Genomic DNA, 115000 nt, shown 5'->3' on the forward strand with positions numbered 1-115000 from the left:
CTGACCTCCAGCTAAGGTCCCCAAGTCATGGCTAAGTGGGAAAGGATGTGAGGATCCCAAAACAACCAGGATGTTGGCTTAGAAGCAGCCATCATTTAAAGAAAGCGTAACAGCTCACTGGTCTAAATAAGGGTCTTTGCGCCGAAAATGTAACGGGGCTAAAGCCATGCACCGAAGCTGAGGATTTGCAGTAATGCAAGTGGTAGCGGAGCGTTCCGTAAGCCTGTGAAGGGACAGTCGTGAGACATCCTGGAGGTATCGGAAGTGCGAATGTTGACATGAGTAACGATAAAGGGGGTGAGAGACCCCCTCGCCGAAAGACCAAGGGTTCCTGCTTAAAGTTAATCTGAGCAGGGTTAGCCGGCCCCTAAGGCGAGGCAGAAATGCGTAGTCGATGGGAACCACGTTAATATTCGTGGGCCTGGTGGTAGTGACGGATCACACAAATTGTACAGTCTTACTGGATTGATTGTGCAGTGGAGTGGTTCCAGGAAATAGCTCCACCGTATAGACCGTACCCGAAACCGACACAGGTGGTCAGGTAGAGTATACCAAGGCGCTTGAGAGAACTATGTTGAAGGAACTCGGCAAATTGCACGCGTAACTTCGGAAGAAGCGTGACCCCTTTTTACGCAAGTGGAGAGGGGTGGCACAGACCAGGGGGTAGCGACTGTTTATCAAAAACACAGGGCTCTGCGAAGTCGCAAGACGACGTATAGGGTCTGACGCCTGCCCGGTGCTGGAAGGTTAAGAGGAGAGGTGCAAGCTTTGAATCGAAGCCCCAGTAAACGGCGGCCGTAACTATAACGGTCCTAAGGTAGCGAAATTCCTTGTCGGGTAAGTTCCGACCTGCACGAATGGCGTAACGACTTCCCCGCTGTCTCCAACATAGACTCAGTGAAATTGAATTCCCCGTGAAGATGCGGGGTTCCTGCGGTCAGACGGAAAGACCCCGTGCACCTTTACTATAGCTTTACACTGGCATTCGTGTCGGCATGTGTAGGATAGGTGGTAGGCTTTGAAGCTTGGACGCCAGTTCGAGTGGAGCCATCCTTGAAATACCACCCTTATCGTCATGGATGTCTAACCGCGGTCCGTTATCCGGATCCGGGACAGTGTATGGTGGGTAGTTTGACTGGGGCGGTCGCCTCCGAAAGAGTAACGGAGGCGCGCGATGGTGGGCTCAGACCGGTCGGAAATCGGTCGTCGAGTGCAATGGCATAAGCCCGCCTGACTGCGAGACTGACAAGTCGAGCAGAGACGAAAGTCGGTCATAGTGATCCGGTGGTCCCGCGTGGAAGGGCCATCGCTCAACGGATAAAAGGTACGCCGGGGATAACAGGCTGATGACCCCCAAGAGTCCATATCGACGGGGTTGTTTGGCACCTCGATGTCGGCTCATCGCATCCTGGGGCTGGAGCAGGTCCCAAGGGTTTGGCTGTTCGCCAATTAAAGCGGTACGTGAGCTGGGTTCAGAACGTCGTGAGACAGTTCGGTCCCTATCTGCCGTGGGTGTAGGAATATTGACAGGATCTGTCCCTAGTACGAGAGGACCGGGATGGACATATCTCTGGTGGACCTGTTGTCGTGCCAACGGCATAGCAGGGTAGCTATATATGGAATGGATAACCGCTGAAGGCATCTAAGCGGGAAACCAACCTGAAAACGAGTATTCCCTATCAGAGCCGTGGAAGACGACCACGTTGATAGGACGGGTGTGGAAGCAGGGTAACCTGCGAAGCTTACCGTTACTAATAGCTCGATTGGCTTAATCGTTCTCATTGACAATGCTCATCGACTTCCTCGATGAGCCATCTGTTTAGCGCTCACGCATGAGCGGCTCGTATACGAGCCTATGCTCCGCGAGGGCGCCGAACGATCGGCGACGCGCTTTGCGCTTGCGGACTTCGTCCGAAGGCGCCAAGCAAAACGTCGACGAATGACGTGTTCACAAAAAAAACGGGCAACGCCCGCCAGCTTCTCACATATGCAAAGCATCAATACGGTTCCGTATTAACGCTTTGGCACCCTTCTGAGCGCAAGCGAAGAAGATGGGTTTGCCAAAGAAAAGGGAACACTATTGATGCGAAGCATCAACATTGCCCTTAGCTGACCTGGTGGTCATGGCGGGGCGGCCGCACCCGTTCCCATTCCGAACACGGCCGTGAAACGCCCCTGCGCCAATGGTACTTCGTCTTAAGACGCGGGAGAGTAGGTCGCTGCCAGGTCTGCTAATGGCAATGTTGATAAATACATCAAAACACTCTTCTCTCACACACTTCGGCCCTGCCGAAAACCTCGGGCCGCGCAAGCGGCTCTTTCGCTTTAAAGCCCCTGAAATACGAGGCAAAAATAACAAAACTCGACATCTTACCGCCCACAAAACCCGGGTGGTAACCCAAACAAAAATCGTTTGATCTGTCGAAATATATCCCAAACGGGATGCAAGAATGGTAACGCGGGGTGGAGCAGCCCGGTAGCTCGTCAGGCTCATAACCTGAAGGCCGCAGGTTCAAATCCTGCCCCCGCAACCAATCCCCCGCTATACCAACCCTGCTATAACATCAAAGCCCCCAACGGGGCTTTTTGGCGTTTCTTGGCTTCACTTGCGCCAACACGGCACTCACCATAGCGCTCCACAATCCCCCAGACGTCACTTTCCACAATCCTGAACGATGCGCAAACTCATCCGCATCCGCCAACTGGAGCAAACCTAAACGAACAAATTCAATGCCTATAACTCAAATTGTAACGTCCAGATTTTGGCGAGATTCCAGGGCCTTCACGCCCAGAAACTCTTCAGCGTCGCTCAGTTTCAAACGTCTGAAGGCATCATTCAGCCAAAGGTATTAGGGTGTAATTCATAAGTGATCTCTTCTATTCACGAATCCTTTATTGTTCTTCACAATAATCGGTTTGTCGACTTTTGAGGAGCCTATGAATTCGCCTGGGTCATACTTGGCGAGTGACACTCACCTTCGATCCAGATTGATAGACTTATTGTAACGCGTTGGATGGCTCACCATGTCCTTATACACACAGTTCAAAAAATCGTCCCGAGCACAGCTAGCAATTACAGAGATCGAAAATCTGACGCGCAGCATGGCTGATGGCGACACGTCACGTCGCGCCCAGGTGGACGTGGCGACCGGCGAGGCAAAGAGCTTGCTGGATGCGGTCAACAGATTGCTCGACGCCGCTATGCGCCCGGTTTCTGAGTCTCCGTGAAGCCACGACCCGCATGGCAATTGACCATGACAAGGGCGATATTGATGCCATTCTTCCGGTCGATGCCTTCAAGGGTGATCTTTCCGTCATAGCGAAGGGCATCAACGAAATGGTCGCTGGCCATATCGCCGTTAAAGTGAAGGCAATGGCCTGCGTTCAGGAGTTCAGCGACGGGAATTTTGAGGCTACGCTTGAGCGGTTCCCGGGCAAGAAAGCATTCATCAATGACACGGTGGAAACTTTGCGTGGCAATCTCAAGGGCTTTATCGCCGAGATGAATCGCATGTCAGCGGAGCACGACAAGGGTGATATCGATGTCTTCGTGCCTGTAGAGCGGTTTAAAGGCGACTTTGCGGTGATGGCGAAGGGCGTCAACGACATGGTCAATGGCCATATCGTCGTCAAGAAAAAGGCCATGGCCTGCATCAAGGAATTCGGTGAAGGCAATTTCGAGGCGACGCTGGAGCAATTTCCAGGAAAGAAAGCGTTCATCAACGAAACGGTAGAAACGCTGAGGAACAATTTCCGAGACATCGTTACCGAAATCCAGCGTTTAACCGTGGCGTCTACGGCGGGAAATCTGAGCGAGCGAGGCGTGGCCACCCGGTTCGTCGGAGATTTTGCCAAAATGGTTTCCGGTATAAATTCCATGCTGGATGCTATTCTGTTGCCAATTGGTGAGGGCAATAGAGTGCTTAATCTCGTCAGCATTGGCGATCTGACAGAACATGTCGAAATTGCCTGTGAAGGCGACCATCAGAAAATGAAAGACGCAATCAATTCATTGGTCGACAATCTGACCAGTTTTGCGACGGGCGTCGCCACTGCGGCTGATCAGGTGACCAGCGGCAGCCAGGCGCTCTCCTCCACCTCCGAGCAGCTCTCGCAGGGTGCGACAGAGCAGGCCTCTGCGGCTGAGGAGGCCTCGGCGTCCATGGAGCAAATGGCCGCTAATATCAAGCAAAACGCTGACAACGCATCCCAGACAGAGAAGATTGCCCGCCAGTCTGCGAAAGATGCCGAGTTATCCGGCGAGGCGGTTGATAAAGCCGTCAATGCCATGCGCACGATTGCTGAAAAGATTTCCATCGTTCAGGAAATCGCTCGTCAGACAGATCTTCTGGCGTTGAATGCCGCCGTTGAAGCGGCTCGTGCCGGTGAGCACGGTAAAGGCTTTGCTGTTGTTGCATCCGAAGTGCGCAAGCTTGCTGAACGTTCTCAGGCAGCAGCAGGGGAGATCAGCGGCCTGTCCGGTGAGACCGTCAAGGCAGCGACCGCAGCTGGCGAAATGCTGAACAGGCTCGTTCCTGATATTCGCAAGACCGCCGAACTCGTCTCGGAAATTTCTGCCTCCTGTCGTGAACAGGATCTTGGAGCCTCCCAGATCAACGAGGCCATTCAGCAATTGGATAAGGTCACGCAGCACAACGCCAGTGCCTCGGAGGAAATGTCGGCCACCTCTGAAGAGCTTGCGTCTCAGGCAGAGGAATTGCAGTCTTCGCTCACTTTCTTCCAGACGGGAGACAGTAGCGATACTCAGACACGCAAATCCAGGGGGACCGTTGCGCCAGTCCGCAGTGCAGTGCCATCGGCCCAGCCAGTCCGCAAGCCAATGGCTAATCGTTCCGTTGCAGCGCAACAAGCTCGCGCGAAGGGTTTTGCACTCGATCTTTCCATGGGTGGGCCGGACGCAGAAGATGATCGCTTCCATCAACTCACTTAATAGCAAGGTCACTTGCCTAAACGACCATAATGAATGCCGATAATTGAAACTCCCAACGGTTCAAAACCCTGGGAGAGTTCAGGGCGCGACATCTTGAAATGTAGTGGTGAGCAGAACAATCATTCAGATGGCTTGGTGGTCAGTGGCCAAGTCATCTGGCCTCGTAATTGTCATGGGAGAGTTCCTCAACAACGCGGTCCTTACTCTCCGCTGCGAAGATAGCCGTTGCGAGAGCACCTATCAGCAGAATTACCGCGAAGGCCTCCTTACTCCAGGGACGCGCCCGAGCAGTGCGTCGCAGCGGCGCTTCAAACAAACATGCCTCAAAGCCAAAATTTGGTATGCCGATTAACAGACGATGCAATAACGCTACCAAGGTGCAGCTCAATTTCGGGTTCGTTTTGAACCAATAATGAGCTGCTCCTTGGTCATCAAAATTTGGCACGTCTGACAGACGTCATGAGGCAAAGCTGGTGTCAGTGACGTGCCAGTTTCAATCATCATTCCACGTAGTATTTGTTGTATTGCTTGCGGAATTTCTCTGAACCGCCAAAGTCGCTATAGCGGGTCAGCGTTTGCATATCGGTCTTGTTCAAGAGAACGCCAAGCACCTTGTTGCTGATATGCGGTTCTGCTTCGAGTAGATCAGATACCAGCTTCTTAGGCGTCTTGCCCCATTCGACCACGAAGACGAAACCATCTGCCAAGGGCGCGAAGGCCTTTGCATCAACGACCGGGCCGAGCGGCGCAAGGTCGACGATAATGTAATCGAACGACTGTCGGACATTTTCGAGCAAGGCATTCATTCCGGGCGATGCGATGAGCTCGTTGGTATGGGCCAGAGATCGGGCTGCCGCGCCGGGTACGATGGGTAGGACGGCGAGTTTCGTTTCCTGATCCACCTTGATGCAATCCTGCCAGGAAACCTCACCAAGCACGGCCTGCACGAGGCCGGTTTTCGGGGCTGGCTGCAGGAGCCGGCTGAGGCTCGGATTGCGCAAGTCAGCGTCGATCAGCAATGTCCGCTTACCGCTGGAGGCAAGCAGAACGGCGAAATTTGCTGCAACCGTAGACTTACCCTCGCCAGGAAGCGCCGACAGAATACCGATAACGCGGCTTGTCTTGCCCTGTAGGATAATATCGGTGGCGAGCTTGGTGTTTCGCAGGGTTTCTGTGAAAGCGGACCGGGGCGCTTCGATCACGGTTCGCATCATTCTGTCGAGCGACACGTTTTCCGCGCCAGGAACGACAGTTGCTCCCTTGGGCGCTTTTTGACGCCAGCGGGCGAGTTTGGGGTTGATTGCCTTTTTCAACTTTGGACCGAGACGGGGCAGGTAACCCAGCGATTTTTGGCCAAGTGTGGTGCGCACATCGCTTTCCAGGCGGAAGTACCGTTCCTGCATTTCCTGGAGAAAGGCCAGCCCGGCACCGGCCATCAGCCCGAGAACCATGGAAAGGGCGATTACCATTGTCTTTTTCGGGCTGGATGGGGAGACGGGTATTCCCGCCTCCGAGATAACCCGCGCTTTGGCTGCTGGCAGGGACTGGCTTTGGCTGGCCACTTCGTAGCGGTTCAGGAAGGCTTCGTAGAGGGTTTTGAGCGCTGACGATTTCTGCTCGAGCTCTCTCAGATGCACAAGTGATCTATTGGCGTCGGAATTGGTGCCGGTCAACTTCTCCAAGCTCCCGCGCAGCGATTGCTCGCGCGACTTGGCGACGTCGAATTCATTGCCATAGCTTGACGTCAGCTGTTGCAATTCCTGGAAAATCTGGCCGCCGACATTGTCTTTTTCAGCCTTCAGCGCTTTGGCCTGTGGATGAGTTGGACCAAAATTGGCAACAATATCCTGTTCACGCTTTTCGATCGACAAATACCGGCTTCTCAGATCTTGCAGGACTTGATTGGCGCCGGCCTGTCCGGAAACGATGGCATTCTTGACCGCATTTTGCGGGCCTTGCGTGACGATGCTTTTATATTGCTCGTAGCGGGCCTGGGCGCTTGCCGCATCGGCCTGGGCAACGATCAGCTGTTTGTTGAGGTCGGTCAACTGCTGTTCCGACATCAGTTCGCCGCCCGTTTGGGTCAGGCCGTTTTCTGCCTTGTATTTTTCAACGTCCAGCGAGGCTAGCTGGGCACGCTTTGCCAGATCGTCCAAGCGACCTTGCAGCCACAGTGTTGCCCGCTCACTGGCGTCGAAATTGGCATTCAACTGATCGGTCAGAAAGGCATCTGCGTAAGCTTTGGTGACTTTCGCCGACAGAAGAGGGTCGGGAGAGCGATAGGATACGGCGATGACCGCACTGCGCATCACCCGTTCCACGGTAATGTTCTGCTGTAGCATGGCAGCGGCCTTGCCGCGCTTGCCGGCTGCAATTTCCGCATCGGTCAATTTCGGACCGGGGCTGACCAGCCTCTTTACGGATCGCAACATGTCCTTGACGAAGGATACCGGTGAGGCGGGAGGATTGGTGACCAGCTCATTATCGCTGAGCTTTGCCTCGTCGACAACCCGCAGGGCCATGCTGTTGGATTTGAGGATTTCCACAGCGCTCGCCAGTTCGGTATCGGCCTGGGAACGGTCACCGGGCGCTGCCTTGTCGTCTTGCGTGTAGCGCGACAGGCTGTCATCCAGCAGGATCTGCGTCATCGACGTATAGTAAGGTGTCGTGAAGAGGAGATAGGTGACGCCGAGCATCACGAAGAGGGCGATCGACAGCCCGACGATCCTGGCCCTGCGCACGGCAATGGTCAGCAATCGATCAAGATCGATAAAGGAATCGGCTTCAGGCTGCTCCCGTTGCAGAACGGCTTTATAGGGATAACTTCTCTCGTTCATGGGGCGGCTCTTCATAATTCGTTGCGGAACATAGTTTGGTCCAAGGATGTCTCGGCGGCACCAGGCATAAGCCGGAAACCGGCTTCAAACGTGGTTGAGGCATGGATGGCTGTCAGGAAAAGACCTCCGCTGACCTGCCAGGATCGATTTAGGGTTCGTCTCCCGCCAATGCCGTGCGGGCGGGAGATCTCCGTCATGGCATGGTCGGTCAACGGACAGATGGACCGCCGTGACTGCTCATGCACATTGGAAAAACTCACACTCATACAGCACTCCAAACCCTTGATCTCGGCAGATGCCCGTTTCCTGGCTTCATCAGAATGGGAATGATCCGATGCTGACGAAGCAAATTGTAGAACAATGTTGATATTCCGATGCCTGATGTCATCCATGACGAACAGACCAGGCCAAGGCACTTTATATCCAAGCATCGTTTTCGCCTTAAATCGATTTCGGACTTAAGGAACTTGCACTATAGGACGTCTTGGTCCGCCTGAATACGGCCTTCATGCGACGGAACCAATTCCTTTAAAAAAGAGTAAACAGCGCAGGTCAAGATCGCTTCTGGTTGGGACAAGGGCTTCATTGATTTTGGCATTGGTGTGCAAAGATCCATGTCACTTCTCTCTAAAGCAGCGTTAGCCCTTGATTGGCGGATCGGCAGAAGAGGTAGCGGCTTTTGATGTCCGGTCTTTCTGCAGGCTCTTTATCAGTCGCTGGAGACGAACGGAGATTGGCATTTTCAGATGGCGCAGCGCCAAGGGATTGGCAAGGGCGGTCTTGATAACACCCGACAGCGATCGTGCCTTGAGACTATCGATCAGATTTATGAAAGCACGCGCTTCCCTCAGGCTGCGGGTTCGGGCCGTCTGGGCCGCAAGCGCTGCCCCTTTCAGCGGATAGCGGGAGATGAAACCGGCATCTGCGGCCATCATTGCATCGACATGATGGAGGCGAAGCACCCGCGAGATCGAACCCTCCCTGATATAATAGAGGTAACCCGCAGTCGGCTCTATCGTGCAGATCGCATTCTCGGCCAAGGCCGAAGCCAGCAGCAGATAATCCTCGCCGATTCTCAGGCTCTCGTCAAAACGCAGGCCTTTGTCATTCAGGAAACTGCGCAGGAAAACAGGCTTCATATAGCCGAAATTATGCTCGGATCGGAACAGGATGTTGGAGCCGATAAACCGCGCCAGATCGATTTTGCCGATATGCGCCAGCGCGTCTTCCAGAAACATCGTCCGGCAGGTGCCGTTCATGTCGATCACGTCGAGATTATCGACGACGACCTGGGCATTTTCGTCCTCTGCGCGCTCGATCATTCGAAACAGCCGCATCGGTTTGAATGTGTCGTCTGAATCCAGTACGGCGATCCAGCGACCACGGGCGGCATCTATTGCTGCATTCCTGGCACCACCCGGCCCCTTATTGCGTTCCAACGCGATCAAGCGAACGCGGGGATCGGTGAGGGCAGCAACCCGGTCGCGGGTATCGTCGGATGAGCAATCGTCGACAACAATTACTTCGACTGTGACATTGACTTGCGACAGGGCGCTTTCAATGGCGCGCTCAATGGTTTCACCGGTATTATAGGCGGCAATCAACACCGTGACGTCGGGGGTCCAGGCGATCATGGCTTGGCAGTCTCCAGCGATCCGTATTGGTGGATTTCACGAAAGCCGAGAATGCCGGAGACGGCGCCGAGATGCAGGATGCCGCGCAGGACGTAGCGATGGCGATGGATTGGCATGAAGGCGAAAACCAGTGCGGCCAGAAAGCAGAAAATAGCCTTTGCTCCGGCCATCAGGATTGCCTTGAATTTCGTCAGGGTTCCCTGGCCTTCAGCCACCAGCCGGCCATGGGTCTGGCCCATGCGGTAGCGGCGCTTGGCCAACCAGTCGAACCGGCTGCGCGATGGGGTCACGGGTTCATGGAGAAGGGCGTTTTCGGCATAGGCGATCCTGCCGCCATTGCGGTATATATAGGTGAAATACTCGGTATCCTCACCGCCGGTCTTGCCCAGCGCCAGGTTGAAACGGCGCTCGGTAAGGCGTGGTGAACGCAGATCGAGAAGCACGTTGCAGGTATAGCCAGTGCGGATTTCACCGCCGACAAAGACCGGGAATGTCGAGTGAAAATCGCCTTTGCGCATCCATTCCGGCGCGTTGTCACTATAGTCCGCCTTGACGGGACCAAGCACGGCATCGGCACCGGTTTGGCGGGCGACCGTCAACAGTTCGTTCAGCCAGCTTTCCGTTGCGGTCTCGTCATCATCGATAAAGGCAAGGTAATCGGCATCGCTGGCATCCAGGCAGGCATTGCGGGCGATGGATATGTTGCCAGCCGGGCAATGGACATAAATCAACCCGCAGGGAAGACGCGGGCGCAGGCTATCGACCAGGGATGCGGCGCTGGGCGTCTGGTCATTGTCGGCAACGATGATGCGCAGGGACACACCGGTGGGAACGTCGATCATGGCGAGCGACAACAGAGCGGTCTCAAGCTCGGGCCGCCGGAACGTGCAGATGCCGATATCGATGCGGATGGGATGGGCGGCATTCATGACGCAACCTCTTGACTGGGCGGCAGCGGATAGGTTTTGCGGTTGCGAAAATCCAACATTTCCCGCCAGAAACCGGCTGACCAGGCGAAATGCATGATCATTGCCGAGACGGCAGCCAGCGGCCCAAGCGGCTGTCGCTCGCCGATGGCGAGCCAGACGCCGTAGCCCAGGCAGGCCAGCGCCCAGACGAGAAGCGGGATGAGGGCGAGCCAGCTGAACACGCACAGCAATGCGAAAACGGCAACCGGCGCCACGGCCAGCGGAATGAGCTGACGCAGGCTTGGACGAGAGCGATGTTTCAGGAAATTCTGGGCGCGACCGCGGCCATAGCCAAAATATTGCCGGTAGAGCGGCAAGGGGCTGGAGCGTGGATAATAGACCATGCTGGTATTGGCGGTCATCCAGACACGAAAGCCGGATTTATTCAGTCGGTAGTCGAATTCCGCATCTTCGTTATGACGGAACGATTCGTCATAGCCGCCAATCGCTTTATAGGCGGCTATGCGGATCAGGGCGTGATGGCCGTGATCCGTCCAGTGACTTTGGGCGCCAGTGCGATGTTTGGAGCCACCGTTGCCGAGCTTGGAATTCTGAGCCAGGGCCGTTGCCTTCTGGAACGTTCCGAAGCCAACCGTCAACATGCCGACCACGACGGAATCAGCCCCGGTTTCCAAGGCCTCAGTCACCAGTGTCTGGCAATAATCTTCAGGATAGGTGCCATGGGCATCGATGCGAATGATATAATCGTAATCAGCGCCGAATTGCGCAACGGTCAAGTTGACGGCGGCGCTCTGGATCTTCTTCGGATTGTCGATCAGCCGGACCTTGGAATTTACAGCGGAAATGCGCGAAACGATCGCCTGGGTCTGATCGCGGCTGCCGCCATCTGCCACGACGATTTCAGCATTCAGATCGTCAAGCGCCTTGGCCAGATTGGCGATGACGCCCGCGATGTGCTTTTCTTCGTTGAGGCAGGGGATGACGATCAGGCATCTTACGGATTTGAGCTTGTCAGCCATCATGAACGTCTACCTTGTTCGAAAGGGTTGGCTTGGTTGAAAGAATCGGCGCCTTCAGGGCGCTTGAATTGAGCGAGCGGGAGGCAACGGGATCTGCTGGAAGCGCTGCAAGTCGGCGCACCAAAGTCTCGCAATCGGCTCTGGTAAGCGTGAAACTGTGTGGGTCCTGGGCGGCTACCGCGTCGAAGGCGGACTGATAACGCTCGGCAGTCATGGTTTCAAACAGCGAAACGAGGGAGGAGACGCTTGCATCCGGCAATTCAAAGCCGATGCCCTTGCGGGCCAGATAGCGTGCCGTCTCAGTCCCTTTCAGGGCAATAGGAACAGTGCCATAGCGGCATCCTTCATAGAGCCGGTTCGGCAAAAGCCAGCTTGAATTCTGGCCTTCCTCGTAGAAATCGATGGCCCAGACGAATTGAACCTGCTGATAAATGCCGGCCAGGTCCTCGGGATTTTTGTAGGGTCCATGAAAATTGACATGCGGTTCACGCGCGACCTGCGCATCGAAATTCTCAAACTCGATATGGGCTGGCCGTCCGCGCATCTCGACAATTGCCGAACCCTGCATTGACCGGGTGAAATCACCGAGCAGTTTAAGGGATTTCGAACAGCGCAGGGCGCCGAACCAACCAATGCGCCAAGGCTGGCCGGGAGCTGGAACCCGCGGTGTCAGCGCCAGTGACGCGTCATGCCCTGAAAGGTCAAGCACCTGGTTTTCAAGCAGCATGGTCGGTAGATCGAGACCTGAAAGCGGCTGAAAATACTGCTCGACAAAGGCAGGAGAACTGGTGATCAACAGGCTTGCCTGGCGACCGAGCCGCGCTTCCAGACCCCGCAGCGATTTGCCGAGGGGATCATTGCGCAGCATCAGCCGATGAATGTCGAGACATTCATAGACCATCGGCACAGGGGCACCGAAAATATGGCGGGCGCGACGGCCGATGGCCAGCATTTCGAGATTGCGGGCAATGATCACATCCGGGCGCGGCAGATGGCCAAGTTTAGCGGCGGCTGACAAGCTTGCTTTCAACACCGTTGCCGCGCGGTGGGCAAACCGGCCATCGGCGGTTATTCCAAGCTCAATCGGCTGAACCCCTTCCACCGCGGCCAATTTGTTTTCATCGCGGCGAAAGCCAGCCAGCATCACGTCCGCACCGCCGGCACGCAACATCATCACCCTGCGGCGAATGGCAGGATCGGCAAGGTCATGCGCAAGGTATAGCACACGTATGGTCATTGGCCCCCTTTGTGCAATTGCGAGGAAACCTCTCTCAAAGAGGATCCGGTTTCCCGCGCCAAATTGCGTCTTCATGGAAAGGTAAGCCACCCATGGCTTACCTCGCCCCCTGTCCTGTTTCAGTGATGCGGCATGTTTTTCCTGAACCTTACCCGGATCAAGCCATGATGCAGCAGTCTGGCAATCTGCGTCCCTATCGAGGTAAGGCCGCTCTCACATTGCTTGGTCTCAATTCAGTGTGCAGGCGACCGATTCCGGGAACTGGCATTTGTCGCCCAGCGCCGTGAATGCCACTCGCTCTACGGTCATGGTCTGCGGGCCGGAATAGGAAAACGACCCCATCCAGTCCTTCAAAGTATCCGTACCCCAAAGGCTAAAGAAGATCTTTTGGGTGTGGCTCGGCAGCTTGGCCGGATCGGTCACATCCTGAACCAGCTTGCCGTTGACATAGTAGCGCAAGCGCTCCTTTTCCCAGACAAAGGCATAATCGTTGAAGCCCTTGTTGGCGCCGTTATCGACGGCAGCCATTTTTTCATTGCCACCCTTGGCCGAGATATACTGGTTGACCTGAACCTGGCTCAGGTTTTTGCCGAGGATCTCGAAATCGATCTCGTCATGGGGAGATTTGTCGCGTGGGCCGATGAAGGTGAAAAAGGCCGAGTTCAGCCCGGACGCATCGGCGGTCTTCAGGCGCGCCTCATAGGTGCCATAGCTGAAGCGCTGCTTGGTCTGGATTTCGGCACAGGAATACTGACGCTCGCCCAGGGGCTTGTCGTCAAATGTCAATTCCAGATGGCCATCCTTGATTTTCACGTTTTTCTTGGTCCACGTGCAGTTCTGATGCGGTCCGTTATTCCAGCCGTCGGAAATATACCAGCGTTTTAAATCCAGTTTGTCAAATGTATCGACAAAGGACTGGCCTTCGGCGGGCTGCTGGGCATGGGCTGTGGACAGGGTCATCAAAACCGTGGCGCCGAAAGCAGAGGCGCAGAGTAGCCGAGAAAACAGACCTCGGAAAAGCGAGGGGTGGTTCATGTCAGTCTCCTTTGCTGAAGGCAAGCGCCCGCCCGGCTGCCGCGTTCTTGTTCTTGTCTCTGCCGCTTGCATTGCGCTGGCCGGTCATTACCCCGTAAAATCCCGGCGTGAGCCGTATCGCCAGGAAATGGGAGGTAAGCAGCAGGCAGAAGGTGACGGGTAGCGCGAGGACGTAAAATAGGGGGTAAGGCCCGATATCGAATTTCTGCCAGACCATCCAAGCGGTCATCAAGATCGGATAATGCGCACAGAAGATCCAGAAACTTAGTCCGCCGGGGGCGGCGACCAGTGTTTTGCCTAGGCGCGTATTCTTGAGCAGCCGGGTCATTTCCCAGGCTCCCAGGCCGCCAATCACCGTGATCAGACCATATATCACATCAAGCCAGAGCGGGTGCTCGTTAAAGCCCGTTCGAAACATGCAGACAAACACCGCCATGGCCGAAATCAGCACGGCTGCCACAATCGGCAAGGCATAACGGTCGAGCTTGCGGATATCGACATTGTGTATCGCAATCGCCGCACCGGCCGAAAACCCGAGAATGATCGACTTTTTCAGGAAGATCATATTGGGCACTGGCAGGATGACATAAAGCAGTAGAACCCCCAGCGTCAGCGCGGGCTGGCGTTTCACCAGGAAGCCAATCAGTGGCGATAAAAGGAAGCAGAGCAGCAGGTCACGCAGGAAATAGAGCGGCAGATTGATCGGCCAGTCTTCCGTCGCCAGCGCGAGCGTAACGAGTTCCCGATAAGACGCGGTCAGAACGCTTGGGAAATATCCTTCGCCATAGCCCATGGATTGCGTGGTCAGCACATACAGGAAAACGATGCTGTTCCACAGCAGGAAAGGCAGCAAAACGCTCGAACTTTTCGAGCGCAGCACTTTCTTGTAATCGAAACCGTCAAGGCCTCGGCGAAACATCAGCAGGCCGGAAATCGCACTGAGGCAGGGAACGCCAATGCGAAACAGCATGTCGCCGAGAAAGGCGCGCAGCCAATCAAAGGCGCCGTATTGGCCCAGATAGGCATTCGACTGCGGATCGAAGGGGACATGTACGAAGACAATGCCGACGATCAGCATCAACCGCGCCATATGAATCCGCGCGGACAGTTCCTGGTCGATCTTCACGATATTCGATACTCCTGTCTTCAATATCCTCTATTGTCCCCATCACCCCGCGGCCCTTCACTATATGAGCCAGCACCTTCACATTATGGGAATGTGCCTGTAAAAATGTGGCAGTGCAGCAAAAAATTTACCTCTGGTTCCTCAATTTTTTGCAGCTTGCTTAGTGAGCTTAGGTGGGATTGGTGGGGCAATAGCTGGATTTTTTGAGAAAATATTGAAAATTCAATGGTTTAAATGCATGCACGTAAAACTATATGTCTATTCGCGTATGCGAATATTTTTTTGTCCATAGCTCGAAAAAAGCTAAGGAATTGCACCGCCTCCACCATCGGTTTTCCCGGAATGGCTCGATAATGAGGCGGCGCAGAGCAGTTTGTAGCGGTTGTCGTCATTCTGCGGGGGCGGGGGGCACGGCTCTGCGATTGCGCACCATGGTTTTCAGTTTTCTCAACAATTCGGCCTCCGTTAGAACAACGAATACACCGTAGATTGTGCCGCCGATCAATCCACCAATCAACACCTGTAGTACAGGATTGGGGACGAGATACCCATAAAAATGAAGAAGGGCGCGTACCATGCCAGCCATGATCAGGGCGGTAACCATCGGCCGTGTGGAAATAAACATGCCCTTGAGGAAGGGCATCTGGTCAGCGCGGAACACCACCCAGGAATAGCCGAAGAGCACGACGACATTGACGACGCACAGCGCCACCATGGCATCGACCAGGTTTCCGAAGGCTGCGGCAACCGCGACGGCGACGGTGGTGACGATTGCCCGGATGACGGCCCACCAGAAGAGCGTACCGCCGTGTCCCACGCCTTTCAGATAGGGAATAAACGTACTGCAAGGTGTGAGAATGCCCTTGGACAAGGCGAGCAGACCGAGAACCGGCCAGGCCCAGGCCCATTGCGGTCCAAACAGCACCAGCATGGCCGGTTCGGCCAATGCCCACATGCCGAACATCATCGGTGCCAACAGCACGGTCGTCACCTGCGTGCTCAACATCAACGCCTGAGAGCGTCGATCCCGGTCATGCATCATGGTGCTGAAGGCGGGAAATAATACGCCCATGACAGCGGAAAGGACGACCTGATTGGGAATGCTGGAAAACCGGTTGGCGGCGGAATAAGCGCCGGCGTCCGACAGGCCGAGATAGCGGGAAATCACCACCATGGGAGATTGGAAAGTGATGAAATTGGCGATTTCCGACCCCATCATCCCGAGGCTGAAACGGCCGAGCGCCAGGATGCGGCGCGGCTTGAAGGCAAAGCCCGGGACATAGCCGGATACATAATAGAGCCCACAAAGCCGGATGATGGAGGAGGAAAACAATTGCGCCACCAGCGCCATCACCCCATAGCCCATCAATGCCATGCCGACAGCGATCAGGGCGCCAGCCGATTCGGAAATCATGCTCCACAGCGCATCCTGGCTGAACTGCATCCGCCGCGCCAGGAGGGCATAGGCAACGTCACCGGTGAGTTGCAGCGGAATGAGCACCGCCATGATACGCACCAGCGGCGCGGCCTCGACTGCCCCCAGCATGGCCGAAATCGGTTCGGCAAACACGTAAAGGAGGGTTGCCATCAGGCAGGAAATGATCAAATTCGCCCAGAAAACCGAATGGATCGTCTCCGGCTCTTCCTTTTCCTGGATGACCAGAGCCGCACCGAAACCCGCACCGCCGATCATCGCCAGAAATTGCACCACGGTTAACGCAACGGCGACCGCACCGAATTGATCCGGGGTGAGAATGCGCGCCAGGATCGGGACCGTGACAAATTTAAGCCCGAAAGTGCCTGTTTTGGATAGGACGCTCCAGCCGACATTCCGGGTTACGGATTTCGCATTGACGGTTGGCGGCATGGGCAAACATCCTTGGGTCTGGGAGCGAAAGAGCGAATGAGAGCTCTTAAGGGTTGTGGGAAAGCGCCAAAATTGTATGTTTCATGGAGAGGTTTTGCTTTCAGAGCGGCAAACACAAGCGCTATGGCTAACCATGATTGCATCATGGAATATGGTGCAAGGCGCCGTAGTCTGATAGCGCAAGGGCACATAACAGGCAACTGAACCTCTTTGTTGAGAAAAGACAGGGCAAAAAGATGGCGAAGCTGACAGTGATTATTCCCTTCTATCAGAAGGAAGCAGGAATTTTAAGACGGGCGCTGGGCTCAGTTTTTTCCCAGACATTTCAGGATTTTGACATTATCGTGGTCGATGACCAGTCGCCTTATTCCATCGATCTGGAATTGCAGCCGCTGGAGCCGCAACACCGCGCCCGCATTCGGGTGATCAAGCAGGAAAACGGTGGCCCGGGCGGTGCCCGCAATACCGGGTTGGACGCAATTGCTGCCGATTGTGACTTCGCCGCCTTCCTGGATTCCGACGATGAATGGGTGCCGGACCACCTGAAAAATGCCTATGAGGCGATGACCCGCTTCGGTGCGGATTGCTATTGGGCATCGATCCACGGCGGAGATGATTTCTACTATCATTTCAGCGTTGCCGAGCTGAAAAAGACCGAGAAAACCGTGCAGCTTCAGGAGGTGCCACTGGTGCTCGAACTGCCGGAAATGCCAGTGGTGATGCTGAAGAACTGGAGCTTTCTGCATCTGTCCTGCATGGTGATCGGCCGCCCGCTGTTTGAGAAAATCCGTTTTGAGGCCGAACTTCGGCTGGCAGCTGAAGATGTGCTGTTCTTCTGCGATTGCGTTCTGGCTGCCAAGCGCGTCATCCTGTGCGATGCCGCCGGGGCTGAGCGGGGCGAGGGGATCAATATTTTCCACAGTATTGATTCGAGTTCTCCTGCCTTTCTCCAGCAGCAGCTGAATACCTGGGTGGCGCTCGATACGCTTGAGCGGCGATTCGTCAACAAACCCGAGGCTTTAAGCTTTATCCAGCACTATAAGCAGACGGCGCGTAAAAATGCTCTCTGGGGGCAGATGGGCATGGTGAAACGCCGCAAGGTACCGCAGTTCGGTGTGCTATTGCGATGGATGAGACGAGATCCTGCCATCGTGCAAAGTGCTTTGGCCCTTGCAGTTGGCAAATTTTCCCGCTGATATAAAAGGATATTGCAATGCAGCGATCATGCATTGTCATCGGGCGTCTGCCTCGCCCCGTAAAGGAACACTCATGCAACCTTACTATTGGGAATCCGCCCATGGAAATTTCGGTGACGACCTGAACCTTTGGCTATGGGACTTTCTCCTGCCAGGTTTTCGTGAAGTTCATCCGCAAACTTTGCTCGTTGGCGTCGGAACTGTTCTCAATCGCGCTCTTTTGCCGGAAGGCCAGCATAAACTGGTGATCGGCAGCGGTTTTGGCTACGGAAGCCTGCCGGATATGAGCCGTCCGGAAGAATGGGATATAAGGTCGGTGCGCGGTCCGTTGACTGCCAAGGCGCTTGGCCTGCCGCCGGAAAAAGGTGTGATCGATCCTGCGGTGATGCTGGCCGACATGCCTGAATTCCAGAAGCTGCCGAAACTCTATAAAAAGAGTTTCGTTCCCCACTGGGAATCGGCCGTAGCCGGTGTTTGGTCATCAATCGTGCCTAAACTGGGCCTCACCTATATCGATCCTTGCGGTGAGGCGAAGGCGGTTATCCGCCAGATTCTGCAATCGGAGGTTATCGTCGCCGAATCGATGCATGGCGCCATCATTGCCGATGCGTTACGCGTTCCCTGGGTTGCTGTCACGACATCGGTGGCCATCAATAACTTCAAGTGGAACGATTGGGCCTCCACCCTTGGTGTCACTTATAAACCTTTGCGTGTACCTTTGTCTAGCCGGGCAGAAGCAAAAATGAAGGGTGACAGCTTCTGGGGCATGAGCTTTGAAAACGCCAATCCGCCACCGGAAAATCCAAACGACCGGGCGATAGACGAAGCCGTGGTGGTTGAAGCGCGGGGTCCAAGGCAGACCGGATTGCGCACCGTGGTTAAGCAGGTCCTGGCGGGCCCAGCCATGCTTGGCCTGTGGAAAGCAAGTCGGGCAGAGCCACAACTGAGCCGAGATTCAGTTTTGGAAGAGCGCAAAGCGCGGTTCTTGGAGGTCATTGACGGCGTCCGCCGCGATTATGGTATCGGCGCGGCCTCCTGATCATACAGGCTATGCACGTCTGTCCGGTTTACTCTGAGCCGGGCAGACTTCTTCTGTATGAAGCGCTGTAACGTTTTATAAAATACGTGTTACAGCGCTGTGGTTCAGGTTTTTTTTGAAAAAACACTATCTTTGATCTGCATCCGCGATGACAGGCAAGAGATAGCGCAAAGGCCCAGAGGATTGGGCAGATTGAGGGCGTGGGCTCCCACCCATCAGCACGTCTTTCTTATCGGCTGCAATCCCGCCGATGATGGCCGGTATGGCCGCAGGATGGGTCGCCGCATAGGCGATGGCTGACATTGCACCCTGATTATTCTTTAAATCGAGGAAATGGCGCAGCTCATAGCGATCGCGGATGTGCTTTTCATGCTGGAGCAACAATGACCTCTGCTCCTGCGTCAGGTCCGGATTGGCAAGAATGGAGCGGTCGGCTTCGTAAAGCCGCTTGAGATCTTCGGTGCGATGCTTGCCGCTGAGCGAATCATGGCGGACAACGGCACCATAGCCGCAGCTATGAATGATTTTGTAGCGGGCGCCAGCGACGAGTGCGCGCGCATAAAGATCATAATCTTCACCGAGGCGGAGCTTTTCATTGTACCGCAAGCCATGGCAATCCAGAAAATCGCGCCGCATGACCGGCTTGAGGAAGCCGATTTCCCCGCGTTGCGCGCCTCTCTGGGAAATATTTCCGGCAATGAAATCCTCAAGCACCAACAGGCGCGCCTGACGCCGAAAATGTTTGACGTCGGTACTGACCTTAGAAACGCATTCCTCTTTTACAAAAACGATATTGTCGGCGATGAAATCCCACTGGTCCTCAGCCATCATCTGAGTGAAGCGGCCTGGCAGGAAAAAATCATCTGCATCGAGAATAGCCAGCAAAGGTGCCGTCGATGCTTCAATGGCGCAGTTGCGCGCGGCGGCTGGGCCGCGATTATGGTCAAAACGGATAATTTTCAAGCGGCCGCTATTGTCATCGGCGGACAGGGCTTCCGCGCCGGTGCCATCCACCGATCCATCATCGACAACGACCACTTCCTGCGTTTCGGCTTCCGCCAAGGCAGAACGAACAGCCCGCGCCACGGTGGCGCCAGCGTTTTTAGCTGCAATAATAACGCATACGGTGGAATTCATCGTCATTACGGTCTCCCGTACTCTAATCTGACGCGCAGGTAGCGCGCTTCTGATTCGAACAGATGACGAAGCAAAATTTCCCCTACATTACGGCAGGAACCGGAAAGGCAGTGGATGTCTCCCGGGGTTCTAATCGCCTTGCTCCAAATCAACCGTTTTCCAAGCCGAACACGACTTTCAAACACAAATGCTTGGCGAAGTGAGCCGTGTCAACGGCTTTCGCGCAATCTTTGCCATTTGATTTTGGCTGAAACGCGGCCAGGCGAAAAGAAGGCCGGTTAGTTGTTGCGCAATGCGGTCTGACCCGTCTTGCCAAGTGCGTGGATCGCGCCGTTGCTGGCTGTCGCGTCGCTGGTCCCCGTCGCCTGCGTGCGGCGCTTTGTTTCCTGGAAAACAAGATAAGCGACAGCGCAGAAGTAACCGACCTGCAAAACAATAGCCGCCAAAACTGTTTTAATGAGCGTGCCAGCAAGCGAGCCAGACAGGAAATAAGTCGCAACTGCAAACACCAGCAGTGCACCAATCATGCTAAAGAAGACCTTAGGCGCATGCATAATTTAGAGCCTCCCCCGGTAGATTGATCTTGAGATCGTAGCCATTGCCTTCTCCTCAGAGGCAAAATGAATATAGGCACCTTGCCTCATTCTTTCAATCTTCATGTTTGTACGGGCCTTTGGCTGCAATCTTGCCACGATAATAGAGCAAATGGCTTGCAGGACCGTTACAAAAATCAGTCAATTTTTCTCGCGGCTTTAGGGAATTACTAACTATTTCCTTGGCTTGCGACAGTGCTTCGATAGAGCGGGTTGCGTGCTGAAATAGGAGAGTTGTTCGCTGAGAGCCGTCGGTGATCTAGCTGAAAACCTATATTTCACCTTTCCGAATTCATTAAATCTTTACCCAGTTCAATCACGAATTGTTACAATATTAGGATATTGTTTTAAACCTATATGCGTCGCACCATAATGATGCAATGCAATATCCCTGCCGGGGGACATCAACCTGACCGTGTTTCCTCCATTTTACATGACGAATTTATGAAACTTCGTGGAGTCCTCATTTATATTACAAGTAATAAACATTCCATTTGCGGGAAGGTTAAAGGATTTTCATTGCGAAATATCCAAAAATGGAAACCTAAGTGTCACAACGGGACATTAAATACTTAAATTGTAGTGTGAAGAAAACACATATTCTAATCACTATCATTCCATCGTCTGGAAGGTTTTCTGCAAAGGGTATTGCGAAGGACAAATTATCACCACACACTAGGGCTCAATGACCACGGACGCGTCCCGCCGGGACCCGACCAATCGCCCACGTAAATGGAGTTACCTCTATGAAGTCCGCGACAAGATCGGCCAGTTCGCCGTTTTTTACGACCGCCGCAACCGGTGCCCAGCCGGTTGGTGGTCTTGCCAAGAGAGGGTTTGATATTCTCATCGCCACGATGGCGCTGATTATGTTCAGCCCGATGTTCTTGATGATTGCAGCCATGGTGAAATTTACCGATGGTGGCAGCGTTTTTTACGGCCATCGCCGTATCGGACATAACGGCCAGCAATTTCACTGCATGAAGTTTCGCACCATGGTGCAGAATGGCGACAAGGTTTTGCAGGATTACCTGCGGGCCAATCCGGAAGCCTATGAAGAATGGCGTGCCACCCGTAAGCTGCAAAATGATCCCCGGGTAACGGCGATCGGTTCCGTGCTGCGCAAGCTCAGCCTGGACGAGCTGCCGCAGCTGTTCAATATCATCAAGGGTGAGATGAGCATTGTCGGACCCCGGCCTGTCGTCGAAGACGAGCTGGAAATGTACGATAGTGCCGCTGCTTTCTATCTGCAAACCCGCCCTGGCCTGACCGGTCTCTGGCAGGTGAGCGGCCGCAACGACGTTTCCTACGAAACGCGGGTGGCTATGGATACGCAATATGTTAAGACATGGTCGCTGGCCAGGGATGTACTCATCATGGTCCGCACGGTTCCGGCGGTGTGCCTGTCTCGCGGCAGCTACTAAAAAAAGCATGTCATAAGGGCGGAGCCAATCGGGCTGCTGCCCGAAATGGCGTTTAGGCCAGCCGCATTTTTATTGAATACGCATAGGATCTGCCATGAAGGCTTACGGATTTGCTGGAGGATTTCGGTCATCCAAGCGCATTACGACCTTGAACGTTGCAGCGCTGGCGCTTTGCCTGTCCTCGGCTGTGCCGGGATTGGCATTGGCAGATGACTATCGTTTGGGCGTAATGGACAAGATCCGCGTTCGGGTGGCGGAGTGGCAGACGGCTGAGGGCGCCGTACGGGACTGGGCCGCCGTCAGTGGCGACTATTCCGTCGGCGCTGCGGGCCAGGTATCTCTGCCGTTCATCGGCGAATTGCCGGCTTCTGGCAAGACCACAGCCGACGTTGCCGACGAGATCGGCAAAAAGATGCAGCAATTGTTCGGTCTCAGCGATCGGCCGTCCGCATCGGTTGAAATTTCCGAGTATCGTCCCGTCTACATGGCGGGCGCAGTTCAGGCTCCGGGTGAATATCCCTATGCACCGGGTATGACGGTGTTGAAGGCCCTGAGTGTGGCAGGCGGCTTGAAGCGCGCCGATGCCGGGCAGCGTTTTGCGCGCGATTTCCTTCAGGCACAGGGCGATGGCGCCGTTTTGGTCTCCCAACGCAACCGTTTGCTGGTCCGCCGTATCCGCGTTCTTGCGGAAATGAATGAAAAAGAGACGATCGAAGTTCCCGAGGAACTGAAATCCATTCCCGACATCAATCAGCTGGTTGAATCGGAAGCGGCTTTGATGAATTCCCAAACCGCCAAGCTCAAGGTTCAGTTGTCGTCGCTCGCCGACCTCAAGACCTTGCTTGCGGCTGAAATCGAGGCGCTCGGCAAGAAGTCCGAGACCCAGACCCGTCAGTTGACGATGGTTCAGGAAGACCGCGACAAGGTTAATAGCTTGAGCGAGCAGGGCCTGGCGCTGAGTTCGCGTCGTTTGGCGGTCGAGCAGCAGGTGTCGGATTTGCAGTCGGCACTTCTGGATATCGATACCAATACGCTGAAGGCCAAGCAGGACCTGAACAAGGCCCAGCAGGACGAAACCACGACCCGCAACGATTGGGATGCCCAGCTTGCCCAGGAATTGCAGGATACTGAAGCCGAGCTGGACCAGATTGCGTTGAAGCTTTCCACCAGCCGTGGCCTCATGGCCGAATCTCTGCTGCAATCTTCGGAAAGCGCCAGCGCCAAGAATGCCGATGGCGAAGCCAATGTCGCTTATTCCATTGTCCGCGAAAAGGATGGGAAGCCCACCGAAATCGCCGTGGACGAGAATACCTCGGTGACGCCCGGCGATGTGATCAAGGTTACGGTAAAGCTGTCTCAGCCAGCCATGCGGTAACGGTCAATGCGGATCGCCAAATCGCATTTGATCGACCCGGAACGCAATGGTCTCTACGCCGTTACGGCGATTGCGCTTTCCTACTTCGTTTTTGCCTATTCTGCCCGTTTCGGGCAGATTTCCATTCTGGCCTATTACGGGGTCTGGCTGCCGCTGATTGCAGTGAATTATCGGCGCGTGCTCGGTAACTACGGCCTTTATCTTCCGATTTTTGCTTTCAGCATTCTGACCATCCTGTCGATCTTCTGGTCGGCGGCACCACCGGTGACGGTCAGGGCCTCGCTGCAATATTTTTCGCATATCGTCTGTGCGTTGATTGCCATGCGTGTGGTGGGCATCCGGTCTTTTTTGAGGGGATCAATGATCGGAACCGGCATCGTGCTGGTCTATTCGCTGCTGTTCGGCTCCTATTTTCTGGATCCCCTGGACGGTTCCTTCAGCTTTGTGGGCGCCTTCTCGTCAAAGAACCAGCTGGGCTTTTATGCCTCGCTCGGTGTGTATTTTTCGTTCGCCGCGATCATTATCCTGAAAGAGCGGAGCATATGGATGCTGCCGCCGGCTGGGTTGGCTTTGCTATCGGCCTATTGTCTGTTTGCGTCGGAGTCGGCCACATCGGTCATTACCGTCATGGCGGTAGTCGGCGCGTCCCTGGTGTTGAGAGCGGTTATTCTCCTGTCGCCCCGCCATCGTATTGTGCTGGTTGTGGCTGGCGTGGTGCTTGGCGGGCTCGGGGCTGCGGCGTTCGTTTATGCTGGCGGCGTCGATTTGATCCTCGGGGCGTTCGGCAAGGATTCGACCCTGACCGGGCGAACCTATCTTTGGCAGCAGGGCATAGCGGCAGCCCTGGCCAATCCGATTTTTGGCGTCGGTTACCAAGCCTATTGGGTCCAGGGCTTTTCCGAGGCGGAGCGGCTATGGGATGAGTTTTATATTCCGACCCGGGCCGGGTTTCATTTCCACAATACCTTCATTGAAACCGCCGTTGAGACGGGGATTATCGGTCTCTGTCTGCTGGTTTCCATGTTGGTTGTCGCATTGATCGGCAATCTCAAACGTCTGCTCGTCAATGCCCGTGATCCAGAGGCCGGAGTGCTGTTTGGCCTCGCCATGCTACTGGTCGAGCGGGCTTTCGTGGAAATCGATATTATCTTCGCTTATCAGATCGGCTCATTCCTGCTTTATTTCATGCTGGGCAAGCTTGTTCAGCGCCGCGCCAGCCCGGTGACACGCTCAAGTGTCGTGCGCTATTATGGTGATGGGACATCGGGCGCCCGCAACCTTTAAAAAACAAGGGCGCTGTAGCCGTTGTAAAAGAACTGCTCCTGCATCATATATGTGTGAGCGGCTACCTTGCTTGCAGGGTGCCGCCTTTGCGTTGTGCTTTCTTTGGCTGGCGTGGAATTTAGATATGGCGCTATGTGTTTTTCCAAAGCACAACAGCCGCCTTAGCACTTTAAAGATGCTGTATACTGTTTCCTAAATCAGGTTGGATTTTGGGAAGCGTGCAGTCACCGTCATAATCGACAGTCGATTTCCTGACCGTATCCCTTTGCTCAAGCCCGTTCATTCGAAGGATTAAGCCATGATTCGCTTCACCACCATTACCGAGGATGCCGCACCGGCAAAAACGCCAGCCGTAAAGGCAGTTTCAAATGAGACTGCGCCTGAGCAGCAGCCTGAACCGGCAAAAACCGAAAAGCGCCAAAAGCGTAGCAAGCCGGCAGATGGCGGTGAAAGACTGCTGTGATGATTGGATGGGTCTGCTGAAAGACGATTGCGACGGTTTGTCCCTTTGGGAACCCCGGTGATCCCTTCTTTTCTCTGAAACACGCGAGCGAGAATAATGCGATGGCTTTAACCTTCCCCAATAGTAGCCGCAGTTTCGATGAGAAGGGACACCGCATCCGGTTTCTTGGTTACGACGGCATGTTTGAAATTCGGTTTTTCGTGGAACTCGATGCGATATCCAAGGCTATGGCCAAGGTCATTGTCGGGGAACACGACTTCCTCGCCGCATTCGACAATCTGCGCGGCTCTATTCTGGATGTCGCAAGAAAAGCCTATGGAAAAAAAGGCGGCAACAACATGTATCTTTTGACCGCGGCGGATTTCCGTTGACCGTAGACTGGCAGGATCTGCCACGTTCACGCTGAACCTGACGGATTTGGGGAAATCCGTGTCCACTTTGCCGCGTGCAACCCCTACAGCGCCGTGCGGTTTATAAAACGCACAAAGGGCACTGTAGCACTTTAAATCTACTGCATAATTTTCTCCTTAAATCGGAAGCGATTTAAGGAGAAAATTATGCAGTAATTCGGGCAACCTCTAAGTAAAGGGATTTTACATTGACTGATCAAGATGAGGATCTGGTTGAGCGCCGCGCTGTTCGCGCCCAGGAAAAACTGGTGAAGCAGCAGGAGGGGCAGCAGGCGATGGATGAACATCTCGCTGCCCTCGAGCGGCAGAAGGAAAAGACCTTGCGGCTGCGTGAAATGAGGCATGCCTTGGAGGAAGAGAAAATCCGCGCTGCCGCCAAGACAAAGCCCGCAACCAAACGCGCTAGTCAGCTGTAGACGGCTTTGGACGGAGAGGCCGCATTGCGACTTCATCCGCAGCCCAAAGGGCCTGTCATATCAGGTGGTCGCAGCCGGGGCGAAATTTGCGTCCAGAAACTGCTTGCTGATCGATAGATCAAGTTGGGTGAGATTATGCCCCGCCGGCAGGATTTCGTGGCTGACCGTATGGCCCACAGCTTCAAGCGAGCCGACCAATCGTTCTGCATTGTCTGCCGGAACGATTGGACACCTCTAAAAACCTCCCCATTTTCCGCGTTTCATGATTCAATCCGGCCAGTGTGATTTTCTGGGAGCGGATGATGCGTGGGCAACCGGGCTTTTGGGATTTGGATGATCGTTACGAACGGCTGAGTGCCGTCGGCGATCCGCTGGAGAAGCTCAACAGCATCATTCCATGGGCGATATTTGAAAAACCTTTAGCGAAGGCGCTGAAGCGGTCCGACGGATCGAAGGGTGGACGTCCACCATTTCCGTCGGTTCTGATGTTTAAAATCCTGGTGCTGCAAGCGCTTTATAATCTCTCCGACGACCAAGCGGAGTTTGTTATCCAGGACCGGCTGTCGTTTATGCGTTTCCTTGGCCTTTCCCTTTCGCAGAAGGTGCCGGATGCCAAGACGATCTGGCTGTTCCGAGAGAGTTTGGTGCGTGCAGGTGCCATTGATAATCTGTTTGCCCGTTTCGACAAGCATCTCTCACGTTCCGGATATCTGGCCAAAGGCGGGCAGATCGTTGACGCCACGATCATCCAGGCTCCCAAGCAACATAACAGCCAGGACGAGAAAGACGCGATCAAGGCCGGCGAAATCCCTGAGGACTGGAAGGATAAACCCGCCAGGCTGGCCCAGAAGGACCGCGACGCGCGATGGACAGTGAAGTATTCCAAGGCGAAACGGCCAACGGAGACGCCGACGTCGACGACGACTGGCCAGCACGATATTGCCATTCCAATGTTTGGTTACAAAAACCATGCAGGCATCGACCGAGCCCATGGCTTTATCCGGGGATGGACGGTGACGAGTGCGAGCGCCCATGACGGAGCCCAGCTTCGAAACGTAGTGACCAAAGACAATACCGCGTCGACGGTCTGGGCCGATACGGCCTATCGCTCCAAGACCAACGAGGAATGGTTGCAGGACAATGGCCTAAAGTCCGACATCCATCAGAAGAAGCCAAAGGGCAAACCCATGCCGGAGGCGATGTCGCGCGCCAACGGCCGTCGTTCGAAGGTCCGCTCCGCCATCGAACATGTCTTTGCGCGGCAGAAGGACAAGATGAAGCTCTTCGTGCGCACCATCGGAATCAGCCGAGCGAGGGTGAAGATCGGCATGGCCAATATCACCTACAACATGCTTCGCTATGTCTGGCTGACTGGAAAACCACGGACCGCATAACGCGCAGCTGGCCGGAAGGCCGAAATGCATGCCGCAGATGCGGCAATCATCACAAAAAATGGGCGATCATCCGCGCGAGTTCATCGCGGAAATACATCCACGGCACCATCTTGCCAACTGCGACCGGTAAATCGAGGTGTCCGATTGGATCCATCGCTCCGGATAGGACGAGAACAGGGACGCCAGCGCTACTCTCATGCGCTCCCGGCGGTGATTGAAGTGGGGCCATGGCCCGCAACAGCACCGCACCAGCCAAGGCCTGGCGATGCAGCAACAGCAGAGCGGCGGCAATATTGGCGCCATTGGAGAAGCCGACTGCGACCGGGGCTGCCAGGTTATGAGCCGCGCGGGCCTCCTTTATGAAACCGGCCAGATCCGCCGCCCGCACCCGTAAGTCATCTTCATCGAACACACCTTCCGCCAACCGTCTGAAGAAGCGTGGCATGCCGTGTTCCAGAACTTGTCCACGGGGTGATAGCAGGGCTGCACCCGGTGAAAGGGCGGCACCGAGCGACAAGAGTTCATTTTCATTGCCGCCTGTTCCATGCAGCAAAAGTAAGGGCGCAAGGTTTGGCACCGTCGCCGGAACGAATTGATGGATGAATGACGAGATGTGGGAATGGGTCATGTCGGATTTCTCCTAGGCTGCCCCGGCTTGAGGCGCGAGGTGTGCAGCAAATGTAATGTGTTGCAGCATTCGGGCGTTTGATAAAATGCAGGATCGTGTTTCGGCGGCGCGTTTCGGTAACGCGCCGCATTTTTTAGCACCGGAGGACAGCATCGCGCAGAAAACTTGGATCGATACGATGCTGTCGTTTTTGTTTCCGCATCGGGTTTTCCGCAAACCGGATGTCACGTCTCCTGACGAACTCTAGTCCTGCTGAGCTGCGCTGAGATCGCCGAGATCGGGTAGCATTTCCTCGATCCGGCCCCGGAAGCCTTCAAGGCCCTTAGGCAGCTTCAACGCCTGACCCAGGGTTTCTGCTGGTTCATCGACGGCAAAGCCTGGGTCGAGCGTGGCAATTTCGAACAACACGCCACCGGGAGAGCGGAAATAGATCGAGCGGAAATAATCCCGGTCTTTCTGCTCCGTTGTCTGCAAGCCATGGTTCTTACGCAGCTTTTCAGCCATGTCCGCCTGTTCGGCATCGTCCTTCGCTCTGAAGGCCACATGATGCACCGAGCCGGCACCTGGCCGGGCAGGCAGAAATTCACCCGCAGCGCGCAGGTCCACGACCCCACCGATCTCTGTGCCAGGCACATGATACCGGGTGACATAGCCTTCCTTGCCCTGCTGCTCAAAGCCGAACACATCGGTCAGGATAGCAGCCGTCGCGTCTATCTTGTCCAGCAGCAGCGTCACACCGTGAAAGCCCCGCAGCGCGTGCTCTGCGGGAATGCCCGGTGCAGCCCAGGCGGCTTCGTGTTCGATGTCTTCAATGCCGACCAAGGCAAGTCGCATCCCATCCGGATCCTTGAAGGGCAGAACTGTCTGGCCAAAGCGCTGTTCGAGCTTTTCGTGCACGACGCCCTGTTCGATAAACCGATGCGTCCAGAAGCCCAGGGAGGATTTCGGGACCCGGTAACCGGTTTCCTGGGTTTCACCGATGCCAAGGCGGCCCGGTGCAGCATGTTCCCAGGGGAAGAAGGTCATGATCGTGCCGGGATTGCCGGCCTCATCGCCAAAATAGAAGTGATAGGTGCCTGGATCGTCGAAATTCACAGTCTTCTTGACGAAGCGCTGACCGATAACCCGGGTGTAGAAATCGAGATTGCGGCGCGCAGGGCCGGCAATTGCTGTGACGTGATGAATGCCATATGCCATGTGAACTCTCCTTTGCTTGGTCAGCATTGAGAACGCCGGGCGGTTTGAATTGCCGCGTTTCTGGTTCTCTAGAGTCTGTCAGGTTCAGACTGAACCAGACTGACTCTCGCTTCTTTTGTTTTCGTTTGTCTTTTTGGGAAAACCGGTGACCACTTTTCCCTGACAAACTCTGGGCCGTGAAAGCAGGTGCAGGATTGGACTTCGGTTCCCGATGTCGGTAATGATGCGGCGCTTTCGATAGCCAACAGATAGGCGCTTGCCGTTCGGATTGCAGCTGGTTTTGCTTGCATTCATGCAAACTTGACTTTGCGTCGTGAGAAATCAGAATGCATTCTGGAAAAAACTGGAGGCTTATCATGCGGGCAGCAAAATCCTTGGCCTGGGACGATCTGCGGCTCATCAAGGCCATAGCGCAGGCCCAGGGCATGGCCGGGGCAGCGGCGGCACTGGGGATTGATCATTCCACCGTGTTCCGCAGGCTCGGCGCCCTGGAAGAGGCACTGGATGTGTCGCTGTTCGAGCGCAGGCGCTCAGGCTATGCATTGACGCCGACCGGGGAAGAAGCGGTGCGTACTGCCGAGCGGATTGAGGCGGAGGTTGCGCAGCTGGAGCGCCGTCTGCAGGGCCGGGAGATTGCGCCGGCCGGTGAAATCCGGGTGACGACGGCCGACAGTCTGCTGGTATATTTGCTGACGCCCTTGTTTGCCCGGTTCCAGCAGGCCTATCCTGATATTCAGCTGGATGTGGTGATCGGCAATAATGCTTTGAATCTTTCGCGGCGGGATGCAGATATTGCCATTCGCGCCACGGACAATCCGCCGGACACGCTTGTCGGACGCCGCATCGGCCTGATCGCCTGGGCGCTTTATGGTCGCGGCCAGGATTTTGTCGCCGCATCCGAAGCGTCGCCGGAAGAACTCGATGCCGCCAATTGGGTTTGCCTGGGCGAAGACATGGCGGGGTTGAAAGTGGTTAAGGCGGCCACGCAACAGCTGGCGCCAAAACAGCTGCGTTACCGCGCCAATTCTGTGCTGGCATTGGCCGATGCGGTGGAGGTGGGCATCGGCATTGGCCATATTCCCTGTTTCATAGGTGACGTACGCCCCGCCCTGGTTCGGCTTTCGCCGACCATTGCCGATTATTCCGCCAGCCTTTGGCTGCTGACCCATCAGGACCTGCGGCATTCACCTCGTATTCGCGTGTTCATGGATTTCATTGCCTCTCAATTGATACCCCTGCGACCGCTGATCGCAGGGGTATCGCCTTGCCGTTCCGATGCCCTCCAGCAACTTTGATCTCGCCGATGTCGTATTCTGGGCATAGGAGTTCCTCGGTCGGCGCCAGAAGCGAGATCAGGGTCAGGTCGGGGAAAGTTTACCTTTGCTATGCTGTCTGCGTCTTTGCGGAACATTCTTTGCCACGCTTTTCCTGTTGAAAGTCGATGGGTGAGAATTCGTTAAGATTGTTTGAATAGTGTCGGCGTAGAGAGGGTATCTTGAAACGGCCGTAGAAGGCCGCTAGTAGTTTGTTGCGCCCACCGTCTGCGATGGCAGTCGCACTGTGGAAGCGCCAAGGAGTTGTGCGAGTGGAGAGTTACCCGTTGAAAAAGGTTGTCGCAGTTTTTGTTACTGCGGGTCTTGCTGCATGCAATACTCTACCGGCGTCAGGGCCGCTTTCCTCGCAAATCGAGGGCCAGGCAGGGAAGTCAAGGCAGGAGCTGAACAGGCCCAATGCATCGGTTTTCGATGTTGTGGATGTCGATCAGCGGACTGCCCGGACGGTTTCCGGTTTTTCAAATTCGATGTTCAGCCGCCGTTTCGGTGTTGGTGGACGGGCTGGCCGTGTGGTGATCGGGATTGGCGATCAGTTGAAGATCAGCATTTTCGAAGCGGGATCTGACGGGCTGTTTTCGACGAGCCAGTCCAAGCAGACCACCATCGATGTGGTGATCCAGCCGGATGGAACCGGCACCATTCCCTATGTCGGACAGATCGTTTTGGCTGGCAAGACCCAGGAAGAGGCGCGCAAGGCCATTCTGGCCAAGCTGGTCAATAAGGCGGTGGAGCCTGATGTTCTTGTCACGGCGGCAGGCACCGCTTCGCGTTCCGTCACGGTTTCCGGCTCCGTCGGCAAGCCTTCGAATGTTGAGCTGACCCTGGCCGGAGACAAGCTCACCGAGGTGATCGCACGGGCTGGCGGGGCTTCCAGCGAACCCTATGAATCCTGATGTAACCCTGGTGCGAGGCACCAAGTCTGCCAGCGTGCTTTTGAAGTCGCTGATCGAAAATCCGCGTGAAAACATTTATGTTGAGCCGCGCGATCAGATCTATGTCACCCACGATCCGCGCACCTTCACCATTCTGGGTGAAGTGCAGAAGAATGGGCGCCTAGCCTTCGGTGCCAATGATCTGAACCTCCTGGAAGCGATTGCACTTGGCGGCGGCGGGTCCGATACCCAGGTGGATGCGGAAGGCTATTTCGTGTTCCGCTATGAGGAGCCGGAAATCGTCATGGATATTCTGGGCGCCAAGCGGTTCCACGAATTGCAGTCCAAGGGCATGGCTGCGAACAAGGATGGCCGATACCCGATCGTTTATCGGTTCAACATGCGTTCACCGGATAGCCTGATTGTCGGCCAGAGTTTCCCGATCAAGAGCCGCGATGTCATCTACGCCTCGCGTCATCCGACGGTTGATTTCTCGAAGTTCATGCAATTGATCGCAACCCCGGTCGGTACCGCTTCCGGTGTTCGCACTTTGACGGAATGAGTTTGAGGGATCTAGACCAGGCGTCATTGAGAATGACGCCTGGTATTTCCCATGAAAACACGTCAAGTGCTTGATATATTTAATATTCTATAAGATGATATGCTGTGAGCTTTCTCGGTTAGCGGATCCTGCGGCAGTTTCCTGCCGTGTCGCATGGGTGGTCGGTGGCTGCTTTGCTGGAGTTGTCGGTTGGCGCCGCGATCTTGTCGGGCCATACCTTGCGCAAATAATATCGACCGTGGCGGCGACATTGGCCTCCATGTCGCTTTCGCTCGGAATTCCGGCGACACCAAGCAGCACGGGTTCATAAAGACCGGCCTCGCACAGCGCCTTGAATTCCCGTGCCGCCTTCGCGCTATCGGGTGGGACAAGTTTACCTGATATCTTCATCGCCTCGAAAACCTGTATGAAGCGGTCCAGAACCCGGCGTGGGCCGATGTCGAAATAAATCGCGCTGAGATCGGTGGCTCTGCCTGCTTCCGACACCACCAGACGGGTGATTGCGATGATCTTGGGGCGCAGCAGCAGCCTCAGATAGTTCATTCCGAGTGCTTTCAGCGTGTTTGCCGCGTCCTGTTCCTTGTCGATGACCTCCATCAAAGGTGCAAAGGCATCTTCACCCGCCTGAACGACAAAAGCGGCAAAGAGATCCGCCTTGCTGGGGAAATAGCCATAGAGCGTTCCTTTCGATCCGCCGACTTCTGCCGCGACCGCGGCCATCGACACCTGGGCATAGCCATGGCGAAGGAACATCGACCCGGCAATGTCGACAATGGCTTGGCGCTTGGCCTGGGTTCTGACACGCATGGCGCCTCCTGAAATCGTACGGGGATGTACGTTTATAACTTGACGTCTGTCACATGGCTGTATATGTACAATATCGTACGGTTATGAAAGGTCAATCCGATGACAGTCCCATTTCCAAATAAGCCTGAATTTACTGGATCGCTCTACAAGCCGGCCCGTTTTGAAGGCCAGGTTTATGATCTCGAAGTGGAGGGCAAAGTGCCCGAGGAGATCGACGGCACGTTCTTTCAGGTTGCTCCCGACCCGCAATATCCCCCCATGCTTGGAGAGGACATTTTCTTCAATGGCGATGGCGCTGTCAGCGCCTTCCGGTTCAAGAACGGCCATGTTGATTTTCAGCGTCGTTACGTGATGACCGAGCGATTGAAGGCCCAGCGTGACGCCCGCGCCTCCCTGCACGGGATCTATCGCAATCCCTTTACCAACGATCCGAGCGTCAAGGATATTTCCAACTCCACCGCCAATACCAATGTCGTTGTTCACAATGGCAAGCTGCTGGCGCTGAAGGAGGATAGCCCACCTTATGCTCTCGACCCGGTCACGCTTGAAACCATCGGCCTTTATGATTTCGATGGCCAGTTGACCAGCGCGACCTTCACGGCCCATCCGAAATTTGACCCTGAAACCGGCGATCTGCTGTGTTTCGGCTACGAGGCCAAGGGTGAGGCTACCCCTGACATCGTCTATTACGAGATCGACAAGCACGGCCGGATGAAGCGTGAAGTGTGGATTACCGCACCTTATGCCGCAATGATCCATGACTTCGCGGTGACGGAGCATTTCGTAATTTTCCCGCTGATGCCGTTGACGGCGGATCTGGAGCGGATGAAGCAGGGCGGCAAGCACTTCCAGTGGCAGCCGGGTCTCGACCAGCTGTTCGGCATTCTGCGCCGGGATGGCGACGGACGCGATGTGCGCTGGTTCAAGGCGCCCAACGGCTTCCAGGGCCACACGCTGAATGCCTTCGATGACGGCGGCAGGATCTTTGTCGATATGCCCGTTACATCAGGCAATATCTTCTATTTCTTCCCGCAATCGGATGGCACGGTGCCGCCGCCGGAAACCCTGTCGTCGCAGATGATGCGCTGGACCTTCGACATGCGGTCGAGCGGCAACAATATCGAAGTTAAGCCACTCACCAGTTTCGCTTGCGAATTTCCCCGCAGCGACGACCGCTATTGCGGCCGGCAATATCGCCATGGCTTTGTGATCGCTATGGACCCGACCAAGCCCTTTGATGAAGCCCGGATCGGTCCCCGTCCGTTCCAGTTCTTCAACCAGCTGGCGCATCTGGATATTGCAACGGGTAAGACCCAGCTCTGGTTTGCCGACGATCAGTCCTGTTTCCAGGAGCCGATCTTCGTGCCTCGCCGGCCGGACGCGCCTGAAGGCGATGGCTATGTGATCGGTCTGGTGAATCGGTTGGCGGAGCGCGCCACGGATCTCCTCGTGCTGGATGCGCAACATCTGTCCGACGGACCGATTGCAACCATCAAGTTGCCGATGCGTCTACGCATGTCGCTGCACGGCAATTGGGTGCCGGGCGATCAGCTGAAGGCGGTTTGAGGTAGTCTTAAGGGCCGCATCGGACTTGAAAGCCAGTCTCCGGTTTTCGGTCTGATGCGGTGCTGGCAGGGCCCGAAACGGCTCACAGTCCGTCCAATAATCGCCACTGGCCGTCTGCAAATGGCAATTTCTGCGCTTACCGAGCCTCACGTACTTTAAGTACGCTCCGTTCCGGTTCTTGAAATCACCATTTTCACCAGGCCAGCAGCAATTCTTGAGCAGACTGTCAGGCATCCCAGCCTTTTAAAAGGAAGACGAAAGGTCATCTTCGATGATGGTTCGTATGCGTTGTTTGGTGCCGGCAGTGAGAATTGCCGGCACGTCCAGGCGGCTAAGCTCCCTTTAACTTGTCTGGTTAGAGGCAATTATCCCAGGTTTACAAAGCGCTACGATATTGGTCGACTGCATAATTCGTCAAATCGGTTTCGATTTAAGGAGAAAATTATGCAGGAGATTTAAAGTGTTACAGTGTCCTTTGTGCGGTTATAAAACGCACGGCGCTGTAATGAACTGTCGGACTATGATTGTATTCTCTGTTTCGCAGTGACGATGACAGTTTGTCTGGGGGCGTTGCTGGAAATATGATGGATATCGAAATAACAATAGAAACTGGCGGCGTTGTTGCGCATCCTCCCGAAGCGCGCGTCGTTGATGCGGTCAAGTGAGATGTCTCATAAAATTGTTGTCGTTGGTGCCGGTTTTGCCGGTTTGCAGGCCATCCACGATCTTCAGCGTCGGGATGTTTCAATCACGCTGATTGATCGGCGCAATCATCACCTGTTTCAGCCGCTGCTCTATCAGGTTGCGACCACCGTTCTGGCGACCTCGGAAATCGCCTGGCCGATCCGGCATCTGTTCCGTGATCGTCCGGAAGTTACCACATTGCTGGACGACGTCATCGGTATCGACCGCGCCGCGCGGCAGGTTCTGCTCAAGCGGGGCGAACCCGTGCCCTATGACCGGCTGATATTGGCCACCGGCTCCCGCCATGCCTATTTCGGTAAGGACGAGTGGGAAGACTTCGCTCCCGGCCTGAAGACGCTGGAAGATGCGACGACAATCCGTCGCCGGATGCTGATTGCCTTCGAGCAGGCGGAACTGGAGACGGACCCGGAGCTGCGCAAGGCTTTGTTGACCTTTTCTGTGATCGGAGCCGGTCCGACCGGTGTCGAACTGGCTGGAATGATCGCCGAGCTCGCTCACAAGACCTTGCCTCGGGAATTTCGCCGGATCGATACCCGGCAAGCCCGCATCCTTTTGGTAGAGGGCGGTCCGCGTGTGCTGTCAGCCTTCAGTCCGCAGCTTTCTGCCTATGCCGCAGCCGCTCTTGAGCGGTTGGGCGTCGAGGTGCTGCTGAACAGTCCAGTGACCGAATGCGACACTGGCGGCATCGTGATCCATGAGAACAGGATTGGCTGCCGGACTATCGTCTGGGCCGCCGGTGTGCAGGCGTCCGGTGCGGCGCGCTGGCTCGGCGTCGACGCGGATCGCGCTGGCCGTGTCATCGTCCGGCCTGACCTGACTTTGCCTGATGACCCGGATATCTTCGTGATCGGTGATACGGCCTGCGTGTCACAGGCGGATGGAAAGCCCGTTCCGGGGCTGGCGCCAGCGGCAAAGCAGCAGGGAAAATATGTGGCGCAGGTGATCAACCGACGCCTTTCCGGCAAACCGGCGCCGGCACCCTTTCGCTATCGTCATCAGGGCAATCTCGCCACGATCGGCAGGCGCGCCGCGATTATCGAATATGGCAGGTTCAAGCTGAAAGGCAGCCTTGCCTGGTGGATCTGGGGCATCGCGCACATCTACTTCCTAATCGGCACGAGATCGCGCTTCGCCGTCGCCTGGAGCTGGCTATGGATTTACCTCACCGGCCTGCAAAGCGCGCGCCTGATTACCCAGAAAGAAACGCTGAAGAATGACTGAACCGGGCAATCCCGTGGCTGGCCGGTCGCGGGCCTTCGCCACCTTTACCAAGTCTCAAAGATCCTCACGCATCCTTGACTGACAAGCATCAATAAGGGGGCCATTTTCAATGGCCCTTCATATCAGACACCAATCCGATACCGGAACCCCGGCGCTGCCGCCTTTGAAGAGAACCGACCGAATGTCCTCAGCGACAAAAAAGACAATCAGTGGCGATGCGAACCGGTGGCGGCGTCGATTTGTTTTCTTAAAAGGCCCCAGCGTCAGCTTTGCCTTGCGCACCACCATTGCCGCTATTCTTGCCTTGGCGCTGGCCACCGTGCTGCAAATTCACCATCCCTACTGGGCCGCAATGACCGTGTGGCTGGTCGCCCAACCCACCCGTGGCCTGGTGGTCGAGCGGGGATTGGCGCGGCTGGTCGGTACCATTATCGGGGCCCTCGTCGGTTTTCTCGTGCTCTGGCAATTGAGTGCGGCGCCCGGTCTGTTGCTCTCAGTGCTGATTTGCTGGGTTGCGCTTTGCGCGGCGGCTGGATCGTTCTTTCGTCATTTCCGCTCCTATGGGCTTTTGCTGGCTGGCTATACCGCAGCCGTCGTCACCATGTCGGGGCTGATCGAGCCCCAGCTTGGCCATGAACTTGCCTGGTCGCGGATCGCCTGTACCCTGATCGGCGTGGTGGCTTCGCTTGTCGCCACGGTGCTTTTCGCGCCGGGATCGGCCAAGGACATGGTTCATACCCGCTCGCTCGCGCTTCTACGTCAGGCTCTGTCGCTTTCGTCGGTCTTGCTGAAAACCCGTGGAGAGGCCATGGGGCAGACCGTGGGTGAACCCGTGCAACAGTTCTTCTCGGCGGTCGTCCAGATGGATACCGATCTCGATACATTGGCCGCGGGCTCGCTCACAGGGCATCAGCGCGCCCGATTTGCCCGTCACATTGCCGCCGCCTCGACCATTATGGTCACCGAAGCGATGACCGCCTGCCAGCTCGAGGTGCCACGGATGAGGGCGGAAAAGACCGCTGAAGCGTTGGCCTCAGTCGATCTGGCGCTGGGACGTGGCGATATCGAGGCGGCCCATACCGCTGTCGCGGCAATCGACGAGCATGCGCCGCAATTGTCGGCCGCCGTGACCGCTGCCATCGGTTATCTGGGTGAGCTTTCCGCTGTCCAGCCTGTCAAACACCTCCTCGCTCTCAATGCTCTGCGCATATCGGACACCAGGGGGGCTGTGATTGCCTTTTGCCGGACGTTTCTTGCGCTGAGCGCTGTGGCGCTGGTCTGGAAGCTGACCGGCTGGTCGCTGGGCCCGGTCATGCTGATGACGGCTGCCGTGTTCGTCACGCTGTTTTCAAGCCATGAAGCCCCTCAGCTCGCGGTTGGTGAGGCATTGAAGGGGACGCTATGCGGCGCAACGCTTGGCTTGCTTTCGCGGATTTTTCTGCTGCCACATGCGGAAAACTCGCTGGACATGCTGTTGATGGTGGCGCCTTTCCTGGCGGTGGGCGCCTATGCGATGTCGCGTCCGAAAACCGCCAAAGCGGCCATCGACGGTAATATGTCCTTTCTGCTCGCCGCCCAGCCGGTTTTTCCGGTGGCGGTATCGCCTTGGCTTTCGATGGAGCAGACCTTGGCAATGGTGGCGGGCGTGGCTGCTGCGGCACTCGCCTTTCGTTTTGTCTTCCCGGTCAATCATCGCCTGGTGCTGACAGTGCTACGCAACCGTCTGACAGAGGATCTTGAGGTGACGGCCCGGCTTGCAAGCCATGAACAGGTGCTGCAACGGCGCTACAGAATGATCCAGCGCATCCTGCGCATGGGCAGTCTGCGGCTCGTTAAGCCTTCGGAAACCAGCCGGGACGTGTTTCTGCTTCTCTGCCTTGTGACCATGCTGGGCCGTCTTCTGGAACGGCGTGAGCGTGATGACATCGCCCCGCTCGACAGGCGCTATGTCGATTTTGCACTCGAGGCACTGAAGGCGGCTCCTGAAAACTGGGAGCACCACCATTCGGTCTTCTCGACCCTCCTGAAACGGGATCCGATCCTGGTTCCCCTCACATCCCTCTGAATTTCAATTGTGGAGAAAAGCAATGAACGCGATCAACCGGTCGGGATCTTATGGCGCTTACAGCGGCCAGTATATTGGCGGCACCTGGCGTCCTGGCGCAACAGGTGATGTCCTTAATGTCAACAATCCCTATTCCGGGGAACGAATTGCCGAAATCACGCTGGCCTCGGTGGAGGATCTCGATGCGGCCTATCTGGCCGCCGAAGCGGCGCAGCGCGATTGGGCGGAAAGGCCCGCCAGCGAAAAGCGTGATGTTTTTCTGCGGGCGGCACAGATCGTCGATCAACGGCATGCTGAAATCGTCGATATGATCATCGCCGAATCCGGCAGCACGCGCATCAAGGCCGAGATTGAATGGGCCTCGGTGCGCGATATGATGCTGGAGGTGTCCGGCATGCCGTCGCGCGTCCAGGGCCGAATTATCCCCAGCGAAGTGCCGGGCAAGGATGTGCGGGTGCATCGCGCTCCTCTCGGGGTCATCGGGGTGATCAGCCCGTGGAACATGCCAATGCATCTGTCCCATCGTTCGATTGCGCCGGCGCTGGCGCTCGGCAATGCGGTGGTTGTCAAGCCAGCGGAAGAAACCCCGATCAGCGGCGGGCTGATGATTGCCAAGATTTACGAAGAGGCTGGCCTGCCGGGTGGTCTTTTGAATGTGGTGGTCGGCCTTGCCGGGGTGATCGGCGACATGTTCACGCTGCATCCCGTGCCGAAATTCATTTCCTTTACTGGATCGGCGCGCGTCGGTCGTCATATCGGACAACTCGCCATGCAGGGCTCAACCCTGAAGCGGGTCGGACTTGAACTGGGCGGCAATGCGCCTTGCGTCGTGCTTGACGATGCAGATCTCGATCTGGCCGTTCGCGGTGCGCTTTTTGGCCGTTTCCTGCATCAGGGCCAGATTTGCATGAGCACCAACCGGATCATCGTTGATGCTTCGATCTATGACGAGTTTGTCACTCGCTTCATTGAGCGCGTCTCAAAGCTTACCTATGGCGATCCCAGTCTCATCGGCACCAATATCGGCCCGATCATCAGTAAGCGCCAGCTTGATGGTATCCTGGCAAAAATCGAAGAAGCCAAGGCCTCCGGCATTCATCTGGCGTTGGGTGGTGAACCGCAAGGCCAGGTCCTGCCGCCGCATGTGTTTATTGATGTCGATAACAATTCGACGCTGGCCCAGACTGAACTGTTTGGCCCCGTCGTTCCGATCATCAAGGCTCATGGTGAGGAGGACGCCTTGAAACTGGCCAACCAGACCGAATTCGGGCTTTCCAGCGCCGTTTTCACACGGGATGAGGGGCGTGGCCTGCGGTTTGCCAAGCGCATCCATGCCGGCATGACCCATATCAACGATATTTCCGTTGCCGATAGCCCCAACGCGATGTTCGGCGGTGAAAAGAATAGCGGTATCGGACGGTTCAACAGCGATTGGGTCATTGCAGAATTCACCTGCGATCACCTGATCACCACCCAAAGCATTCCCCTGCAATACCCCTTCTGACCGCAGGCGTTTCGTTTGTCGCACTGACACGACAGCATCATGCGTTTTATAAAACGCATGATGCTGTCTTTGAGAGCTCTGGACCGATAGTTCAGCGGCTATAGAGCGTCATGATGGTGGTGGATGCATTTTTCGCTGCGGTCTCGATCTGAGCGTCATTGGGACGATCAATCAGGCCCCAGAGGCAGTGTTCATAAATACCCGCCTCGGCCACTGCCTTGAACTGTAAGGCCGCCATTGCGATATCCGGGATGGAAAGCGCCTGGCGGTCGACCAGATGTTCCAGCTTTTTTTCGATCTGGTCCAGCGTGGCCCGGGGTCCATTCTGATAGAAGATCCTGCCAAGTTCCTGAAAACGTGGCGCTTCGGCAATCACCAGCCGGTTGATGGCCAGAACCTCCGGCGAAAGCAGCAGCCGCAGGTAGGCGCGCGCATAGGCCGTCAGCGATTTCTCCACATTGTCGCCAGCCTGATCGCTATCGGCCAAAGCTGCAAAGCGTTCGCGCCCCGCTTCAATCATATAGGCTTCGAACAAGGCCTCCTTGGAGGGGAAGTGATTGTAAAGGGTCGATTTCGATCCGCCGACCGAGGCCGCGATCTGCGCCATATTGACGGCTCCAAATCCGTGTTCCCGGAACAGCTCTCCGGCAATCGTCAGGATCTGGCGTCGTTTCGTCTCGCTTTTTGTCCGCATTGGTTCTCTGGTCGGAATACATCGAAGATGCAGATGCATCCACGCATTGAGGATCATCGTTATCCCTGATGCCTCAAGGCTTCAAGTTTTCGTTCTCCACCAGAACTATCCTAAAATTCCAGTCAGGTTAAGGTTCCATGTCGCAGAAAGAACAATCTTCTTCAGATTTAATGCTCCGCGTCCAGCGTCACGGTGAGGAGATCGCACCGCGCCGTGATTGTCAGGTCCAATGGATCTCCTGGCGAAAACACCAGCGTATCGAAGCGACGCAGGGAAATGCTTTGTCCATTGGTAATGACAGTGGCATCACCGTTGAAAATGGCTAATATTGTGGTCGTAGGCACCTGGCCGCCTGGCACTTCCAGATTGCCCCTTTGCATGCTGTGGCGAAAGCGGCCGCGCCGGGTCATGATATTGAGATCGATGGTTTCTCCGTCAAGATTGCGGCTGGAGACGGCCCAATCGCCGGAAAAGGCGAGGGGGTCACTGTGCTGTTTGAGTGTCACGCTTTGGCCATCCGGTAGCGACAAAACCATGCCGTCGCCTTCCAACAATGCGATACTGCGATCCACACCGGGAAAGGTCGAGAAAGGGCCGTCCGCGCCGACATGGGCAATGGATAGTCGGTAATCGAAATCCTCAAGGCCGCTATCGGCAGGAGAAATCAGGATTTCCTCTGTCATGCCCTGGCCGTTCTTCCAGGGCATGCGGCGATAATCTTCCCGGCGCAGGATCTGCATCTCAATTGCCCAGAATGCCGGGCAGGCGCAGGCCTTTTTCCTTGGCGCAATCCAGCGCAATGTCATAGCCCGCATCGGCATGGCGCATGACGCCGGTGGCCGGATCGTTCCACAACACCCGCTCCAAGCGCCGTGCTGCATCATCGGTGCCATCGGCGCAGATCACCATGCCCGAATGCTGGCTAAAGCCCATGCCAACCCCGCCGCCATGGTGCAGCGACACCCATGTTGCACCGGAGGCGCAGTTGAGCAGCGCGTTCAAGAGCGGCCAGTCAGACACCGCATCCGAGCCATCTTTCATCGCTTCGGTTTCGCGGTTGGGCGAGGCGACCGAGCCAGAATCCAGGTGGTCACGGCCAATCACCACGGGCGCTTTCAGCTCGCCACTGCGCACCATTTCGTTGAAGGCCAGACCCAGTTTGTGGCGATCGCCCAGACCTACCCAGCAGATGCGGGCGGGCAGGCCCTGAAAGGCAATGCGTTCGCGGGCCATATCCAGCCAATTGTGCAGGTGCTTGTTGTCGGGCAACAATTCCTTCACCTTTGCATCGGTCTTGTAAATATCCTCTGGATCGCCAGACAGGGCAGCCCAGCGGAACGGACCAATGCCCCGGCAAAACAGCGGACGGATATAGGCAGGCACAAAGCCGGGGAAGGCAAAGGCATTTTCCAGCCCTTCTTCCTTGGCGACTTGGCGAATATTGTTGCCGTAATCCAACGTCGGCACGCCCATGTTCCAGAAATCCACCATGGCGGCGACATGCACTTTCATCGACGCACGGGCGGCACGCTCCACCGCCTTTGGATCGCTCTCCTGCTTGGCACGCCATTCGGCCACCGTCCAGCCGGAGGGCAGATAGCCATTGATCGGGTCATGGGCCGAGGTCTGGTCGGTGACAATGTCAGGACGCGCCCCGCCTGCTTTTGCGCGCTTCACCAGTTCCGGGAAAATATCGGCGGCATTGCCAATCAGGCCCACGGATTTGGCTTCTCCTGCCTTTGTCCATTGGTCAATCAAGGCCAGCGCTTCATCCAGCGTGTGGGCCTTGGCATCGACATAGCGGGTGCGCAGGCGAAAATCGACACGGGTTTCATCGCATTCCACCGCAAGGCAGCAGGCACCGGCCATAACGGCTGCCAGCGGCTGTGCGCCACCCATGCCGCCGAGGCCGCCTGTTAGTATCCACTTACCTTTGAGATTGCCATTATAGTGCTGGCGACCCGCTTCCACGAAGGTTTCATAGGTGCCCTGCACAATCCCTTGCGTGCCAATGTAGATCCACGAGCCTGCGGTCATCTGGCCATACATGGCCAGACCCTTCTTATCCAGCTCGTTGAAATGATCCCATGTGGCCCAATGAGGTACGAGATTGGAATTGGCAATCAGCACCCGTGGGGCGTCTTTATGGGTTTTGAACACGCCGACGGGCTTGCCCGATTGCACAATCAGGGTCTCTTCTTCGGTCAGGGTTTTCAGCGTGGCAACGATGCGGTCAAAATCCTCCCAGGTGCGGGCGGCGCGGCCAATGCCGCCATAAACCACCAGCTCATGCGGACGCTCGGCCACGTCGGGGTCGAGATTGTTCATCAACATGCGCAAGGGGGCTTCGGTCATCCAGCTCTTGGCGGACAGTTCCGTGCCGGTTGCGGCCCGCACATCGCGGATATTGTGGCGTGGGTTGGTCATGATCATTCCCCCTTGATTTTGAGCTGAAACGCGATCTGTTCGAGCCGCTCCAGAATGGCTTTGAGATGCACGCGTAAACGGCCTGCCTTTTCCGCATCATAGGCAAAGGGCGGTGCTTCACTGGCAAGGTGTGAGGCCTGCGCCAGCTCCATCTGAATGGCGTGGATGCCGGCGTCTGGCTTGCCATAATGGCGCGTGGTCCAGCCGCCTTTGAAGCGGCCGTTGAGGATGGAGGTGTAACCCTCCGCTGACGCTGCAATCTCAACCGCGGCCGCTTCAATCGCTGGATTACAGGTGCGGCCCATGTCGGTGCCGATGTTGAAATCCGGCAAGCGGCCTTCAAACAGAAAGGGGATGTTGGCGCGGATCGAGTGGCAGTCATAGAGCAGCACAACACCATGGATGGCTTTGACGCGCTCGATCTCGGCCAAAAGGGCTGCGTGATAGGGCGCGTGAAAGGCTGCCAGACGCTGCGCAATATCCCCTTCCGTGGGAGCCTGCCCATCAATCCAGATCGATTGTCCGTCAAAATCCGTGTCCGGAATAAGCCCCGTGGTGTTTTGCCCCGGATAGAGGCTCACCCCCGCCGGGTCACGATTGGCATCAATGACATAGCGATGGAAGGTGGCACGAACGGTGGTGACGTTTGGCAACAGGTCTTTGTACAGATTGTGGATGTGCCAATCGGTATCGGCCAGCAGTTTGCCGTTGTCGTTGAGGCGGTCCCAGATGGCAGGTGGTATATCCGTTCCCGTGTGTGGGAAGGCGAGGATGACGGGTGAGGTGCCTTGGGTGACTTCGAAAATGTTGGACATTTAAAATGATCTCCCTTGGCGGCTGGAGTTACCCCCCTCTGTCCTGCCGGACATCTCTCCCACAAGGAGGGAGATCGACTCGTTGAAAAGTGTTTGGATAAAGAATTGAACTGGGCATCGCCTCTTGCTCATCTCCCCCCTTGAGGGGGAGATGGTCGGCAGACCAGAGGGGGGTAGGCCCCACATAAAAACGCCCATTGTTCTCACCCCTCCAACCCCGGCAAAATCCCAGCGGATACGCTGCCCACCAAAGCGCCATCGGCCACCAGAGCGCTGGCCGCCGCCAAATCCGGTGCCATAAACCGATCTTCCTCCAGCGTCGACACAACGGCCCGCAGGGTATCAATGGCCTTTTGCAACTCGGGGCTGGTGGTGAGGGGTGCGCGAAACTCCACGCCTTGAGCGGCGGTCAAAGCCTCGATGCCAATGATGGCAAACAGATTTTCGGTCATCTGCAGCAGACGCCGCGCACCGTGGCAGGCCATGGAGACATGGTCTTCCTGATTGGCAGACGTTGGTGTTGAATCGACTGATGCCGGATGGGCCATCTGTTTGTTTTCACTCATCAAGGCAGCAGAGGTGACTTCGGCAATCATTAGGCCGGAATTGAGGCCCGGCTTCTTGGCCAAAAACGCTGGCAAGCCGTAGGACAGGGCCGGGTCCACCAAAAGCGCAATACGCCGCTGGGCAATGGCACCTATTTCGCACACGGCAATGGCAATCTGGTCGGCTGCAAAGGCCACCGGCTCGGCGTGGAAATTGCCGCCGGAAACCACGGTGTCATCGGAGAGCACCAGCGGATTATCCGTCACCGCATTGGCCTCGATTTCCAAGGTGTGGGCCGTCATCCGCAGCAGATCAAGGCAGGCTCCATCCACCTGCGGCTGGCAGCGGATGCAATAGGGGTCTTGCACGCGCTCATCGCCATCCAGATGGCTTTGGCGGATCACCGAGCCGTCCAACAAGGCGCGTAAGCTTGCAGCGGTATCAATCTGACCCTTGTGGCCGCGCAGTGTGTGAATATCGGCTGTAAACGGTGCCGAGGAACCCATGGCCGCATCGGTAGACATCGCCCCGGTAATCAATGCTGCTTGCGCTGCGCGATGGGCGCGGAAAAGGCCAGCCAAGGCCAGAGCGGTGGAGGCCTGCGTGCCATTGATCAGCGCCAGCCCTTCCTTGGCGGCCAAAATAACCGGGGTAAGGCCAGCGCGTTCCAGCGCAAGTTTGCCCGGCAGTTTTTCGCCCTGATAGAAGGCTTCTGCCTCGCCCATCATCACCGCCGCCATATGGGCCAGCGGGGCAAGATCGCCGGATGCTCCCACAGACCCCTTTTCCGGGATCAGCGGAATAACACCTTTTTCCAGCATGGCTTCAATCAACCGTACCAGTTCCAGCCGCACGCCGGAAGCGCCACGGCCCAGCGAAATCAGTTTCAACGACAGGATCAGCCGCACAATATTCTCAGCCAGCGGCGCACCGACGCCGCAGCAGTGCGACAGAATGAGATTACGTTGAAGCGTGGCGGTATCTGCCGCATCAATCTTGATGGAAGCCAGTTTGCCAAAGCCGGTGTTGACGCCGTACACCGGTTCATTGCCCGCAGCAATGGCGGCAATGCGGGCGGCGGCGCGTTCAATGCCCGCATCAAAGCTGCGATCCAGAACGGCAGGCTCACCATGCCAATAGATTTTCGCCAGATCGGCCAGCGGCACAGAGCCGGGGTAAAGGGTAATGGTCATAGTGGCCCCTTGTTGTTATGCATTATCGCCGCGCCACACCCGCTGGTGCAGCGGGTTAAAGCCCATGCGGTAGACAAGCTCAGACAGTTCAGAAATGTCCCAGATGGCGAGATCAGCCGATTTTCCGGCCTCCAGCGTGCCAATCTCATCCAGCCGACCCAGCGCGCGGGCGGCCTCGCGGGTTACGCCGGCAATGCACTCCTCCACCGTCATGCCAAACAGGGTTGCCCCCATGTTCATCGTCAGCAGCAGCGAGGTCAGCGGCGATGTGCCGGGGTTGTTGTCGGTGGCCAGCGCCATTTTGGTGCCATGCTGGCGGAAGAGATCGACAGGCGGCTTTTTCGTCTCGCGGATAAAATAGAAGGCACCCGGCAGCAGCACCGCCACGGTGCTAGCCTTGGCCATGGCATCAGCGCCCGCCGCATCGGTATATTCCAGATGATCGGCAGACAGTGCGCCACATTCAGCAGCAAGGGCTGCGCCAGACAGATTGGAAAGCTGATCGGCATGGAGTTTAACGGGCAGGCCCAGCGCTTGGGCCGCATCAAACACCACGCGCATTTCGGCGGGTGAAAAGGCAATGCCCTCGCAAAACCCATCCACGGCATCAACAAGCTGTTCCGCATGGGCTGCCGTCAAACCGGGAAGCACAACATCGCGGATAAAATCACCATTGCGGCCCTTATAGTCTGCGGGCGTGGCATGGGCACCGAGATAGGTTGTGGTAACGGATATGGCGCGCTCGCTGCTGAGTTTTTTTGCTGCCCGCAGCATTTTCAACTCATCTTCCACCGTCAATCCATAACCGGATTTGACCTCAACGGTGGTGACGCCTTCCGCGATCAGGGCATCCAGACGCGGCAGCGTTTCGCGCAGCAAATCCGCCTCACTCGCCGCCCGTACCTTGGATACGGATGAGACAATGCCGCCCCCCGCCCGGGCAATTTCTTCATAGCTGGCACCTGCCAGCCGCATTTCAAATTCATTGGCGCGGTTGCCGGCATGCACCAGATGGGTGTGGCAATCCACCAGACCGGGGGTGATCCAGCGCCCCTCGCAATCAGTAACCTCGGCGGCATTCAGCAGGCTAATCGGCAGCTCTGCCATCGGGCCAGCGTAGGCAATCTGCCCATGGCGCACCATCAGCGCGGCATCTTCGATAATGCCGAGGCCCTCGCGTTGCGGATTGAGCGTTGCCAACCGCGCATTGGTGAAAATGCGATCCCGATTTGTCATGCTGATCCCTTGTTATTGCGGCTCAGGCTGCATTGCGCCTGATCGATTTTCCTATTATGTATATACTTAATGGGCCCATGCGCAAGACTGAAAAGGCGCAAGCCAGAAAATGAGAGGGGAAAGCCATGACGACACTCCACGCAAAACAGGCGCTGCTGCCGGATGGCTGGGCCAAGGATGTGCGGCTGACGCTGACGGGCCGCGCCATTTCATCCATTGAGCAGGGTGTTGAGGCGCAAGCGGGCGATGAGCGGCACGAGGTGTTGCTGCCCACAATGGCCAATTTGCACAGCCACGCCTTTCAGCGCGGCATGGCGGGTTTGGCGGAGCTGCGCGGGCCGGACAGTGATAGTTTCTGGAGCTGGCGCACGGTGATGTATCGCTTTGCGCTGACCATGAGTCCGGAGCAGATGCAGGCCATTGCCGCCCAGCTGTATGTGGAAATGCTGGAGGCCGGATTTGGTCGAGTGGGCGAGTTTCACTATCTCCACCACGACCGCGATGGCAGTGCTTACGCCAACCGCGCCGAGATGGCGGAGCGGATTGTGGCCGCAAGCAGCGAGACTGGAATTGGCCTCACGTTGCTTCCGGTGTTTTATGCCCATTCCGGCTTTGGTGGTCTGGCTCCCAATGAGGGCCAGCGACGGTTTATCAATGATCTCGATGGTTTTGCAGAACTGTTGGAGGGGGCGAAAAAAGCGGTCTCAAATCTACCCGGTAGCATCACGGGCATTGCCCCCCACAGTCTGCGGGCGGTAACACCGGAAGAATTATCAGCCCTGCAACAGCTCTCATTCGATGGGCCAATCCATATTCATGTGGCCGAACAGGTGAAGGAAGTGGAGGATTGCATCGCCTGGTCTGGCCAGCGCCCGGTGCAATGGTTGTTGGACAATGCTGATCTCACCACGCGCTGGTGCCTGATCCATGCCACCCATATGACAGATGACGAGACGGTGCGGATGGCAAAGAGCGGTGCCATTGCCGGGCTTTGCCCGATCACTGAGGCCAATCTGGGCGATGGCACGTTTAACGCCTCGGTGTTTTTGGAGCATGGTGGACGCTTTGGCATCGGCTCTGATTCCAACATCCTGATTGGCATTGCCGATGAGCTGCGCCAGCTGGAATATTCGCAACGTTTGGCCCACCGCGCCCGTAACGTCATGGCTGTTCCCGGTGGATCAACGGGACGATATTTGTTTGACGGTGCCGTGACGGGTGGGGCTGCGGCGTTGATGGCGCAGACTGGCTTGGTGGTGGGTAGGCCTGCCGATGTTGTCAGCCTCAAGCCGCGGTATGATCTTGGTTTGAGTGGTGATCAGATTTTGGACAGTTTCGTCTTTGCCAATGGTGCTGGGGTGGATTGTGTCTGGGTGGGCGGTGCCAAACAGGTGGAAGCCGGGCGGCATCATGCGCGGGAGCGGATTGCAGCGCGATTTGCGGGCGTGATGCGGGATTTGATGGCGGCGTTTTGAGATTGATCTTGTCGTCCAACAATTTGGCTTCGCACCCCCTCATCCGGCTGCCGCCACCTTCTCCCCGATGGGGAGAAGAGGTTGTGGAGCAGATGTCATTGCATGACGCCAAAGATGGTCTATGTGGATGCCGATTTCGTATGAATTCAAAGTTAATGATCAGCTTTCTTCTCCCCAGCGGGGAGAAGGCCCCGGCAGGGGGATGAGGGGGTGACCTTGCTCAGGTTGTTTATTTGATGTCCCCACCATCCCGCCCCGCCGCATATCGATTAACCGGCATCGACAGCCCCAAATTCTCCCGCAGCGTATTGCCCTCATACTCTTCCCGGAACAATCCGCGCCTGCGCAATTCTGGCAGCACCAGCCGGACAAAATCATTCAAGCTGGCGGGCAGGGTTGGCAGCATCAGAATAAAGCCATCGGCGGCTCCGGCCTGGAACCATTCTTCCATAAAATCGGCGATCTCGATGGGGGTGCCGGTGATGCCGTTGCCGGTGCTTTTTTCGGCATAAAAGCGGATCAATTCGCCAACCGTGTGGCCTTCCATGATGAAGTCGCGCAGCCATTCAAACATGGCTTTCGAGCCTTTTGGCTCGGCGGGCAGGCGCTCCAGCGGGAAAGGTTGATCGAGTGCCACGCCGGAAAGATCGGCCTCCAGAAATTCGCCCAGCATCCAGCGGCCCACATCGGGGTGAAGGTTGTCGATCAGGAAATCGACCTTGGCTTGGGCTTCCGCTTTGGTTTCTCCGACATTGACCACCAAGCCGGGCATCAGCTTGAGATCGTTGGTGGAGCGGCCATATTTGGCCATGCGGCCTTTGATATTGTCGGCAAAAGCCTTGTTGCGCTCAAGATTGGAAGCAAGGCTGAAGACGATTTCGGCGGTGCGGGCGGCCAGTTCCATGCCCGCTTCCGAGCCGCCAGCTTGCGCAATCACCGGGCGGCCTTGCGGGGAGGCGGCAATGTTGAGCGGGCCGCGCACCTGAAAATGCTTGCCCTTGTGGTTGAGCGTATGCAGCTTGTTTTTATCGTGATAAAGCCCGTTTGCCTTGTCGAGCACCAGCGCATCTTGCTCAAAACTGTCCCACAGGCCAAACACCACATCGACAAATTCCGAGCCGCGCTCATAGCGCTCCGCATGGGGCGGCAGGCCGTCAAAGCCGAAATTGTAGCCGGTTTCGTCGTGGTCCGAAGTCACAACATTCCAGCAGGCACGGCCACCGCTTAAATGATCGATGGAGGCGAAAATGCGGGCAATGTTAAACGGCTCGTAATAGCTGGTGGAGGCGGTGGCGACAAAGCCGAGCTTCTCTGTGAGTACCGACAGCGCCGAGATCAGCGACAGCGGCTCAAACCTGTTCATCTTGGTGGGCGAGCGCGCCAGCGCATCGGCGTCGCCAATGGCGGCTGCGGGGGAATCGGCCAGAAACATGAAATCGAATTTCGCCGCTTCCGAGATTTTCGCCACGTTCAGCAGGTGATCAATCTTGTTGGCCCCATTCACATCGGCATCCGGGTGTCGCCACGCTGCCGGGTTGAAACCGAAAGTGTAGACGAAGGTTCCAAGTTTCAGCGTGTCGGTGCGGGCCATGGCGATCTCTTCTCTTTGGTCAGGCTGTGGGGATCAGGCAGGAGTGGAAAGGCGTTGCGATGGGGTAAAACGGGCGGTAACGGCGTGGCTTGCACCGGGATAGGTCAGGCGCACTTGCGTGACGGTTTCATCCAACCGCCATGTCTGGCGCTCCACCACCAGAACCGGGGTGTTGGCAGCAATATCCAAGGTTTTTGCCGCTGCGTCATTGGCGGCTTCGGCGGCAATGCGGTGCTCGGCGGCATTCCATGGGATATGCGACAAAAGCCACGGACCGGGGGCCAAATCGGCAAAATCAGCATCCGCTGCCTGCGGCACCACGCCCAGGTTGATGATACGCTCTTCAAGGCAGAAAGGACTATCATCGGCATAATGCAGACAGGTGAGGGTCAGCAGCTTGCGGCGCGGTGCAAGGGACAGGTTTTCGCACTCTGTCTTGGTTGGAGGGCGGATCGTTCGCGATAGAATGCGGTGATGGTAATTTTTCTCTAACGAGATGACCTCATCGCGGATGTCGTAAATTTCCAGAATGGCGCTTTGCGAATTCTGCGGCATGACGATGCTGCCGGTCTTGCGCTTGCGCAGCACAAGGCCTGCGCGGGCAAGCTGGGTCAGCACCTTGTTGACGGTCATGCGTGAGCAGGCATATTCCTCGGTTAGCACTTGCTCGGACGGAATTTTATAGCCCGGCGGCCAACGACCTGAGAGAATATTGCTCTCAATATCATCCAGAATACGCTGGTGCAGCGATTTGCTGCGTATGTTGGTGTCGTCTGTCATCATGCCAGCATCGATGCGCCGCGATCCAGATAAGTATCAAGGAACTGTTCCAATCGGGGATGGCGTGGCTTGGCAAAAACATCCGATGGCGCACCGGTAAACAGCAATTTTCCCTGATCGAGAAAGCTGATCTGCTGGCCCACCGTGGCGGCAAAGCCGATTTCGTGCGACACCACCACCATGGTCATGCCCTCGGTGGCCAGATCGCGCATGACGTTGAGCACTTCGCCGGTTAATTCCGGGTCAAGCGCCGAGGTCGGCTCATCAAACAGCATGATCTTTGGCTGCAAGGCCAGGGCGCGGGCAATGGCCACACGCTGTTGTTGGCCGCCAGAAAGCTGCGAGGGATAGTGACCCGCACGGTTCTCAAGCCCCACCTTTTTCAACTGGGCCATGGCGCGGTCTTCGGCCTCGCGTTTTGGCACTTTATGTACGGTCTTTAAGGCTTCGGAGACGTTACCAAGCGCGGTCATATGCGGCCAGAGATTGAATTGCTGGAACACCATGCCGATTTTCGAGCGCACGGCGCGGATTTGGGCGGCGGGCAGGCGTTCGCGCTGACCATCGGGTTTTTCGAAATAACCAAGCGCTTCGCCGCTGACGGTGATCATCCCCTCGCTGGCCTCTTCCAGAAAGGCCATGCAGCGGAGCAGCGTACTTTTGCCGGAGCCGGAGGGGCCAATCAGGCAGGAGACCTTGCCTTCCGGGATTTCCAGATTGATGTCATTCAACACAGTGTTGGTGCCAAAGCGCTTGACGAGTTTGGAAACGGAAATGGCGGGAAGCGTCATGGCGCGGAAAACCTCAATCTGCTCAAACGGGATTCAGCCTTGCGGGCCGCCCAGGCGGTGGCCTCCACAATGACCCAGTAAATAACAGCCAGCACAAAAATCGCCTCCAGAAAGGCATATTGCGCAGAGCCAATGGCGCTGACGGTGGCGGTGAGTTCGGGAACGGTGATGATCGACAAAACGGCCGATTCCTTCAGGAGAATGATGGCGAGATTGACGCAAGGCGGCAGCACAATCAGCGCCATTTCCGGTAGGAGAATGCGGCGGATAATTTGAAGCCTGCTCAACCCCAGACATTCTGCCGCTTCCACATGGCCATGGGGAACGGAGCCATAACCCGCCCGGAAAATCTCGGAATAATAGGCGGCGGAATAGACGGTAAGGCCAATCAAGCCGCAGGGAATTGGGTCCAGCGACAGGCCGACATAGGGACCACCATAATAGACCAGAAAAATCTGGATCAGAAACGGTGTGCCGCGCAGCACTTCCACCATCAACCCCAGCGGGATATCCAGCAGCTTGCCGCCGTAGCGACGGCCTGTTGCGACGAGAAAGCCAACGACAATACCCAGCACCATGCCGACCACCCAGATCCACAGGGTGGTGGCAGCACCGCTGAAAATTTCCGGCAAATGATCAACAATGACTTTCGGATCGAAGATCATTTGACCGCTCCCGGCAGGCTACGCTCGGTGACGCGGGCGATCATCGCCACGCTCCAGCAGATGATCAGATAAATCAGCGCTGCCGACGAAAACAGCTCCAGCGGCAGATAAGTGGAGGCGGCCAGATCCTGCGCCATGCGGGTCAACTCGACAATGCCGACGACGGACACCAGCGATGAGGATTTGAGGATCATGATCGCTTCATTGACCAAAGCGGGGAAGGTGAGACGAAGTGCAATGGGAAGTTTGATGCGTAAAAACGTCTGCCGCGCTGAGAAGCCAGCCATATCGGCAGCTTCCACCAAGCCTTTGGGGACACTTTCAAAGCCGCCACGCAGGTTTTCGGCCTGATAGGCGGCGGTGCACAGCGACAAGCCGATGATGGCCGCTACCACGCTTGGCACATTGATGCCAATAAACGGCAAAAGATTGTAGATCAGCAGCAATTGCACCAGCAGCGGCACGCCGCGAAAGAAGCTGATGAACAGCTTGGTTGGCATTGTATAGAGCCGCTTGCCGGAGAGCATGGCGCCGGACAGGGCAATGGCAATCAAAAAGCCGATGGCAATCGAAATTACGCTGATACCCAGCGTCCATCCAGCAGCCTTGACCAGCAGGAAGAAGAGTTTGAATGACATGGCTCTCCGGTCTCCGCCATGGCGGACCACAATAGATGGCAGCGGGTGGGATACCCCCTCTGTCCTGCCGGACATCTCCCCCCTCAAGGGGGGAGATTGGATAGACAAAAATTATCAGTTCAAACCGATATAGCCGTTAAAATATCATGCTGGCTGAGGAGATCGGCGCTTCCCGCGAGTCGATCTCCCCCCCTTGAGGGGGAGATGCCTGGCAAGGCAGAGGGGGGTAGGCGGCATATCAAGAGATTATATGCTGCTCCAAAGGCATTGCCTCAGGATAGCTCACCTCAAAACGCCGGGTCTTTCACGCTGTCAGGCGTATCAAACTTGGTGCCAAACCACTTTTCCTGCAATTTCGCCATGCGGCCATCACTCTTGATCTTGATGAGTGCGGCATCGACGGCGTCGATCAGGCTGGCGTGGTCGGCATCTTTGGTGCCGATAAAGCCGAAATAGCTCTTCTTGCCGAAGGGCGGCAGCACGACTTCGAAGGCGCCGTTACGCTGCTTGGCGACGAAGGCGATATTGGGGAGCGAATTGGCAACCGCCACGACGCGGCCTGCCGCCATGTCGGCATAGGCATCGTTGAAGGAGACATATTCGCGCACTTCGATTTTTTTCGGCAAGGTGGCCGAAAACTCCTGGAGTTGGGCCAGTTGAGCAGTCGCCTTGCCAACGCCAACGGATTTGCCTGCCAGATCTTCAGGTTTGGTGATGGTCTTGTCGCCAGCCTTTTTCAGGATGGCAACTGTGGCTTCGGCAATCGGTGCGGTGAAGCGATAGCGCTCCATGCGAGCCTTGGTGATGGTGGCGGGGCCAGCGACAATATCGAACTTGCCAGCTTCAAGGCCGGGCAGAACGCCATCCCAGGGGAGCGCGATCCACTCGATCTTCACGCCCAGTTCCTTGCCGATTTCCGCAAACAGATCGACATTGAGGCCGACGTGATCGCCAGCATCGATGAAGTCGAAGGGCGCAAAGGCGGTTTCCGTTCCGACTTTCAAGGTGCCTGCGGCCTTGATTTTCGTCAGTGCATCCTCGGCATGGGCCGAAAGGCTTGCGCCAAACAACAGGGCAGCCCCAAGCGCCGCCTTGAGCAATAGTCTTTTCTGCATCGCGATTTCTCCAGTTGCCCACAGCCCGCGGAATTTAAATGCGGGCGATATTCCCCTCAGCCGTTTCTCGGCTATTTGACTATACAAATAGAGCGGGGAAGGGGGCTGCTGTCAATGACATTGTGCGGAAAATGAGCGTGCTTATTTTCTAAGCAGGTCTTTGGCTGGAGTCGAGAATTGTACCAGACTGTGTCCAGGACATATATTGTTTCACGCTATGGCGACGATATCAACACTGATATCAGCGGGCCGGGACGCTTCGATCACCAATCGGCCATTCGGCAGGTCGTTGCCGTTCAATTTCCAGGCGATTGCGGCCTCGTCCAGTCCGTAATGAACCCAACGGTCACGCAGGCGCTGTTCCAGCACCTCCAGCGGTGGGCCGACGAAGACGGTTAGGTCGAAGCAGCTTTGCAGGCGGGTCCAGGGCACACGATCGAGAAGCAGGTAATTGCCCTCGACCAGGATGAAGCGGGTTTCCGGCGCAATCGGTCGGGCCGAGGCAATCGCCAGTTCGCGGTCGCGGTCAAAGACCGGTACGAGAACCTCCTCGTCACCGGCCTTTACCGCCGTGACGATGTCGAGAAAGCCGCGCACGTCGAAGGTTTCCGGTGCGCCCTTGCGCTTGAGCAGGCCGCGCTGTTCCAGAATGCCATTGTCCATGTGAAACCCGTCCATCGGCAGGATTTCCGCGGTTTCGCCGCGCTTAATCAGCGCCTCGCGCAAGGCTTCCGAAAGAGTAGACTTCCCGGCGCCTGGGGGGCCGGCAACGGCGATCATGAAACGGCTGGCCTCTTGGGCCAGCCGGATTATATCATCTGTCAGCGAGGAGACGGAAACCGTCATGCGGCAATCGCTTCCGCTGGCGCTTCCTTGGCCCCGGTCATGAAGGCCACGGCATCCGACATGGTGTAATCCTTCGGATTGATCACGCAGAGGCGCTTGCCAAGCCGATGGATATGGATGCGGTCGGCCACTTCGAACACATGCGGCATATTGTGCGAGATCAAAACGATCGGCATGCCGCGCGAGCGCACGTCCTGGATCAGCTCCAGCACGCGGCGGCTTTCCTTGACGCCGAGTGCCGCCGTCGGTTCGTCGAGAATGACCACTTTCGAACCGAAAGCCGCAGCGCGTGCCACGGCCACACCCTGCCGCTGGCCACCCGAGAGGGTTTCCACAGCCTGGTTGATGTTCTGGATGGTCATCAAGCCCAGCTCGGAGAGCTTTTCACGGGCGAACTTGTCCATGGCAGGCTTGTCGAGAGCGCGAAACAGGCTGCCCATGATGCCGGGTTTGCGCATTTCGCGGCCCAGGAACATGTTGTCGGCAATAGACAGCGCCGGAGACAGGGCAAGGTTCTGATACACGGTTTCAATGCCAGCCTTACGGGCATCAATCGGCGAACGGAAGTTGATGGTCTTGCCTTCGAGCTTGATCTCGCCTTCATCCGGTGTCACGGCGCCGGAAATAGCCTTGATCAACGAGGATTTACCCGCACCGTTGTCACCAATGACCGCAAGGATTTCACCCGGATAAAGATCAAAATCGGCGTTGTCGAGGGCGGTTACACGGCCATAACGCTTGACGAGACCACGGGCGGTGAGAATGGGTTCTTGTGCCATTAGCCAGCTACCTTTCTGATCCATTGGTCAATTGCGACGGCGGCAATGATCAGCACGCCAATCAGCATATAGGTCCATTGCGGGTCGGTGCCGGCCATGCGCAGGCCAAGCTGGAACACGCCGACGATCAACGCGCCAAACAGCATGCCCATGATGGAACCGCGGCCACCAAACAGCGACATGCCGCCAATGACCACTGCGGTGATGGATTCGATATTGGCAAACTGGCCAGCCGTTGGCGAAACCGAGCCGATACGGCCAATCATCGCCCAACCACCCAACGCACAGATCAGGCCGGCAAGCGTGTAGACGGAAATCAGCATGCGCTTGACATTGACACCAGACAATTCCGCTGCATCGGGATCGTCGCCGACCGCATAGAGATGGCGGCCCCAGGCGGTGTTGTTCAAGACATACCAGAGCACGGCGACCAGAAGGGCGAGTGCAATCACCCCATAGGTCAGGACGGCGCCGCCCAATTTAAAGCTTTGGCCAAAATATTGCAGGATGGGCGCATTGGTGACCAGATCCTGCGACCGGATCGTTTCATTCGACGAATACAGGAAGTTGGCCGCCAGAACGATCTGCCACATGCCGAGCGTAACGATGAAGGGGGGCAGCTTGACGCGGGCCACCAGAACACCGTTGATGAAACCGCAAATGCCACCGACAACAAAGCCGCACAGCACGGCAATCGGGCCAGGCACGCCATAGTGAACGGCAAATTGCCCCATGACCACCGACGACAACACCATGATGGCGCCCACCGACAGATCGATACCGGCGGTGAGGATGACCAGCGTCTGCGCTGCACCGATAATGCCGGTAATGGCAACCTGCTGCAAAATCAGCGTCAGGGCAAAGGGCGAAAAGAATTTGCCACCCAGAATGACGCCGAAAGCGATCAGCGACAGGATGAGTACGATCAACGGCACGGCAGCCGGACTGGAGTGCAGGAAGTGCTGAAACTTCTGCAACGGCGTCTTGTCGTTGGTATCGAACTGCGCGACCGAGGTCGAACTGCCCGACAGGACGTTTTCGTATTCAAGATGAGGTTTGGTGGCGGCTTTTGGCTCGCTCATCGGTTTTCCTCCCGTTGACCTCTTGTCAAGGTGTGGGGGCCGGGCTGGTCCGTGGCACCAATTGCCGACGGCCGCCTGCGGCATTGTAGATATTCTTCATTCAACCTAAGGATTTCACTATTGTCCTTGGTTGCGGAAGCCGCTTACCAGAAGGGCGGCCTGAGCCGCCCTTCCGTTGCGAATTTTCAGGAGCCGATCAGCCCCAGCACTTCTTCAGGCCTTCGGCGACGTCGATCGACGGAACGCCCTTAGCCGGCTTGTCGGTGACCAGCGAAACACCGGTGTCGAAGAAGTCCTTGCCAGCGGTAGGCTGTGGCTTGGTGCCGGTGTCGGCGAACTTCTTGATTGCTTCGATGCCGAGTGCAGCCATCATCAGCGGATATTGCTGCGAGGTTGCGCCGATCACGCCTTCCTTGACGTTTTTCACGCCAGGGCAGCCGCCGTCAACCGATACGATCAGCACGTCCTTCTGCTTGCCAACGGCCTTGAGGGCTTCGTAGGCACCGGCAGCGGCTGGCTCGTTGATCGTGTGGACGACGTTGATATTCGGGTTTTTCTGGAGAAGGTTTTCCATGGCCGTACGGCCGCCTTCTTCATTGCCGTTGGTGATGTCGTGGCCAACGATGCGCGGATCGGTTTCGTCGCCGATCTTGTTCGGGTCCTTCGGGTCTATGCCGAAGCCGATCATGAAGCCCTGGTCACGCATGACGTCGACGGAAGGCTGGGCAGGCGTCAGGTCAAGGAAGGCAACCTTGGCGTCCTTGGCCTTGTCGCCGAGCGTTGCGGCAGCCCATTGGCCGATCAGCTTGCCAGCCAGCAGGTTGTCGGTTGCGAAGGTCGCATCGGCAGCATTAACCGGGTCGAGCGGCGTGTCGAGGGCAATAACCAGAAGGCCAGCGTCACGGGCTTCCTTGACGGCAGGCACGATGCCCTTGGTGTCGGAGGCGGTCAGCAGGATACCCTTTGCGCCATCGGCAATGCAGGTTTCGATCGCTGCAACCTGGCTTTCGCTGTCGCCGTCGATCTTGCCGGCATAGGACTTCAGCGTAACGCCCAGTTCCTTGGCCTTGGCGGATGCGCCTTCCTTCATCTTGACGAAGAAGGGATTGGTATCGGTTTTGGTGATCAGGCAGGCTGACACGTCAGCGGCTTGCGCGCCTGTCGAAAAGACAACGCCAAGAGCCAGGGCGCCAAGCGTGGCGCCGATCAAATTGGTCTTCATATGGATCCTCCCAAGGACAAAGATAAACGCACCCTCTCAAGGGGCCGTCCGGTTCGCATGGTCCATCACCTCTCCCGTGTTGGCCCCCCATGCTTCCTGCCTCAAGAAAACACTATTCCAAATCGCTGTCAATAAATAAATCGAGTTGAATTATTAATCCACTGTGGCATGCTTGGCCCGGTCTTGGCAGGGCGGGAGGAGCCTGTGCCGGGCTGATACGGAGTAGGATGCTCAGCAGAATTGGTTGCCGGGCCAGGATGGCGAAATGCCGATCCGGCGGAGCTCGGGGCCTGGAAATTCCTGTCGCACGCGGCTTTCTGGCCGGGTTGGACGGGATGGGAGGATGATCGATGACAGAGGGAATGAATGCGGGGCTGGCCATGCCGCCCGCTGCCCTCGAGACGAGTGGCGGCGCCAATCAGGTCGGCGTGCGCGCCTATAACGAGCGGCTGGTCATGTCGCTGGTGCGCCGGCACGGCAGCCTGTCCAAGGCGGAAATTGCCCGGCGCAGCGGTCTCTCGGCCCAGACGGTGACGGTGATCATGCGGGTGCTGGAGCGCGAAAAGCTGCTGGTGCGCGGTGAGCCGGTGCGTGGGCGTGTCGGCCAGCCTTCGGTGCCGATGCGGCTCAATCCGGATGCGGTCTATTCGTTCGGGGTCAAGATCGGAAGACGCAGTGCCAATCTGGTGCTGATGGATTTCGTTGGAACGATCCGCCATGAGGTGCGTCGCACCTATCCTTATCCGATGCCCGGCCTCTTACTGGATTTCATCGTCGGCGGCATTTCCGATATCGAGGGCAGACTTTCTGTCACAGAGCGGGCCCGAATTGCCGGTGTGGGCATCGCAGCCCCGTTCGAATTGTGGAGCTGGGCGGAAGAGACCGGCGCGCCATCAGAGGAAATGGATGTCTGGCGCGATACCGACCTGAAAGCCGATGTCGCGGCCCGGATCGGTTATCCGGTCTTCATCCAGAACGATGCGACCAGCGCCTGTGCTGCCGAACTGGTGTTCGGGGTTGGGCCGCACTATCCGGATTTCGTCTATTTCTTCCTCGGCTCCTTCGTGGGCGGCGGCATCGTGCTGAATTCCTCGCTGTTTTCCGGGCGCACCGGCACAGCTGGCGCGGTTGGGCCGTTGCCGGTGCAAAGGCGCGATGGCAAAACCGTCCAGCTTTTGAAGATCGCTTCGATTTTCGTATTGGAAAATCTGCTGCGCGACTATGGACAGGATAGCCAGTCCCTATGGTATTCGCCGAGCGACTGGGTGGACTATGGCGAGCCGCTGGAGATCTGGATCCGCGATACCGCCGCAGCGCTGGCCCAGGCGATTGTGGCGGCGGCATCGATCATCGACTTTTCCGCTGCCGTTATCGATGGCGGTTTTCCGCAATGGGTGCGCCAGCGTCTTGTCGTGGCCATACAGGAAGCGGCGCGTGATCTCGACCTCCAGGGTGTATTGATGCCCGAGATCGTCGAAGGCGCCGTGGGCCACCAGGCACGGTCGGTTGGCGGTGCCAGCCTGCCGCTGTTTTCCCGTTATCTTTTGGATCAGAACGTGTTGTTCAAGGAGTTATTGTAAATGCTGAAGGGTCTCAACCCCATCCTCAATCCCGAATTGCTGGCCACCCTGCGGGCCATGGGGCATGGTGATGAAATCGCCATTGTCGATGGCAATTATCCCGGTCTGGAACATGCAAGGCGGCTGGTGCGGCTGGATGGGCACGGTCTTATTCCGGTGCTGGATGCCATTCTCTCCGTTCTGCCGATCGACGATTTCGTGCCGGAAGCGATTTTCCGCTCTACCGTCGGCAAGGATCGCGATGCACTTGACCCGGTCCATGAAGAAATCATCGCCTGCTGCGCCGCCCATGAGCCGAAACAGCCGGTAGTGCCTTTGCTGGGACCGGATTTCTATCCCCGCGTCAAGGCGGCACATACAGTTGTGCAAACTGGCGAACCCCGCCTTTATGCCAATGTCATTCTTAAGAAGGGCGTGATATATCCACAATAACCTCTGATTGTGTTAGTCGCATTGGCGGACCTGCGGCTGCAAGGGGCGAGATGCCCTGGATGAGGTTTTGAGGTAGGTGAGGCCGTGCGGGACGTCCTGCACGGCCTTTTTCATGTTCAGATCGCAGTAAAGCCGTTGTCCACGAACAGATGGATACCATTGACGAAGTGAGATTCGTCGCTGGCCAGATAAAGTGCTGCGCGGGCCACGTCTTCCGGTTCGCCGATGCGACCCTGCTGGGCGATGATGGCGGCATCCGAGACATCGACGCCCAGGGCTTGCAGGTCGGTCAATTCCCGCAATCCATGCGGCGTGCGGATAAAGCCGGGGCAGACAGCGTTGCAGCGAATGTTCCGGTCGCGAAATTCCACGCCGATGGCGCGGGCAAACATGTGGACCGCGCCCTTGGTGGTGTCATAGAGCACTTCCATCGGCGTCGCAGCCACGGCTGATATCGAGGAGGTGCAGACGATGGAGCCGCCGCCTGCGGCAATCATGCCGGGCAATACGGCTCTGGTCATCAGGAACATCGAGCGGACATTGACCGCATGCAGCCAGTCCCATTCTTTCAGTGTGGTTTCCAGGAATGGTTTGATGACGATGGTACCGGCGTGATTGAACAATACGGTGACGGCCCCGAACCGGTCCTCGACACCCTTGACTGCAGCCTGAACGGCGTCTTCCTCCGAGACATCGGCCACCCAGAAATCGGCCGTGCCGCCAGAATCGCGAATATCCTTGACCGTCCGTTCGGCTTCCTCGCCATTGCGGTCGATGATGGCGACGGCAGCACCTTCCGCTGCAAATAGCCGCGAGGCTGCTCCACCCATGCCGGTTGCGCCACCGGAAATGATGGCGATTTTCCCCTTCAGTCTGTCTGTCATGCGTTCCCGTCCTTGTTGTTATGTGGATGATATTGTCGTGCTCACGGCTTCGACAGGCTTGCCCGGGTTGAGCGCGGCGTCGAGAGAATGAGGCTGGTTTCGCTATTGGTAATACCGGGAACCAGCCTTACACGGCGCAAGACACTGTCGAAATCCGTCAGGGTTGTCGCGCCCAGCTCGACGATCAGGTCCCAGCGCCCATTGGTGGAATGCACGGCGGAAATCTCGGGAAAACCGCTCAGCGCCCGGATCACCTTGTCAGTGACATGGCCCTGGATTTCGATCATCATGATGCCGCGCACACCCAGATCGACCGTATCGGCCCGCAGGATCACGGTATAGCCGAGAATGGTGCCATCACGCTCCAGCCGTTCCAGCCGCGCCCGCACCGTGGCGCGCGAGGTGCCGGTTTCCAGCGCCAGATCGGAAATGCTGCGCCGGCCGTTATGGCGCAGAAGCGTTACCAGCCGTTCATCGAGATCGTCCACCGTCTTCTCACTTTGAGCAATAAAACTGCCATAACGATAAGCCATATGGACATTATTGCCAATCTATATCGTTCAAATCGCCAGTTTCTGATGGTTGAATGTCGCTAACAACAGGAGAGACGTATGGAGTGCAGATTGATCGGAGTTCCCTTGCAGATCGGTGCGGGCCGTCTGGGCTGTGAAATGGGACCGAGCGCGCTGCGCATTGCCGGGCTCGGCCCGATGCTGGAAGAGCTTGGCCATCGCGTTACCGATCTCGGCAATGTCGCGCCCGCCGCCTTCAAGACCCTCAATCATCCCAATCCGGCTGTGCATCACCTGCCGGAAACCGTGGCCTGGATCGAGACCTTGTCCGAGGTCGCCTACCGCGAAAGTGCGGATGCCATGCCGATATTTCTCGGTGGTGACCACGCGCTTTCGGCTGGCACGGTGCCGGGACTGGCGCGGCGGGCGGCGGAACAAGGCCGTCCGCTTTTCGTGCTCTGGCTGGATGCCCATACCGATTTCCATACGCTGGAGACCACGGAAAGCGGCAATCTGCATGGTACGCCGGTCGCTTATTTCACCGGTCAGTCCGGTTTTACCGGTTATTTTCCTGAACTCGCCGAAGCGGTCGATCCGGCCCATGTGGCAATGATCGGCATTCGCAGCGTCGATCCAGCCGAACGGGCCGCTTTGCGCCGGACCGGCATCACCGTGCATGACATGCGGATGATCGACGAGCATGGCGTTGCCGTGCTGTTGCGGGCCTTTCTGGACAAGGTTCGGGCCGCGAATGGCTTGCTGCATGTCAGTTTCGATGTGGATTTTCTCGATCCGATGATTGCGCCCGCCGTTGGCACCACGGTGCCTGGTGGTGCTACCTTCCGCGAGGCGCATCTGGTGATGGAAATGCTGCATGACAGCGGCCTGGTTTCCAGCCTCGATCTGGTCGAACTCAACCCTTTCCTGGACGAGCGGGGCCGCACCGCAATCCTGATGGCGGATCTGACCGCCAGCCTGATGGGACGGCAGGTCATGGACCGTCCGACACGCGACTATGCCGGGAGCGTTTGATGAGTGCTATTGCCAATCTGAATATCGTCCCCTTCGTCAGCGTCGATCATATGATGAAACTTGTGCTGCGGATCGGGGTCGAGATCTTCCTGACCGAACTCGCCGCGGTGATCGAGGAGGATTTTCGCCGCTGGGAGATCTTCGACAAGACGCCGCGCATCGCCTCCCATTCCAGCGACGGGGTGATCGAATTGATGCCGACCAGCGATGGCACGCTCTACGGCTTCAAATACGTCAACGGCCATCCGAAGAACATGCGCCAGGGCCGCCAGACGGTGACGGCCTTCGGCGTGTTGTCGGATGTCGGCAATGGCTATCCGATGCTGCTGTCGGAAATGACCATTCTCACGGCATTGCGCACAGCGGCGACCTCGGCTGTGGCGGCAAAATACCTGGCCCGGCCCGATTCCCGCTGCATGGCGGTGATCGGCAATGGCGCGCAAGCCGAGTTTCAGGCGCTGGCCTTCAAAGCAATCTGTGGCATCACGCATCTGCGGCTCTATGATATCGACCGCAGCGCCAGCGACAAATGCCTGCGCAATCTTCAAGCAAGCGGATTGGCGATAACGCTGTGCCATTCCTCGCAAGAGGCGGTCGAGGGCGCCGATATCATCACCACTGTCACCGCCGACAAGCAATGCGCCACGATTCTCACCGACAACATGGTCGGCCCCGGTGTTCATATCAACGCGGTTGGCGGCGATTGCCCCGGCAAGACCGAATTGCACCGCGATATCCTCACCCGTGCCGAAATTTTTGTTGAATACCCACCCCAGACCCGCATCGAGGGGGAGATCCAGCAAATGCCGCCTGACCATCCCGTCACCGAACTGTGGCAGGTGATGACCGGCATTGCTTCAGGACGCAGCGATTCGCGCCAGATCACTCTGTTCGATTCGGTCGGCTTTGCCATCGAGGATTTTTCGGCTCTGCGCTATGTGCGCAGCAAGCTGGCCGAGACCGGGCTTTTCACCGAACTGGATCTGCTGGCCGACCCCGATGAGCCTCGCGATCTCTATGGGATGGTGTTGCGCGCCGGGACTTCCACCGGTTGATGACCAAAATTTCATGATTGTCGGTATGGACCCTTTTGCCTCGCTCCCCATTTCTGAATGGAACTGAGTTTTGCAAAGGATCAATCATGGACATCGTTCGCATTTTATTTGCTATCATTCTGCCCCCGGTCGGCGTTTTTCTCCAGGTTGGCATTGGCCTACAATTCTGGCTGAATATTCTTCTGACATTGTGCGGCTATATCCCCGGCATCATCCATGCCATCTGGGTGATCTTGCGCCGGTAATCTCCTGAATTGACGCCTTTACCAAGGGTCATTGAAATGACCCTTGGTATTAATGATTATCGGCGGGCGGTCATGGCGATTGACAATGACGCCAAGCCGGATGAACTTGGCCGCCCGTGGTGCCGGTTGGAGGATTGGCGCCCGTATCGCTTGGGAGGCCTGCCGTATGACTGTCGATCTGGTCGAGTATTTCGACGCCTATGCCCGTGATTATCAGCCTTATAAGGGCGGCAGCTGGTGCTATGAGGACGGTTGTCTCTATGCCGGGCTGATCGCCCTTCACGAGGCGACGGGTGATACCAGATGGTCGGCGCATCTGAAGCGGCTGGTCGATGACCAGTTGGATGATCAGGGCCAGATGCGTGATTACGTGCTGACCGAGTATAATATCGACAATATCCTGCCGGGCCGGGCGTTGATTTTCCTGCTGAAAACGACTGATAACAATCGGTACCGGATTGCGGCGGACCGGCTTGCCCGACAATTGCAAAGCCATCCGCGTCTCGGTGCCGGTCCCTATTGGCACAAGCTGCGCTATCCCCATCAGGTCTGGCTGGACGGGCTCTATATGGGTCTCGCCTTCAAGGCCGAATACGGCAAGCTGGCTGGCGAGGAGTCTATGGTCCGCGATGCGCTGGAGGAATTGCTGGTCACGCTCGACCTGACCTCGGATGGTGTGAGCGGACTTTATCGCCACGGCTATGATGAGGAACGGCTGCAAGCCTGGGCCGATCCACAAACCGGCCTGTCGCCCGCCCATTGGGCGCGGGCGATTGGCTGGCTGGCGATGGCAATGGTCGATCTCTACGGCCTGGTGCCAGAGGGGGCGGATAAGTCGATGCTGGCCGAAAAGCTTGGCGGACTTCTGACCCGGCTTTCACACTTGCGCACCGGGGATGGCCGCTGGTTGCAGGTCATCGATCAGCCCGATCTTGCCGGCAATTATCCTGAAAGCTCTGCCACGGCGATGTTCGCCTATGCCTCTCTGAAGGCAGCCCGGCTCGGAATTGCGGGAGCAAAGGCGGAGCTTGGCGCGGAGGCATTGGCAAGTCTTCACCGCCATGCACTTGGTCCCAACGCCTCTGGCCGGATGGTGATGAAGCAGATTTGTTGTGTGGCCGGATTGGGCGGGTTTGGCGGCGTCTACCGGGATGGCACGCCCGCCTATTACCTGTCCGAGGCGTTGAACGACGACGACATCAAAGGTGTTGGCCCATTGATGATGGCTGAAGCAGAGCGTCTGCGCTGTGCGACACACTCCGCATCTCCCGCATTGGTCTGACGGGAGATGCCTTTTTCCGGTTGTTATTTGAGATTGAAGCGGAACGGCACCGTAATCGTCTTGCTCACACCTGGTGGCGGTGCGGGCACTGGCGAGGCACGTTTTATGGCATCGACCGTTGCCTGATCCAGATTCGGAAACCCTGAAGAGCGGGAAATCGACACCGAGAGAACATTGCCTCTGTCATCGATCTGGAAGCGGGCGTAAACCGTGCCTTCCTCCTTGTTGGCGCGGGCTTCGCTTGGATAGCGCTTGCGTCGTTCAAGATAGGAAGCCAGCCGTGCCTGCCAGTTTTGCGGGCTGACGCTCGATGAAAACAGGCCGGAACTGGTGTTGGAGGCCGCCGTCCTATCCGATTGCGTCACCTCTGCCTTGGCCTCGCGCTGGGCTTTCTGGGCTAAGGGTTGCGGGGCGGCTTTCGGTTGCTTCTTTTTAACCGGTGTCGTGTCTGCGCTCTCCACCGGCTTTTGCATCGGACGAGTTACCGGCAGCGGCACTTCCACATTTTCCAGTTCCTTGCTCACCTGTTCTTCGACCGTCGGTTCTTCAACCGGCTTGGGCTCCGGCTCCGGCGGTGGTTCGGGCTGCACTTCCGCAACGTCGGGTGGCGGTGGTGGCGTTTCCTCGACTTTTTCAGGCGGTGTCGGCTCCGGTGGCTGCACCTCGGGCGGCTGTGGCACGGGTGGCGGCTCGACCGGCTGCGGCGGTTTCTCCACCGCCTCGGATTTTACCTCTTCGGCATCCTGCTGATCGGGCGTGACCTGGTTTTCCTCGACCTTGGCAGCGACCGGTTCGGGAGCCAGCTCAATCATGATGGCGGCAGGCGGGGCACCGGCCAACGGCTCTTCCGGCTCTTGCAGCATTAGCACCACGGCACCGGCATGGGCGGCAAACACCAGGGTTCCGGCTGTACACCAGAGCAACCAATCGAGGGCGGAACTGCGCCGCCCTGTCGGGTCCGCTTGCCTGCTCATTGGCCGTTGGTATCCTCTGCGGGCGGCGTAATGCTGGTCGCCTGCGGCAATGTTTCCACCCCAACCAGGGCGATCTTCAGATAACCTGCGTCGCGCAGCAGGTTCATCACCGTCATGAATTCGCCGTAGCCGACATTCTTATCGGCGCGCAGGAAAATCCGCGTGTCTTTATTGCCCTTGGAGACCTGGTCCAGCACGGTCGGCAGCCTGTCGCGGCTGACCGTGTTATTGCCAAGCGCCAGGCTGAGATCCTGTTTCAGGGTGAGATAGACCGGTTCGTCCGGCCGTTTGGCCGGTGTGGCGCTGGAAGCGGGGAGGTCGACATTGACATCGACAGTCGCCAGCGGCGCGGCCACCATGAAAATGATCAGCAGAACCAGCATGACATCGATGAAAGGCGTGACGTTGATCTCGTGGTTTTCAACCAGATCGTCGCCGGAATTTTCGCGGATACCTCCAGCCATCGGATTACTCCGTTACCACCTTGAGGCGCGCGGCGCGCACATCGGCCGGCACCTTGCGGAAATCGAGATCCCGGCTGACCAGCCGTTCCACCGCCGTTGCCGCATCCAGCAATTGCTGGCGATAGCCGGTCACCGCGCGGGCAAACACGTTATAGATTACTACGGCGGGAATGGCGGCAACCAGACCGATCGCGGTGGCCAGCAGCGCCTCGGCAATACCAGGCGCGACGACGGCAAGATTGGTGGTCTGTGATTGCGAAATGCCAATGAAGGAATTCATGATGCCCCAGACGGTACCGAACAGACCAACAAAGGGGCCGATGGAGCCGATGGTGGCGAGAATGCCGGTTCCGGCGGTCATGCGGCGTCCGGCGCGCGATTCGATCCGCGACAGGGCCGAGCTTACCCGTTCCTTGACGCCGTCATTGCCGGCATAATCGAGCGCAGGCTCTGACAGTTTCAACTCGCGTGCAGCGATCAGCAGCATGTCCGGCACGGTGCCGCGCCGCTTCTGCAATGCGCCCGCCGCCTGCGAGAGGGAGCGCGCGTCCTGCAACACAGCCAGACCGCGCCGCACCCTGGCCTTTGAGCCGGAGAGCTGAAGGGTTTTGACAAGGAGGATGGTCCAGGTTGCGACCGAGGCCAGGCCAAGGGCAATCATCACTGACTTCACCACCCAGTCGGCGGCCATGAACATGCCAACAGGGGAAAGGTCGTGGGGAATGTCGGAGCGCTGCACTGCGGCGGGAGCCTCCACGGCGACGCCTTCGGTGGGGGAGGCTGACGGAGCTGGTGTGGCGGTGCCCGCTGATGGGGCTGCCAAATTGGCAGGTGCCGCAGGTGTCTCTTGTGCCGGTGTTTGGGCAGGCGTGGCTGGGGCCGGTTTGCTTGTGGTTTGAGCGGGTGCCGTCCCTTGCTGGGCGAAGGCGGTGGCTGAGCTCATCAGCGTGCCGGTTATCAGCAGACCCGAGCCAATAACCACGGTCATGCTCACGCGAGCGAGCGAAGAGGAGCGACGATACGCCATCAAACAACCTTCCGATCAAAATCCATTGCCGGTGCAGGCATGTCCTGCGCATGGCGGGGCAGTGCCTTTAATTGTTTGTCGATATTAAAGTTGAGTTATGTTTTCAAGTATAATCTTGCCAAGGATGCATTTTCCCAGAGCTTGCCCCCGAGCTTGCCAGGGAAAAGTGGCTTCCGGTTTTCCCGATCAGGCAAGCTCCAACAGAAGATCAGAGAGACTGCCTGGTTCAGAATGAAGCGGGCAGTCTCTCGCGCTTGCCAGGGAAAAGTGGCTTCCGGTTTTCCCGATCAGCGAGCGTGGTGCATGGCGGATTTTGCCTGCGAAGACCATGGGAAATTGCCCCTGCCGGGTGTCGATCATTGCCAATGAAGGAACATTTTCAGTCGCTTGCCGTTCTCCTGCCGATAATTCTTTCAAGGAGCCTGTCATGCTGCACTGGATTTTGATTTTTCTGCTGATTGCCGCCGTCGCCAGCCTTCTCGGCTTTCGGGGCGTGGCCGGGGCTTCTGCCGGTATTGCGAAAATCCTGATCTTTATCGTGTTGGTGATCTTCATTATCGCCTTGGTCAGCGGCATTGTCATCGTCGCATAAAATACGAGTGTTAAGATAGGTGCGCTTTATCTTGCGTCATTTGGCGCAGGAGAAGCTGCCCGCTCCTTGCCCCCCAAGGCGGGCGAAGCCGAAGTCCGCCGGGTCTCCAGCTGGCGGACTTCGGCTTCTTTGTTATGAGGGAAGATTGGTATTATATCGTTTGATCTCGGACAAAAGTCAGTTGTCAGAAAAAACACCGATCAGATAAAAGGACGGCGCATCATGCCGTCGGGCGTCCAGTTTGCAGCATCTTGAAGACCGGCGCTGTCAAGGATCTCACATCCACGGTCCAGCCAGCGGATTAGGCCACGGGCGGTCAGCTTTTTCAATGTCTTGTTGGTGTGAACGATCGAAAGGCCGAGCGTATCGGCAACATGCACCTGGGTGATTGGCAAATAGGGTTTTTCCGCGTCGATAAGCCCAGCCACCCGGCCGCGATCATCCAGGAAAGCAAGCAGATAGGCGGCTCGCTCCACGGCGGTGCGCCGGCCGATGCTGATCAGATGATCGTCCAGCATGCTTTCTTCGCGTGAAGCAATCCAGGTCAGGTCGTAGCCAAGGCCTGGATGTTTTTCAAAGAGGGAAAAAAGCCGTTCTCGCTCGAACACACAGAGCCGCATGGGTGTCAGCGCTTCGACGGAATGGGCCATTTCATCAAAAACCGCGCCCTGCAAACCGATCATGTCGCCCGGAACCACGTAATTCAGAATCTGCCGACGACCATCCTCGAGGATTTTATAGCGAAAACCCCAGCCGGTCAGGGTTGTGTAGAGATGGGCGCTATGGCTGCCTTCAACAAGGATTGTCGTCCCCGCGTCAGCATGAAATTCACCCTTTCGGAACGCACGGACGAATTCGAGTTCGCCGGGTGTAAATTCGCGGAAATGGTCGTTGAGGCGAATGGGGCAGACCAGACAGGCCGTGTGAATTCCGTTCTTGAGCCGATCTCCATGTCTTGCCGGTTCCTCTGGCATTCCGTCTCCTTATAGCAAGTCTCGAAATTGCTCACGCATACGCAACTGACAGGAATTTAAAATATCTCAAACACGCCAGTGGCTTGAGATGTTTGAAAAGAGCCATTTTCGATTGCTCTGCGTATTATTCGCTTATCTTTTCAGTAAAGTATCAGGAGGAACAAATGTTCCTGATTGATGACGGGTGACATGTCTTTTTTAAATGACCCGGAGCGGTGCAGCGTCGATAAGGGCTTTTAAGCAAAAAGGTTAATCAATGACTGAAAAACCGCTGCATGTACTGGTTGCTGAAAAGCAGGCCTTGATCGCGATCGAGATCGAGGTCTTGCTCACGGAAGTGGCAGGCGGCAAGATCACCGTCTGTCTCCCTCGCGATATGCCATTGAGATTGAGCGAAGCCCGCTATGATGTGGTGCTGATCGATGCGACCATTACGGCGGAGCATAACCGTACGCGGTTCGATCTTATTCGGAATCATCATGCCGGGGTGGTGTTTTTGACCTCCTTCGACGAGGTGCCGGGGTTTAGCCAGCCAGAACCTGGCTTTGCACTCCTGACGAAGCCGTTTGACGAGCAGCGGCTCCTGGCTGCGGTATTCGAAGCAGCGACTAATCGAGATCCGATGGGCGCTGGTTTAGAGACAAAGATCGAGGGGAGTGGCGCCGATCAGGGGCCGCACAGATGACAAGCAAATCTCTCCCGGTCGGGGCGACCTGCGCGCCGACCGGGAGATGTCATTATACCGCGAATGCGCGTTTCGTCACCGCAGCGTCATGGGCGTCGGGTCCGAAATCGCCTTCACCGCTCACGCCGAGAATTTCCTGCAGGCGGTTTCGTGCCCGGTTGATCCGGCTCTTGATGGTGCCAACAGCGCACCCGCAAATTTCCGCCGCTTCCTCATAGGCGAAACCGGAAGCCCCTACCAGAATGATGGCTTCGCGCTGGTCGCTCGGCAGTTGATCAAGCGCCTTTTTGAAGTCTTGAAGGTCCAGCGAACCGTATTGCTGAGGATGAACGGCAAGCTGTGAGGTGAAAATGCCGTCGGGGTCGGAGACCTCACGACCGCGCTTGCGCATTTGCGAATAGAATTCATTGCGCAGAATGGTGAACAGCCAGGCTTTCATATTGGTGCCCGGTTCGAAGTGATCCTGCTTTGCCCAGGCTTTCATGATCGTATCCTGGACAAGGTCATCCGCCACGTGGTGCCGTCCGGCCAGCGACACGGCAAACGCGCGTAGATTGGGCAGGGCAGCCAGCATATCTCTCTTGAAGCCGCGATCATCCGATTGCTTTTCAAGGGTCATCGAGCAGTGTCCTTCCTGTCGCACTGTTTCCCTGCATTTTGTTCGGCGGCATCCAGACGCTCAAGCAAGTCCATGAAACGGTCCGGAATCCCTTCCTCCTGGACGGAATCGTAGAATTTCCGGAGCTTGCTGCTGATCGTGCCGTGTGCTTCAGCCGGGATTCCCTCGGTTCCATCCTCTCCTGCGTCACGATGATTATGCTGGTTGTTCATGATGTCTCTGACGGTTGATTTTAATGTCAGGCTTAACGGACCATATCTGAGAAGGTTCCGCTTCTCCCCGCATATTTTTTCTCCGTGTTATCTCTGGCGTCAGACATGAGGTGAGGAGGAAATTATACTGAAATTATAACGCGTTAAATTGAAATGTCGCATATCGCGCACAAGATGTCGAGTGATAGCATTTCATCAAATTAAGGTGAAATGATAACAATCCTCAATTGCCGGCTGTGGCAGACGGTAATCTCTGGAGCCAGACGTTGTGCTGCGCTTGAGGCGGGCAAAAATTTTCCAGAGCTTCCAGTTTGTCGCTGGCGGGTTTGCGACAAAAAGTGACGTCTTGACGAGGCGGGTGGAACTTTAGCCCCAGCTTTTCGTTTCTAAATCAGTTGTTAACGGAGTCCAGATCCATGCTTTATTATTCTCTCGTCTTTCTCGTCGTCGCTCTTATCGCCGCCGCATTGGGTTTTGGTGGTATTGCTGGCGCTTCGGCCGGTATTGCAAAGATCCTGTTCTTTGTCTTCATCGTGCTCTTCCTGATTTCGCTGGTGAGCCGTCTGTTCAGGCGCGCCTGACATCTGCGAACTGGTCATAACGACAGGGCCCGGCCATCGCCGGGCCCTGTTGCGTTTGCTGACCGGAACGGAAAGCAAAACGAGCGTGAAAAACCTCACAAGGCCTTCTCGCTATGCCTTTGGGTGTCCAGGGTCTTATGGATATCTGGAAAAATTCAGAAGCGGTTATTGTCCAAGGCCACAGCCTGAACCTGTTTTTGGGAGCCACCCTGGCTTTTCAGCGCTTGCAGTTCGCCCACGCCCATGATTGAGCGAATACGTGTTTTTCCTGCCAGCAGGCCTGGGGCGACGGGAATACAATCCCCATACATCTTCAGGGCATAGCCTTCCAGACGACGCAATTTCGCCGGTAGATCTGCTCGGCACAGGGTCGCATCGGCATAGTCGATCACTGCGACAGGCCGGTCTATGCAATCCGTTCGTTCGGGATGACAAGCAACAATCACCATTATTGCCGCAAAGCTCATCATGGCCAATCTCCTTACCCTTCAAAAGGGTAACGGCCCGGCTATTCGCTTGTTCCTGATGGGACTGGCGGAAGAAGGGCAACATGGGCATGCTGTGGCTAAAATATCACAATGATCAGCTGCAAGTACCCGGGAAACCCGATGGTTCCCCGGTGCAAGTCGATCTCAGAAGCTGGCTTTGTGCGTAGCTCCGTGAATGAGGTCATGGATATATTGCAGTTTCACCAAGACGGGCGCGGACAGCACAAAGGGGTAGAGATCCGGTTGACCCATGCTGCGGTTGATACTGTTGACGGCGACTGTCAGCGGAACCCATGCGTCGATCAGGGATCTTACACCATCCACTCTATAGGGGTCGAAATCGACTTTAACGGTCAGGTTTTGTTCGTCGATGATAGGACGGGTGCGCAGGCCAAACGCATAGGCCGTTTCCAAGGCATCGACAATATGGATGTAGTGCGCCCAGGTTTCGGCGAAATCTTCCCAGGGGTGGCTGGCGGCGTAGGCGCTGATGAAACTGCCTTCCCAACCCGGAACCGGTCCATTGGCATAATGCCGTTGCAGGGCTTCACCATAATCTTCTTCGTCATTGCCGAAAATTGCCCGGCATTGCGCCAGTTGGTTGCCGTCGCGCACCAGCACATTCCAGTAGTAATGGCCAACTTCGTGGCGGAAATGCCCGATCAGGGTTCGGAACGGTTCGCCCAGGGCCACGCGCCTTGCTTCACGCTCCGCATCGGAACCCTCGGCGATATTCAGGGTGATCAGGCCGGAATCATGGCCGGTCATGACGGGCTGCCCGCCGGTGCGGGCTGAATCATCTTCCAGGAACTCGAATGCCAGCCCGTCCGGGGTCGCTTCGGTGCGCGTGACCAATGGCAGGCCGAAACGCTGGAGCGAATAAAACAACACATGCTTGGCATTCTCGATCTTGCGCCAGTTTTCGAGATTATCGCTGCTGGAGAGATCCGGAATAACCAGATTGTGGCGGCAGGCGAGGCAAAATTCCTCACCGTCCTCCACCAGCCAATTGCAGGCGTCATAGCGCGCATTGGCGCAGAGCCGAATAAAGCCCTGCTGCGACACGCCATCAATCAACGCGGCATTGCTGGAATCAATGGCGATAAACCCGTTATCGGATGGGCGAAAACCCAGTAGAGAATGGCAGGACAAGCATTGGGTGTTGTCGAAGAACACCATGTTTCTGCAATTGGAACAATTAAAGAGGCGCATCAGGGCTCCATGGCTCGCTCCTGCACAATCGCTCGCAACCCGGTATGGTGTCGCGACAGGAGTATGCAGCAGGTTTGAATTGTATCGCAAGCGGACGTGCATCGTTTCCGATGCGCCATATTGCGGCGGGGTGCAGTGTTGCGGCGTGTAAACGCATTCGCATTCAAAAACGCCCGCACGCACAAAGCCCGCGCTTACAAAAGATTGGCAGGAGGAATAGGTTCCCTTGTCAGGGATGCTGCTGCATAATTTTCTCCTTAAATCGGAATCGATTTAAGGAGAAAATTATGCAGCCGATTTAAAGTGTTACAGCGTCCTTTGTGTGTTTTGTAAAACGCACGGCGCTGTAGCATGAAATACAGTTATTCATGCAGTTCGACTGGAAAGGTCAGCTCATAATAGACGCTGTCCTTGTCGAACCGGTGGACGACATGGCCGTTGACGGAGGCGGGTACGACACGTTCGAGCACCGTGCTGCCGAACCGTCCCCTGGCGCGTTCCAGATCCTCGCCGGTCAGCGTTTCAATTGGCTCGTTCCAGGTTACCCTGATTTCCTCGCCATGCCGAGTCCATTGCTGATGACAGGCGACGTCAATTTTCTTGCGTTGGCTGATGAAGTCGCCGTGGCTGACCGCGTTGACAATCAGTTCATGCAGGGCGAGCCCGATATGCAGGGATGCATTGGGTGACAGCAGAACATTGTCACCGGAGACCTGAACGAGATTTGCCGTTTCCGGCACGTATTTTTCCAATTGCTGGCGGACCAGATCCTGGAAATAAGCGCCGCGCCAACTGGAATCGGTAATCAGGTCCTGCGACATCGACAGCGCATGCAGCCTGCCGCGAAACTTCCCCAGAAACTGGTCGAGCGTCCCGGAATAGCGGGCCGTCTGGAAAGCGATGCTTTGAATGATCGCCAGCAGGTTTTTTGACCGATGGCTGACTTCACGCAACAGCGCACGCAACAGCCGTTCGCGGCGCTTTTCCTCGGTCCGGTCCACCAGGATCGTCATCATGCAGACGTCTTCCGGGCTGATGCGGATCATTCGGCAGCGAAATTCAAACACCGTATCGTCGCCTGGCTCCACGCTCAGTTCCGCACCCTGGTCCGCTTCGACCAGTCCGGCTTTCAACTCCCGCAACTGGGCGCCGATTTCGGGTCCGAAAATCGAATCGTCACTGGGTTCTTCGCCATGGGCGAGCGGCCAACGCTGGGGCAGGGATGTAATGCAGATATAGCGTCCGTCCATGTCCTGAAGGGTCAGACTTGCGCCAATATCCAGCAAGGCCGTGATAAAGAACTCACGCAAGGGCCTGTCAGCACGCTGCGGTTCGAACCATGTCAACCGATTTACCAAGTGCTTCTCTCCAGCGGCGGTAGCCCTCTTTCAAGGGCGCGCGGCATCCATGCGCCTGCATAGTTTCACCAACATCGCAATGACGACCCGTTTTATCCGGCGCCTCGTGCTTCGACGCTATCCCCTCGTTGACTGCGAGGCCAAACCGAACCGGTCAAAAATCGCATGGTCCAGCCGTCAGGCATCCTGTTTGGCATGTTCGTTGAAGAACAGTGCCTGGCTGATCAGTGCCTTGACCATATCGGGATTGAACGGCTTGGTGACGAGAAACGCCGGTTCAGGCCGCTCGCCGGTCAGCAAACGTTCCGGGAAGGCGGTAATGAAGATCACTGGCACGGTATCCACCTTCAGGATATCGTTGATGGCGTCGATGCCGGAGCTTCCATCGGCAAGCTGGATGTCGGCAAGCACCATTTTCGGGTTGGTTCGGCCATAAAGCTCCACGGCTTCCTTGTGGGTGCGGGCAATGCCTGTAACGCGATGACCGAGATCTTCCACCATCTGCTCAATATCGAGCGCGATCAGCGGTTCGTCTTCGATAATCATGATGTCGGTCGCCACCTGACGGGAAATTTCGACGGCAGCCTGATTGAACAGACCCCGGAAGTCGCTGTCGCTGACATCAAGCACTTCGGCAGCTTCCTCATAGGTAAAGCCTTCGACTGATATCAGCAGGAAAGCGTGACGCTCACGCGGAGGAACGGCCAAAAGATTAGAAGCGGCCCGTTTTTCCCAGGCAAAAGGCGAGGTCATCGGCCGGATTTCGACATGGGTCGAGCCAAAAATCGTGACAAACAGTTTATAAAGCGAAACCCGATCACTGCTGGCTTCGGGATAGACCGAAAGATCGGCGATCAGAGCCTCCAGAACAGCGGCGACATAGGCGTCGCCCGATGTCTGCGAGCCCGTGACAGCTCGGGCATATCGCCTCAAATAAGGAATATGAGCAGCGACGCGGGTGGTAAGGGACATTCAGCTTCTCCAGTTTGCACGAATGCAGCATAAACTCGCTAGCAAACGCGGCGATCCAAAAAAAGTTCCAAAATTCGTCCGGCGATTTGCCCGATCCGTGCGGGGTGCCGGTCGATATCGATCCATTCTATCCACTTCATGACCTGCACCTCTATTACGGTGCAAAGAGACCGATGTGTCCTCGCTTCGAAGAGATTGCAATATATCAAATCTGTCAAAGGCTTGAGATATTAGCAAAGGGTATGACTGGTGATCTTCAATGATTTTCGTCTTTATGGGCAAGGCAAACCATTGTCGCGAGACCGGGGAAAGAATGGGGAAGGCGTTAAAATCAGATGATGCTCACGAGTTTATGCTAGCCGATCGGCGAAGTTCAAGACGCAAATTCTGCGACTATGCTTTCCTGCCCAAATCATTGAACGCTTTTCGGTCTGTAGGGGCAAAAAGGTTTTGATTCGATCAACAACCCCTGGATTTCTAGAATTGCTATAGATATCCACAGTGGTTTAAACAAGCAGCGATATTCATTCTGGTGTTCAGGGTCAATGCATCGGATACAGTTGATTTATATGTTCGAATGTTCGGATCTCTATTTGACAAAGATCAAGAAACTAGGCCTGGCATTGTGTTATTATCTCGTTTGTAACTGTCTTGGATACAAAAAATCAGGATTGCTCTTGCTGCGATCTATTTCTTCATAGAATGCGTATCATATACCAAGTCCCCTCTCCAGGCCGCAGGCATTGACATCATGTCCGAAAAAAAGTCCTCGAAATCCGTCAAAGCTCCGGCACATCAGAGCCAGGCTAATGCCATGATCGCGGCACGCTTGAAAACCTATTATGATGAGCTTGTCGAGGAGGGGACCCCGGATCACTTTCTGGACCTGCTCGAGAGGCTCGATGCTGCCGAGCAGTCGGCGAAGTCCAAGTCTGATAAAGCCTAAAACTGGTGTTCATGGCACGCTAGGTGATGGGAAATATAGAAAAAGCGTCATGTGTTTTGCAAGGCACATGACGCTTTTGTCGTTAAAGCGTATCTTTTCGAGAAATCGGCTCGACAAACCGGTTCCAGCTTTTTCTGAAAATGCTGTTAGGAAGCGATAATCGCCCGCAGCATCCACAATGCCTTTTCGTGGAAGGTCAGGCGGGCTGTCAGCATGTCTGATGTAACCAGATCGCCAGCTTCATCGGCAGCCTCACCGACCTCGCGCATCTGACGCACAGCAGCCTCATGGTCGGCGATCAAATCCTTGACCATGTCAATGGCGGCGTGATGCTGGGTCTCGCCAGTCTTTGGTGCGAAATTGCTGCTGCTTTGCAAATTGACCGGGGCAAGATGTCCGAGGGCGCGAATACGCTCAGCAATAATGTCGACGGCGGCAAACAGCGTATTGTAATGCTCTTCCGTCAGTTCGTGGATCGGCTTGAACAGCGGACCAACAACATTCCAGTGATAGACCTGCGTCTTGATCGTCAGGGCATAGGTGGCGGCAAGGATTTTGGAGAGATCCTTGGAGGCCTGTTCGCGGTAGGCGTCTTCAAGTCCGATGCTGATTTTTTCGTCACGGGCTCTGGGCTTCAATACTTCTGCAACTTTGGCCATGAATTTGGTCCTTTCCGTAAAAATCAAGGCGACGAAAAGCCCCGCCGAAACAGGGTTCCGCCGTCGGTTGAGGGTATGACTGCACTTACGAACTGCGACAGGCAAACTGCGACAGGCTTAGCCGTTACTTACGGCCGATCCCCTGGCTGCGTGCAAACAGATAGGCAAGCATGCCGACCGCCGCGACCCCGACGATGGGGTTGACCTTCAGCATTCCGGGCAAGCGTCCCATCAGCCCCATGGTCAGCGGATCGGTCGCTGCCAGCGTCGCGGTTTGAAGAAATGCCCGCCTGCGTGCTTCACGGCGATTGATGATGGAGACGATCGCTAAGGTGATCAGGCCGATCAACACCGCGATGCCTGCAATTACCAGCCCGGCCGGACCGGCACCGATCTCAGCCGCCAGGAAAATCCAGCCGGAAACAATCGCTGCAACGATGGCAATCAGGAAACAAAACCCGGCAATAGCGCCAGCGATAGCGTTGCGCCGGGCTTTGTCGATCCTGGGCTTCACGCCTTCTGCGGCCACCAGTGTCAGACGTGTGAGCAAACCGAACATTGATTAGCGCCGTGACAGCAGGGCGAAAATAAAGCCGAGACCGGCAGCAATCGCCACCGACTGCAACGGTTTTGCCCGAATTTTATCTTCCAGATCCTGTTCCAGCGCAGAAACGCTGCTGCGTGCGGAGCTGATCGCATCCGATGCCTTGTCGCCGACCTGATGCAATGTTGCGCTGCCGAGGGAGGCGAGCGTGCTCGTCAGCGAAGCAACGTCCTGCTTGAGCTGCTCGATCTGCGCTTCGAGTTCCTTGGACCGTGCTTCTGCTTCCAAATCGTTAACGGCTTCATTGATATCGACCATGGACGAACTCCTTCTGGATTTTAAGGCTGCGCAAACCGTTATCCCGTCTGCGGTGCGAACTCTATCAACAAACGTTGCTCAGGCCCAAGGGTTCCATTTTTCAACTATTTTCGGGTCACCCTTCTCGCATGGCATGATGTCAACGGTCGTCTACCGTCGTGCCACATCGGTATAATCGGAACCTTCAAGGTTGCATGACGTTAATCTCATGCTACCATGCTCGGACCGCTGATGTTTGACGGCGGCACGGGCTTCTCGAAATCGCCAATCGGAAGAGGAGACCGCGATGAACTGGAACCGTGTTGAAGGCAATTGGGAACAATTCAAGGGCAAGGCCCAGGCGCAATGGGGCAAGCTGACCGGCGACGACCTGGATGTTATTGCCGGTAATCGCAAACAATTGAGCGGCAAATTGCAGGAACTCTATGGAAAAGGCCAGGATGAGGCCGACCGAGAGATCGACGATTGGGTCAAACGCCACTAATATACCCTAACCGCAGTCTGGCGACATGATGTCGTCTTGCGGGTGCGGCGCTGGAAACCATGATGGTTCTGGCGCCGCTTTTTTATGATCATGCTGGCAGCATATGCAGCAGCGTTTCCAGCCGGTCGGCATCACGGGGAAGTTTATCGCTCCGCAGCCGTGAAATCCGGGGAAAGCGCATGGCGACGCCGGATTTGTGCCGGGTGGACCGGTTCAGCCCTTCAAAGGCCACCTCTACCACGAAACCATGATCCGGCTCGGCGCGAATCGAGCGCACAGGGCCGAACCGGTCGATGGTGTTGTTGCGCACATATTTATCGAGAATTTCCAGCTCCTGGTCGGTAAAGCCGAAATAGGCCTTGCCCACTGGCACCAGTTGGTCGCCGCCCTCAGGCATCTGCATCCAGACCCCGAAGGTAAAATCGGAATAATAGCTGGAGCGCTTGCCATGGCCGCGCTGGGCATACATCAGCACTGCATCGACGTTCAGCGGTTGTTTTTTCCACTTGAACCACGGCCCCTTGGCGCGTCCCGCCTGGTAAATGCTATCGCGGCGCTTGATCATCACCCCTTCGATGACCGGATCGGGCGGTGAGTGCCGCAGGGCGTCCAGCTCGTCCCAACTGGAAAAACCAATCAGCGGCGAGAGATCGAAACGGGTGGCGGGCGCTTTTTCGACAATCTCTGCAAGCAGACCCCGGCGTGCCTCAAAGCCCAGGTTTCGCACATCCTGGTCGCCGGTAAACAGCAGATCATAGGCGCGGATGAAGGCCGGATAATCGCTGAGCATTTTCGTCGTAACGCTCTTGCGGTTCAGACGTTGCTGAAGATCGGAAAAGCTGCGGGTTGGCTGGTTGGAGCGGGCGGTGCCGCCGACCAGCAATTCGCCATCAATCACCCCATCGAAATTAGCCGCTGCAATAATATCGGGAAAAGCTCCGGAAATATCGTCGCCGGAGCGGGAATAGAGGCGGCAGGTGTCTCCGTGGCGCGAAAGCTGCACCCGGATACCGTCCCATTTCCACTCGGCGGCGTAATCGGCGGGATCGAGGCCATCCAGATCTCCATTGCCGACCGGATTGGACAGCATGACGGAATGAAAGATCGCCGGCGTCGCCAGCACAGGCTTGTCGGCGCCGCCCTCAAGCCAGGCAAACAGGCTCACATAGGGCGGCTCCAGCCCATGCCAGAGCGTCTCGATATCACCTACATCCTTGCCCGACATTTCGGCCAGCGCCTGTTTGGCAAGTCGTGCCGAAACCCCGATCCGCAAGCCGCCGGTCGCCAGTTTGAGAAAGGCGAAACGGCCTGACGTGTCGAGTTGGTCGAGCAGATCGCGCACGGCGCCCCGCACTTGAGTGCGGCCAAGCGATTGCATGAGGGCGACGACCTCGCCAAGGCTTGGTTCGGCCATTTCGGCCTTTTCGCCGCGGTCCTGGTCCCAGACCAGCGAAATGGTTTCGGCGAGGTCGCCGACATAGTCATAGGAATAACCGAAGAGGACAGGGTCCATCCGCTCCAGCACCAGTTCTTTCAGCAGGGCTGGCTTGACTGTTTTCAGATCAAGTGTTCCGGCCAGAACGCCCAGCGCATAGCCCCGGTCCGGGTCTGGCACGCCGGCAAAATAATCGGCCAACAGCTTGAGCTTGGCATTGCGGCTCGGGGTCAGGACGAGGCGGTCGAGAAGGGTGGCAAAGGCGCGCATCAATCGCCCTCGTCTTCATAGCCGACCAGATGCAGCGGCTTGGCGGCGATACCGTTCAACTCGCACCAGCGCACCAAAGCCTCTTCGCGTCCATGCGTGACCCAGACGGCACCGGGTTGCAATTCGCGGATCGTCTCGATCAGCTCAGGCCAGTCGCAATGATCGGAAATGACCAGCGGCAATTCGACCCCGCGCTGCTTGGCCCTTTGACGCACCATCATCCAGCCAGAGGCGAAAATCGCCAGCGGATCGTGAAAACGCCGCGCCCAGCGATCGGCAAAAGCCGAAGGCGGACCAATGACGATAGCGCCTTCGAAATGGCTGGAACCGCCGCTTTCCACTGTTGCGGGGCGCAATTCTCCCAGCTCGATGCCCTGGCTCTGGTAATAGTCGCAGAGCTTGGTGAGTGCGCCGTGAATATAGATTGGCTTCTCATAGCCCGCTTGACGGATCAGCGAGATCACCCGCTGCGCTTTGCCCAGCGCATAGGCCCCAACCAGATGGCTGCGCTGCGGAAACTGTTCCAGCGACCGCAAAAGCTTGCCGATTTCCAGTGCCGGATCGGGATGGTGAAAGACCGGCAGCGCAAAGGTTGCCTCAGTGATGAACACATCGCAAGGCACCGGTACGAAAGCCGCACAGGTGGCATCGGGCCGACGTTTGTAATCGCCGGAAACGACGATGCGGGTTCCCGCCCGCTCAATCGAAATCTGCGCCGACCCCAGAACGTGTCCGGCTGGATGAAAACCAATGGCAACGCCGTCCATCATGATGGTTTCGCCAAAATCGATGGCCTGGGACGATCCTGCAAAGTCGGCGCCGTAGCGCAACGCCATGATGTCAAGCGTCTGCCGGGTGGCCAGCACTTTTTCATGACCGGCGCGGGCATGGTCGGAATGGCCATGCGTAATCAGCGCCCGGGCCACCGGCCGCACCGGATCGACATAAAAATCGCCGGTCGGACAATAGAGACCGGCAGGAGTGGGATAAAGCAGGGCCTCGGGCTTGATCATCATGCTAAAATAGGGCGGCAGGCGCCAGAAGTGTAGAGCGAATTTGCTCTTGACCTGTCCCTTGGGGCCGCTTCCATACGTATGGCGGTCAACAACGAACGAGGTGATTCGTGACGTATTCCGCTCAATATCTGAATGCTTCCGAGGCCGCGCGCCGGCTCGGCGTATCCATGAAGGCCCTGCGGCTCTACGAGCAGAAAGGGTTGATAACGCCGGTTCGCACCGCTGCCGGGTGGAGGACTTACGGTCCCGCCGAAATGGCTCGCGCCACGGACATCATTGCCCTGCGAGACCTTGGCCTCAGTCTTGCAGAGGTCAAGCGTGTGATGGAAGGGGATCCGCAATGCCTCGAACCGGCTTTCGCGCGGCATCAGTCCGCGCTTGAACGGACCATCCGACAGACGGCACAAGCCCTGGAGAAAATCCGGGCGCTGCGCCAGGATATAGCCGCCGGGACAGTCCCTGCGTTTGCCGAATTAGTGGGTCTGTCGCGTCGCAGTGGCGACGTTCGGCTTGCCCTGGATCTTCCGTGGCCGTGGGGTGGAGAACGCTTCGAGCTGCTGGATATTCGTCCAATCAATTATATTGTCGGTCCACTCGGATGCGGCAAGACCAGGCTTGCCCATGCAATCGCTGCCGCCTTACCTGATGCAGCATTTCTTGGTCTGGACCGGCTTGAAGACATGGGCAGTGCAGCAAAGGCGCGTCTTGATGCCGATCTCTGTTTAAGGGAGAGGATTGAGCGGGCCTTGGCTTGGCTTATGGAGGAAGGAGCTGTTCCTTCTGATGCCTTGACGGCCCTTCTGGTTGGGCTGGAAGCGCACGGTCCGGCCTGCCTGGTTATCGATATGGTGGAGGATGGCCTGGATAGCGCCACGCAGGAGGCGTTGACCGGTTACCTGCGCCATCACTGCTCCCAGTCACGTCCGCTGTTTCTTATGACCCGATCGGCGTCGATCCTCGACCTGGATGCGGTGACGGGGGACGAAGTCATCATTTTTTGCCCCGCCAACCACAGCCCCCCAAGCGTAGTCGCGCCTTATCCCGGTGCCCCCGGCTATGAGGCCCTTTCCACATGTCTCGCCTCACCGGAGGTTCGGGCACGCAGCCGGGGTGTCGTTGCTTTCAGGCCTCATTCGTAAATGCTGCTGACTGGCGGATTGCCGTTCGCCTGTGCATCCATGCGCAGGCGAGACCTGCGATTGCAGCGTGACATCCCGCTTGTATTTGCGGTATCGGATAGAGACAGTGTGGCATTGTTTTCTCAGGCATTGCCCGCACGGTCTTTCAGACCTTTCGACGCGCAATCTCAGGATCTATTTCCATGAAACCCATTTTCGTTCAGCTGCAATGTGTTCCCGGCAAGACCTATGAGGTGGCCGACGCGATCTATAAGGCGGAGATCGTCTCAGAACTTTATTCCACTTCGGGTGAATATGATCTGCTGATGAAGGTCTATATCGAGGATGGGCAGGACGTCGGCAAATTCGTCAACGAGCAGATTTCGGCCGTACCCGGCGTGGTCCGCTCGCTGACGACAATGACGTTTACCGCTTTCTAAGCGTCATCAGGCGAAGCCCGCTACCAGCCTTCGGTCAGGACCTTGTCCAGCATGGCCACGAAGAAGCTGGCGCTTTCATAGGTCAGGCAGAGCGGTGGCTTGATCTTCAGGACGTTGAGATGGTCGCCGGTCGGCTGCATGATGATGCCGAGGTCGAGCAGCCGTTCGCAGATTGCAGCGGTCTCCTGGGCCGCTGGTTCAAGCGTCTGGCGGTCGCGGACCAGTTCGAGACCGAGATAAAGCCCCATGCCGTGCACGGCACCAGCCAGGGGATGGACGGCAACCAGATCCTCCAGTTTTTCGCGCAGGAAGTCGCCGACATCGCGGGCATTGTCCTGCAAGTTTTCGTCGCGCATGATGTCCAGCACCGTCATGCCGATCACCGAACTGACCGGGCTGCCGCCGGAGGATGAGAAGAAATAGCCATCGTGCTCGAAGGCATCGGCAATCGCCTTTGTGGTGATGACGGCGCCGAGCGGTTGGCCATTGCCCATGCCCTTGGCGATGGTGATGATATCAGGGATGACGCCCTGCTGCTCAAAACCCCAGAAATGATGGCCGAGGCGGCCATAGCCGACCTGAACCTCATCGGCGATGCACAGCCCGCCGCGCGCCCGAATCAAGGGATAGACGCCCTGGAGATAGCCGGGCGGCAAGGCGATGCCTCCTGCATTGCCAAACAGGCTTTCTGCGATGAAACCGGCGAGGCCCGCACCTCCAGCATCGATGTCCTCCAGCGTCTTTTCCACCTCAGCGACATAGGCGGTAGCGCTGTCTTGTCCCTTATACGGGCCGCGATAGCTGTTGGGTGCGGTAACGGGCCATACCCAGTCCGGGCGGGTTTCCAGCGCGCGCGGATTATCGGCAATCGAGGTGGAGACCGCGTCGCTCGCCATTGTCCAGCCGTGATAGGCTTCCTTCAGGCTGACCAGGTTGCGTTTGCCGCTGGCTGCCCAGGCAAGCCGGATGGCGAGGTCCACGGCTTCCGAGCCGCTATTGACCAGAAAAACCGTGTCCAGTCCTTCCGGCGCAAGGTTCGCCAGCCGCTCAGAAAATTCGGCAACGGCGCGGTAATGAAAGCGGGAATTGGTGTTGAGACGCGACCACTGCGTCCAGGCGGCATGGGCAAGACGCGGATGCCCATGGCCGACGGTGGCGACATTGTTGACCATATCAAGATAGGCGCGGCCCGCCATATCGAACAGATGTTCGCCAAAACCACGTTCGATCTGCGGTGGGTGGGCGTAATAGTGCTTTTGCGGGCTGGCAAAATGCTGGCTGCGGGTCGCAAGCAGGGCTTCGCCGCTTGGCAGCGGCGCATCCAGATCGACGCCGAACAAGGCGGCGGGCGACAGGCAGACGCGCCGCCACGCATAGGCGTGATCGGGTCTGGCAAACAGTGGCGGCACGAGGTCGGTATCGCGGCAAAGCTGCAATCGCAGCCCGCCCACGGACCCTTCCGCGCCGGCGATCCGGCCGAGTGGCGTTCCCGCCTGCAATTCCGTACCGTCTTCAAACTGGCATTCCAACCCATGGATATGCAGGGCCAGATCGGGCGCCATCAAGATGAAGTGCTGGCTGGTGCGTTTCAGCACGCAATCGAAGGGCACAACGGCCTCGGTTCCCGCTGGCAGGCAGGCATCGACATGCAGCGCAAAGGTCGCGGGCATTCGCGGCGACAGAAGCCTTGTATAGGAAAGGCGGCATTCACCGTAGCGGGTTGCGGCAACGCCGGTATCGGCGGCGGCCTTGGCCAGCAGCTTCCAGTCGATCTGGGCATCCGCCCAATCGTCCTCGATCAGCGCGGGGCTGAGGGTGGACAGGTCGGTCAGGTGCACGCTGAGCGGATCGATACCGGGCAGAAGCCGGCCAAGCACCGGGCGCTCCTCCGGTGGTTCCTGGCCAAGCGCCGCCAAGATCGCTGCTTCCATGACCGAGAAGGGCAGGGAGGTGGCGAGGGTGAAAATTTCCCGTTCATGTTCCAGATTGCTGGAAACATAATCATTGTCGGGATCGATTGATAATTGCTGCTCGCTGCTGGCCACCAGCACGGCGGCACGCGCGACGATCAGGGGCCAAAGGGCTTTGATCTCGGCTTCATTCAACGGATAAAGCGCGTGAAAAGCCTGGATGACCGGCAGGACACCGAAGGGATCGCCATCGGCCTGGTGCAAGAGTGCCGCGCAGGTCACGGCAAGGTCTCCCACCAGCCAGCCTGTCACCAGATCACCGAAATCGATCACGGCTTGCGGCAGAAGCCGCCCGGCGGCATCGGGCGCGCCCATGATGTTGTCGCCGGTCAAGTCGTGATGCACGGCCTGAAGGCGCAGGTCACCCAGCAACGGATTGATATGACGCATGGTGACGATCATCGCCTTGGCGACATCGTCACGGCGTTTAGGTTCGCTGACGGAGGCCAGCAGATGCAAGGTGACCGGTCCGGCACGCCGCAGATCCCATTGCAGGTCCCGCTCCAGGCCGGGATGGTCGAAATCGGTCAGTGCCAACGCCATGCGGGCGCAAAAGCTGCCGATGGCGCGCATGGTCGCAGGCGCAAGATAGCTTCGCTGGCTAAGGGATTCGCCCTCGATATAGGTCAGCAGGCGGGCGTAATAGCTTTCCTCATCAAGCGTGACGGCCACGATCTCCTCTCCGCTGAGGGAGGGTACCGGTTCCGGGGCCTTCGGGGCCTCGGGGATTTGCGCCAGATGCCGCAAGGCCGCATTCTGGGCTTCCAGTTCGACGCTCGCATACTCCTGGCGGCAGATTTTCAGGACGAAGCGGCGGTCACCGGTATCCACGCGGAAATTGCGGTCCTGTTGGGAACCCAGCTCCTTGACGGTTCCTTCAAGGCCATACTGCTCTTTCAGCAGGGTCACTGCCGCCTCAAGCGTCACGTGAGGCCGCGCAAGCCCGGTGCGCTGAAAGAGAAGGGTGTTTGGCATGGACTGCCTCCTGCAGAATCAATCGGCTGAGAGCTGGGCCTGTCCGGTCTGAACTCCGGTCCGGCCTGCATCATGCAAGCTCATGTCTGTCTTCTTTTGGTTTCTCGCATTGGAAAGCCGATAACCATGTTTCCTGACAAACTCTAGCAGAGAGAATCTGTGCGTCCATCGCCCATCCTTAAAATAACATGGGCAACAAACGTTTGAGGTGTGGAAAGAGCCGATTTCGCCTCCCGTGCGGTCCGGCTCAATCCGTAAATGCGTGGTTATCCCATCCGTTCCGACGCATAGGAGCCGGGGCTGGCCGGAAAAACCACGCTCTTGTTGCCGTTGATGAAGGTGCGATGATGAATATGGGCATGGATGGCGCGGGCGAGAACCTGGCTTTCCACGTCGCGGCCGATCGACACGTAATCCTCGGCGTTCTGGGCGTGGGTGACGCGCGCGACATCCTGCTCGATGATCGGGCCTTCGTCGAGATCGGCGGTGACATAATGCGCGGTGGCACCGATCAGCTTCACGCCGCGCTCGAAGGCCTGCTTGTAGGGATTGGCGCCCTTGAAGCTCGGCAGGAAGGAATGGTGGATGTTGATGATCTTGCCCGACATCTTCTGGCACATCGCGTCGGAGAGGACCTGCATATAACGGGCCAGCACGATCAGTTCGGTGCCGGTCTGCTGCACAAGGTCCATCAGATGGGCCTCGGCCTGCGGCTTGTTGTCCTTCGTCACCTTGATGTGGTGGAAGGGAATATCGTGATTGACCACCACTTTCTGGTAGTCGAAATGGTTGGAGACCACGCCGACAATATCGATCGGCAGGGCGCCGATTTTCCAGCGATACAGCAGGTCGTTCAGGCAATGGCCGAAGCGCGAGACCATCAGCAGCACCTTGACCCGCTCCGTCGAGTCATAAAGCCCGGTCTCCATCTGGAAACTATCGATAATGGGTGCCAGGCCCGCCTCGATCTTTTCGCGGCTTGCCCCCTGTTCGGAAATAAAGCTGACGCGCATGAAAAAACGGTCGGTATCGAGATCGTCAAATTGCGAGCTGTCGACGATATTGCATCCCATTTCCGCCAGATACCCGGAGAGGGCAGCAACAATGCCGCGCTTGGATGGACACGATACCGTCAGGACATAACTCGTCATCTCGTCTTCCTCTGATGTGGCCGGTTTGTACGGCCTCTTTCCGTTAAAGCGTCTTCCGCCTGAAGAAGCGGGTTGTTAGCCTTCTGATTTATGATGCATAATCTATTGTCAATCCCGATCAATCCAGGGGTTCTGGTTCTGATCCAGTAAACTATTTTTCTTTTAAGGAAAAGTGCTGAGAGTCCATGAGAATGAAACTGCCGGGTTTGCGGGGCAAAGGGCGGTCCGATTGCGTCTTCGTGCGCCGCATTGTGTCGCAACGTCGTGGTAGGGCGCCGAATGACAGCGCAAATAACTCCAGTCGCTGTTTGCCAGCATAAAAGCTGCCTGCGTGACAGAACGAAAAACGAGGATAAGCAAATGGCAGCGATGACGACGGACAGGCGCAGGAGCGTATTGAAAAGGACCATAACCATGTCTGTGGCTCTCACGCTTTCGGTGGCACCGGTCATCAGCGGACAAGCGTGGGCCGGGCAGGCCTGTATGCGAGGGGTTAATCTTTCTGGAGCGGAATTTGGCGAGATTGGTGGCGCGCCGGACAGGGCCTATACCTATCCCAGTGCCAGGACCATTCATTACTTCGCCGAGAAAGGCTTCAACTCCGTGCGCCTTCCCTTTAAATGGGAACGTCTGCAACCCAAGCTCAAGAATGTTTTCGACGCTGACGAGCTGAAACGTCTGGATACAGCCGTTGCACAGCTGAAGGCGGCGCATCTGCGGGTGGTGCTCGATCCGCATAATTTCGCGGTCTATCATCAAAAGCAGATCAATGGTCCGGAGGTGTCTGTCGAGGCCTTTGCGGATTTGTGGATGCGGCTGGCCGCTCACTATGCCAATGACCAGACCATCGTTTTCGGCTTGATGAATGAGCCCTATGACATGCCAGCCAGCCAATGGCTTCCGGCTGCCAATGCCGCCATTGCCGCCATTCGCGAGGTTGGGGCGAAAAATCTCATTCTCGTGCCGGGCGTGTCCTGGACGGGTGCGCATAGCTGGCAGAGCGACGGCTATGGCGGCGCCAATGGCGAGGTCATGCTGGGCGTGAAGGACCCTGGCAATAATTATGCCTATGAGGTTCACCAGTATTTCGACGCGGATTTTTCCGGTACCAAGGATGAATGCAGCCGGGCAGGCGATGCGGTCGCCGCCATCGAGGCCTTCACGGATTGGCTGCGCAAGAATGACAAGCGTGGCTATCTCGGCGAATTCGGCGCGCCGGGCGCAGAGCCCTGCGTCAAGGGCATCAAGGACATGGTGGCTGTGGTGGAGAACAACCCGGATCGCTGGGTCGGTTGGGCCTATTGGGTGGCCGGTGACTGGTGGCCGGAAACCGAAATGCTCAACATCCAGCCGGGCAAGTCCGGTGACCGGCCGCAACTGGCCGGTCTGACCCCTTATTTGCGCGATTTCTCTGCGGCTGCGGGGGACTGCCCATCCTTGCGGTCGCGGTAGGCCAGGATTTTGGTCCAGTCCACCGCATCGGCGGTGCCGATCAGGAACCACATCAGGGCGGCGGTCTTGATCGAATAGAAGGAATTGCTGATCAACATCAGCAGCAAAAGATAGATCACCATCATGCCCCGGAAGGCCCAGGCCCTGGGATCTTTCATCGGTGAGAGCACGAAAGCCGCCCAGAGCCCGACAAAGCCGAACAGGCCGAAATTGGTCAGCGTGTAGGAAATGCCGGAATCGGCGGTAAAGGCATCGGTGGTCTTTGCGCCGAGAACCACCTGCAAATCCAGGCTGTTGAGAATGCCTGCCGTCACTTTCAACCGGCCTGACAGATCGTTGGCACCGCCTTCGGCGCCGACGATCAGCCCATAGGCGGCAATCACGGCCAGCAGCAGGAACGGGGCGACCAGCCAGACGGTTTTCGGGATGAACCGGTAGAGCGGCAGAAACAGGGTAATGGCGACGCAGGTGAAGAAGCCGAAGCGGGCATCGGCCAGAACAATGCTGGTCATGGCCAGTGCCATGACGATCAGCCGCCACGGCATGGCGGGTCGAAACAGCGCCCAGGCATAGAGGATGACGCCGAAATTGCCAGCCGAGACCGGTTCCAGAAACACCGAGGACACCCGGTGCTGGCCGAGAAAGGGCAGGAGGGTGCGCGGCTCCGGCCGCAGCCCGGAAATGAACAGACCCCGCGTCTGGCCAAAGCTTTCCTGAAGCGTCACGGTGCCGCGGGCGATGTAATAGCCGAGCACATTGAAATAATCGAGATAGCTTTCAAGCGCCAGATATTCGTAAAGCGACACGGTCAGCACGATCAGGCCACAGGCGATCACCAGCCGGTCCGCCAGCCCGACATGGGCAATCCTGCGGCCCATGAAATAGAACCCGACGGGGATGAAGATGTCGCGCAATGCCTTCAGGTCGAGCGCGCCGCGCAAAGCAAAGATCATCAGCATGTAGCTGACGAACAGCAGCAGGGTGAGGTAGAGACCAGGGCGCCGGTCGACCGCTAATAGGAAGGCAGCGCCCAGCGTGGTCATTTCCCCCAGCATGACATGGGTGTCGCTGACGGGCATGATCCGGGTGTTGACGAAGCAGAGAAACAGATTGAGCAACAGCCCGCCGATGACGGCGAAGGAGGCAATCGCCGAAATGAGCCATTCGGGAAGAAACGCCGGTTTTTGGCGCTCCTCCTCCGTCAGGGACCGGTCGCCGGTGCCGGTCGGCCCGGTTTGCGCCGTCACCGTCATCCGGCGGTCTCAAGCACGATACGACCCACGACCCGTTCCGCGTCTTCACCCAGCCGCATCAGCAGTTCATCCAGGGCGGCAGCCTCGTCTTGCGCCGTGGTCAAAACCAGAATGACATCGGCTTCGGCGGCAAGGGCAGTAAGATGCTGCTCGCCACCAGCGCCTACGGCATTGCTCCCGGCGCCGCTGGCTTTGATCCAAGCGCCACAGGCATTAATCAAGGTGAAATCGGTTTCCGCCTGAAGGCTTTGCTCGACAAATCGCGAATAGGTGGGGCGACCGGAGGAGGCCGATGCTCCCGCCGCTGGCCGCGCTGGCTGGTTATGGGGCAGGGCGATACGCTCGTAGCGCAGGATGTGCGAGAGAGGCGCGTCTTCAAGATCGGGCTGCTGCAATGCCTCGGCAAGGCTTGGCCGGGCATTGGTTTTTCTGCGCGCGCGGATCGCCATGCGGTGGTCCAGCATGGTGCCATTGGCCAGCAGCACGCCGCGATCCCGATCAACCAGCTTCTGCGCCACATCGCCAATAAAGGCGCTTGCCACCGGTCTGCCTGCTGCAACAAACAGAACGGTCAGATAAGCATAGCCTTCACCGCATTCGATCAGAAAACCGGCTGTACTGGCAACCGCATGAGACCAGGCGCCGCCCGCAGCCGGTGGTGATGTGTTTGCCGGGTTGGATGCTGGAACAAGAGGCGAGACCAGCCGACGGCCAAAGGCGGTGATAAAACCGAATGGATTGCGGGATCTAGGCTTTTTCGGTTCCGTTGCGTCCGCAATCAAAGCGATATGTCGTGCTGGCGCAACAGGCGACGCTGATAGCGGTTCACTGTTAGTCGGGGTCGCGGCGGCAGGGGCGATGCGGTCTTGCCGGGGCGCATCGATATCCTTGCGCGACAGGAGTTCCAGCACCACCGCCAGCGTGCTGCCGAAGGCGAGACCAAACAGCATGGCGGCGGCAAGGATCATCACCTTGAGAGTAGTGACTGATTTCGCTGTCGCCACCGCCTCGGTGATAACGCGGGAATTGTTGATAGAGATCGTCTGTTCCTGGCTCAGTTCCTCGGCGCGGTTGAGGAAGGCCTTGTAAATGGTGCGGATGGCTTCGGCTTCGCTTTCCAGCTGGCGCAGGGTGATCTGGCGGGCGCCGCTGTCGAAGCTGGTTTTCGTCAGGCTTTGCAGCTGGGTTTCCAGCGCCTTGCGGTTGGCAACCGCCCGGTCATAGTTGAGCTTCATCGACTGGCGCACGCGGTCCAACTCCTGCTGGATGGCCTGGCGCATGCTGGCCACCTGCGAATTGATCGCCTTCAGCTGCGGGTGATTGCTGCCGAGATTGGCGGCGGCTTCTGCCTGGCGGTCCTGTAGCTGGACATAGCGGTCGCGAAGCAGTCCGACCGTGGTGGACTGCACCGCTTCTGGAATATTGCCGTTTTCCACGGCGGCAACGGTAAGATTGCGGGTCTGCTGGTAAATGGCCTGCTGCTGTTCTTCCGCGCCGCGTGCCGCGATCAATTGCTGGTTCAGCCCGGCCAATTGCTGATCGATCACCAGCCCGGTGACGCCGGTGCTGGCCAGACCGTTGGCAGAGCGGAATTCCTCGACCGCCCTTTCGGCCTTCAGCACCCGATCGCGCAATTCACTGGCCTGCGCCTGGAAGGCGGCGCTGGCCCGGCGCGCTGCATCGGAGCGGGCTTCGTCCACCTGTTTCAGGTAGACGGTGGCAATCATATTGGCAATGTCGGCGGCGGTTTTGGCGATACGGTGCTCGACGGTGATCGACATGATGAAGGACTGGCCTTCGCGCTCGACTTTCACATGCCGGACCAGCCCGCCGATGGTGGCGGCCATGACCTCGGCGGGGGATGCGGCGCTGCCGGTTTGTCCCGCATAGAGATAGGGGTCTTTCGTCAGGTCGAGCCGGTTGACCACTTCCCCCAGCACGGCGCTGGACAGGACGACATAGATCTGGCTGTCGAGGCTGGCCGGGTCGCTTTGCACGGCGGCTGCCGGCTGCCGGCTGTCGCTGCTGGTGGCCGACAGACCGCGCGGATCAAGCAGGATCTGGGTTGAAGACACATAGACAGGCTTCAGGCTGAGCGCATAGAGAAGCGCCAGGCCAGCAAACAGCGCAGCGAAAAACGCCAGGTAATACCAGCGCCGTCGCAAGATCCCGGGGATTTGAAAAATGTCGATGTCCATTTTCATGTCCAGGACCGGAAAACTCCAGCCGGCTGTCCTTCTGAGGGCATTATCATACCGTTGCTCCGAGGCGGAAAATCCGCTCGCCAACCCCTAAAGCCTGTCAGCTTCAGATTGAACCAGACAGGCTCTCGCTTTTCGTGTGTTCGTTTGTCTGTTCGGGAAAACCGGTTTCGACTTCTCCCTGACAAACTCTAAAATGGCAGGCCATGGTTAATGATACCTAACAATTTGGCCTGTTAATCACGATTCTTTACCGCGTTTGTGCAAGGATAGGACATTTATGCATAAGATGCTTTACCAATGTTTCAAGGCATTCTAACCAAACGATCAGGAAATTGAGGTTCTTTCCGTTTAAACCCGGGGGTATTGGCATGATCATCGGCGCAAGGCGAGCGGCAAGGGAGGCCAAGCCCTCATCCGCACCTTTGATCGTCCAGGTGGTGCGGCAATATCCGCCGGGCCGGGGCGGATTGGAAGATGTGGTCTCCAGCCTGAGCCGGGAGCTGTTGCAGCGCGGGTTCCGGGTGCGGGTCGTCACCCTCGACCGGCTGTTTTCCGACCCGGACAAGGTTCTGCCAGCCTTTGAAGTGATTGAAGGCGTGGAGGTGGTGCGCGTCCCCTATCGCGGCAGCAGCCGTTATCCGCTGGCGTTTTCCGCCTTTCGCCATATCCGCGATGCCGATCTTGTCCATGTCCATGGGGTGGATTTCTTTTTCGACGCTCTGGCTATCGGTCGCTTCCTGCATGGCGCCCCCATGGTGGCGACCACCCATGGCGGTTTTTTCCACACCCGTAAATTCGCCGCGATCAAGCAGATGTGGTTCAGCAGCCTGACCCGGTTATCGGCGAGCGCGTATCGGTCGGTGGTGTGCTGTAGCGCCTCGGACCTTGCTCTGTTCAAGGTCATCCAGCCCAGGCACTCGGTGTTGATTGAAAATGGCGTCGACACCAGCAAGTTTTCCGGACTGGCCTCGCGCCAGCCGGTGAAACGGATCGTGACGATTGGCCGTTTTTCGGTCAACAAGCGGCTTGATCATTTGTTGCAGGCCATGGCCGTGCTGGTGAAGCGCGATCCGCAGTGGCGGCTCGATATTGCCGGTTCGCCATCGGATCTGTCCGCGCAGGATGTCAGGGCGCTCATCGACATCAATGGTCTGGCTGATAATGTCAGCCTGCATCTGCAACCCGATAACCGCCTTCTGGGTCAGCTGATGTCCAAGGCCTCGATCTTTGCCTCGGCATCCGATTATGAAGGCTTCGGCCTGGTGGCTGTGGAGGCAATGAGTGCCGGTCTGGTGCCTGTCCTGCATGGAAACGATGCCTACCGGGCGCTGGCAGCCCAGCATTCCGGCATTGAGCTTGCCGATTTTGCCGATGCCGGGCGTGCAGCGACGTCGATTGAAACGGCGTTTGCCCGGCTGGAAGCCCAGGGTGCCGATCTGCGCCACGCCCTTGCCGCTGATGTCAGCCGCTATTCCTGGGAAGGCGTGGCGGAGCGCTACATTGCCCTTTACCGGCGCGCCCTGCCTGCCATTCACCGTTGTGGACATGAGGCTGCGGCATGAGCAATGCCCAGGTGACGAATAATGTTAAGACGCGCCGTCATGTTCTGATCGTTACCGGGCAGCATTTCGCCGATGCGCCGCGCAAGGTCGATCTGCATTTCATGGCGGACAGCCTGTTGTCGCGGGGCGACAAAGTGGATTTCCTGGTCTGGCGGCTCAGCCCGATCAGCCGGCTGCTGAAGGATGGGCGTTACGCCTTTGCCCGCACCCATCGCCTCAACCGATGGGAGGGTTTGAGCGATGGACTGCGGCAATTCATCTGGTTTCAGCTTTTCCACCCCATGAACCTGAAATTTTCCTGGCTCAATCGCCTCGCTGATCCGCTGTTTTCGCGCATCGGGGCGTTTTTACCCAAAACGGTCCGCGGTGGGCTGTCTTCCTACACCCATATCCTGGTGGAAAGCGGTCCTTCTCCGCTGCTTGCCCCGGTGCTTCGTCAGCATGCGCCGAAGGCCCGGATCATCTATCATGCCGCCGACCGGCTTTCGACTATCGGCGTGCCGCCTGCCGTCTACCGGACGCTTGCCAGGACCATCGGGCTTTACGATAACGTCCATGTGCTGGCGCAGGCGCTGCTGGCGGATTTTCCCAGCGATGCGCCGCTGCTTTACCTGCCGCATGGCATTGATAAGGCGGCTTTCGATGCTAGCGGTCAAAACCCCTATCAGAGCGGTGCTTACCAAGGCCGCAAGCATGCCGTCAGCGTTGGTGACATGCTGTTCGATGCCGATGCCATTGATGTCATGGCCGCCGCCAACCCGGACTGGACCATTCATCTGTTCGGGGCCAAGGCATTGCCGCGCCGGGCGCTGCCCAATATCGTCGCCCATGGCGAACAGGCTTTCGAGCGGATCGTGCCGTTCATCAAATTCGCCGATCTCGGCATCGCGCCTTACCGGGATGGGGCAAGCGCCCATTATCTCAGCCAGTCGAGCCTGAAGATGATCCAGTATAGCTATTGCCGCCTGCCGATTGTCGCGCCGCATTTTGCTGCCATGGGGCGAGGCCACGTAATGGGCTATGACCCCGCCGATCCAGTCTCGATCCGTGCGGCTTTTTCAGCCGCAGGGGTGTTTGATCGTCAGACGATTGTGACCGATGGTATTTTAAGCTGGGACGAGACGGTCGATGTGTTGTTTGCGGGGTGATGGAATGGATAACAGCCTTGTTAACACGGAGAACGCCACGGATATGGTGAGGCGATGAGCAATGGAATAGTCGCAAATTCCGCGTTCAATGCGGCGGCAGGGCTGACCCTGCTGGCGACGGGATTCATATGCTCGATCTTCACGGCACGGGTTCTTGGACCGGAAGCCAATGGCATCATTGCCTTTTCCGTCTGGCTTGCCTCCACGGCGGCGCTGGTCGCCGAACTTGGCACCGGCGTGTTATTGCTGCGCCTTTTGCCGCAGTTGAAGGGGCAGGGCTATGGCGAAAGCGACCGTAAAGGGTTCGCCGCCTATCTGCTCTGGCCGGTGGTTGGCTCGACATTGCTGCTGCTGACGTTCTATTTCCTGTTTTTCTGGGTGGCGGAGGCCAGGCATTGGGCGGAAACCGCGCCTGAAGTGCTGGTGGTGACGGCGCTGTTGTTTGCCACGCAGGCTATCGGGATGTTTGCCAAGAATTACCTGATCGGCGAACAGCGGGTGGATATTTTCTTCCGCATGACCTTGACGGCCGGGCTGCTGCAATTGGTTGGCGTCGTCGTCGGCACCCTGCTGTTTGGCGTGCCGGGCGCGCTTTTCGGCTATGTTCTGGCCTATATTTCCCAGTTTCTCTTTGCTGCCGGCCTTTTGCGCCACAAGGTGAAAAGCTGCGGCATCGGCCTTCGCTATCTGCTTGGCTCCTCCTTTGTGCTCTCGCTGGAATTCATGGTGGATTCGATCTTCCTCAACCGGATCGAACTGTTCTTCCTGCAACGCTATCAGGGCATTGAGGCCGTTGGCTATTATTCCGTGGCTTTCTCGCTGACCAATCTTGCCTTGCAGGTGCCGATCCAGCTTTCCGGCAGTCTCGTGCCTTATTACGCCGAACATCTGCACCGCGCGCCTGGCGGACGATTGCCTGTGGCGATGTTTGAAAGCGTGGTGCGCAGCCTTGCCTATTTCACCCTGCCGATGAGCCTGGGCCTCGCGGCGGTTTCGCATCGGCTGGTCACGCTGGTGTTTGGCGATGCCTTTGCCCCGAGCGCGCCGATGCTGACATTGCTAGCGCTGTCTGTGCCGGTTGCCGTGGCCTGTCAGGTGGCGACACAATATCTGTTTGCCCTCGATAAAATCCGCCAAAGACTGTTTGTCGGGCTGGGCGGTGCGTTTATCATGCTGGTCGGGGATGTTTTGCTTGTGCCTTCCTATGGGGGCGAAGGTGCAGCTTTCGTGCGGATCGTGGTGTTTGCCGCCATGAGCCTGGCGATGCTACGCTGGATGCGGTTCGAAGGGTCATTGGCGCCGCTGGGGCTCAGTCTTTTCAAGGTTACCGTCGCCGCTGGCTGTTGTGCGGCGGCGGCTTTGGCCGTGCAGGATGTCGTTCCAGGTGTCGGCGGCCTTGCCCTTGCCATTATCGGTGCCGTCAGCGTCTATTGTCTTGCGCTTCGGCTGTTGCGGGTCGTGCCGGAGGCCGATGTGGCGGTCATGGCAGGGCTGATCGCGCGCTTGCCAAAACGGCTGGCGGGGCCTTTGCATGTGGTTTTGTCGTTGCTGACCGTGACACCTGAGCGGAGATGACGGGTCTACAGCATTCCTTATGCTTCCGGTTGGAACAAGGTCTGCTGGTGTTCTTTATATAAGCTCAATAATTTTAGCCTTAAATCCATGGAGATTTAAGGAATTATGCAGTAGCCGTCTTTGAGAGAGTGCCGTGGGGCAAGGAAAGGGCAGGTTGATGGAAGCGATAACCGAGCGGGTTGGCCCGGCATCTGGCCAGCGGCTTCAGCCGCACCAGCATGCTGTGGCCCAGCCGGTCAGCTTTGCCGGCACCTTCGGGCTCTATCAGCCGGCGGAGGGCGCCAAACAGGGTATGGTGCGTAAGTGCGCGGTGCTGTTTCTCCAGCCCTGGGGCCTTGAGGAAATGGCCACGCACAAGCTTTTCCGCATCATTGCGGAGGAACTGGCATGCGAGGGCATTGCCAGTCTGCGCTTCGATTATCCCGGTACTGGCGATGCGCTGGATCCGCCGGACCGTAACCTTGGCCTGTCGCTCTGGCAGGATACGATACGCGTAGCCCTTGACGTGCTTGCCCAAAAGACCGGTGATCTGCCGGTGATTTTGCTGGGGCATGGGCTGGGCGCATCGCTCGGCATGGGCATGGCCGCTGAACTCAATGGCCTGGCGGGCTTTGTCGCCATGGCACCCGTGGCCTCGGGCCGCGCTTATCTCAGGGAATTGCAGTTCTGGTCGCGGGTCATCGATGACGGATTGGGCCTGGCCGAACATTTGCGCCTTAGCGGCAAGACGGCCATTGCCGGGCATGTGATGCCGGATGCTAAGGCCTCGGCCTTGAAGACAACCGATTTTTCCGCCGTGCAGCCGCATCGCTCCATCCCGCATCTGTTCGTTAACCGGGCGGATCGACCGGGCGACGGGCAAATGGCAAAGCAGATGGAAGCAAAAGGCGCGCGCGTCGAGACGATCGACTATCCCGGCTATGATGCCATGGTCGCCAATCCTGCCATGGCCCGCATGCCCATGGTGGCGACGGAAAATGTGATCAGCTGGATCGTGCGCCGTGCAGCAGTGCTTGGCGAGCAGAAGCGTCCGTTGGCTGCTGAGCCTTCAGCGGCATCCGTACAAGACGAAGATCAGGCCCAGCTGGATGGCGGGGATTTTCGCGAGACGGCCCTTCGGTTTGGCCGCGGCAAGCGGCTTTATGGTATTTTGTGCGAGCCGACCGGTCCCCGCTGTGGCGCAAGCGTTCTGTTGCTCAACACCGCCTATGACCGCAGTGCGGGATGGGGACGCTCGGGTGTCGCCACGGCGCGCAAGCTTGCCGGCGAGGGTATAGCCTCTTTGCGCTTCGATGTTGCCAATGTCGGCGACAGCCCGCCAGTGCCGGGCCTGCCGGAGCAGGTGCTTTACGCCGAAACCCAATATGACGATGTGGAAGCGGCGCTTGCCGTTCTCGAAGAGCGCTCGATGTTGCCCAGCATGGTGGCCGGACGGTGCAGCGGCGGCTATCTCGGGTTTTCCTGCATGACCAAGGATCACCGCATTGCCGGAGCGTGCCTCGTCAATCCCTTCGTGTTTTATTGGGATACAAAACGACGTGTCGAAGACGGGCTCGCCGTGGTGCCGCGTTCGCTCGATACCTACAAGCATCGGCTGTTTCAGGTGCAGACCTTACGGCGTCTGTTGCGGGGCAAGGTGGATGTGAAGAACGCCGCCCGCAATTTCGCTCTGGTCAGCGGTCGGCGGGTGTTGACCCGCCTTGGCCTTGCCCAGGTCTTCAGCCGCGATATCCGGCTGGAGCATCGCGCCGTGCGCGTCGCCTTTGCCGCACTGGCAAAGCGAAAGACGCCGCTGGTGCTGCTCTATAGCGAGCATGACGTTGGGCTTGACCATTTCTATCAGCATTTCGGCCCCCAGGGCCGCAAGCTGGAGCCCTATCCCAATGTCCGCGCCGAGATTCTGGCGGAGACGGATCATAATTTCTCGCCCGCCGCGGCCCAGCAGCGCTATTTCGAGGAAATCAAGGCGCTGGCGATGAAGATTGTGGCGCCGAAAACGCCTGTCGCGCCGGTGACAGTCGGATCATCCGCAGGCAAAAAACCGGTCTCAGAACCGGAAGCGTCGTAAGGCGGAACCGCTCAGGATTTCGCCGCTTGGTTTGCCCTGGCTTGGCTTTTCCGGGGGGAGAAGCCTGACCCGTCGGGCAAAACCTGGCGCCAGATGAAAGAAATCATCGGTGCTGCGGCCTTCCTCCAGGGCAATATGGACGGATTGGGCCAGCCGGTCCGTTTCCAGCGTCAGCCACCAGCCATCTTTTTCCTGCGACAGCGTGCTACGGATCTCTGCGTCATGCATGGCCTGGGCGCGTCCCTGCGGGAAGTGGAAGGACTGATTGACGATCTCGCCGTTTTCTGCGTTGCTCAGGGTTGCCACCGTGACGTCATGGGCAGAGGGGCCGAAGCGGAAGGCATAGGTCGTGTCGAAAAACGCTCCGAACAAATCGGTGGCATGCAGTGTTATGCCGCTCTGCGGCGTCAAGATGACGGCACGCTTTGCGGCCACCACCGGCAGTTTACCGTCCCGCAGGCAGGTGAGATCCAAGGTCAGGGTCCGTTCCTGCACCGTGTCATTGCAAAGATGCACATCAAGCCCATTGGTGCCTTCGTCGGTCATGGTGATGCGGGTGGGGTTGAAGGCGCGGCGGGCGGCATACCAGACGGGCTTCGGCGTGCCGGTTGCATCCACCAGCCCCCAGCCGGGACCGATTTTCAGATCCTGAAAGGTCCAGACCAGCGCACCATTGCAGGATGAGCCGGGACGGCGCCATTCGGCATAGGTGTCCTCCAGCACCTCTCCACTGACCGCTCGCGACAGATGCAGGTAACGCCCCGGATTTTCCCGGCGCAGCCGGACCGGATCGACATCGTAGAGCAGGGCGAGATAATGGTCGCGAATATCCTCGAAATCCCAGGAGGCGCCCCGATCTCGTGGCACACGCGCCTTCCAGCGAGGATCATGAACCGGTGACACGGACAAATGCCTGTCCAGCACCTGTTGCTGGGGGACATGGGCAAAAGCCAGGCACTCGGCGGCAAAACGGACTTGGGCGCGACGGGCGTCTTCAAGCGGGCGGCAATAGGCACCGACGCCGTAATAATGGGTGATGCCGGTATCCGGGCTGAAAGGCATTGCGCCACCCATCGGCGAATTTTCGACATAGGGCAGATGCGGTGCAAAGCGCGCGCAGAGCTGCGGTAGAAGGCTGGTGAACAGCGGTCCTTTCCAGCTGGTTTCCGGCAGGCCCAGCATGGCGCCCTGCTGATAGACTTCGCTGCCGCCGCACAGGATTGTCAGCGAGGGGGACGCTTGTACGGCGCTTAACAGCTGTTCTACTTCCAGGCGGATATGGTCGGCAAAGGCCTCGTCGGCAGCGGGATAGTCGAAATTGGCCAGCATGATATCCTGCCAGACCATCAGCCCCAGCCGATCACAGAGCCTGAAAAAATCGGCGCTTTCATAGGTCATGGTGCCGCCGATGCGGATCATGTTCATGCCGGCATCTGCGGCCATGCTCAGCCAGGACGCATAATCCTCGGCGGTGCCGGGCAGGCGTGTCAGGTTGGCATTGGTCCAGACCGCGCCCCGGCAGAAGATTTTCACGCCATTGACGAAGATCGCGAAATCCTTGCCATCCGCGCCCCGGTCGACCCGGATGCGGCGAAATCCGGTGAGACCAAGCGAATGTGGCTTTCCATCCAGCATCAGGCGAATGTCGTGCAGCACCGGCTTGCCATGGGTGCGCGGCCACCAGGGTGCAACAGTGGGAAGACGAAGCTGGCCCGCGACATGGCCGTCGGCATCGGCTTTGAGGTTGAGCGTTTCGCCCGCGCATGTCACCGATATGGCTGTCACAGTGCCAGTCAGCTGGAACGCGATGTCGAGCAGCCCGGTGCCGTTTTCATCGAGATCGGCTTGGAGCGCGAGGCCGGTTATGGTGCTTGCGCCCGGGCGGATCAGGCTGATCGGCCGATACGGCCCGACCGCATGAATATCAGGGCACCAGCCGGGCATATGGCCAAGGGCGGTCGTGCGCACCAGCCGCAGGCCCTGGTCGCTCATCATCTGCGGGCGCCAGCGGGCTCTTGAACCGCGCTTTTCCAGATGGGGCCTCAGGCTGCGAAAGCAGATCGACAGGTCGTCCGAGCCGGTCAGGATCACATCGACATCATGGGCCTCGAACATGCTCCCCGATGACAGGATCAGCCTGTCGTTCAAATAGACCTCGGCAATGGTCGCCAAGCCTTCGAAGCGCAGCACGGCCGGGCCGGGTTGTTCGCCCGTCAGGGGGCGGAGATACCAGATGTCCTTGCCATGCAGCGGACTTGGATGATCAGGGTCGAACAGGCCCGCCTTGGTCAGCGCCTGGGCGACGGTGCCGGGTACTGGTGCCTGAAGGCGGGCGCTGGCGCGGTGCAATGCTTTCGGGCTGTCATAGGTGCCTGGCTCGCAGACCAGCAAGGTCCAACCGGCTTCCAGCGGGCGGATGTCGGCATCGAGATAGGTGATCATCGGCTATGCGTCCCTCATAACGGCAAGATGGCGCCTGAATGACCAGATCTGGCCTCATACCATCTTGTCGGCAAGCCCGGTCATCAGCCTGTCCCATGCGTCAATCGCGGGGTCAAGGGCTGCTTTCAGTGGTTCGAATTTCTTGCGGGTGATGGCGCGGGCCAGTTGGAACTGGACCGTTTTTGCCAGTTCGGAAATCCGCAATGCTTCGGCAATTTCGCTCGTATAGCGATCGTCTGCGGCAAGCCAACGCAGGTGACTGGCCAGAAGCTCGAAATTCGCCCCGAATTGCCGCAGCGTGTTGAAGGCATAGGTATGAAAATAGCCGAAGGGCCGCTCCGCGATGGCCTCCACCTGGACTGGAAAGACCTCTGCAAACCCTGCAAAGGGATTGCTTTGCGGGCGGCGGGCAAAGTGAAAGGCGAACAGGCGCTCGGCAACCTGGCGCAGATGCGCCTCGTCAGGCCGAGTTTCGGGGAATTTGGCAAATTCGGTATAGGGCAGGAACGGTGCCGTCTCCGGTGTTGCTAATTGCCAGATTCCGTCGAAATCCTCGGCTTCCAGCCGGAAAAATCCGCCATTGTGGAAATAATCCATCGAGCGGCCTGCGAGATCCAACCGGTTGATACCGACCGTGGTCTTGCCATGGTGCTGGCGATAACCGACGCCAGCGGTGTCTGGCATGAAATAGCTGTCCATTTCGACAAGGCACAACCGGCCACGGCTGATCTGCTGGGCCACATGCGTCTCGGCCCGATCGAAAATTGCCAGTTCTGTGACACGAATGCCGTAAAGCGCTTCAAGATCTTCCAGCGGCACCTTGAAGAAGGTGAACTGGTCGCCCTCGAAATCCTGGGTCAGGGTAAAACCCAGCATGGCCTCCGGCGGCAGTCCCAGCACGGACAGGACCTCGATCCACAGATCGACATAGCAATTGGTTTCCGGCCACATGCGCTCAGCCGAATGCAGTGCGTGTGGCTGGTAGCGGGCTGGATCAAGCGGCAGGACCGTGGTCATTATCAGCCCCAGAGTGCGCTGCGCACCGATTGCGGCCAGGCCTTGACGTCCAGCCCGTGGTGATGGAACAGCGCCAGGGCGATCCGCTCCAAACCGAAGCCAACGCAGGCGGTATGGGCAACCGAACCGTCTTCCAGGTTCAGGCCCCATTTGCTGCCGAAGGCATCCTGATGATAGTTGAAGCTCATGCAGGCCGTGGGCTTGTCGACCGAGGTGATCGGGATCAGCAATTCGAATTTCAGATTCTGGTCGCGCTGGTTATTGGCCAGCATCTTGCCGGCACGTCCGAAGAACGGATCGTTGGCAATGTCGATTTCCACCGGCAATGCCACCTCTTCCATCATCTTCAGGCCGCGATCCATCCAGGTCTGACGGAAATCGGTGACATGGCTCTCTGAACCCATGCAGACATATTCGCGCATGCGAAACAGCTGCTGGCGGGCCGGATCGGTCGAGGGTTCATGGCGGAAACAATAGGATTGCAAGTCAAACAGCGCGCCGGAGGCTGCAATCGGTCCACGCTTGGCAATGGTCGGATAGAGCGGATAGCAGGCGGCGGGCGTCAACACGATATCCGTCGCTTTCTGGTCCTTCGTCCAGTCCTCGTCGGCATCCATGCATTTCAGCAGGCTGACATGGTCGAGTTCGTTGCCGCAGAAGCTATGCACGGTACCGGCCAGTTGCGGAAAGCTTTTCATATAGCCGCTGGCCTCGAAATAGGCGCGGTTCATGCCTGGCGGAAAACGCAGAGCTTCGGCGCCATCTGCGCCACCGAACCGGTCGATCAGCCGCTCGAAAGCGGCGATAACATCTTCAAACTGGCCGCTGCGGCCATAAAGCCCATCCACGCCAGTATCGATCAGCAGGCCGGCCTCGAACAGCCGGTCGAGAAAATTGGTTTGACTATCCATTTGCTTACCCCAGCAGACGTGTGTCGAGTTTATGAACCAGCAACATATTGGATGTGTTGCCGAGAATGCGGTCATTGGAAATCATCAGCCGGGCGGAATGTGCGTCGCGCAGATGGCGGCCGAGGCTGTAAGGTGTGCCGTTTTTGTAGCCCATGATGCCGCAGATCAGCATGGCTTGGTTGATGATGTCGATGATCGTCTCGGAAGAGGCGATCTTGACATTGTTCATCGTCACCGAAAAGCCGAAGGAAGACAGCTTGTCGCCATCGTTTTTGGCGCCTTCATAGGCTTGCAGCGCCGCGACCACATTGGAGCGCACCAGCTGCAACAAATTGGCGGTTTCCGCCAGACGCAGGGCGCCAGGCGGCATCTGGCCCATTTGTGAGGTGTTTTGGTTCTTGCGGGCGGCGGCGCGCACAAAACTCTGCGCTCTCGCCACGGCATCGACGGCGATGCCATACCAGACACCGCTCCACAGAATATGGGAGGCGGCCAGCATCGACTGGGCGGCAATGTCGGCGAAGGGCTTCGGCAGGATCTGGACGGCAGGCGCTTCGCCCTTGAACAGGAAGCCATCGGACCGCGTGCCGCGCATGCCGAGCGTGTCCCAGTCCACGGTCTTGTCCAGGCTATATTGGCCCTTGAGAAATACGGTCATCACCTGGTCGGACGGGGCGGCATCCTTATGGGCGCGCGACGTGATCAGGATCGCATCGGCCTCTGCTCCATAGGAAATGACCGTGGCGTCCTTTTCCAGCCGGCAGGTATCGCCATCGACCTCAATGGCGCAGATGGAATTGCGCAAATTGCCGCCAATGCCACCTTCTGTCGTGGCGGAGCCGAGCAGCAATTGCGCATCAGCCACTCTAGCCATGAAGCTGCGTTGCCAGGAACTGTCCTGGGCATGTTCCACGAGGCTGGAACATTTGATGTGATGCATGGCGAAAATCATCGCGCTGGAGGCGCAGGCCTGGCCAAGCGTGGTGCAGATCTCCGCAATTGCGGCAAATCCGGCATTTTCCCCGCCAAGCTCCGTAGGGATCTGGATGCCGAGCAGGCGCTCCGCCTTCAATGCATCCACGGTCTCGCGCGGAAACCGGCCCTGGCGATCGACATCGTCGGCATATTGCGCAGCAATGGCGGCAACGCGCGCCGCACGGGCGGCAAGATCACCCTGGGGCAGCGATGTTTCAAGGGCATGATTGGCCGGAACGGTCATCAGGCGACCTTCCGATCCTCCAGGATCTGGCGCACCGTGCGTTCGATGGCCTCGATGCTGGCAAAGGATTTGCGATTGAGCAGGTGGTCGGGAAATTCGATGTCGAAGGCCTCCTCGATACCAAGCATCAGTTGCACGGAAGCAAAGGAAGACAGTCCCAGTGCGTAGAGATCGGCATCAGCCGCGACCTCTGTAACGGCAACCTGTAAGCCGCCGACTTTGCTCAGAATAGTCCGAATGGTCTCGTTCATCTCAACCTCTCATAGGAAATCTGTCTGATCAGGAGAATTGCAATAGACCAGAAATCATAAGATTAGGCTAATATGAATATTTCAATTCTTTTGATCCTGTGCGAAATTCTAACAGGATCGTTGAGATTTCATATCTTTAAGGTTGCATCTTCTGGGCTTTTTTTGGGGCTATTTGATTTTTCCAGAAAGTTGCATTATTATAATTTATATACTTGTGATTGTGAAGGTGAATTCTACTGATCGCGATAGATATGGTGATGTCCATGGAAGTCCGTGACCCGATACTGATCGCCTTCCTTGCTGATCCGGCTCGCATCGATCGGCGCCTTGCCATGGCCGCCGGGAATATCCAGTACGTAAGTCGGCTGACAGAGACCGGACAGATGCCCATGCAGGGCCGACACGATGGCCTGGCCTTCTTCTATGCTGAGGCGGAAATGGCCGGTGCCGGGCGCCAGATCCGGGTGATGCAGGTAATAAGGCCGGATACGCATGTCGACGAAAGCGCGCATCAGCTCGGCCAATACGCCAGCATCGTCATTGACACCCTTCAGCAGCACTGTCTGGCTTAAAAGCGCAAAGCCGGCTTGCAGGAGCTTAGCGCTCGCCGCCCTGGCCTCCTTCGTCAGCTCGCGCGGATGGTTGGCGTGGATGGCGATATAGGTGGTCTTGCCGCTCGCCTGCAAGGCGTCGATCAGATCCTTGTCGATACGGGCCGGATCGGCAACGGGAACACGGCTGTGAAACCGGATAATCCGGACATGATCGATACTGCCCAATTGCTGCAAGATCGACCGCAGCCGGCGTGGTGACAGAACCAGCGGATCGCCGCCGGTAAAGATCACCTCCCAGATCTCCTTGTGCTCACGGATATAGGCAATAGCCGCCTCCAGCGCGGGACCTGAGAGCAGGCCATCGCCTTCCGGCCCGACCATTTCGCGGCGAAAGCAGAAGCGGCAATAGACCGGGCAGCTATGCACCACCTTCAACAGAACCCGGTCGGGATAGCGATGGACAATACCTTCGACCGGGCTATGGGCATGGTCACCGATCGGATCGGCCCGCTCCACCGGTTGATGCTCCAATTCGCCTGCCTGGGGTACGAATTGCGCGGCAATCGGGTCTTTGGGGTCGTTTGGGTCGATCAGCGCCAACATGGCGGGGGTGATGGCGATGGCGTAGCGGGCAGCGACCGCTTCCAATTCCGCACCGGTTTCGGCAGCAACAAGCCCTGTCTCGACCAGTTCCCCGACAGTTTTCACGGTTCTGACGGGAGTGCTCACGGCTGCGGCTCCGCCACCGGCGTCCACAAAACCTGGTCGATCCGCTGCGCACCGGTCGCCAGCAGCACCAGCCGGTCGAAACCGAGCGCAATGCCTGAGGCTTCGGGCATGATGGCCAGCGCCTCCAGAAAATCCTCGTCCAGCGGATAGGTCTCGCCATAGACCCGCTGCTTTTCCGCCATTTCCAGCATGAAGCGACGGCGTTGCTCCTGCGGATCAGTCAACTCGCCAAAGGCATTGGCCAATTCGACACCGCAGGCATAAAGTTCGAACCGTTCGGCGACGCGCGGGTCGTCGGCGGCAGGCCGGGCGAGGGCGGCTTCCGCCACGGGATAGCGATCGAGAATCGTGGGCTGGCCAAAGCCCAGATGCGGTTCGACTTTTTCAACGATCACCCGGCTGAACAGATCGGCCCAGCCATCGTCTTCAGCGACGCGCATGCCCACCTGCCGTAGCTGTGCGGCCAGATGGTCGCGGTCGGTTTCTCCTCCGGCAAACACGCTGCCCAAAAGATCGATGCCCGCATGGCGCTCGAAAGCATCGGCAACGCTGAGCCGCTCAAACGGGGCAAAGGGATCGCAAACGCCGCCGCGAAAGGAAAATTGCCGGGTTCCGGTGGTTTCGGCGGCAAGCGCCAGGATGGCGGCGCAATCGGCCATCAGCCGTTCGTAGGTTTGCCCGGCGCGATACCATTCCAGCATGGTGAATTCCGGGTGGTGCAGGGGGCCACGCTCCCGGTTGCGGTAGACATGGGCAAAGCAGGCGATGCGCGGCTCGCCGGCGGCCAGCAGTTTCTTGCAGGCAAATTCCGGTGATGTATGCAGGTAAAGAGGATGCGCCTGTCCGTCATTGCCGATGGCACTGGTTGCAAAGGCATGCAGATGTGCTTCATTGCCGGGCGAGATCTGCAAGGTTGCGGTATCGACCTCCAGGAAGTCGTTACGGCTGAAATAGAGCCGTAGGGCAGTCTGGATGGCATTGCGGCCAAGCAGGAAGGGGCGACGGTCGGCATGGACCTGCGGTGTCCACCAAGGGGAGGCAGAGAGGCGCTTTTCGCTCATTCCAGTCATTGCACTCTCAATCTTTCGTCCTTGGCTGGCAATTCGGCTGCAACACGGGCTGGCTATTTCGGCAAATTTGGGTTAGGTGCGCCCCATGCAACGTCACAGCATGTCAAAGGGGCGCCGGGTCGTCCTTTACGATGTGTGTTTGAGAGATACAAGGAATTCCGAATGGTCAAGGTCATCGCCTCTTCGGTCCGCAAGGGCAATGTTCTCGAAGTCGACGGCAAGCTCTATGTCGTGCTTACCGCGCAAAACTTCCATCCCGGCAAAGGCACGCCGGTGACCCAGATCGACATGCGCCGCATCGTTGACGGTGTGAAAGTGTCCGAACGCTGGCGCACGACCGAGCAGGTGGAGCGCGCTTTCGTCGAAGACGTCAACCACCAGTTCCTCTACGAGGACGGTGAAGGCTTCCACTTCATGAATCCGGAAAACTACGACCAGATCGTCGTTGATGTCGATACCATGGGTGACCAGAAGGCCTATCTCCAGGAAGGCATGACCTGCGTCATTTCCATGTATGAAGGTGTTGCGCTGGCGCTTGACCTGCCGCGCCATGTGACGCTGGAAATCATGGAGACCGAACCGGTCGTCAAAGGCCAGACGGCATCTTCTTCCTATAAGCCTGCGATGCTTTCCAACGGCATCCGCACCCTGGTACCGCCGCATATCAATGCCGGAACCCGGGTCGTAATCGCCACTGAAGACAATTCCTATGTCGAGCGTGCCAAGGACTGATGTCCGGCATTTCGACCTGTCGTTTCTGCCTGATGTTTGATTAATGAAAAGCCCGGTCTCCTTTGCGAGCCGGGCTTTTTGCTATTATGCGGCAATTTTAAAGACGCTTGCATTCGGTGCTGTCGGCAATACGCAATGCAAACAAAGTGACCATCAATAAAAAACGCCCGGCGATCAGGATCGCCGGGCGTTTGCATGAGAAGTCTGATGCTTACTTGGCTTTGGCAAGTGCGGGGGGGATATCCGCAGGCTTGACATTGGCTTCAATAGCCTGGGCCTTGCCGTTGAAATTATAACCGCCGCCAATGGCAACATTCAGTGTCACATAGTCATTGGCCATTTGCTGGATCGATTCGGCAAGGCTGGCCTGAGCGGTGGTCAACTCACGCTGCGCATCCAGGACGTCGAGCAGGGACGAGGCGCCGTCCTTATAGGATGCGGTCGAAAGTTCGAGCGCTTCCTTGTAGGACTTTACATAGGCACGATTGGCTGCAACGGCGCGAGCATCGCGGTTATAGGCAGCAAGCGCGCTTTCAACGTCTTCGACGCCGTTCAGCACAGTCTGCTTCCAGGCCAGGTATTTTTCACGAGCGACCGACTGGGCGTTCTTGACATTGGCGCGCAGCGTACCGCCGTCGAAAATCGGCAGGTTGAGAGACGGGCCAAAGGACCAGGTATTGGAGGTGCCATGGGTGCTCGAATGAACATAGGATGGCGTAATCGAGCCGCTGAGCGTGATCGACGGTAGCAGCTGCGCCTGCGCATTGCCAATGTCATAGACGGCGGCGGCCAGATCGCGTTCTGCCTTGCGGATGTCAGGGCGGTTGCGGATCAGATCAGCCGGAATTCCCGACAGAACCACACGACGGGCAACCGGCTGAGGAGCATGCTTCTTCAGATCGTTGATGAGCGTCGAGGCCGGAAGGCCAAGAAGCGTCGAGATATGATAGGCATTGCTATAGAAGTTGGCTTCGAAACCGGGAATATCCGCCAGCTGCGAGTTGACCAGACCTTCGGACTGGACCACGTCGAGGCGCGAAGCAGCACCAGCCTCAAGCTGTAGCTTGGTCAGCGCCAGGGTTTCGCGACGAGACTTGACGGCTTCGTTGGCGATTGCGATTCGAGCCTGATAGTAGCGGGCATCGATATAGGCTGTCGCCAGATCGGAGAGATAGGTCAGGCGAGACGTATCGACGCTGGCATAGGCGGCATCAAGCGATGCAGTGGCGCTTTGCTTGGCGCGGCGATATTGACCCCAGAGATCGAGAAGCCAGGAGGCGGAAAGCTCGCCTTTGGAATCCCAGGCCCGAGCCGTAGAACTATAGCCACCATTGGTCTGGCTGCCGGTTTCGCTTGCCGCGGCTGTCAGGCTGGGCAGGCCGCCTGCAGATGAGGTGACGACGGTTGCCCGCGCCTGCTCGATCCGTTCCAACGCCTGCAGAACATCGAGGTTCTGGTTTACGCCCTGGTTGATCAGCGTGTTGAGGCGCGCATCGTTGAACGCCGTCCACCACTGAACAGTGGTGGTGTCCTGCGCAGACTTCGTCCCGCCCTCTGTAAACTTGGCAGGAAGTGCGGTTTGTGGCGGGCTGTGCTCGGGCCCCATCACGCAACCTGACAGAAGCAGCATTGCAAAGGGCGCAGCTAAGCGTACGGAGACCATCTATTCTATCCCTGTTTCCAATCCGAAGGCGCGCCGAGCAAGCAATGGGCCGCGACCGCCACAATCTCGAAAATGCCGCGCTTTTTTTGGAGCGCGGCAACTGTTTTTTAACCTATCGTTTCTGCTCAGCTTGTAACAGCTCTTCTTTGGCTTTTGCACGGTTTGAAGCGCGTCTGACAATGACAAAAAAGGATGGAACAAAGAAAATTCCGAGCAGTGTTGCAGAAAGCATACCACCGAGTACGCCGATGCCGATTGCGTTCTGCGCTGCAGAGCCCGCGCCAGTGGCGATTGCCAGCGGAACGACACCAAGAATGAAGGCGAGCGATGTCATGATGATCGGCCGAAGACGCAGTCTTGCTGCCTCCAGGGTCGCATCCATCAGGCTTAATCCGTGTTCCTGCCGTTCCTTGGCAAACTCGACGATCAGAATGGCGTTCTTGGCCGCCAGACCTATCGTGGTGAGTAGTCCGACCTTGAAGTAGACGTCGTTGTCTTGACCCATCAGCGTTGCCGCCGCGACGGCGCCGAGAATGCCGATTGGCACGGCCATGATGACCGAGAAGGGGATCGACCAGCTTTCATACAATGCCGAGAGGCACAGGAAGACGATCAACACCGACAAGGCATAGAGCAGAGGCGCCTGCGATCCCGACAGTCTTTCCTGATAGGAAATGCCCTGCCAGGCGACGGTGTAGCCGCCATCCATCTTGGAAACCAGCCGCTCCACTTCGTTCATGGCATCACCGGAGCTGACGCCGGGTGCCGCCGACCCGTCGAGTGAGAAGGCCGTGACAGCGTTGAAAGCCGAAATCGAAGGCAGCCCGTTGACCCATTTTGCGTCCGTGAACGATGAGAAGGGCACCATCTCACTGCTCGAATTGCGGGCATCCCAATATTTTATGTCCTCGGCCTGCATACGATAGGGGGCATCGCCCTGCACATAGACCTTCTTGATCTTGTTGTTCAGCGTGAAGTCGTTGACATTGGTGCCAGCGAAAATGGTCGTCAGCATTGAGTTCGCGTCGGAAATCGTCACGCCCATGGCGCTGAGCTTTTCCTGGTCGAGGATAAGCTTGACCTGGCTTTCCTCATCGCGGTCGTTCGGGCGCATGGCGGTGATAACACCGCTGCTATTGGCCTGCGCAAGCAGTTGTTTGGCGGCAATAGACAGTGCTTCAGAGCCGTGGTTCCCGTTATCGACGAGATACAAGGAAAAACCACTGGAGTTACCCATGCCCTGAATGGCCGGTGGCAGGATTGGAAAGACCTGCGCTTCACGAATGGTCATGAAATAGCCCATCGCGCGCTGGACGATGGCACCAGCGGCCATATCCGGCTTCTTGCGCAGGTCGAAATCCTTCAGCTTAGCGAAAACCAGGCCATAGTTCTGGCCACTTCCGTTGAAGCTGAAACCATTGACGGCGAAAACCGAGTCGACAACGCTGGATTCCTTGTCGAGCAAGTAATCCTCGACTTTTTTCATCACTTCGCCCGTCTGTGCCGAGGTCGAGCCATTCGGCAGCTGGACGATTGTCATCAGCACGCCCTGGTCTTCCTGTGGCAGGAAGGAAGAGGGCAGGCGCAGGAACAGCCAGGCGCAACCGCCGACCAGGACCGCGAATATCAAGAGAAGCCGGAGCGGGCGCCTCAGCAGATGACCAATGGACCAGACGTAGCCATTGGTCGTGCGGTCGAAATTGCGATTGAACCATGCGGCTGGACCGGTGGTCTTCTTATGACTCTTGTCGATCGGTTTCAGTATCGTCGCGCAAAGCGCAGGTGTCAGGACGATAGCGACAACCGCAGAAAGCAGCATTGCCGAGATGATGGTGATCGAAAACTGACGATAGATAATGCCGGTCGAGCCACCGAAAAACGCCATGGGAACGAACACGGCCGTCAGCACCAGAGCGATGCCGACGATGGCGCCAGTGATTTCACCCATGGATTTCTGGGTCGCCTCCAGGGGAGGAAGGCCCTCCTCGGACATGATCCGCTCAACATTTTCAACGACGACGATAGCGTCATCGACGAGAAGACCGATGGCAAGCACCATGGCGAACATGGTCAGCGTGTTGATCGAATATCCCGTCAACGCCAGAATGCCGAAGGTTCCGAGCAGCACGACGGGCACGGCAATCATCGGAATGAACGTCGCTCGCAGATTTTGCAGGAAGATCAGCAAGACGAAGAACACCAGCACGATGGCTTCTATCAGGGTATGAACGACCTTTTCGATCGACAAGGAGACGAACGGTGTCGTGTCATAGGGATAGATGATGTTGACGTTTTTCGGCAAGGCTGGTGCGATCTGCGCCAATTTCGCTTTCACACGCGAAGCAGTGTCCAGGGCGTTCGCGCCTGTCGCAAGATTGACCGCGAAGCCGGAAGCTGCCTGCCGGTTTGACCTTGAGGTGGACGAGTAGGTTTCCTGGCCGATTTCAACCCGGGCGACGTCGCTCAAGCGGACGTTTGCGCCGCTGGTATCGACTTTCAAGATGATTCGCTCGAAGTCCGACACGGTTGTCAGCTGGCTCTGAGCGGTCATGGTGATATTGATCTGCTGTCCTTCGACGGCCGGAAGACCGCCGACCGAGCCAACGGAGACCTGGGTATTCTGCGCTTCGATGGCTGAGGTAACATCGGCGGGAGTCAGCTGAAACTTGCGCAGCTTGAAGGGATCGAGCCAGACGCGCATGGCGAAAGCGGAGCCGAAGGCATTGATATTGCCGACGCCTTCCAGGCGCTTTACCTGGTCTTCGATCTGAGCGGAAAAGATATCGCCGAGCTCTGCCGATGTGCGCTTGCCATCCGTGGATACGAGGGCTCCGACCAACAGGATACTGGAGGTCGATTTCGTCACTTCGATGCCGTTCGTCTGCACCGAGGACGGTAACTGCGATTCCACCAATTGCAGTTTGTTCTGCACCTGGACCTGGGCCATATCCGGATCGATGCTGTTGTCGAAGGTCAGCGTGATGGATGACGATCCCGACGTGGATGACGATGTCATATAGGTCAGGCCATCCAGGCCGGTCATACCGTCCTCGATGATCTGGGTAACGGTTTTCTTGACGGTATCGGCGCTGGCACCGGTATAGGTGGCGCTGATGCGGACCGAAGGCGGTGCGATTTCCGGATATTGCGAGATCGACAGGCTGGTAATGGCAAGCCCGCCGCCAAGCATGATCACGATCGCGATTACCCAGGCGAAAATCGGTCGCCGTATGAAGAATTTTGCCATGAGTTAATTCCTGATCACGATGTTGCAGGAGATGTCCTTTGACATCATGATTTCGGTGCTTCCTTGGCGGGCGCTGCTCCGGCAGGCACGACGACAAAACCCTTGGAATCGATTTGAGCAGGGACTGGCTTGACGGTCGCGTTATCGGTAATCGACTGGAAGCCGTCGAGGATCAGTTGATCGCCATCCTTGACGCCGTCATTAACCAACCAGCTGTTGCCAGACAACTTGCTGCTTGGGAATGTTCGGGTTTCGACCTTGTTGTCGGAATTGACGAATTTCGCGGTCAAGTCGCCGTTCGCATTGCGGGACGCAGCGCGTTGAGGAATGAGATAGCCTTCCTCCTCACCGACGGTAATGGTGGCACGGACATACATGCCCGGCAGAATGAGGTCGTCGGGATTATCGAACAATGTGCGAACGGAAACTGTGCCGGTCGTGGTGCTGACGGCCATTTCCGACATGTCGATCTTGCCGACATGCGGGTACTCCGTGCCATCTTCCATCGTCAGACGGATATCCGTCGTGTCGGCATCCGCGTTACCGCTGTTGCGCTTCAGGTTTCCGGCCTTGATGGCGGCGCGCAGGCGCAAGAGATTCACGCTGGATTCGTTCAGCTTGATATAGATCGGATTGATCTGGCGGAGGGTCATCAACGAGTCCGTCTGACTGGCCGTAACCACGTTGCCGATCGAATAATTGGTTGCCGATGTGACGCCATCGAAAGGCGCCTTTACCGAGGTCAGATCCAGATTGATCTGCGCGGTCTGAAGAGAGGCGCGCGATTCAGACACGGATGCCTTTGCCTGGAGCAGCGTCGTTTGGGCGTCTTCATATTCTTTTTGCGATGCACCGGTATTGGCCAGTCGCTCATAGCGCTGGAGATTTGCCTGGGCAGCCGGTACGCTCGCCTCTGATTTTTCCAAGGTCGCCTTGGCTTCGTCCAATGAGGCCCTATAGGTATCCTCGTCGATCTTGTAGAGCAGATCGCCAGCCTTGACGAAGCTGCCTTCCTTGAAGGCGATTTGCTTGATCACGCCGCCAACCCGTGGACGAATGTCAGCGGTTTGGAAAGCTTCTGCACGGCCAGACAATACGGTGGTCAACGGTGCTGTGGATTTTTTAATCGCGAGAACGCTGACTGGGCTTGGCGGTCTTTCGCCTCCGGGACCCCCTGGTCCACCCGGGCCGCCGGCTTGCTTTTTCCCGTCATCGCTGCATCCGCTCAGCGCAAGCGCCGCCACGAGAATAATGGATGACAGGTTGAGATGTCTGGCCATGCGCAGATCCTAATTTCCGAGATACTCTTGTTCTAACAGTTTCAGCAAAAGAAAATGATCACAAGACAATAACATTTCATAACCGCTCTGTCGGCCGGTGTTTTTTGCGCGATGGCATTCAGGACACGGCTCACCTACAAACGGCGTATCTCGTGACGTAAATTAACAACCGTCACTTTGCAAGTGGATTTTGCAGTGCGGTAGTCACCAGGCCGATCAGATCCCGGCAGCGAATATGAAGAATCTCGGGCTTTTCCCGCGTGATTGAAAGGGGGTGGATAACCCCTTCCAAAGCGGTGGCAATGACGGATGCAGTATGATGCGGATCGCGTACGAAGAAATCGCCCGTCGCCACGCCTTCAAGGACGATGTTTTCGAAAATCGCGCAAATCTTTTCCCGGTACAGATCGGCGGCGGTTAGTTCCAGATCGGTGGTCAGCACGATCATTTTGAACAGGTGCGGATTGACGCAAACGTCCTGCAGCAGTTTTGTCAGGAGCTGCTCGGCCATCTGCAGCAACTTCATCTGTGGTGTAGAAAGCATTTCCAGGTCGGCGAGCCCGGCCATTAGTTTTTCGAGATGGGCCGTCGCGATCGCGTCGACCAGCGCTGTTTTGGAATGAAAATGTTTGAATACATTGGCCGGAGACATTTCCAGCTCTGCTGCGATATCCGCCATCGCTACCTGTTGGTACCCGCGCTGGCGAAACAGCTCCTCCGCTGCGCGGAGGATTTCCTGGCGCGTTTCAGCCGCCGGACGACGTGACCTGCGCGGGCGGCATGGTTGCTGCTTGCCAGCGCCTCGTCCGATGGGTTTGCCAGTGCTTTTTGGCGCTGTCATGATCGTCAGCGCCGGTCGAGATAGGAAAAGAGATTTGCTTTCACGCGATCAAAGGGTGTTTCACCGGAATTATCGGCCTGGAACGTCAATCCTGTGATGGCTTCATAGGCCTGGATATAGACTTTGGAGGTTGCCTCGACCAGTTCCGGCGGAATTTCCGGAATATTGTCCTTATATGGATCGCATCGTTCCGCCACCCAGGACCGCACGAAGTCCTTGTCGAAGCTCGCCGGCCGGGTTCCTTGGGCGAAGGCCTGCTCATACGTTTCGGCAATCCAGTAACGGCTGCTATCTGGTGTATGGATCTCATCGGCCAGAAGGATGTTACCGGCCTCGTCTGTGCCGAATTCATATTTGGTATCGACGAGAATAAGGCCGCGTTCAGCCGCCTTCTGTTGGCCGCGAGCGAAAAGAGCCAGCGCATATTGGGAAAGCTGCTGCCATTGATCAGGCGTCAGCAGGCCGTTATCGATAATCTCAGCTGGTGTGAGCGGTGCATCGTGACCACCGTCAAATTCCTTGCTGGTCGGCGTAATAATCGCCTGCGGCAGTTTCTGATTGTCACGCATGCCGTCCGGCAATGTCATGCCATACATCGTTCGCTGCCCCTTCTTATAGAGCGTCAGGATCGATGTTCCGGTCGTGCCGGCCAGATAGCCGCGCACCACCACTTCCACGGGGAGGATCGTCAGCCGTTTGCCGATGACAATGGCAGGATCGGGATAGGCAATGACATGGTTGGGGCAAATATCGGCGGTCTGTTCAAACCAGTAGCGCGCCGTTTGCGTCAGGACCTGACCTTTATAAGGGATGCAAGCCAGGATACGGTCGAAAGCGCTCAAACGATCTGTCGATATAATGATACGGCTGCCATCCGGCAGATCGTAATTTTCTCTGACCTTGCCGCGATAATAGTTGGGAAGCTCGGGAAAAAAAGCTTCTTTCAAAATGCGCATAGCTCGGCCCCTTTATGTCGCTGCCATCTCGCGTTGGTGATCTGGTTCAAGCGTGTAAGTCAATTTTATTGCTCAAACACGTCATGAACATTCCAACCGGCTGCTCTCAATATGATGCAGTCCTAGCGCGCCTAACCCATCGCGGTGGGATTTTCAAAGGAAAAAGCGCGCGGCCATCGCACGCGCGCTTCCCTCTCCCTTAAACTGCGCCGATCTCAGGCAAAGGTCAAACGGTCGATCTCGGTGATCTGGCTGGTGACGCGAAGGTGCCGTATCCGCCGTACGGCGAGCACGACTGCAAACGTGATGCATGCCTCAATGGCAAATACCGGTGCATAAGCAACGACCCAGCGTCCCCAATCGGCAAAGGCAAGCCCGTCGTTGGAAATAGCCAGCCAGAAACCGACCATGGCCGAAACCCCGGCATAATAGGTGGCATCCAGCCCCAACACTCTGGCGAGATTGAAGCGCTTGCCAACTTCTCCGGAAAAAAGACGCTTCCCAAAGGTATAATGCACCACCATCATCGGCAGCATCAGCGACAGGGCGTTAACGCCGAGATGAGGAATGTCCCCCGGCTCGAACAGAAATGCCTGTA

Annotated in this window: 100 protein-coding genes, 1 tRNA gene, 2 rRNA genes and 2 pseudogenes (2 of these 105 cut by a window edge); 41 read left to right on the plus strand and 64 right to left on the minus strand. The window is 57.3% G+C overall.

Annotated elements, in window-relative coordinates; translation table 11 throughout:
* From V6582_RS12785 to V6582_RS12805, 5 genes and pseudogenes are all read left to right on the plus strand, one after another.
* Window positions 1–1776, plus strand: a 23S ribosomal RNA gene (locus V6582_RS12785) (it extends 1137 nt beyond the left edge of the window).
* A gap of 337 nt (window positions 1777–2113) precedes the next feature.
* A 5S ribosomal RNA gene (rrf, locus tag V6582_RS12790) occupies window positions 2114–2228 on the plus strand.
* A 229-nt stretch (window positions 2229–2457) separates the two neighbouring features.
* Window positions 2458–2534 (plus strand) — tRNA-Met (locus tag V6582_RS12795).
* Window positions 2535–3024: 490 nt separating this feature from the next.
* Entirely contained in the window at window positions 3025–3228 is a 204-nt protein-coding gene (locus V6582_RS12800; protein ID WP_349508871.1) for a hypothetical protein, read from the plus strand.
* A 13-nt stretch (window positions 3229–3241) separates the two neighbouring features.
* Window positions 3242–4951 (plus strand): annotated as a pseudogene (locus V6582_RS12805) (methyl-accepting chemotaxis protein); the annotation flags it as partial.
* A gap of 500 nt (window positions 4952–5451) precedes the next feature.
* On the opposite strand, the gene V6582_RS12810 reads toward V6582_RS12805, so the two are convergent.
* From V6582_RS12810 to V6582_RS12850, 9 genes are all read right to left on the minus strand, one after another.
* Window positions 5452–7788, minus strand: coding sequence for a polysaccharide biosynthesis tyrosine autokinase (locus V6582_RS12810; RefSeq protein ID WP_156634674.1), 2337 nt, complete (start codon window positions 7786–7788; stop codon window positions 5452–5454).
* Window positions 7789–7799: 11 nt separating this feature from the next.
* Complete coding sequence (locus tag V6582_RS12815) at window positions 7800–8219, minus strand: hypothetical protein (RefSeq protein ID WP_156634673.1); 420 nt, start codon at window positions 8217–8219, stop codon at window positions 7800–7802.
* A 207-nt stretch (window positions 8220–8426) separates the two neighbouring features.
* Complete coding sequence (locus tag V6582_RS12820; RefSeq protein WP_156634672.1) at window positions 8427–9422, minus strand: glycosyltransferase family 2 protein; 996 nt, start codon at window positions 9420–9422, stop codon at window positions 8427–8429.
* Window positions 9419–10351, minus strand: a complete 933-nt coding sequence (locus tag V6582_RS12825) for a glycosyltransferase (RefSeq protein ID WP_156634671.1) — start codon at window positions 10349–10351, stop codon at window positions 9419–9421. Before V6582_RS12825 ends, V6582_RS12820 begins: the two co-directional genes overlap by 4 nt.
* Window positions 10348–11373: a glycosyltransferase family 2 protein gene (locus V6582_RS12830; protein WP_156634670.1), complete on the minus strand. Its 1026-nt coding sequence runs from the start codon at window positions 11371–11373 to the stop codon at window positions 10348–10350. The genes V6582_RS12825 and V6582_RS12830 overlap by 4 nt, the downstream gene beginning before the upstream one ends.
* Window positions 11363–12607 (minus strand): glycosyltransferase, encoded by a 1245-nt coding sequence (locus tag V6582_RS12835; protein WP_156634669.1) that lies wholly within the window; start codon window positions 12605–12607, stop codon window positions 11363–11365. Before V6582_RS12835 ends, V6582_RS12830 begins: the two co-directional genes overlap by 11 nt.
* A gap of 228 nt (window positions 12608–12835) precedes the next feature.
* Window positions 12836–13642 (minus strand): family 16 glycosylhydrolase, encoded by an 807-nt coding sequence (locus tag V6582_RS12840; protein ID WP_156634668.1) that lies wholly within the window; start codon window positions 13640–13642, stop codon window positions 12836–12838.
* 1 nt (window position 13643) lies between these two features.
* Entirely contained in the window at window positions 13644–14768 is a 1125-nt protein-coding gene (locus tag V6582_RS12845) for an acyltransferase family protein (protein ID WP_337739403.1), read from the minus strand.
* A 388-nt stretch (window positions 14769–15156) separates the two neighbouring features.
* Window positions 15157–16635 (minus strand): lipopolysaccharide biosynthesis protein, encoded by a 1479-nt coding sequence (locus V6582_RS12850; RefSeq protein ID WP_156634667.1) that lies wholly within the window; start codon window positions 16633–16635, stop codon window positions 15157–15159.
* 236 nt (window positions 16636–16871) lie between these two features.
* Here V6582_RS12850 and V6582_RS12855 point away from each other — a divergent pair, with 236 nt between their 5' ends.
* Both V6582_RS12855 and V6582_RS12860 read left to right on the plus strand, forming a co-directional pair.
* Window positions 16872–17831, plus strand: a complete 960-nt coding sequence (locus V6582_RS12855) for a glycosyltransferase family 2 protein (protein WP_156634666.1) — start codon at window positions 16872–16874, stop codon at window positions 17829–17831.
* A gap of 73 nt (window positions 17832–17904) precedes the next feature.
* Window positions 17905–18870 (plus strand): polysaccharide pyruvyl transferase family protein, encoded by a 966-nt coding sequence (locus V6582_RS12860; RefSeq protein ID WP_156634665.1) that lies wholly within the window; start codon window positions 17905–17907, stop codon window positions 18868–18870.
* 126 nt (window positions 18871–18996) lie between these two features.
* On the opposite strand, the gene V6582_RS12865 is transcribed toward V6582_RS12860, so the two are convergent.
* The gene (locus tag V6582_RS12865; RefSeq protein WP_156634664.1) at window positions 18997–20013 is read right to left on the minus strand and encodes a glycosyltransferase family 2 protein; all 1017 of its coding nucleotides are present in this window, start codon (window positions 20011–20013) and stop codon (window positions 18997–18999) included.
* Window positions 20014–20285: 272 nt separating this feature from the next.
* Window positions 20286–20561 (minus strand): exopolysaccharide production repressor protein, encoded by a 276-nt coding sequence (locus V6582_RS12870; protein ID WP_156634663.1) that lies wholly within the window; start codon window positions 20559–20561, stop codon window positions 20286–20288.
* 785 nt (window positions 20562–21346) lie between these two features.
* Between V6582_RS12870 and V6582_RS12875 the strand changes: the two genes are divergently transcribed.
* From V6582_RS12875 to V6582_RS12905, 7 genes are all read left to right on the plus strand, one after another.
* On the plus strand, window positions 21347–22024 hold the full coding sequence (locus tag V6582_RS12875; protein ID WP_156634662.1) for a sugar transferase: 678 nt from the start codon (window positions 21347–21349) through the stop codon (window positions 22022–22024).
* 94 nt (window positions 22025–22118) lie between these two features.
* Window positions 22119–23399, plus strand: coding sequence for a polysaccharide biosynthesis/export family protein (locus V6582_RS12880; RefSeq protein WP_156634661.1), 1281 nt, complete (start codon window positions 22119–22121; stop codon window positions 23397–23399).
* 6 nt (window positions 23400–23405) lie between these two features.
* Entirely contained in the window at window positions 23406–24683 is a 1278-nt protein-coding gene (locus V6582_RS12885) for an O-antigen ligase family protein (RefSeq protein ID WP_156634660.1), read from the plus strand.
* Window positions 24684–24981: 298 nt separating this feature from the next.
* Window positions 24982–25146 carry a hypothetical protein gene (locus V6582_RS12890; RefSeq protein WP_156634659.1) on the plus strand — a complete coding sequence of 55 codons (165 nt, stop codon included), beginning with the start codon at window positions 24982–24984 and terminating at the stop codon, window positions 25144–25146.
* Window positions 25147–25247: 101 nt separating this feature from the next.
* On the plus strand, window positions 25248–25517 hold the full coding sequence (locus V6582_RS12895) for a DUF1488 domain-containing protein (RefSeq protein WP_087730399.1): 270 nt from the start codon (window positions 25248–25250) through the stop codon (window positions 25515–25517).
* A gap of 227 nt (window positions 25518–25744) precedes the next feature.
* Window positions 25745–25972 (plus strand): hypothetical protein, encoded by a 228-nt coding sequence (locus V6582_RS12900; RefSeq protein ID WP_156634658.1) that lies wholly within the window; start codon window positions 25745–25747, stop codon window positions 25970–25972.
* 302 nt (window positions 25973–26274) lie between these two features.
* A complete protein-coding gene (locus tag V6582_RS12905; RefSeq protein ID WP_349508847.1) occupies window positions 26275–27366 on the plus strand; it encodes an IS5 family transposase in 1092 nt (363 codons plus the stop codon).
* 49 nt (window positions 27367–27415) lie between these two features.
* Here the strand turns inward: V6582_RS12905 and V6582_RS12910 are convergent, their stop codons facing one another.
* A complete protein-coding gene (locus V6582_RS12910; protein ID WP_234889818.1) occupies window positions 27416–27994 on the minus strand; it encodes an alpha/beta hydrolase in 579 nt (192 codons plus the stop codon).
* 85 nt (window positions 27995–28079) lie between these two features.
* On the opposite strand from V6582_RS12910, the gene V6582_RS12915 reads away from it, so the two are divergent.
* Window positions 28080–28241: a hypothetical protein gene (locus tag V6582_RS12915; protein WP_156633881.1), complete on the plus strand. Its 162-nt coding sequence runs from the start codon at window positions 28080–28082 to the stop codon at window positions 28239–28241.
* Here V6582_RS12915 and V6582_RS12920 read toward each other — a convergent pair.
* Window positions 28238–29191, minus strand: a complete 954-nt coding sequence (locus tag V6582_RS12920; protein WP_156633879.1) for a ring-cleaving dioxygenase — start codon at window positions 29189–29191, stop codon at window positions 28238–28240. The genes V6582_RS12915 and V6582_RS12920 overlap by 4 nt on opposite strands.
* 356 nt (window positions 29192–29547) lie before the next feature.
* On the opposite strand from V6582_RS12920, the gene V6582_RS12925 reads away from it, so the two are divergent.
* Together V6582_RS12925 and V6582_RS12930 are read left to right on the plus strand one after the other, a co-directional pair.
* On the plus strand, window positions 29548–30486 hold the full coding sequence (locus V6582_RS12925) for a LysR family transcriptional regulator (RefSeq protein ID WP_156633877.1): 939 nt from the start codon (window positions 29548–29550) through the stop codon (window positions 30484–30486).
* 305 nt (window positions 30487–30791) lie between these two features.
* A pseudogene (locus tag V6582_RS12930) lies at window positions 30792–31959 on the plus strand (polysaccharide biosynthesis/export family protein).
* Window positions 31960–32046: 87 nt separating this feature from the next.
* Here V6582_RS12930 and V6582_RS12935 read toward each other — a convergent pair.
* Entirely contained in the window at window positions 32047–32766 is a 720-nt protein-coding gene (locus V6582_RS12935) for a TetR/AcrR family transcriptional regulator (RefSeq protein WP_156633872.1), read from the minus strand.
* A gap of 99 nt (window positions 32767–32865) precedes the next feature.
* Between V6582_RS12935 and V6582_RS12940 the strand changes: the two genes are divergently transcribed.
* The 4 genes from V6582_RS12940 (at window position 32866) to V6582_RS12955 (ending at window position 39827) form a co-directional block, all read left to right on the plus strand.
* Window positions 32866–34332 (plus strand): carotenoid oxygenase family protein, encoded by a 1467-nt coding sequence (locus tag V6582_RS12940; protein WP_060716827.1) that lies wholly within the window; start codon window positions 32866–32868, stop codon window positions 34330–34332.
* 666 nt (window positions 34333–34998) lie between these two features.
* Complete coding sequence (locus tag V6582_RS12945; RefSeq protein ID WP_156633870.1) at window positions 34999–36258, plus strand: NAD(P)/FAD-dependent oxidoreductase; 1260 nt, start codon at window positions 34999–35001, stop codon at window positions 36256–36258.
* 181 nt (window positions 36259–36439) lie between these two features.
* Complete coding sequence (locus V6582_RS12950; RefSeq protein WP_197434469.1) at window positions 36440–38323, plus strand: FUSC family protein; 1884 nt, start codon at window positions 36440–36442, stop codon at window positions 38321–38323.
* 22 nt (window positions 38324–38345) lie between these two features.
* The gene (locus tag V6582_RS12955) at window positions 38346–39827 is read left to right on the plus strand and encodes an aldehyde dehydrogenase family protein (RefSeq protein ID WP_156633867.1); all 1482 of its coding nucleotides are present in this window, start codon (window positions 38346–38348) and stop codon (window positions 39825–39827) included.
* A gap of 91 nt (window positions 39828–39918) precedes the next feature.
* Here the strand turns inward: V6582_RS12955 and V6582_RS12960 are convergent, their stop codons facing one another.
* The 6 genes from V6582_RS12960 to hutI all read right to left on the minus strand — a co-directional run bounded on the left by V6582_RS12960 (window position 39919) and on the right by hutI (window position 46738).
* Complete coding sequence (locus V6582_RS12960) at window positions 39919–40521, minus strand: TetR/AcrR family transcriptional regulator (RefSeq protein WP_197434468.1); 603 nt, start codon at window positions 40519–40521, stop codon at window positions 39919–39921.
* A gap of 167 nt (window positions 40522–40688) precedes the next feature.
* Window positions 40689–41261, minus strand: a complete 573-nt coding sequence (locus V6582_RS12965; RefSeq protein ID WP_197434467.1) for a HutD/Ves family protein — start codon at window positions 41259–41261, stop codon at window positions 40689–40691.
* Window position 41262: 1 nt separating this feature from the next.
* Window positions 41263–42948: a urocanate hydratase gene (hutU, locus tag V6582_RS12970; RefSeq protein ID WP_156633861.1), complete on the minus strand. Its 1686-nt coding sequence runs from the start codon at window positions 42946–42948 to the stop codon at window positions 41263–41265.
* A gap of 2 nt (window positions 42949–42950) precedes the next feature.
* Window positions 42951–43763, minus strand: coding sequence for an N-formylglutamate deformylase (gene hutG / locus V6582_RS12975; protein WP_156633859.1), 813 nt, complete (start codon window positions 43761–43763; stop codon window positions 42951–42953).
* A 203-nt stretch (window positions 43764–43966) separates the two neighbouring features.
* Window positions 43967–45502 (minus strand): histidine ammonia-lyase, encoded by a 1536-nt coding sequence (hutH, locus tag V6582_RS12980; RefSeq protein WP_156633857.1) that lies wholly within the window; start codon window positions 45500–45502, stop codon window positions 43967–43969.
* Between the two features lie 15 nt (window positions 45503–45517).
* Window positions 45518–46738, minus strand: a complete 1221-nt coding sequence (hutI, locus tag V6582_RS12985) for an imidazolonepropionase (protein WP_156633855.1) — start codon at window positions 46736–46738, stop codon at window positions 45518–45520.
* Window positions 46739–46863: 125 nt separating this feature from the next.
* Here hutI and V6582_RS12990 point away from each other — a divergent pair, with 125 nt between their 5' ends.
* Complete coding sequence (locus V6582_RS12990) at window positions 46864–48213, plus strand: formimidoylglutamate deiminase (protein ID WP_156633853.1); 1350 nt, start codon at window positions 46864–46866, stop codon at window positions 48211–48213.
* Between the two features lie 229 nt (window positions 48214–48442).
* Here V6582_RS12990 and V6582_RS12995 read toward each other — a convergent pair whose 3' ends face one another.
* The 10 genes from V6582_RS12995 to V6582_RS13040 form a co-directional block, all read right to left on the minus strand.
* A complete protein-coding gene (locus V6582_RS12995) occupies window positions 48443–49804 on the minus strand; it encodes an LLM class flavin-dependent oxidoreductase (RefSeq protein ID WP_156633851.1) in 1362 nt (453 codons plus the stop codon).
* Between the two features lie 33 nt (window positions 49805–49837).
* Window positions 49838–50587 carry a histidine utilization repressor gene (gene hutC, locus V6582_RS13000; protein ID WP_156633849.1) on the minus strand — a complete coding sequence of 250 codons (750 nt, stop codon included), beginning with the start codon at window positions 50585–50587 and terminating at the stop codon, window positions 49838–49840.
* Window positions 50584–51375: an amino acid ABC transporter ATP-binding protein gene (locus V6582_RS13005; protein WP_156633847.1), complete on the minus strand. Its 792-nt coding sequence runs from the start codon at window positions 51373–51375 to the stop codon at window positions 50584–50586. Before V6582_RS13005 ends, hutC begins: the two co-directional genes overlap by 4 nt.
* Entirely contained in the window at window positions 51372–52040 is a 669-nt protein-coding gene (locus V6582_RS13010) for an amino acid ABC transporter permease (RefSeq protein ID WP_156633845.1), read from the minus strand. The genes V6582_RS13005 and V6582_RS13010 overlap by 4 nt, the downstream gene beginning before the upstream one ends.
* A complete protein-coding gene (locus V6582_RS13015; RefSeq protein ID WP_156633843.1) occupies window positions 52037–52678 on the minus strand; it encodes an amino acid ABC transporter permease in 642 nt (213 codons plus the stop codon). Before V6582_RS13015 ends, V6582_RS13010 begins: the two co-directional genes overlap by 4 nt.
* Window positions 52679–52965: 287 nt before the next feature.
* Window positions 52966–53793 (minus strand): transporter substrate-binding domain-containing protein, encoded by an 828-nt coding sequence (locus V6582_RS13020; RefSeq protein ID WP_156633840.1) that lies wholly within the window; start codon window positions 53791–53793, stop codon window positions 52966–52968.
* 210 nt (window positions 53794–54003) lie between these two features.
* Window positions 54004–54639: a nucleoside triphosphate hydrolase gene (locus tag V6582_RS13025; protein WP_156633838.1), complete on the minus strand. Its 636-nt coding sequence runs from the start codon at window positions 54637–54639 to the stop codon at window positions 54004–54006.
* Window positions 54636–55418, minus strand: coding sequence for an ATP-binding cassette domain-containing protein (locus V6582_RS13030; RefSeq protein WP_041698633.1), 783 nt, complete (start codon window positions 55416–55418; stop codon window positions 54636–54638). Before V6582_RS13030 ends, V6582_RS13025 begins: the two co-directional genes overlap by 4 nt.
* A complete protein-coding gene (locus tag V6582_RS13035; protein ID WP_156633836.1) occupies window positions 55418–56500 on the minus strand; it encodes an ABC transporter permease in 1083 nt (360 codons plus the stop codon). The genes V6582_RS13030 and V6582_RS13035 overlap by 1 nt, the downstream gene beginning before the upstream one ends.
* A 196-nt stretch (window positions 56501–56696) precedes the next feature.
* Window positions 56697–57722: a sugar ABC transporter substrate-binding protein gene (locus V6582_RS13040; protein WP_070167066.1), complete on the minus strand. Its 1026-nt coding sequence runs from the start codon at window positions 57720–57722 to the stop codon at window positions 56697–56699.
* Between the two features lie 350 nt (window positions 57723–58072).
* Here V6582_RS13040 and V6582_RS13045 point away from each other — a divergent pair, with 350 nt between their 5' ends.
* Entirely contained in the window at window positions 58073–59302 is a 1230-nt protein-coding gene (locus V6582_RS13045) for an ROK family transcriptional regulator (RefSeq protein ID WP_156633834.1), read from the plus strand.
* Complete coding sequence (locus V6582_RS13050; RefSeq protein WP_156633832.1) at window positions 59303–59734, plus strand: RbsD/FucU family protein; 432 nt, start codon at window positions 59303–59305, stop codon at window positions 59732–59734.
* A gap of 116 nt (window positions 59735–59850) precedes the next feature.
* Here V6582_RS13050 and V6582_RS13055 read toward each other — a convergent pair whose 3' ends face one another.
* A complete protein-coding gene (locus V6582_RS13055) occupies window positions 59851–60618 on the minus strand; it encodes an SDR family NAD(P)-dependent oxidoreductase (RefSeq protein WP_156633831.1) in 768 nt (255 codons plus the stop codon).
* Between the two features lie 41 nt (window positions 60619–60659).
* Window positions 60660–61106 (minus strand): Lrp/AsnC family transcriptional regulator, encoded by a 447-nt coding sequence (locus V6582_RS13060; protein ID WP_337739370.1) that lies wholly within the window; start codon window positions 61104–61106, stop codon window positions 60660–60662.
* Between the two features lie 123 nt (window positions 61107–61229).
* Here V6582_RS13060 and rocF point away from each other — a divergent pair, with 123 nt between their 5' ends.
* The 4 genes from rocF to V6582_RS13080 all read left to right on the plus strand — a co-directional run bounded on the left by rocF (window position 61230) and on the right by V6582_RS13080 (window position 64744).
* A complete protein-coding gene (gene rocF, locus V6582_RS13065; protein WP_156633827.1) occupies window positions 61230–62162 on the plus strand; it encodes an arginase in 933 nt (310 codons plus the stop codon).
* A complete protein-coding gene (locus V6582_RS13070; protein ID WP_156633825.1) occupies window positions 62162–63217 on the plus strand; it encodes an ornithine cyclodeaminase in 1056 nt (351 codons plus the stop codon). The genes rocF and V6582_RS13070 overlap by 1 nt, the downstream gene beginning before the upstream one ends.
* An 86-nt stretch (window positions 63218–63303) precedes the next feature.
* Complete coding sequence (locus V6582_RS13075; protein WP_156633823.1) at window positions 63304–63462, plus strand: YqaE/Pmp3 family membrane protein; 159 nt, start codon at window positions 63304–63306, stop codon at window positions 63460–63462.
* Window positions 63463–63628: 166 nt separating this feature from the next.
* The gene (locus tag V6582_RS13080; RefSeq protein WP_156633886.1) at window positions 63629–64744 is read left to right on the plus strand and encodes a glycoside hydrolase family 88/105 protein; all 1116 of its coding nucleotides are present in this window, start codon (window positions 63629–63631) and stop codon (window positions 64742–64744) included.
* Between the two features lie 23 nt (window positions 64745–64767).
* On the opposite strand, the gene V6582_RS13085 is transcribed toward V6582_RS13080, so the two are convergent.
* The 3 genes from V6582_RS13085 to exbB are packed head-to-tail and all read right to left on the minus strand — an operon-like array spanning window position 64768 to window position 67209.
* Window positions 64768–65718 carry an energy transducer TonB gene (locus tag V6582_RS13085; RefSeq protein ID WP_156633821.1) on the minus strand — a complete coding sequence of 317 codons (951 nt, stop codon included), beginning with the start codon at window positions 65716–65718 and terminating at the stop codon, window positions 64768–64770.
* Window positions 65715–66182: a TonB system transport protein ExbD gene (gene exbD, locus V6582_RS13090; RefSeq protein ID WP_156633819.1), complete on the minus strand. Its 468-nt coding sequence runs from the start codon at window positions 66180–66182 to the stop codon at window positions 65715–65717. The genes V6582_RS13085 and exbD overlap by 4 nt, the downstream gene beginning before the upstream one ends.
* Window positions 66183–66186: 4 nt before the next feature.
* Window positions 66187–67209 (minus strand): tonB-system energizer ExbB, encoded by a 1023-nt coding sequence (gene exbB, locus V6582_RS13095; RefSeq protein ID WP_156633817.1) that lies wholly within the window; start codon window positions 67207–67209, stop codon window positions 66187–66189.
* 427 nt (window positions 67210–67636) lie between these two features.
* Between exbB and V6582_RS13100 the strand changes: the two genes are divergently transcribed.
* Window positions 67637–67801, plus strand: coding sequence for a DUF1328 domain-containing protein (locus V6582_RS13100; protein ID WP_041698999.1), 165 nt, complete (start codon window positions 67637–67639; stop codon window positions 67799–67801).
* A gap of 200 nt (window positions 67802–68001) precedes the next feature.
* Here the strand turns inward: V6582_RS13100 and V6582_RS13105 are convergent, their stop codons facing one another.
* On the minus strand, window positions 68002–68775 hold the full coding sequence (locus V6582_RS13105; RefSeq protein WP_156633815.1) for a Crp/Fnr family transcriptional regulator: 774 nt from the start codon (window positions 68773–68775) through the stop codon (window positions 68002–68004).
* A 256-nt stretch (window positions 68776–69031) separates the two neighbouring features.
* Here V6582_RS13105 and V6582_RS13110 point away from each other — a divergent pair, with 256 nt between their 5' ends.
* Window positions 69032–69460, plus strand: coding sequence for a hypothetical protein (locus V6582_RS13110; protein ID WP_156633813.1), 429 nt, complete (start codon window positions 69032–69034; stop codon window positions 69458–69460).
* A gap of 52 nt (window positions 69461–69512) precedes the next feature.
* Here the strand turns inward: V6582_RS13110 and V6582_RS13115 are convergent, their stop codons facing one another.
* A complete protein-coding gene (locus tag V6582_RS13115) occupies window positions 69513–70079 on the minus strand; it encodes an RNA polymerase sigma factor (protein ID WP_012654255.1) in 567 nt (188 codons plus the stop codon).
* Window positions 70076–70291 (minus strand): NepR family anti-sigma factor, encoded by a 216-nt coding sequence (locus tag V6582_RS13120; RefSeq protein ID WP_156633811.1) that lies wholly within the window; start codon window positions 70289–70291, stop codon window positions 70076–70078. Before V6582_RS13120 ends, V6582_RS13115 begins: the two co-directional genes overlap by 4 nt.
* Window positions 70292–70707: 416 nt before the next feature.
* On the opposite strand from V6582_RS13120, the gene V6582_RS13125 reads away from it, so the two are divergent.
* Window positions 70708–70872 (plus strand): DUF1328 domain-containing protein, encoded by a 165-nt coding sequence (locus V6582_RS13125; protein ID WP_012654256.1) that lies wholly within the window; start codon window positions 70708–70710, stop codon window positions 70870–70872.
* A 155-nt stretch (window positions 70873–71027) separates the two neighbouring features.
* Here V6582_RS13125 and V6582_RS13130 read toward each other — a convergent pair whose 3' ends face one another.
* The 4 genes from V6582_RS13130 to V6582_RS13145 all read right to left on the minus strand — a co-directional run bounded on the left by V6582_RS13130 (window position 71028) and on the right by V6582_RS13145 (window position 74902).
* Window positions 71028–71342 (minus strand): hypothetical protein, encoded by a 315-nt coding sequence (locus tag V6582_RS13130; protein ID WP_156633809.1) that lies wholly within the window; start codon window positions 71340–71342, stop codon window positions 71028–71030.
* 162 nt (window positions 71343–71504) lie between these two features.
* Entirely contained in the window at window positions 71505–72572 is a 1068-nt protein-coding gene (locus V6582_RS13135) for a zinc-binding metallopeptidase family protein (RefSeq protein ID WP_156633807.1), read from the minus strand.
* A 362-nt stretch (window positions 72573–72934) separates the two neighbouring features.
* On the minus strand, window positions 72935–73930 hold the full coding sequence (locus V6582_RS13140) for a sensor histidine kinase (protein WP_156633806.1): 996 nt from the start codon (window positions 73928–73930) through the stop codon (window positions 72935–72937).
* A 177-nt stretch (window positions 73931–74107) separates the two neighbouring features.
* Complete coding sequence (locus V6582_RS13145; protein ID WP_156633804.1) at window positions 74108–74902, minus strand: response regulator; 795 nt, start codon at window positions 74900–74902, stop codon at window positions 74108–74110.
* Between the two features lie 751 nt (window positions 74903–75653).
* Between V6582_RS13145 and V6582_RS13150 the strand changes: the two genes are divergently transcribed.
* On the plus strand, window positions 75654–75848 hold the full coding sequence (locus V6582_RS13150) for a NepR family anti-sigma factor (protein WP_156633802.1): 195 nt from the start codon (window positions 75654–75656) through the stop codon (window positions 75846–75848).
* A 146-nt stretch (window positions 75849–75994) separates the two neighbouring features.
* Here V6582_RS13150 and V6582_RS13155 read toward each other — a convergent pair whose 3' ends face one another.
* From V6582_RS13155 to V6582_RS13165, 3 genes are all read right to left on the minus strand, one after another.
* Window positions 75995–76507, minus strand: a complete 513-nt coding sequence (locus V6582_RS13155) for a Dps family protein (protein ID WP_070167109.1) — start codon at window positions 76505–76507, stop codon at window positions 75995–75997.
* Between the two features lie 124 nt (window positions 76508–76631).
* Window positions 76632–77066 carry a hypothetical protein gene (locus tag V6582_RS13160; RefSeq protein WP_156633801.1) on the minus strand — a complete coding sequence of 145 codons (435 nt, stop codon included), beginning with the start codon at window positions 77064–77066 and terminating at the stop codon, window positions 76632–76634.
* Window positions 77067–77069: 3 nt separating this feature from the next.
* Window positions 77070–77369: a DUF883 family protein gene (locus V6582_RS13165; protein ID WP_012654264.1), complete on the minus strand. Its 300-nt coding sequence runs from the start codon at window positions 77367–77369 to the stop codon at window positions 77070–77072.
* A gap of 286 nt (window positions 77370–77655) precedes the next feature.
* On the opposite strand from V6582_RS13165, the gene V6582_RS13170 reads away from it, so the two are divergent.
* The gene (locus V6582_RS13170) at window positions 77656–77853 is read left to right on the plus strand and encodes a CsbD family protein (RefSeq protein ID WP_060716888.1); all 198 of its coding nucleotides are present in this window, start codon (window positions 77656–77658) and stop codon (window positions 77851–77853) included.
* Window positions 77854–77941: 88 nt separating this feature from the next.
* On the opposite strand, the gene V6582_RS13175 is transcribed toward V6582_RS13170, so the two are convergent.
* Both V6582_RS13175 and V6582_RS13180 read right to left on the minus strand, forming a co-directional pair.
* On the minus strand, window positions 77942–79558 hold the full coding sequence (locus V6582_RS13175) for a cisplatin damage response ATP-dependent DNA ligase (RefSeq protein ID WP_156633799.1): 1617 nt from the start codon (window positions 79556–79558) through the stop codon (window positions 77942–77944).
* The gene (locus tag V6582_RS13180) at window positions 79558–80568 is read right to left on the minus strand and encodes a ligase-associated DNA damage response exonuclease (protein ID WP_337739369.1); all 1011 of its coding nucleotides are present in this window, start codon (window positions 80566–80568) and stop codon (window positions 79558–79560) included. Before V6582_RS13180 ends, V6582_RS13175 begins: the two co-directional genes overlap by 1 nt.
* Window positions 80569–80681: 113 nt before the next feature.
* Here V6582_RS13180 and V6582_RS13185 point away from each other — a divergent pair, with 113 nt between their 5' ends.
* Both V6582_RS13185 and V6582_RS13190 read left to right on the plus strand, forming a co-directional pair.
* Window positions 80682–81713, plus strand: a complete 1032-nt coding sequence (locus tag V6582_RS13185; RefSeq protein ID WP_337739368.1) for a MerR family transcriptional regulator — start codon at window positions 80682–80684, stop codon at window positions 81711–81713.
* A gap of 182 nt (window positions 81714–81895) precedes the next feature.
* On the plus strand, window positions 81896–82132 hold the full coding sequence (locus tag V6582_RS13190; protein ID WP_012654268.1) for an Lrp/AsnC ligand binding domain-containing protein: 237 nt from the start codon (window positions 81896–81898) through the stop codon (window positions 82130–82132).
* 20 nt (window positions 82133–82152) lie between these two features.
* Here V6582_RS13190 and V6582_RS13195 read toward each other — a convergent pair whose 3' ends face one another.
* Both V6582_RS13195 and purU read right to left on the minus strand, forming a co-directional pair.
* Entirely contained in the window at window positions 82153–85077 is a 2925-nt protein-coding gene (locus V6582_RS13195; protein WP_156633794.1) for an aminotransferase, read from the minus strand.
* Between the two features lie 266 nt (window positions 85078–85343).
* Window positions 85344–86228 (minus strand): formyltetrahydrofolate deformylase, encoded by an 885-nt coding sequence (gene purU, locus V6582_RS13200; RefSeq protein ID WP_156633792.1) that lies wholly within the window; start codon window positions 86226–86228, stop codon window positions 85344–85346.
* 414 nt (window positions 86229–86642) lie between these two features.
* Between purU and V6582_RS13205 the strand changes: the two genes are divergently transcribed.
* Entirely contained in the window at window positions 86643–87680 is a 1038-nt protein-coding gene (locus tag V6582_RS13205) for a glycoside hydrolase family 5 protein (protein ID WP_234889817.1), read from the plus strand.
* Here the strand turns inward: V6582_RS13205 and V6582_RS13210 are convergent.
* Together V6582_RS13210 and V6582_RS13215 are read right to left on the minus strand one after the other, a co-directional pair.
* On the minus strand, window positions 87623–88933 hold the full coding sequence (locus V6582_RS13210) for a UDP-phosphate alpha N-acetylglucosaminyltransferase (RefSeq protein WP_156633788.1): 1311 nt from the start codon (window positions 88931–88933) through the stop codon (window positions 87623–87625). The two genes, V6582_RS13205 and V6582_RS13210, sit on opposite strands and share 58 nt — an antisense overlap.
* Window positions 88930–91131 carry a GumC family protein gene (locus V6582_RS13215; RefSeq protein ID WP_197434466.1) on the minus strand — a complete coding sequence of 734 codons (2202 nt, stop codon included), beginning with the start codon at window positions 91129–91131 and terminating at the stop codon, window positions 88930–88932. The genes V6582_RS13210 and V6582_RS13215 overlap by 4 nt, the downstream gene beginning before the upstream one ends.
* Before the next feature lie 374 nt (window positions 91132–91505).
* Between V6582_RS13215 and V6582_RS13220 the strand changes: the two genes are divergently transcribed.
* The 4 genes from V6582_RS13220 to V6582_RS13235 all read left to right on the plus strand — a co-directional run bounded on the left by V6582_RS13220 (window position 91506) and on the right by V6582_RS13235 (window position 97490).
* Window positions 91506–92699, plus strand: coding sequence for a glycosyltransferase family 4 protein (locus V6582_RS13220; protein WP_156633785.1), 1194 nt, complete (start codon window positions 91506–91508; stop codon window positions 92697–92699).
* Window positions 92696–93847 carry a hypothetical protein gene (locus tag V6582_RS13225; RefSeq protein ID WP_156633784.1) on the plus strand — a complete coding sequence of 384 codons (1152 nt, stop codon included), beginning with the start codon at window positions 92696–92698 and terminating at the stop codon, window positions 93845–93847. The genes V6582_RS13220 and V6582_RS13225 overlap by 4 nt, the downstream gene beginning before the upstream one ends.
* 54 nt (window positions 93848–93901) lie before the next feature.
* Window positions 93902–95422 carry a lipopolysaccharide biosynthesis protein gene (locus V6582_RS13230; RefSeq protein WP_156633782.1) on the plus strand — a complete coding sequence of 507 codons (1521 nt, stop codon included), beginning with the start codon at window positions 93902–93904 and terminating at the stop codon, window positions 95420–95422.
* Window positions 95423–95579: 157 nt separating this feature from the next.
* Entirely contained in the window at window positions 95580–97490 is a 1911-nt protein-coding gene (locus V6582_RS13235; protein WP_349508873.1) for an alpha/beta fold hydrolase, read from the plus strand.
* Here the strand turns inward: V6582_RS13235 and V6582_RS13240 are convergent.
* From V6582_RS13240 to epmA, 7 genes are all read right to left on the minus strand, one after another.
* Entirely contained in the window at window positions 97470–99932 is a 2463-nt protein-coding gene (locus tag V6582_RS13240; RefSeq protein WP_156634782.1) for a glycosyl hydrolase 2 galactose-binding domain-containing protein, read from the minus strand. The genes V6582_RS13235 and V6582_RS13240 overlap by 21 nt on opposite strands.
* A 54-nt stretch (window positions 99933–99986) precedes the next feature.
* The gene (locus tag V6582_RS13245) at window positions 99987–100949 is read right to left on the minus strand and encodes a DUF1839 family protein (protein ID WP_156634783.1); all 963 of its coding nucleotides are present in this window, start codon (window positions 100947–100949) and stop codon (window positions 99987–99989) included.
* A gap of 2 nt (window positions 100950–100951) precedes the next feature.
* On the minus strand, window positions 100952–101860 hold the full coding sequence (locus V6582_RS13250; RefSeq protein WP_156634784.1) for an amino acid--[acyl-carrier-protein] ligase: 909 nt from the start codon (window positions 101858–101860) through the stop codon (window positions 100952–100954).
* A gap of 4 nt (window positions 101861–101864) precedes the next feature.
* Window positions 101865–103079 carry an acyl-CoA dehydrogenase family protein gene (locus V6582_RS13255; protein ID WP_156634785.1) on the minus strand — a complete coding sequence of 405 codons (1215 nt, stop codon included), beginning with the start codon at window positions 103077–103079 and terminating at the stop codon, window positions 101865–101867.
* Window positions 103079–103330 (minus strand): acyl carrier protein, encoded by a 252-nt coding sequence (locus V6582_RS13260; protein WP_156634786.1) that lies wholly within the window; start codon window positions 103328–103330, stop codon window positions 103079–103081. The genes V6582_RS13255 and V6582_RS13260 overlap by 1 nt, the downstream gene beginning before the upstream one ends.
* A 233-nt stretch (window positions 103331–103563) precedes the next feature.
* Entirely contained in the window at window positions 103564–104613 is a 1050-nt protein-coding gene (locus V6582_RS13265; RefSeq protein ID WP_337739413.1) for a lysine-2,3-aminomutase-like protein, read from the minus strand.
* Window positions 104610–105683 carry an EF-P lysine aminoacylase EpmA gene (epmA, locus tag V6582_RS13270; RefSeq protein ID WP_234889891.1) on the minus strand — a complete coding sequence of 358 codons (1074 nt, stop codon included), beginning with the start codon at window positions 105681–105683 and terminating at the stop codon, window positions 104610–104612. Before epmA ends, V6582_RS13265 begins: the two co-directional genes overlap by 4 nt.
* A 162-nt stretch (window positions 105684–105845) precedes the next feature.
* Between epmA and efp the strand changes: the two genes are divergently transcribed.
* A complete protein-coding gene (gene efp, locus V6582_RS13275; RefSeq protein WP_070167034.1) occupies window positions 105846–106415 on the plus strand; it encodes an elongation factor P in 570 nt (189 codons plus the stop codon).
* Between the two features lie 211 nt (window positions 106416–106626).
* Here the strand turns inward: efp and V6582_RS13280 are convergent, their stop codons facing one another.
* From V6582_RS13280 to V6582_RS13305, 6 genes are all read right to left on the minus strand, one after another.
* Window positions 106627–108078 (minus strand): efflux transporter outer membrane subunit, encoded by a 1452-nt coding sequence (locus V6582_RS13280; protein WP_156634787.1) that lies wholly within the window; start codon window positions 108076–108078, stop codon window positions 106627–106629.
* Between the two features lie 112 nt (window positions 108079–108190).
* Window positions 108191–111325 carry an efflux RND transporter permease subunit gene (locus V6582_RS13285; protein ID WP_156634788.1) on the minus strand — a complete coding sequence of 1045 codons (3135 nt, stop codon included), beginning with the start codon at window positions 111323–111325 and terminating at the stop codon, window positions 108191–108193.
* Window positions 111326–111369: 44 nt separating this feature from the next.
* A complete protein-coding gene (locus V6582_RS13290) occupies window positions 111370–112605 on the minus strand; it encodes an efflux RND transporter periplasmic adaptor subunit (protein ID WP_156634789.1) in 1236 nt (411 codons plus the stop codon).
* Between the two features lie 172 nt (window positions 112606–112777).
* The gene (locus V6582_RS13295; RefSeq protein ID WP_156634790.1) at window positions 112778–113446 is read right to left on the minus strand and encodes a TetR/AcrR family transcriptional regulator; all 669 of its coding nucleotides are present in this window, start codon (window positions 113444–113446) and stop codon (window positions 112778–112780) included.
* Window positions 113447–113451: 5 nt separating this feature from the next.
* Window positions 113452–114402: a phosphoribosylaminoimidazolesuccinocarboxamide synthase gene (locus tag V6582_RS13300; RefSeq protein ID WP_156634791.1), complete on the minus strand. Its 951-nt coding sequence runs from the start codon at window positions 114400–114402 to the stop codon at window positions 113452–113454.
* Window positions 114403–114617: 215 nt separating this feature from the next.
* On the minus strand, window positions 114618–115000 hold the 3' portion of the coding sequence (locus tag V6582_RS13305; protein ID WP_156634792.1) for an energy-coupling factor ABC transporter permease. Its footprint extends 271 nt past the window's final position; only the last 383 of its 654 coding nucleotides appear in the window; the start codon falls outside the window, past its right edge — the gene reads right to left on this strand; its stop codon occupies window positions 114618–114620.

Source organism: Agrobacterium vitis, from assembly GCF_037039395.1.
GTDB classification, from domain to species: Bacteria; Pseudomonadota; Alphaproteobacteria; order Rhizobiales; family Rhizobiaceae; genus Allorhizobium; species Allorhizobium vitis_E.

Excerpts from the sequence above, each read along its gene's own strand:
- V6582_RS12945 (WP_156633870.1), top strand. The coding sequence starts at position 34,999 with ATGTCTCATAAAATTGTTGTCGTTGGTGCCGGTTTTGCCGGTTTGCAG.
- V6582_RS12865 (WP_156634664.1), bottom strand. The coding sequence starts at position 20,013 with ATGACGATGAATTCCACCGTATGCGTTATTATTGCAGCTAAAAACGCT.
- V6582_RS13250 (WP_156634784.1), bottom strand. The coding sequence starts at position 101,860 with ATGGATAGTCAAACCAATTTTCTCGACCGGCTGTTCGAGGCCGGCCTG.
- V6582_RS13235 (WP_349508873.1), top strand. The coding sequence starts at position 95,580 with ATGGAAGCGATAACCGAGCGGGTTGGCCCGGCATCTGGCCAGCGGCTT.
- V6582_RS13010 (WP_156633845.1), bottom strand. The coding sequence starts at position 52,040 with ATGATCTTCGATCCGAAAGTCATTGTTGATCATTTGCCGGAAATTTTC.
- V6582_RS13165 (WP_012654264.1), bottom strand. The coding sequence starts at position 77,369 with ATGGTCGATATCAATGAAGCCGTTAACGATTTGGAAGCAGAAGCACGG.
- V6582_RS13110 (WP_156633813.1), top strand. The coding sequence starts at position 69,032 with ATGACTGAAAAACCGCTGCATGTACTGGTTGCTGAAAAGCAGGCCTTG.
- V6582_RS13300 (WP_156634791.1), bottom strand. The coding sequence starts at position 114,402 with ATGCGCATTTTGAAAGAAGCTTTTTTTCCCGAGCTTCCCAACTATTAT.
- V6582_RS13195 (WP_156633794.1), bottom strand. The coding sequence starts at position 85,077 with ATGCCAAACACCCTTCTCTTTCAGCGCACCGGGCTTGCGCGGCCTCAC.
- V6582_RS12825 (WP_156634671.1), bottom strand. The coding sequence starts at position 10,351 with ATGAATGCCGCCCATCCCATCCGCATCGATATCGGCATCTGCACGTTC.
- V6582_RS13210 (WP_156633788.1), bottom strand. The coding sequence starts at position 88,933 with ATGACGGTGACGGCGCAAACCGGGCCGACCGGCACCGGCGACCGGTCC.
- V6582_RS13225 (WP_156633784.1), top strand. The coding sequence starts at position 92,696 with ATGAGCAATGCCCAGGTGACGAATAATGTTAAGACGCGCCGTCATGTT.
- V6582_RS13005 (WP_156633847.1), bottom strand. The coding sequence starts at position 51,375 with ATGACGCTTCCCGCCATTTCCGTTTCCAAACTCGTCAAGCGCTTTGGC.
- V6582_RS12830 (WP_156634670.1), bottom strand. The coding sequence starts at position 11,373 with ATGATGGCTGACAAGCTCAAATCCGTAAGATGCCTGATCGTCATCCCC.
- V6582_RS13105 (WP_156633815.1), bottom strand. The coding sequence starts at position 68,775 with ATGCCAGAGGAACCGGCAAGACATGGAGATCGGCTCAAGAACGGAATT.
- exbD (WP_156633819.1), bottom strand. The coding sequence starts at position 66,182 with ATGGCTGGAGGTATCCGCGAAAATTCCGGCGACGATCTGGTTGAAAAC.
- V6582_RS12890 (WP_156634659.1), top strand. The coding sequence starts at position 24,982 with ATGATTCGCTTCACCACCATTACCGAGGATGCCGCACCGGCAAAAACG.
- hutC (WP_156633849.1), bottom strand. The coding sequence starts at position 50,587 with ATGATGACAGACGACACCAACATACGCAGCAAATCGCTGCACCAGCGT.
- V6582_RS13100 (WP_041698999.1), top strand. The coding sequence starts at position 67,637 with ATGCTGCACTGGATTTTGATTTTTCTGCTGATTGCCGCCGTCGCCAGC.
- hutH (WP_156633857.1), bottom strand. The coding sequence starts at position 45,502 with ATGACCATTACCCTTTACCCCGGCTCTGTGCCGCTGGCCGATCTGGCG.
- V6582_RS13055 (WP_156633831.1), bottom strand. The coding sequence starts at position 60,618 with ATGACAGACAGACTGAAGGGGAAAATCGCCATCATTTCCGGTGGCGCA.
- V6582_RS13150 (WP_156633802.1), top strand. The coding sequence starts at position 75,654 with ATGTCCGAAAAAAAGTCCTCGAAATCCGTCAAAGCTCCGGCACATCAG.
- V6582_RS13035 (WP_156633836.1), bottom strand. The coding sequence starts at position 56,500 with ATGAGCGAGCCAAAAGCCGCCACCAAACCTCATCTTGAATACGAAAAC.
- V6582_RS13040 (WP_070167066.1), bottom strand. The coding sequence starts at position 57,722 with ATGAAGACCAATTTGATCGGCGCCACGCTTGGCGCCCTGGCTCTTGGC.
- V6582_RS13240 (WP_156634782.1), bottom strand. The coding sequence starts at position 99,932 with ATGATCACCTATCTCGATGCCGACATCCGCCCGCTGGAAGCCGGTTGG.
- V6582_RS13130 (WP_156633809.1), bottom strand. The coding sequence starts at position 71,342 with ATGATGAGCTTTGCGGCAATAATGGTGATTGTTGCTTGTCATCCCGAA.
- V6582_RS12940 (WP_060716827.1), top strand. The coding sequence starts at position 32,866 with ATGACAGTCCCATTTCCAAATAAGCCTGAATTTACTGGATCGCTCTAC.
- V6582_RS13020 (WP_156633840.1), bottom strand. The coding sequence starts at position 53,793 with ATGCAGAAAAGACTATTGCTCAAGGCGGCGCTTGGGGCTGCCCTGTTG.
- rocF (WP_156633827.1), top strand. The coding sequence starts at position 61,230 with ATGGAGTGCAGATTGATCGGAGTTCCCTTGCAGATCGGTGCGGGCCGT.
- V6582_RS13030 (WP_041698633.1), bottom strand. The coding sequence starts at position 55,418 with ATGGCACAAGAACCCATTCTCACCGCCCGTGGTCTCGTCAAGCGTTAT.
- V6582_RS13205 (WP_234889817.1), top strand. The coding sequence starts at position 86,643 with ATGTCTGTGGCTCTCACGCTTTCGGTGGCACCGGTCATCAGCGGACAA.
- hutU (WP_156633861.1), bottom strand. The coding sequence starts at position 42,948 with ATGACCAACCCACGCCACAATATCCGCGATGTGCGGGCCGCAACCGGC.
- V6582_RS12880 (WP_156634661.1), top strand. The coding sequence starts at position 22,119 with ATGAAGGCTTACGGATTTGCTGGAGGATTTCGGTCATCCAAGCGCATT.
- V6582_RS13280 (WP_156634787.1), bottom strand. The coding sequence starts at position 108,078 with ATGGTCTCCGTACGCTTAGCTGCGCCCTTTGCAATGCTGCTTCTGTCA.
- V6582_RS12920 (WP_156633879.1), bottom strand. The coding sequence starts at position 29,191 with ATGGCATATGGCATTCATCACGTCACAGCAATTGCCGGCCCTGCGCGC.
- V6582_RS12910 (WP_234889818.1), bottom strand. The coding sequence starts at position 27,994 with ATGACCCATTCCCACATCTCGTCATTCATCCATCAATTCGTTCCGGCG.
- V6582_RS12885 (WP_156634660.1), top strand. The coding sequence starts at position 23,406 with ATGCGGATCGCCAAATCGCATTTGATCGACCCGGAACGCAATGGTCTC.
- hutI (WP_156633855.1), bottom strand. The coding sequence starts at position 46,738 with ATGACAAATCGGGATCGCATTTTCACCAATGCGCGGTTGGCAACGCTC.
- V6582_RS12895 (WP_087730399.1), top strand. The coding sequence starts at position 25,248 with ATGGCTTTAACCTTCCCCAATAGTAGCCGCAGTTTCGATGAGAAGGGA.
- purU (WP_156633792.1), bottom strand. The coding sequence starts at position 86,228 with ATGACGAGTTATGTCCTGACGGTATCGTGTCCATCCAAGCGCGGCATT.
- V6582_RS13085 (WP_156633821.1), bottom strand. The coding sequence starts at position 65,718 with ATGAGCAGGCAAGCGGACCCGACAGGGCGGCGCAGTTCCGCCCTCGAT.
- V6582_RS13050 (WP_156633832.1), top strand. The coding sequence starts at position 59,303 with ATGCTGAAGGGTCTCAACCCCATCCTCAATCCCGAATTGCTGGCCACC.
- V6582_RS12995 (WP_156633851.1), bottom strand. The coding sequence starts at position 49,804 with ATGGCCCGCACCGACACGCTGAAACTTGGAACCTTCGTCTACACTTTC.
- hutG (WP_156633859.1), bottom strand. The coding sequence starts at position 43,763 with ATGTCCAACATTTTCGAAGTCACCCAAGGCACCTCACCCGTCATCCTC.
- V6582_RS13255 (WP_156634785.1), bottom strand. The coding sequence starts at position 103,079 with ATGACCGTTCCGGCCAATCATGCCCTTGAAACATCGCTGCCCCAGGGT.
- V6582_RS13145 (WP_156633804.1), bottom strand. The coding sequence starts at position 74,902 with ATGTCCCTTACCACCCGCGTCGCTGCTCATATTCCTTATTTGAGGCGA.
- V6582_RS12950 (WP_197434469.1), top strand. The coding sequence starts at position 36,440 with ATGTCCTCAGCGACAAAAAAGACAATCAGTGGCGATGCGAACCGGTGG.
- V6582_RS13070 (WP_156633825.1), top strand. The coding sequence starts at position 62,162 with ATGAGTGCTATTGCCAATCTGAATATCGTCCCCTTCGTCAGCGTCGAT.
- V6582_RS13215 (WP_197434466.1), bottom strand. The coding sequence starts at position 91,131 with ATGGACATCGACATTTTTCAAATCCCCGGGATCTTGCGACGGCGCTGG.
- epmA (WP_234889891.1), bottom strand. The coding sequence starts at position 105,683 with ATGACTGGAATGAGCGAAAAGCGCCTCTCTGCCTCCCCTTGGTGGACA.
- efp (WP_070167034.1), top strand. The coding sequence starts at position 105,846 with ATGGTCAAGGTCATCGCCTCTTCGGTCCGCAAGGGCAATGTTCTCGAA.
- V6582_RS12855 (WP_156634666.1), top strand. The coding sequence starts at position 16,872 with ATGGCGAAGCTGACAGTGATTATTCCCTTCTATCAGAAGGAAGCAGGA.
- V6582_RS13290 (WP_156634789.1), bottom strand. The coding sequence starts at position 112,605 with ATGGCCAGACATCTCAACCTGTCATCCATTATTCTCGTGGCGGCGCTT.
- V6582_RS13295 (WP_156634790.1), bottom strand. The coding sequence starts at position 113,446 with ATGACAGCGCCAAAAAGCACTGGCAAACCCATCGGACGAGGCGCTGGC.
- V6582_RS13170 (WP_060716888.1), top strand. The coding sequence starts at position 77,656 with ATGAACTGGAACCGTGTTGAAGGCAATTGGGAACAATTCAAGGGCAAG.
- V6582_RS12955 (WP_156633867.1), top strand. The coding sequence starts at position 38,346 with ATGAACGCGATCAACCGGTCGGGATCTTATGGCGCTTACAGCGGCCAG.
- V6582_RS12815 (WP_156634673.1), bottom strand. The coding sequence starts at position 8,219 with ATGCTTGGATATAAAGTGCCTTGGCCTGGTCTGTTCGTCATGGATGAC.
- V6582_RS13125 (WP_012654256.1), top strand. The coding sequence starts at position 70,708 with ATGCTTTATTATTCTCTCGTCTTTCTCGTCGTCGCTCTTATCGCCGCC.
- V6582_RS13075 (WP_156633823.1), top strand. The coding sequence starts at position 63,304 with ATGGACATCGTTCGCATTTTATTTGCTATCATTCTGCCCCCGGTCGGC.
- V6582_RS13115 (WP_012654255.1), bottom strand. The coding sequence starts at position 70,079 with ATGACCCTTGAAAAGCAATCGGATGATCGCGGCTTCAAGAGAGATATG.
- V6582_RS12840 (WP_156634668.1), bottom strand. The coding sequence starts at position 13,642 with ATGAACCACCCCTCGCTTTTCCGAGGTCTGTTTTCTCGGCTACTCTGC.
- V6582_RS12800 (WP_349508871.1), top strand. The coding sequence starts at position 3,025 with ATGTCCTTATACACACAGTTCAAAAAATCGTCCCGAGCACAGCTAGCA.
- V6582_RS12810 (WP_156634674.1), bottom strand. The coding sequence starts at position 7,788 with ATGAACGAGAGAAGTTATCCCTATAAAGCCGTTCTGCAACGGGAGCAG.
- V6582_RS12990 (WP_156633853.1), top strand. The coding sequence starts at position 46,864 with ATGACGACACTCCACGCAAAACAGGCGCTGCTGCCGGATGGCTGGGCC.
- V6582_RS12850 (WP_156634667.1), bottom strand. The coding sequence starts at position 16,635 with ATGCCGCCAACCGTCAATGCGAAATCCGTAACCCGGAATGTCGGCTGG.
- V6582_RS13045 (WP_156633834.1), top strand. The coding sequence starts at position 58,073 with ATGACAGAGGGAATGAATGCGGGGCTGGCCATGCCGCCCGCTGCCCTC.
- V6582_RS13260 (WP_156634786.1), bottom strand. The coding sequence starts at position 103,330 with ATGAACGAGACCATTCGGACTATTCTGAGCAAAGTCGGCGGCTTACAG.
- V6582_RS12965 (WP_197434467.1), bottom strand. The coding sequence starts at position 41,261 with ATGCAGATCCTGCGCCGGGAAGATTATCGCCGCATGCCCTGGAAGAAC.
- V6582_RS13160 (WP_156633801.1), bottom strand. The coding sequence starts at position 77,066 with ATGTTCGGTTTGCTCACACGTCTGACACTGGTGGCCGCAGAAGGCGTG.
- V6582_RS13135 (WP_156633807.1), bottom strand. The coding sequence starts at position 72,572 with ATGCGCCTCTTTAATTGTTCCAATTGCAGAAACATGGTGTTCTTCGAC.
- V6582_RS12870 (WP_156634663.1), bottom strand. The coding sequence starts at position 20,561 with ATGCATGCGCCTAAGGTCTTCTTTAGCATGATTGGTGCACTGCTGGTG.
- exbB (WP_156633817.1), bottom strand. The coding sequence starts at position 67,209 with ATGGCGTATCGTCGCTCCTCTTCGCTCGCTCGCGTGAGCATGACCGTG.
- V6582_RS13245 (WP_156634783.1), bottom strand. The coding sequence starts at position 100,949 with ATGACCACGGTCCTGCCGCTTGATCCAGCCCGCTACCAGCCACACGCA.
- V6582_RS13220 (WP_156633785.1), top strand. The coding sequence starts at position 91,506 with ATGATCATCGGCGCAAGGCGAGCGGCAAGGGAGGCCAAGCCCTCATCC.
- V6582_RS12905 (WP_349508847.1), top strand. The coding sequence starts at position 26,275 with ATGCGTGGGCAACCGGGCTTTTGGGATTTGGATGATCGTTACGAACGG.
- V6582_RS13175 (WP_156633799.1), bottom strand. The coding sequence starts at position 79,558 with ATGCGCGCCTTTGCCACCCTTCTCGACCGCCTCGTCCTGACCCCGAGC.
- V6582_RS13230 (WP_156633782.1), top strand. The coding sequence starts at position 93,902 with ATGAGCAATGGAATAGTCGCAAATTCCGCGTTCAATGCGGCGGCAGGG.
- V6582_RS13015 (WP_156633843.1), bottom strand. The coding sequence starts at position 52,678 with ATGTCATTCAAACTCTTCTTCCTGCTGGTCAAGGCTGCTGGATGGACG.
- V6582_RS13155 (WP_070167109.1), bottom strand. The coding sequence starts at position 76,507 with ATGGCCAAAGTTGCAGAAGTATTGAAGCCCAGAGCCCGTGACGAAAAA.
- V6582_RS12875 (WP_156634662.1), top strand. The coding sequence starts at position 21,347 with ATGAAGTCCGCGACAAGATCGGCCAGTTCGCCGTTTTTTACGACCGCC.
- V6582_RS13025 (WP_156633838.1), bottom strand. The coding sequence starts at position 54,639 with ATGACGGTTTCCGTCTCCTCGCTGACAGATGATATAATCCGGCTGGCC.
- V6582_RS13190 (WP_012654268.1), top strand. The coding sequence starts at position 81,896 with ATGAAACCCATTTTCGTTCAGCTGCAATGTGTTCCCGGCAAGACCTAT.
- V6582_RS12960 (WP_197434468.1), bottom strand. The coding sequence starts at position 40,521 with ATGCGGACAAAAAGCGAGACGAAACGACGCCAGATCCTGACGATTGCC.
- V6582_RS13120 (WP_156633811.1), bottom strand. The coding sequence starts at position 70,291 with ATGAACAACCAGCATAATCATCGTGACGCAGGAGAGGATGGAACCGAG.
- V6582_RS12915 (WP_156633881.1), top strand. The coding sequence starts at position 28,080 with ATGCAGGATCGTGTTTCGGCGGCGCGTTTCGGTAACGCGCCGCATTTT.
- V6582_RS12820 (WP_156634672.1), bottom strand. The coding sequence starts at position 9,422 with ATGATCGCCTGGACCCCCGACGTCACGGTGTTGATTGCCGCCTATAAT.
- V6582_RS12935 (WP_156633872.1), bottom strand. The coding sequence starts at position 32,766 with ATGCGTGTCAGAACCCAGGCCAAGCGCCAAGCCATTGTCGACATTGCC.
- V6582_RS12925 (WP_156633877.1), top strand. The coding sequence starts at position 29,548 with ATGCGGGCAGCAAAATCCTTGGCCTGGGACGATCTGCGGCTCATCAAG.
- V6582_RS12835 (WP_156634669.1), bottom strand. The coding sequence starts at position 12,607 with ATGACCATACGTGTGCTATACCTTGCGCATGACCTTGCCGATCCTGCC.
- V6582_RS12860 (WP_156634665.1), top strand. The coding sequence starts at position 17,905 with ATGCAACCTTACTATTGGGAATCCGCCCATGGAAATTTCGGTGACGAC.
- V6582_RS13285 (WP_156634788.1), bottom strand. The coding sequence starts at position 111,325 with ATGGCAAAATTCTTCATACGGCGACCGATTTTCGCCTGGGTAATCGCG.
- V6582_RS13080 (WP_156633886.1), top strand. The coding sequence starts at position 63,629 with ATGACTGTCGATCTGGTCGAGTATTTCGACGCCTATGCCCGTGATTAT.